Raw genomic sequence first — 115,343 nt, forward strand, 5'->3', positions numbered from 1 at the left:
AAGATGATGGTCGGTGCCGCCATGTCAGCGAATCGTTCTACCGCCTTGATTCCAAGTGACGTGTTCAACAATTGTACGAAAGCAAATAGGAAAAAACAGAGTAGCCAGTTGTCAAAGCCGAACAGCATACCGAGAATGCCATTCATCGCTGTTGCTCCGAAATACGTGTTGATCCCAAACCACATAGACGCTGCTACTCCCCGGACGATTGATGGGATATGGGTACCCATCGTTCCAAAAGGTGCTCTCATATAGACCGGGAAGGACAAGCCGTGCTCGATTCCGATATCCGCAATCAATGCGATGAATAATCCGATTGCGACTGATCCGATGATGGTCCCAAGAATGACAAGTGGTAATGGCAGCGACATGACACCTGCTCCACCAATCGCAAATGTTGCAAGGACAACAACCATACCAACCCACATGAAGGAAAAGCCTAGTGTTGTAATCTTTCTCCCTTCCTGACCAATTGGCAGCAGATCGGGAGATTTCAAATAACTTTCTTGTTTTTTCAACACAATCACTCCTTTTACCCTGTCTCGATTGGTGTGCAGGTCATGCTGCTGATCGTGTCATTCCTCCTTTCAATTACAATTTGCTAATCCGTGTGCTATATCGTCAGCTTCTCATCAACTGGTTTCAATAGTTGATTGTAGCGCGCACGCTTCAAGTATTTGCCCGTACCCGGCTTTCCGACAAACTTCTTATCACGAACAACAAATTCACCTCGAGATAATACAGAAACAGACTCCCCAGTGACCTTCATTCCTTCAAAGGCATTGTAATCAACTGCCATGTGATGCGTCTTTGCAGAGATCGTCCGCTCAATATTCGGATCAAAGATGACAAGGTCGGCATCTGCCCCGACTGTAATCGTCCCTTTCTTCGGGAACAATCCGAATAGCTTGGCAATACGTGTTGACATGATATCGACAAATTGATTGAGGGAAATTCTGCCCTTCTTCACCCCTTCTGAAAACAGGATACTCACCCTGTCCTCAATCATTGGTCCACCGTTCGGTATTTTGGAGAAATCACCTTTCCCTAGATCTTTCTGGCCATTAAAGTCGAATGAGCATTGGTCCGAACCGAGGGTTTGCAGTTGTCCATTCTTCAACGCATTCCATAGGACATCCTGATGCCATTTTTCTCGGAGTGGAGGTGACCAGACATATTTTGCCCCTTCGAAATTCGGCTTTTCGAGATAGGTTTGATCTAATGCTAAATATTGCGGGCAGGTCTCGCCCCATACGTCATATCCTTTATTCCGGGCCTCGGCGATCTTATAGACGGCATCCGCACAAGAAACGTGAACGACATAAAGCTGGGAGTTTGCTAATCCTGTTAATTGTGCCGCTCTGCCCGTCGCCTCACCTTCCACCTCTGGCGGTCGAGTCAAAGCATGATAAATCGGATCCGTATTCCCCTTTTCAAGTGCTTCCTTGATCAGGTAATCGATGACATCCCCATTTTCAGCATGGACCATGACCAGTCCGCCTTGCTCCTTCGCCATGACGAGTGTTCTGAAAAGCGTCTCATCATCAGCTTGGAACACATTCTTGTAAGCCATGAAAACCTTGAAGGAAGTGATTCCTTCTTTATTCATAATCTCTGGCAACTGATTTAGAACATCTTCGTTCAATTCCGAAATCATTAAATGGAAGCTGTAATCAATGACAGCTTTATCCTTCGATTTCTTATGCCAGACATCAATGGCATTTTGCAGAGGTTCACCTTTATTCGTCAGGCAAAAATCGATGACCGTCGTCGTCCCGCCAAAAGCAGCAGCGATTGTACCTGTTTCGAAATCATCCTTGGAAACAGTTCCGCCAAATGGCATTTCCAGATGTGTATGAGGATCAATGCCCCCAGGAAACACATAGCATCCCTTCGCGTCAATTTCTTCTGCTCCTGAACCATCGAGATTGTCACCGATTGCGATGATCGTTTCATTTTCAATCAGAATGTCTGCACAATACGTATCTGAAGCCGTTACAATCGTTCCGTTACGAATAATCTTCTTCATAAAAAAATACTCCTTTCTTTTCTAGGAAAAATTTTATTTGACCGAATCTAATCTACCTTCTGTCCATGAATCGCACTGAGGGCAGCTTGACGCTCATTCCATGTCATTGGCGGATGTTCACTTGTGACTTCGACCATATCGATGGCACCATCGACTGGACATACGATGGAGCAGAGGTTACATCCTACGCAGTCTTCTTCTCTTACTTCCAGGTACTTGTTTCCGTGGTTATCCTGCAGCATGTCGATACATTGGTGTGAAGTATCCTCACAAGCGATATGGCACTTGTTGCAGTTAATACAGACATCATTATTGATTCGTGCTACAATGTTGTAATTCAAATCGAGATTTCCCCAATCGGAATATTTAGGGACGGATTTTCCTACGATTTCCCTGACAGAGGCGATCCCTTTTTCATCCAGATAATTGTTTAACCCATCAATCATATCCTCGACAATACGGAAACCGTGATGCATGGCTGCCGTACAAACCTGGACGTTCGAGGCACCCATCAGCATGAATTCCACTGCGTTCTGCCAGTTCGAAACGCCTCCCATACCTGAAATCGGAACATTGATGTTTGGATGACGCGCACATTCGCCAACCATGTTCAAGGCAATCGGCTTCACCGCTGGACCACAATAGCCGCCATGAGCTCCCTTTCCACCCACGTGAGGTATCGTATTCCATGTATCGAGGTCGACCCCTGCCAGGCTATTGATTGTGTTGATCATACTTACAGCATCTGCCCCGCCACGTACTGCTGCTTCTGCTGTAGCTGTAATGTCGGTGATATTCGGAGTCAATTTCACGATCACTGGCGTTTGGGCAGCTTCCTTCGCCCAATAGGTTTGCTTTTCTACTAGGTCTGGCACTTGTCCGGAAGCTGAGCCCATCCCGCGTTCTGCCATACCGTGTGGACAACCGAAGTTCAATTCAAGGCCATCCACTCCCACTTCTTCTACCTTTTTTACGATTTCATGCCATTTTTCTTGTTTCGGTTCTACCATTAAAGAAGCTACGATCGCTCTGTCCGGAAAGCGTTTCTTCGTTTCGTAAATTTCCTTCAGATTGACCTCGAGTGGTCGGTCAGTAATCAACTCGATATTGTTGAAGCCAGCCACCCTTTGTCCGTTAAAGCTGACCGCAGCAAACCGAGAGGATACGTTCAAGATCGGTTCTCCGAGTGTTTTCCAAACAGCTCCTCCCCAGCCTGCTTCAAATGCCCGTTGGACTTGATAACCTGAATTTGTTGGTGGTGCGGAAGCAAGCCAGAATGGGTTTGGTGATTCAATACCAGCTAAATTGCTACGTAAGTCTGCCATTTCATACGCCCCTTTCTTCTTATACGTGCTTATAAGAGTATCTATATCGTCACGGATTCTTCCTGATATTGTTTATGGATGGCATAGGCTGCATTTTTTCCTTGTTGAGCTGCAGTAACAACCATTGCCTCTCCTTTCCCTTTTCCAAAGATGATATCTCCACAAGCGAAAATGCTCGGATTGGACGTACGATAAGACTCAGATACTTGAACCACACCATTTGCATGTTCTAAATTGAATTGGTCAATCAGAGATTGATGTCTCGTCTGACCAATTGCTTTGATGACCGCATCCACCGGAAGGATGAAATTGGACCCTTCTACTGGAACCGGTCTGCGGCGACCATCTCCATCAGGTTCTCCAAGCTCCATTTTTAAGCATTCAATGGCTACAACTTGACCGTCTTCATTGCCATGTATTTTGACTGGCTGGGTCAACCAACGAAATTCCACACCGTCCTGCTTCGCGAATTCATACTCGAAATCATAAGCTGACATTTCCTCTTGTGTACGGCGGTATAAAATTTTGACATTCTCTGCTCCTAAACGGACAGAGCAGGTCGCGCCATCAATTGCTGTGTTTCCGGCACCGATCACTGCCACATTTTTGCCTACGAAGGCATTTGGCAGCGGCTTTGTTTTCGTTTCCTTCACGAACTCGATCGCATCATAAACCCCTTCCAGTTCTTCTCCTTCAATGCCCAGATCTGGTACATGGGCCATACCTGCGGCCAGGATGATTCGATCGTAAGTACTTATTAGATCCTCAGCCGTAACGTCCTTCCCGACTGTCGTATTGGTTTTGATTTTCACATCCAAGCTCTTCACCTGATCCACTTCCCAATAGGAGATGGCTTGAGGCAATCGGAAGGAAACAATTCCGTAAGTGTTGAGTCCTCCTGCTTGCTGAGAAGCTTCATAGATGGTGACGTCATAACCGAGCAATGCAAGCTCCCTGGCAGCTGACAAACCAGCAGGTCCACCACCGATGATTGCCACTCTCTTTCCGTTTTCTTTTCCTTTTTGGAAGAGAACCTGATCATTCTGGATTGCCCAATCCGTTGCGTGACGTTGCAGGTTGCCTATCATGATCGGTTTTGTAGAATGATTCAAAACACAAGCCCCTTCACACAATTCTTCGGTCGGACAAACACGTGCACAGCTTGCCCCGACAGGATTGGCAGACATGATGGTCTTAGCAGAACCCTTCAGGTTACCTGATGCGATTTTCTTAATGAATGCAGGAATATCAATCCCAGTAGGACAAGCCTGGATACAGGGTGCATCGTAGCAATACAGGCAACGGTTCGCCTCTTCTACAGCCTCACGGTTTGTTAATGCAGGCTCTACTTCTTCAAAATTCCTGGAAAGGTCCGTCAATGAAATATGAAGTTTATCCGTTTTCGCCAATTCAATAAGCCCCCTTTTGGAAGATTCAATGAAATAAAAATAAGCTGACCAAAACCTCTGTGTTGCATCACAGACATGAGGACTTGTTGATCATCATGGTGTGAAAAAACACGCTCTTAGTCAGCTGTTTGTTGATTATGGCAGGAGGGACGTCATCTCTCCATATGTTTCGGGACGACGATCACGGTAGAATTGCCAGATGTCACGGACTTCACGGATCATCTTTTTGTTCATTTCTCCGATGATCACTTCTTCCTGATCACGGCTGCCCATGGCGACAAAGCTTCCACGAGGGTCCACGAGATACGATTGTCCATAAAATTCACCCATATTCCAAGGTCCTTCCGTTCCAACCCGGTTTATTGCGCCTAGATAATAGCCATTGGCGACTGCATGGGCGGGCTGCTCAAGTTTCCAAAGATATTCAGATAGTCCAGCCACTGTAGCAGAAGGATTGAATACGACTTCAGCACCGTTCAATCCAAGGAGTCTTGCCCCCTCAGGGAAATGCCGGTCGTAGCAAATATAAACACCGACCTTTGCAAAAGCGGTATCAAATACTGGGTAGCCCATGTTACCTGGCTTGAAATAATACTTCTCCCAGAATCCACAACCCTCATCGCCAACTTTCACATGTGGGATATGCTGTTTACGATATTTCCCAAGGTAAGATCCATCTGCATCAATGACTGCGGCGGTATTATAGTAGGTTGCTATTCCCTCTCGTTCATAGATTGGCAGGACGATAACCACACCTAATTCACGTGCGAGGGCCTGGAACTGAGATGTTGTCGGACCATTCGGGATCTCCTCAGCAGAGTCATACCACTTGGAATTCTGCTCTGCACAGAAATAAGGCCCATAGAAAATCTCCTGAAGGCAAATGATTTGAGCTCCTTTTTCAGCAGCCTCTCTGACAAGCTTTACATGCTTCTCAATTGCCTTTTCCTTATGGACGGACACTGGTTCATTCCCATCAACATCATGTTTGGCTTGAATTAGACCGATTTTCACTAAATCTGACAATTTGAACTCCTCCTTTGATAAAGTGAACCTTGTATGTAATGCATGCATGTTGTGTTTTTCTGAATTATTTGAATCTTTAGTTTATTTTACGATGTCGAACGGTCGTTTACATTTTACATAACGTAAAACGTTCTTTCTTAATATTTGTCCATTCTGTTAAAGGGAAATGGTTAAAAATGGTTGATGCATCGTGGTGGTATGTTCCATTTTAAGTTAGGAAAACGGGGTATTATGGAATGAAGTGAATCAGTAAGACAAATTTAGAGGTGATGATTTCCATTCAAATATCCAAAGGCAATCCCCCTGTCCAATTTAGTCTTAAAGTAAAAAATACGTTGTTTAATTACAAACCTATCATAAGTTTTTTGAGAAGATTGTTGAATTACTTCAGAAAAAAACTGTTTTTTTGTCGGTTATTCAATCATTTTCGTTATTTACCCAAACTTTTTACCTTATGTTAAAGTTAGAAGAAAATGACAACATTATGAGAGGGGATAGGAGATGGTCATGCAATGAACTGGATCATCATCATAACCGTGTTCATGGGTGGCGTTGCTGTTGCTGTCCAGGCCAGTATCAATGGTGGATTAGGAAAACAGATCGGAGTAATCGAAGGCGCTTTCCTATCTTTTTTGATCGGGACCGTTTCCTTACTGATCATCATGCTTCTGTTCGGGAAGGGAAATGTCTTTCAAGTGAGCACAGTACCGAAGTGGCAGCTCATTGGTGGCATTCTTGGAGCCTTCTACGTTTATACGATGGTCTTATCTGTCCCGAAAATAGGGGTAGCAGCTGCTCTGGTGACTGTCATCGCCGCTCAACTCATCGCAAGTTCTCTAATTGATCATTTCGGTCTTCTCGGTATGAAACAGATTCCAATTGATGGTCAAAGGATTGTGGGGTTTATCTTGCTTCTTGCAGCACTTTTCCTTATTACGAAAAAATAATACATAACACACGGGCTGGCTTGATAAAAGGGTCGGCTTTTTTTCATGTCAGCACCTTTAAATTGCCTGCTTTCATGCATAGGTGTAACAAAATTTGGAAAGCTAACATGTAACGTAATTTTCTAAAGGAGCTTTTCTAATGAGACTGAAGCGACGCTGGCAAAAGCAAGGGAAGGAAACCCAGAACGATCCGAACAAATCTGCTTCTGACAAGAAGCAAACCGATCTCTCTACAGATTTGAAAAAGAACGAAACAGCTTTAAAGGATACATTCAAAGATTGTCAGGATATCGTCTATCACACCTATCAGTTCAGCCAGGAGTTCAGGGAACAAGCTCTCGTCGTATTCTGTGAAACCATCATCCAGAATGAAAAGGCCAATGTATTGAAGGAAGTCATGCAAGATCTCGTTACGCATGAAGTTGGTCCATCCACAGAAGTAGACCTTTATGAAATCAAACGTTTTTTCATTAAACATGGCGTAAGCTCCCGTGCCTTTGAACTGGTTGAAACCCAAGAAGAGGTCCGTGATAAAATTCTCGAAGGTCATATCATCATTATTTTTCATAATTGGAACAAAGCATTGACTTACGATGCTTTCTCAGTCGAGAAAAGATCCGTGAGTGAGCCACAGAATGAAGTTTCAATCATCGGACCTCGTGAAGGTACGATTGAAAACCTGACCAAAAACATCGGTCTCGTCCGATCCAGATTGAAGACCGAAAAGTTGAAGTTCACGATAAAAAATCTTGGCAACAACACGAAAGCAAAGGCTGCCTATGCATACCTGGAAGGATCCGTCCCAGAAGATACCTTGAAGCAATTCAAACAAAAGTTTGACAAGATCAACGAAGAGGAAATTCTAGAAACCTCTTATTTTGCTGAGCTCTTTGAAGACTCGACGTTCTCTCCCTTTCCACAATACCGGACGACAGAACGCCCAGATGTTGCTGTCTCAGCACTTTTAGAAGGGAAAATCATCGCATTATTAGACGGGACACCGACTATCCTGATCTGTCCAGGCTTATTCACGGAGTTTTTCCAGTCTCCCTCTGACTATTATCAGCGGACAATTTTTTCGTCATTCATCCGCTCGTTACGAATAATCGGCTACATTATCAGCTTATCGTTACCGAGTATTTATATTGCTTTATCCACGTTCCATACCGAATTGATTCCGACAGTCTTATTGATGGCCATACTGGATACGCGGGAAGGAATGCCTTTCCCTGCATTGTTGGAAGCACTCATCATGATCTTTTTCTTTGAAATGCTTCAGGAAGCAGGGCTACGGTTACCGAGACCGATTGGTTCAGCAGTAAGTATTGTAGGAGCGTTGGTCATCGGAGACGCTGCCATCAATGCTGGAATTGCATCACCGATGATGGTCGTCGTGGTGGCGTTGACCGGTATCGCATCCTTCTCCATTCCGCAATATGACTTTGGAACTTCCGCTCGTATCTTACGGATACCTTTAATGTTTGCGGCAGCTGTTTTAGGAGGATTTGGCTTAATGATCGGCTTTCTCCTCATCTATCTTCATTTAGCCAGCTTACGTGCCTTAGGTCAGCCTTACTTTGCACCCCTTGGTCCAATACGACGAGGTGTATTATACGAATTTTTGTTCCGATCACCATTAACTGTTCAATTGAGGCGTCACCAACGAGATGATTTAAGTCCAAACTCCAAAGTGAAATAAGGTGTTTCCAATGAACGTCAAAAAATGGATTGCAATAGGCGTTTTGCTCAGCAGTACCACTGTCTTAAGTGGTTGCTGGGATCATGATGAATTACCGATCTATGCGTTCGTTCAAGCCATAGCACTGGATATTTCAGAGGATAATGAAAATAAGCTTGAATTGACAACACAATTCCTAAAACCTGCACCCAAGATCGGAAGTGCAGGCGGGACAGGAGACAAAGCTTTCGTCAATATCGAAACAGAAGGAGATACCGTTTTTGAAGCAATCCGGGACATCACCAACCATTTAGGAAGAAAGGCACAATGGAGTCATACTCGTATGATCTTGATTAGTGAGGAGTTGGCAGAATCGAGACACATCGGAGAGATGCTCGAGTATTTTTATCGAGACCATGAGCCACGTTTGCAAATTAATCTGGGCATCACTGAAGGAAAGGCAAAGGATTACTTGGAAGGAAAACCGTTTATTGAAAATACAATCGGTCAACAATTGAAGGAGTTAGGAAAATCCGCTCATCGGTACAGCTCAAAAACGATGGAAGTGAACCTACTCTCTCTTGGCAGGCAGATGAACAGTGAAGTCCAGACGAGCAAAATGCCTTACTATAAGAAAACAAAAAAAGGGGATGCACTCGTCTCTGGTCTGGCTACCTTCCAAAAGGGTAAAATGACAGGGAAAATCCAACCCTTACAGACTGAAGCACTTCTCATGCTGTTGAATGAGTATGGTTCTGGCATCGTTGAAGTTCCTTGTAAATCGGATCCAGGTTTAAAAGAAGCTGTTGAACTCGGAACTGCCAACACAGATATGAAAACACATCTCGGCAAAAAGGGTGAAGTAAGTGTTAAAGTGTCCATTAAATTGGAGGGGAGTATCGGAGAGCTCAAGTGTACCTCTATCGATAAAAGTGAAAAGGTCGCGAAGTACAATAGGAAAGTAGAAAAGGTCGTAAAAGCGAACGTTGAGCAGACCATCCAACAAATGCAAGAAGACAAAGTTGACTTGCTAGGTCTAGGTAATGCGATTTTTCGTAAACATCCGAAACAATGGATGAAAATGAAAAAAGATTGGCCGGAGACATTCAGTAAAACAGCGTTTGAAGTGGATGTAAAAATGAATATCGTAAATTCAGGTGCTGATATCGGCGTACCATTCATCAAAAAATAAGAGGGATGAATTATGAAAGAACCAATCATCGTGATGGTCATCGTCTATCTGTTACTCTTCTATACAAGGCTACTGGATCGGACGAAGCGTGAATCAAAAGAAAATTGGGTTTTTGCAGGTACATTATTGGTATCCTTCTATTTAACGTATCTATTCATTACAGGTCAGGATGGATTCAATCTGAATGATCTCTTGGATTTACCATTTAAAATGCCTGCAAGAGCTGTACTACATTTCTTCACCTCCTAATTAGAGAAGGATGTTTTCCGAATGAGACAAGCTGAAACGATTGGGAATTGGCAGATGATCATATTATTTCAGGCTTTCATAACGGGGTCCTCCATTATCAATATCCAGGGGCCTTTGATTGGCATTGCCAAAAATGGAGCTTGGATCTCCATATTAATCATTAATGCTGTTTCCTTTTTGATCTTAGCGCTCGTTTTAAGACTCTATGAAAAGTACCCATCGAAGTCCTATATCCAATATTCCAGAGATTTGTTAGGTCTCCCACTAGCCTTATGTTTAGGTGTTCCTTTCCTGTTCCTTCTCTACCACATCACTGGCAATATTACATACGGCATGGGACAGTTTTTCACCACATCCATGATGAAAAGTACACCCTTATACGTTTTCCACTTTCTAATCCTAATGGTGGCTGGTCTTACCGTCAGAGCTGGAATCGAAGTAATCGCTCGGATGTTCAATGGCCTCCTTTTCTTCGTTTTGTTCATTATTTTCCTTATCTTCGTCTTGAACATCACTCATTATCATCCTGAATTCTTACTACCCATTGTGCCTGAGGGATGGAAACCTGTCTTTCATGGTGCATACGTCGGTTTTGGGTTTCCTTATATGGACATCATGTATTTTGCGATGGTATTACCTTTTCTGAAAAGGGAGCATGATAAACCCTTCAAACGTTGGATGTATGGAGGCTTATTATTCAACGGAATGGTCCTAGCCTTTACAGTTGTCACTTCCATCATGATACTAGGTCCCATTGCCATGAATGAGAAGTTCCCGATTTATCAAGCAGCGAAAATCATTGAAATCGGGGAGATCATTCAGAGGATTGAATCCGTTTTCGGAATGGCTCTGATCATCGGCTCTTACATGAAGATCACCTTGATGCTCTTCATCATCAATGAGGTCATGACACAGCTGTTCAACTTGGCTGATAAACGTGCTTTCGTCTTTCCGAACGCACTGCTCGTGTTTCTTCTCTCCCTTACCATGTATGAGAATGAAGTGGAATTAGGGGAAAGCGGAGCAATCATGGAGACGATCCTCGCCTTCTTCTTAGCTTTCATTCCCCTCGTCATTGTTACAATTCGGAGTCTTTTTAAAAACAAGACTTCATAAAGTCTTAATCTTCAAAATTGTCGTTGTTTGATATACTGAATTCAAAAGCAAAGGAGTGTTGATTGTGGCAAACCTATATCCATACATATTCAGCGAGGATGCAAGGAAGCAATCTGAATTTTATGCACAAGCTTTGAATGGTGAAGTCGTCAGTGTACAAACCTTCGAGCAAGCACCTGATGTAAACCCAGAACTGAAGGATAAAGTCATGCACCTTACATTGAGCGCAGCTGATCAAATCTTCTTCATGGCTGATTCCGTTCAAGAACCTGTTCAACTAGGCACTCAGCTAAATTTGGTATTAGAATATAAAACAGAAGATGAAGCGCGCACTGTTTTCGAAAACCTGTCAGAAGGCGGCAAGATATTGATGCCATTTGAAAAGATGTTTTGGGGAGCAATGTTCGGACGAGTTGAAGACAAGTTCGGATTAACCTGGCAAATCACGACTGAACACGAATAAACAGTAACGGACCCTTAATGATGAAGGGTCCGTTTTTTTACGATTCTATTTTTTCGTTTGATAGCTTTCCAGCAGTTCTTTATCAATACTCCGGACATGTAGGTCACGCTGAGGAAAGGGTATCTCAATGTTGTTCTCATTCAGCAACCGATATATTCTGAAGTTCAAGTTGCTTTTCGTCTGAATCACGTATTCAGGATTTGAAATCCATACAAACAATTCAAAGTCCAAGGAAGAGCTTCCAAATCCAGTAAAATTTACGTACGAAGGTGGATCATTCAAGACAACCTCAGACGCTTCGAACTCTTCTAGAGCGGCCTGATGCAAAACCTCCCGCACACGTTCAACATCCGAACCATACGCCACACCAACAGGAATGACAAGCCTGAGACGCGGATCCCCATACGAGCGGTTCACGACTTCTTCTTCAAGGAAGTAGGAATTCGGCATGATGATCCGTTCGTTATCGAGCGTACGGATGATCGTTGCCCTCATGTTGATTTTTTCAATGTCACCAATTACATCATTGATGATAACCCGGTCCCCCACTTTTATTGGCCGTTCAAACAGGATAATCAAACCGGAAATGAAATTAGACGCGATGTTCTGCATACCAAAGCCGATCCCGACACCAAGCACCCCTGCAAAAACAGTAAGCGCACTCATATCAATCCCGACGGTTGTAAAACTGATCAAGAGCGCAAAAACCATGATGATATAATGGAAGATCCGATTGAATGTAAAACGCAGCCCTCGATCGAGCTGATACCGATCGTATACGTTCGGAAGCAAAAATTGCGTAATCACCTTTGAGGTCCGATTCGCAAAGGAGATGATTAAAACAGCAAGCAAAATCAAAAAGAACGAGACATCCACATTACCAATGGAAAAGATGCTGCCGAACATCCATCCCGCATCTGCAAAATATACAAGCATGAACACGATGATCCCATAAGTTGTCACCCAGTTGGTAATCGACTTCAAAGCCGGACCGAGACGGTTTTTGAATCGCTCATGCCGACTTTCCATCTTATGTAGGAAAATAATGATGATGGAACGTAGTAAAAACATAAGCAATACAAAACCAAAAAAGATGACTGCATCGACCCAGTTGAACTGGGTGATGAATTGTTCCCATTCCTTATTGAATAGACTGGATTCGTTTGAAATAGCCCCCACCTCTTCCGTATACTTCAAGCTTGATAATTCCTAGTTTAGCATACAAGGAAATGAAATCTATCAGAATGCCTGCCCCCTACTACACTTGTATAGAACCCTCATTTTTTGACCGTGTCTAAGTAATCAATTCGGGTCCTATATTATTATTTCGGAATAAAACAAATGTTGTAGGATTGGTAGTTCATATAGGGTGAATATGCAATGAACACTAGATTATAGAATTTTATTAGAATATTATGATAATTAGGTTCAAAATAAATGAATGGGTCTTCATTCATTTTCTATTACTCTTGAGGAGGGACGGATCGATATGTTCACGCTACTCACCCGCGAATTATCTAAGCTATACACAAATAAAGCGATTCTTGTTTCTGTGATTGCGGCATTGTTCGTACCAGTTTTGTATGGCGGCATACTCCTATCAGCCACCTGGGGACCTTATGACAACCTGGAGAATTTACCTGTTGCTGTCGTAAATAACGATCAGGGCGCTATATCTGGCGATGAATCAATCAATGTCGGGGATGATTTCGTCACAAAACTAAAGGACGGAAATAATCTCGGCTGGGAATTCGTCAACGCAACGGACGCGATGAAAGGACTTGAAAAAAATGAGTACTATATGGCGATTATCATACCAGAAGATTTTTCGCAGCGTGTTACGACCGTCATGGAACCCGAGCCGAAAAAACTGGAACTGGAATACATACAAAATGAAGGTCTGAATTTCCTTGCCTCAAAAATTACAAAGACCGCTACCGAACAGATTCGGGAAAAACTCGCTAATACAATAACACAGAACTATACATCAAAGGTTTTCACGAGTTTAGATCAGGTCTCAGAAGGGTTCAATAAAGCAGCTGATGGTTCCTCGCGTTTATCAGACGGAACCGCTAAATTAAACGATGGAACGGAAAAATTAAGTGATGGAACGGAAAAACTGAATGCAGGGACGGAGCAGCTCCTGAACTCCGTCACGTCCAAACAATCGGATATCACGAAATTAGCAAACGGCTCACAGGACCTGAAGGATGGGACTGCCTTACTGTTAGAGAAGCTTCAAAATAAGTCGTCGGATATCGGAAAGCTGGCAGATGGGTCAGAAGAATTACATGATGGTACTGTGAGATTGAAGGATGGGACTGGGCAAATCCTTGCAGGCCTTCAGAAAGCGGAAGCTGGGAGTGAAGAATTGAAGAATGGTGTCGCGAACAACCTTGCTCCAGGTGCTCGTAAAGTCGCTGACGGAACTGTTCGTTTGAAGGATGGAGCTGCTAAACTGGCAGCAGGAGCAGAAAAGCTTGTAGCAGGTTTGAAAGAGTTCAGAGATGCAAATCCATCTACACAGCTGCCACCTTATGCAGAGTCCTATCAAAAGATCATTGATGGCGCTCAAGATCTTTCAAATGGTCTTGGCAGCTTATCGACTAAATCCGTCGCACTAAGTGACGGAGCCATCACAGTGGCAAATGGCGTAGAAAATAAAGTGGTACCTGGTACGGCCGAGCTTCATCAAGGGATGAACAAGCTCTTGAATGGTCAGCAACAAGTCGATGATGGTGCGACAAAATTAGAAGACGGTGCAAAACGGATCGCTGACGGAAATGCGAAGATCGAAAAAGGATGGAACGATTTAATTGATGGTGTTACAAAATTAGATACAGGCGCAGGAAAAATTGCTGATGGAAATTCGGCCGTCAATGAAGGCTGGAAGAACCTTTCCGATGGTGCAGAAAGACTAAATGACGGAGCAAGTAAAGTGAATGATGGTGCTAGTAAGGTGAACGACGGAGCAAGTAAAGTGAACGATGGCAGTGAACAGCTTGCTACAGGTCTGAAGGAAGGGGCAGAGAAAACAAGTGGCATCCAAACGGATGATGAAAATATTGGCATGTTCTCCTCTCCTGTGGAATTGAAGAGCGAGACGATAAATGGCTATGAACATTACCGCGACTCGACAGCACCATACATCCTTACATTAGGTCTGTTCGTCGGGATTCTGATCATGTCCATGTTTATCAAATTCAAACGTCCAGCCAATATTTCAAGCGTGAAATGGTTTATCATCAAATTCATCAAATTGGCTTCATTAGCGATGATCCAGGCTTTATTACTCATCGGGGTCGTATTATTCTTTCTGGATTTATCGGTTACGAATCCGTTTTGGCTGACGTTATTCGCTCTCTTCGTTAGTGTCGTGTTTTCAGCTATTGTCCTTTTTCTTGCATCACTTGGGAATATCGGACGCTTTCTCGCAATCGCTCTCGTTATCCTCCAGCTATCCATTACTGGTGCAAATTTGCCGATTGAAATGCTGCCGGATGAACATAGACAGTTGAGTGAATACCTTCCATTCACCTATTCGATTGCTGGATTCAGGGCTGTCATTTCATTGAATCAGATAGGTGAAGCACTTACGAATATGGGGATACTCACCATCTACCTCCTCATTTTCGCAGGATTATCTTATGGTGTTTTCTTAATTCGAAAGCAACGAAAGATACAAAGTCACGATTCAGAAGTACCTGCATAATAAGAAAACAGCCTGCACATAATGCGCAGGCTGTTTTCATTACTTCTCTTCTACAGATACCAATTCCGCTTGGATAATATAACGTTCCGGTGCTGAGCCGAGATAATCAAAAGGATAACAAGTCGTCAACGTCAAGGTCGGCTTATCTTTCCTGACGATCACCGAGCGGTCGTCTTCATCCGTAATCCAAATTTCCCGGACCTGGTAATCATAGGTTGTCCCTTCAAAATTCACATAAAGATGATCACCATTCTGGACTTGATTCAGGTTACGAAAGACGGTATCCCGATGACCAGATAATACGACATGACCGGATTGACCGGGTGAAACGGTCCACTTACTATCATGTAGACCGACACCTTTCTTCAACGTGTCTTCGTCTGTTCCCCAGAAGACTTCATATTGATTCCCTATCCGGGGGATATCCAATGTACCAACCTGTTCACCTTTCTCATAAACGGTAGGCATTTCTACCGTTTTCGTCGTTTTTACTGGTTGAATGGTTTGTTGACGTTCAGTCTTTTCCCAGCCTTGGTGTACCTGTTGGATTTTTTCCGGTTCATGTGTAACCGCTTTGCCCTGGTCCCACCAGGAATAACCACTCCAAATCATCAATGTTGCACCTGCTGTCACTAAAAACAACCCAAGCTTTTTCATGAACCATCAACCCTTATTCAGATGCAAAACGTCTTTTAGCAATAAGGACAAGTCCGCCAAGTGCCATGATTCCTGCACCTGCTGTCATCATAATTGGTAAGGACGTTGCTGTATCCGGCATTTCACCGCCCTTACTCGTACCTAGATTGTTCATTCGATCAGAGAATACCCATTTCCCTGCTTCATAGCTATAGTCGATTGTAAGTGTATAGTCGTCACGCAATTCATTGCTACCTTCTTGTGTCAACTTATAATGGTTTTCACTCACTTTTTCCAGCGTGTAATCTTCATCCATATTCAAGCGGATTGGACCGTCTATAGACTCCATATATAACTTTCCGTCTTTTTCGTAGAAATATTTGTCCACATAGTAATCAGCCAATGGCCAGACCATGATTTGCCTCATTTCTTGTTCTACCTGATCTTTCGAATCATACTTTTTTACTGCTCCATCATCCCCTGTTTCAAGGTCCATCAATTCATTGAATCGGTTTTCAAGATCCTTGACCGGCGGTTTTCCATGGTCCTTGGCAAGCACAGGACTATGTAATCCTGTAAATACTAATCCAGCGACTAAAAGGATGAAGAAAATCTTTCTAATCACTCTAAAACCTCCTTAAAAGTATTTACATTCTATGTGTTCCGGTTTTGTTTTGGAGTTAAACGTTTTTTGTCATTTTTCTGTAAAAAACTTAACCTTTGATATGTTGATGCAATAAATAGAACTTTTATTTCCATTTATACAAGTATTCGGTCATAGCGAAAAAGGAGTGCCTTCTTTATGAAGGCACTCCTTTGTAATCGAATTATGTATGGTGGAGCATAGCGGGCTCGAACCGCTGACCTCTTCGCTGCCAGCGAAGCGCTCTCCCAGCTGAGCTAATGCCCCGTCATTCATTTTGTCCACAAAGCTTATTCTACCTATCCTACTCCTCATTGTCAATTTCGTTATATGCGTCATGCCTACCCTCGAAATAAATAGGACTTTTTTCACCCATATCGCTATAAGAGGGCAATTATTTTACCGATATAAAGAATAAGAACATATAAGGAGACTAATGTCGTATGATGAACCATACCATTTCAGCCTTACATACAGTCAATACTATGCGAAAAAATGTAGAAAAGTCGACGTATGCGATGGAGAAGTTGGGTAGCGGAATCCGAATAACGAAGGCTCGGGAAGATTCAGCAGGATTGGCGATATCTGAAAAGATGAGAGCACAAATCCGTGGACTCCAACAGGCACAGAGAAACATCCAGGATGGGATCTCACTCTTGCAGTTAGCTGACAGTGGTCTAGAAAAGATCCAGAACCCCTTTCTCCAACGGATGAGGGAGCTTGCAATCCAAGCTTCGAACGATACGTTATCCGGATTTGACCGCCAACAAATTCAAGTGGAAGTAGACCAAATTAAAGAGGGCATAGATGAAACGGCACATCAGACGGAATTCAACAAGATCAAGCTTCTTAGAACGCCGATCATCAAAACACCACCTAAAATCACCGGTGGAAAAACAGATATCGTCTTTATCATCGATGATACAGGTAGTATGGGCTCAGCCATCAATAATGTAAAAAACAACATCACGGATTTCGTAGACGGAATTGCCTCAAAGGGAATTGATGTCCAACTAGGTCTTGTGACTTATGGTGATGTCTCTCCCTCTGAAAACGGAAACGGTATCGCGAAAAAAGAATTTGTCAGTGATGTCAACACGTTCAAAACGTATCTCTCTGACATTCGTGTAGTTGGCGGAGGTGACTGGGAGGAATCTGGCTTAGAAGGGATTAAAGACACCAGCTCAGGTGCTCTAAGCTATTCGTTTAGAGAAGGAGCGTCCATACAATTCGTAATGGTTACAGATGCACCTGTACACGATAATGCGATCGACGGTGATGGTGGAGACGGTCAGAGTATATACGATATCGATCAAGTAGCGGATGAATTGAAAAGCAAAAATATCAAGCTTCATGTTGTCGGTAATGATAATAAGTCCAGCACGAATAATCCATATACACAGCTGCAAAGATTGACCGAGCCAACGAATGGAACATTCATGGATATTAACGGGAGCTTCTCAGAACAATTGTCTTCTCTTGCGACTACAATCGTTTCAGATGCTGGTACCACAACAGAGGGTAGTGAGATGCCTACTTTAAAATTTCAGGTAGGTGCCAATTCAAACAACACGTTCTCTGTTCAATTATTTGATTCTCGAACCTCTGCTTTAGGTATTGAAAACGTGAATCTCACAAACCAAAGTCTTATTCGCACTTCATTAACACAGATTGATAATGCGTTGGAAATTGTAGCAGCTGCAAGAGGGAAATTCGGGGTTTATCAAAACGCGCTGGAACACATTTTAGAAAATGTCAGCAATAGTGAACTGAATCTTGTTGCTTCTGAATCGATGATCCGTGATGTGGATATGGCAAAGGAAGTCTTAGAAGTGACCAAGAACGATATGGTAAACGAAGCTTCGAAAACGATCCTGACTCAAATCAATCAGAATTCCAAACAAGTTCTCGATTTATTGAAATCGTATTAAATAAACCTGAATTTTTCACTTAGCTTTACTTTAGTCAAAATGTCCAACTCTTCTACCCTTTTCTCCTGATATGAGGAGTTGGACAGCACGTATTGATCGAGGTAAGCAGGGTGACACATGACCTCCACTGATTGGCCATCTTCAACACGGTTCACCAGCTCTTTGAAATAACGGACAGTTACATTTTCTCCAAAAAAATCCGAGAAGAACACATCAGTCAACAAGCTGAGATCAACATCTCTATCCGTAAAGACATTCCGCACAGGTAATTGATATTTCTCAGATAAGCGTTTCACGATCGGCAGTAAACGAGGCAGTCCATGGACATGGTGATGGCTGTCAAGGTGGGAAGGCATAAGTCCAGTCTCTAAAAAAGAATGGATCTGCGCTTCCCATTCTTTTTCCACGTCATCAAGCTTGATCGACGCGTATTCTTCCATGCTTTTTGTCATTCGGAATTGGCCGTCGCTATCCGTTAAAGATGAAACGGACTTTGTGAGTGGGCTACCACACGTCAACGTCAAATGAATCCCGACCAAGAGATCCGGATTTTCCTTCGCAATCTGGATTGCATGTGCAGTCCCAGGCATATTCATGAGCATCGTCGTCGAATTGACGATCCCATACTTGTATGTGTCGAGTATTCCATAATTGACCCCGTTCGAATACCCGAAATCATCTGCATTCACTCTTAAGCTAATCAACAGGAACCGCTCCATCCTAGCGTTTGTTTCCCTTTATTATACGAATCCTCGGTATCAGAACCAAATCATTCACCTTTTCCGATCGTCACCACCAGAATTCAACATCAATATGAATTGGACAAGGAAATAGGATAAAAAGCCATAGACAATTAATGCGAAAATACTTGTAAGCTCCAATTCATAACGCCCTTGGATCACAGGCGATGGGAAGATGTTTCGGAACGGTGATAACAAAGGCATCGTCATGTTGTAGATCCATTGGACAAACGGTGTATATGGGTTCGCGCCGAAAAGTTTGAGGATAATCCGCAATAAGATGAGTGCTTCAATAATGCCCATGAACAGATTGACAAGATAAACACCGAAGGGTCTTTTTCTCATTTTCGTCCCCTCCTTTCACAAAAGTTTCTATCCGATAAGATATGGTTATACTGCTGATAATGACACGATTGGACAAAGGTGAATTCATATGAGAGCGATTGCCTTACATTATCTCCGACTACCGACATTCTTACGATTAGTCATCATCGTTTTTACGGTCCTTTTTTTATTCGGGATCATCATGCATAACATTGAGCCGAACAAGTTCGGTACGGTATTTGATGGCATCTATTGGGCTGTGGTTACCGCATCCACTGTTGGATATGGCGATCTGGTCGCTCAAACCTTCTGGGGGAAAGTTCTCACGATCCTGTTGATCTTTTCAGGTACGGCATTCATCACTTATTTTTTCACGCAGTTTGCCACTTATACAGTCAAACGTCAGAATGCCTTGGTGGATGGAGAGGTCCACTATCGAAAGAATGGACATATTGTCATTGTCGGTTATAACGAAAGGTCCAAGGACTTGGTTGGCCAGCTGCATCATGAAAACCCGGAGCAAGATATTGTATTAATTGATCGGACTGTAAAAAGGAATCCCTTTCCGAATGGGAAAATTCATTTCGTTCATGGTAAAGCGTATGAGGATCAGGTTCTGGAAAAAGCGAATGTTCGATTTGCCCACACTGTCGTCATTACAGCGAACAACGAAGTGAGCGAAGAGCAATCAGATATGGACGCTATCCTGACCATTATCGCCGTTTGTGGCATGAGCCCGACTGCTCGGACAGTCGTCGAGATATTGACAGCGACACAATGTGAAAATGCGAAACGGGCTGGTGCAGAAAAAATCATCCACACCTCCACAATCGTTAGTACGAACTTGTTCAATAAAATAGTTTAATCAAGTAATTGATCTTCGAGGTTCTTGACCATCTTTTCACCAATTTCAACCCACTTTTCATCAATGGATCCATCCGGGTCTTGGGGCTCTGAGAATTGGTTCAACGAGGCTGTCTTATTCCATACAGAAACATTGTCATCCAGGCCTCTTTGGTAGACATGATGCAAGAGATAAGGGGTCCCAAGTTCGACGATACAACCGTTCTTATCGAGCTCACCTTTCACGGCACTGAATGGGAGCCGAAGAAACATATAGCCTTGTTCATCGTCAAGCTTGTAGTCAAAAGCACCATGATCATACTCCCATCCCCCGCCGATGTCATACCCAAGAGGTTTCAGGGCATACTCAAGCTCATTGAGCTCATATCTTTCTCCTTCTAATTTCGAATGAATTTGACGCATTGTCTATTCTCCCTTCCATTCATCTATCCTTAGCGTGTCCACTCCATTTGGATTTCATGAAAATAAAAAAACGAGGGTGACCCGATTTCGATCACCCTCGTCATTTTTGTTATTTCAAACGTTTTTCCAGTTCTTCTTTCAAATCTTCAAATCCTGGTTTACCCAGCAAGGCAAACATGTTTTTCTTGTATGCCTCAACACCTGGTTGGTTGAACGGATTTACGCCCAACAGATAACCACTGATTGCACAAGCCTTCTCGAAGAAATAAACGAGATAGCCGAAATGATAAGCATTCAGCTCAGGGATGTTCAATACTAGGTTTGGTACCCCGCCATCGGTATGGGCAAGAAGAGTCCCTTCATATGCTTTCTGATTAACGAAATCCATCGTCTGACCTGCAAGATAATTCAAATTATCCAGGTTTCCTTCATCTTCTTCGATCGTCAACTCTTTACGAGGCTTCTCCACATTCAGGATCGTTTCAAATAGATCGCGACGACCTTCCTGTACATATTGGCCTAGAGAGTGCAGATCCGTTGAAAAATCAGCTGCTGCAGGAAAAATCCCTTTGTGATCCTTCCCTTCACTCTCTCCATAAAGCTGTTTCCACCACTCTGCAACGTAGTGTAGGGCCGGCTCGTAATTCACCATGAGTTCGGTCGTCTTCCCTTTGTTGTATAACGCATTACGGACAGCTGCATATTGATATGCTTCATTTTCAGACAGGTTCGGATTGTCATAGGCCTGGCGGGCATCAGAAGCACCCTTCATCATTTCTTCAATTTCAATGCCTGTAGCAGCGATCGGAAGCAAGCCGACAGCTGTCAAGACGGAGTAGCGGCCACCAACATCATCAGGGATGACGAAGGTTTCGTAGCCTTCTTGATCCGCCAATGATTTCAATGCACCCTTCTCACGATCTGTCGTTGCATAAATCCGCTTCCGTGCTTCTTCTTTTCCGTATTTTTCTTCAATATAGTTACGGAATACGCGGAAAGCGATCGCTGGTTCAGTTGTCGTTCCGGATTTCGAAATGACATTGATTGAAAAATCCTTATCCTTCAATACATCGAACAGGTCCTGCACATAGGTAGAACTGATGTGATGACCGACAAAGATGACTTGTGGTGCGTTTCGGTCCTCTTTCCCTACCATGTTGTAGAAGGAGTGATTGAGCATTTCAATCGCTGCTCGAGCGCCGAGATAAGAACCTCCAATTCCGATGACAAGAAGGACATCCGAATCAGCTTTTATCTTTTCTGCAGCTTTTTGAATACGTGCAAATTCTTCACGGTCGTACTCTTCGGGAAGATCGACCCAGCCTAGAAAATCATTTCCGGCTCCCGTTTTATTATGTAAGGCGTCGTGTGCAGTCTTCACCTGATCAGAGAATTGGTCAATTTCATGCTGACCGATAAATGACAAAGCTTTTGTATAATCAAATCGAATTGTGGATGACATGTTAACCCTCCATCTGTTTTGATGTTCATTTTCACTTTATCGGATTGAAAAATCGAACGCAAGCTTCTTGACGAATGTAAACGGTTACTTCGCCAAATCGTCCATTCTTTTGTAAAAAGGTGAAAATAACAGGACGATAATCAGCAATAAACTCGTACTCAGAATACCGGTCCAGGAAAAAAGATCCCATAGCTTTCCGACTGCGGTACTTCCGATGGCGACACCTAAATAATAATTGATCAGATAAAAGCTTGATGCGCCACTCTTGTGATGCGTTGCCGTCTGGTTCACCAGTGCAGCTGCCATCGAATGAGAAATAAAAAACCCTGTACAAATCAATGTTAAACCGAACACGATAATGAAACCGCTCTGAATAGCAGTAATCCATGTACCTAGACCGAGGAATAACAAACCTGCAATCATGACACGAGACAGGCCATACCGGTTCGAAAAACGACTCGCAAGCGGAGGAGCAAGCACTCCGAGCACGTATGCCAAATACGTGAACGAAATCCATTTAAGGGACCAATTGAACGGGTCTCCTTTCAAATAAAACGGCAGGTAAGTCCAAACTGCAGTGAATAGGACTTGCAACAAAAGCCCTACAAGAAAAAGTGGCATCAGCCTTTTATCCAACAGATGAATGAGCATGCCTTTCAGGTCGGAGGTTAAAGAAACACGACGGGTTGTTGTGGGAGGTTCTGTCGGGAGTAAGACCATGAACGCAATTGTCACGGCTACTCCAAATCCACCTAAACTGAATAAAGAAGATTGCCAACCCCATTGGTCTGCGCTAAACCCTCCCCACACCCGACCTCCCATACCTCCAAGTGCGTTACTTGCAATATAAAATGTCATGGCCATACCTAGGTGTTGAGAAGCAATCATGTTTCCGAGGTAACCCATGGCTGCGGCAGGAATTCCTGCAAGAAAAAAACCTTGAATGAGGCGAAGGATGACAATCAGTGTAAAGCTTGTTGTGTAAGGAATGAGAATTAAGGTCAGGACTGTCATAACAAGTGAGAGGATCATGATGGTTTTTCGACCGTACCGATCCGCTGAAAAACCAAGCACGAACAAGCCGACCATCATCGTTACAACAGATGCGGACATGAGAAAGCTTGAGACCGTAGCGGTAATGTTGTATGTATCAACAAAAACAGGGAGCAACGGTTGAAAAATGTACAAGGTTGAAAAGTTCAACAAGGACGCAATCGTCAGGGCAAGAATGATCTGCCAGAAACGACGATCCTGCTTTTGATATGGTTTATGATTATCCATTTGCGTCATCCTTATGTGATAGGCTTACTTAAAGAAATAGAAGCGTAGGGCGGCGACTCCAGCGTTGCCCGCGGAAAGCGTCCGCCTGAAGCTTCTATATCAACAACATTCTTTAACAGAGCCATGTGATAAAAAAGAAGGTGGCTGTTCAGTTAAAAGCTCACACCTTCTTTCTTACGTCAAGTTATTTAAAAGAATCAGGGAAGCTTGTTACATCGATTCCCCAAATCAAAGGCATATAGAAGTAGATCGCAAGCGTCACAATGACGACCGACACAACATTCAACCAGAAACCTGCTTTTGCCATATCCGGGATTCTCAAATATCCTGAGCCGAAAACGACAGCGTTAGGCGGTGTAGCAACAGGCAACATGAAGGCACAGCTTGCCGCAAAACCTGCTCCAATCATCAAGGTATATGGATGGACCGTTAATGCCGAAGCCAGTGAAGCCATGATTGGGAACATCATCGTTGCTGTCGCTGTATTGGATGTAATTTCAGTTAAGAATATAACGAGAGCGACTACAATGGCAAGGATCAAGAATAGATTGATTCCTTCAAGTACTGTTAAACGCTTCCCGATCCATTCGGCTAAACCGGATTCTTGAAAGCCTGTCGCAATTGCCAATCCAGCACCGAATAAGAGTAGAATACCCCACGGAAGTCCTTTCGCAGTATTCCAATCCAATAAGAAGTCACCTTTTTTGTTAAGGGATGGAATTAAGAAGAGGATAATCGCTGCGGTCATCGCTATAATCGTATCGTTGATGTTCGGGTTTAATTCCGAAAGCACAAATGAACGGGATATCCATGCTAAAGCAGTTAATGAAAAGATCGCCATGATGATTTTTTCTTCAATACTCATAAGACCGAGCGCTTTCTTTTCCTTTTTTATGACCGCTTTTCCTCCTGGAAGCTCCCTTAGCTTCATTGGGAAAGCGAGTTTGACAAGGTAATACCATGTTCCAAATAGCATAACAATGACAATCGGTACACCGAACATCATCCATCTAGCGAATGAGATTTCAATGCCGTACGTACTTTTCACAACGGCAGCAAAAATTGTGTTAGGCGGTGTTCCAATGAGTGTTGCTAAACCTCCGATGGACGCGCTATACGCAATTCCTAGCATGATGGCTTTCCCAAAATTGAACTTATGGACGTCTGTCGATTCACTACCCTCTTTCTTGAGTTGTTCAGAAACCTGGTAGATGACCGCCATACCAATCGGAACCATCATCATCGACGTGGCAGTGTTCGAGATCCACATGGAAAGGAATCCTGTTGCCACCATGAAGCCCAATATGATTTTTTCTGTACTTGTACCAATAGCCGCAATAATGGAAAGGGCGATTCGCTTATGGAGATTCCATTTTTGCATAGCCAGCGCAATTAAAAAACCACCCATGAATAAGAAAATCGTGTTATCACCATAAGATGAAGCTGTGAGGTCTCCGCTCAACCCTCCTGTTAGCGGAAATAAGATTAAAGGCAATAATGAGGTCGCCGGAATAGGGATTGCCTCGGTAATCCACCAGGTAGCAATCCAAATCGTACTCGCAAGAACGGCCAATCCTTCATCCGACAAACCTTCGGGACGAAAGAACAGCAGTGTCGCCAAGAATAAGAGTGGACCAAGGATCAGCCCCATACCCTTCCGTTTGTCATACGACGGACCTGGGTCGGATTGATTCGATGTGCTTTGGTTTGTATACGATCTTGCGGTAGAGCCGGATTGGGAGGATGACAGCATCAATAAATCTTTCGCTTGATGATGCCATTTCCACATACCAGTCCAAATTGAGCGTATTAATGAGTGTTGCACTTGTACCCCTCCATTCATTCCAGTTATTCAACAGGAAAATTCCCGTCATGACGCTTTATAAAACGCTTTCGTATGTAATTGTGCAAACTTGGGAGTCAAAAGTAATCGACCCACGATACAGCTGATAAAAAAACTGCACACCGCCTAAAGCGGGTGTGCAGTATACATTTTTTATAGGGACATCTCCAGGATGCTTTTCACATCTTCTTTTTCTTGTTTACGGAAATTTCCGAATGGTCCTCTTGCCATTGCTCGATCAGTGATCAGTTCAAGCTTCGAATCGTCGATGTCGTAATCGGCGAGACGATTCGGTGCACCGAGTGAAGTCCAGAATTCCGAAAGTTTATCAACTGCTGCAAGCGCAAGTTCACGATCAGACTTACCTTCGGAGTCGATCCCGAATACCCTTACGGCGAGCTGCTTCAGCTTCGGTTCAGTCGCTTCGATATTGTGTCTCATCCAGTTAGGGAACAGGATCGCAAGCCCACCTGCATGAGGGATATCATACACCGCAGAAACCGCGTGTTCGATGTTGTGCGATGCCCAATCACCGCGAGCACCCATTTGCAGGGTACCATTCAATGCCATTGTTCCACTGTATAGGATGGTCTCTCGATGCTCATAGCTTTCAAGGTTTTCAAGCAATTTAGGGGCAGTTTCCATGACGGTCATGAGAATCGCTTCTGCCATGCGTTCTTGAAGCTTTGTATTGGTTGCCGGATGGAAATAGGATTCCAGGACATGGCTCATCATATCGACAATCCCATAAACCGTTTGGTCCTTAGGGACTGTGAATGTATTCACTGGGTCAAGGATGGAGAACTTTGGAAAGTTAAACGGGCTGCCCCATCCATATTTCTCATTCGTTTCCCAATTAGTGATAACAGATCCAGCATTCATCTCTGAACCCGTCGCGGCAAGAGTCAAGACTGTTCCGAACGGTACAGAATCTTTCACCTCAGCCTTTTTCGTAATAAGATCCCAAACATCACCATCGTATTTCGTCCCTGCAGCAATGGCTTTGGTACAGTCAATGACACTACCGCCTCCGACTGCTAGAAGAAAATCCACATTATTCTTCTGAGCAAGCTCTACTCCTTTACGTACTGTTGTCAGACGTGGATTCGGCTCTACTCCGGATAATTCTGTCACGGTTGCGCCTATCGTTGACAACCTCTCCATTACCTGATCATATATGCCATTCTTTTTAATACTTCCCCCACCATAAACGAGCAGTACGTTTTTACCGTATTGAGGAACCTCTGTATCTAAAGCTTGTATTTGTCCTTCACCAAAAATCAACTTGGTAGGATTTTGAAATTCAAATGAATCCATGCGTATCCTCCTCTAAAAATCAGATACTGTTATTATCTCGAAAAGAAGGAATCTGAGTAAAGTATTTTGATTATAAACCACCATATTTAAGTGAGCTATGTATAAAAAGAACCATCATATTCCAAAATAATAAAGAAGTAAAATCTTCCACTTAAAAAAAGGAGGAAACAACATGAGTGCAATTCAACGTACAGCTTTAGTGTTAGTCATCATCGGTGCAATCAACTGGGGACTTATCGGCTTTTTCCAATTCGATCTTGTAGCAGCGATTTTTGGAGGACAAGATGCTGCTTTGGCACGACTTGTGTATGGATTGGTTGGACTAAGTGGTCTCTACTGCCTGACTTTACTGTTCAAACCATCTGAAGAGTTAAGTACAGAAGACCGAAGCGAATTGACGTAACTGGATTATAGTGAAGAGAAAACCTGGGCTGGAACCGGCTCAGGTTTTTTGCTGTTATAAAATAAAAAAGCAGCCTTTTGGCTGCTTTTACCCTGAACGTTATTTATTTCTTAAGACGCTTGTTAAGCTGTGCCTGGCGGTCATTTGATTCCTTCAACCAGCTCTTCAACTTGTCTTCAAGTGTATTGAATCCTTGTGTGTTTTCTTTTTGAGCTGGGCGCTGACGACGAGGACGTTGCTTCGGTTCAGGTGCAGCTTGAGTTTTACGAATTGAAAGGGAAATCTTACCGCTATTTTCTTCTACGTTCATAACTTTCACTTCGACAGTATCGCCGACAGAAAGGTGATCATTTATATCTTTCACGTAATCGTGAGAAACCTCAGAAATGTGAACAAGGCCTTGATGCTCATCATCTAGGGCAACAAACGCACCGAACGGTTTGATCCCAGTGACTTTCCCCTCAACTGTGCTTCCAACTTCGTATTTCATACAAGTAACAACTCCTACATATTTTTTAACTTTAACAGTATAACACACATACCCTATTTATACAAAAAGCCGGATAGTAGTCATTAGGAAAACCACCGGGACTCCGATGGCTTTCCTTAATTACGTTTTCAAGTTAATTACGTTTTCAAGTTGTCGCGATATTCAACTCTTGTTTTTTTTCGCTTTCAACTTCTTCTTTATATTGTTCAAGCTTCAAGTCATCAAAATCGTATAGTCCTTCAACGTAAATTTGATGCCAAATCATGAAGATGATGACGGTCCAAATTTTACGACTATAATCGATATTACCCGTACGATGAGCCTCTAACATATTGAGGATTACATTCTTATCAAGATAAGCATCAGTCGGGCTTTGCTTGATCAGGTTTTTCGCCCATTCGTACATCTCATTCTTCAACCAATGACGAATTGGAACAGGGAATCCAAGCTTACGTCTATGCAGGACTGAATCAGGTACGATACCCTTCATCGCTTCTCGCAATGCGTATTTGGTCGTACCGTTTGTCACGGAATCCTCAGGTGAAATTTGTGAAGCAACCCTGAAAACTTCCTTATCCAAGAATGGAACCCTTAGTTCTAATGAATTCGCCATTGTCATCCTGTCCGCTTTGACAAGGATATCGCCACGTAACCAAGTGTGCATATCAACGTATTGCATTTTATGAACATCTGCATAGCTTCTTGCATTATCGTATAACGGCTTTGTCACCTGCTGATAGTTCCACTCCGGGTTGTATGAGTTCAGAAGCTGCTCTTTCTCTTGCTCCGTAAACATCTTCGCATTCCCGATATAACGTTCTTCCAATGGCATGCTTCCGCGCTCCATGAAGCTCTTACCTTTCGTCCCTTCAGGTAGAAGATCGGATAACTTCTTAAACCACTTACGAAGTCCTAAAGGCAGAGATTGATACCCTCTCAAGGAATTTGGTTCATTGTAGATCGTATAACCTCCGAATAATTCATCGGCACCTTCTCCGGAAAGGACGACCTTCACATGCTTCCGAGCTTCCCGTGATACGAAGTAGAGCGGGACTGCGGCCGGATCTGCGACTGGATCATCCATGTGCCAGATTATCTTAGGTAGTTCACTGATGAACTCCTCTGGTTTAACGATGTAATGGATGTTTTCAACATTCAACGCTGCAGCTGTTGAAACTGCAACATCAATTTCACTGAACCCTTCACGTTCAAAGCCGACGGTGAACGTTTTAATATTTGGATTAATCTCACTTGCTAAAGCTACAATCGCACTTGAATCAATTCCGCCTGATAAGAAACTTCCGACAGGAACGTCACTGCGCATATGTACTTTAACAGAATCTCTCATCACTTCTCGGATATCCTTGATGATCCGCTCCATCGGTGCTGCTTTCGCTCTGAAACTAGGCAGCCAATAGGATTGAACGTTCATCTTTTCGCCCGGTCTTTTTGTGAAAAAATGACCAGGTGCAAGCTTTTTGATGCCTACGGACATCGTGGCAGGTTCTGGAACGAACTGATAAGTAAGGTAGTGATGAAGCGCTTCTGGATCAACTTCGTCTTTTTCCCTTAGTGATAAGATAGATTTCTTTTCTGAGGCACAATAAAGCAAGCCATCCTCTTCTAAATAGAAGAATGGTTTGATTCCGAAAGGATCTCGTCCTCCGAAAAGAACCTTCTCTTCTTTATCCCAAATAAGGAACCCGAACATACCACGGAGGTCTTTTATCGAATCGGTACCTTTGCGAACATAATTTGCCAGGATCACTTCTGTGTCTGAGCTTGTTTCAAATTCGTAACCTTCTTCGATAAGCTCATTACGCAATTCAACGTAATTATAAATTTCACCGTTGAATATGATCCAGTAACGCTCGTTTTCATAGGATAAGGGTTGATTTCCACCTTCAAGGTCAATAATGCTCAACCTTCTAAAACCAAATCGTATATGCTCATCATAGAAATGCCCTTCATCATCTGGGCCTCTATGTGTTATAACATCGGTCATCTTCTTCAATTGCTTAATTTCCTGGTCTTCTGCCTCAATTTGATGATCTGAGACATAACCGACAAAACCACACATCTAAATTGCCTCCTTCTTACGAAGTAATTCCTACTCTAGTTGTTCTAACATCGAGTTTTTGTCCATTCTTGTATTATAAATCATATCACTAGGATTAGACGAGTGTCTTTTTACATTGTTTCAAAAAATATCATAAAATAATTTCATTTCACATTAAGTAATAAGTATAAAACAAGAGGGCTGACCTTAGGTACAAGTCAGACACCTCTATCCAAGCTGTATCAAGGTCCCGAATTTCCTTCACTTAAAAATCATGAATAAGTATATTCCATGCGGGTTCCCCATTCGTTATACAAGGTTTTCTGGGTCGAGCAGATCATCTGCCTCTTCTTCTGTCAAGATCTCCCTCTCAAGGATAATCTCTCTTACTGTTTTCCCTGATTTAAAGCTTTCCTTCGCAATTTCTGCAGCCTTTTCATAACCTATTTTCGGATTCAGTGCTGTCGCCAAAGCTAGACTCTTCTCCATCAATTCACTCATTCTGCCTTCGTTCGGCTCAATTCCTTTAATACAACGTTCTGTAAAGGTATCCATTCCATTCGATAAGATGGTGATGGAGTGAAGGACGTTGTAACCGACAATCGGCATCATAGGATTGATTTCCAATTGACTCCCTATACCTGCTGTTGATACACAGGTGTCATTTCCAATCACTTGTGAACAAATCATATAAAGGTTTTCTGGAATGACGGGGTTCACTTTACCCGGCATGATGGAAGACCCTGGTTGTACGGCAGGCAAGGTTAGCTCTGCAATGCCTGTTCGCGGGCCGGAGCTAAGGAGCCTGAAGTCACTTGATATCTTAATCAAGTGAATGGCTGCTTCTTTGAGGGCATGACTGACTCGAATGGCTGCTCCTGTGTTCTGCATAAAACTGAAACGGTTCTTAGGCTGCTTAAAAGGCAAACCAGTGGTTTCAGCCACTGCTTGAATGGCACGATCGCTATATTCAGCATGGGAATTGATGCCCGTCCCGACAGCATTTCCTCCTAGTCCAATTTCATAGAGGAACGGCTCGGCCATCTTAACTGCATCATATGCATTCCGTAAGCTTTGCGCATAACCTTCAAAGGATTGTCCTAAACGCATCGGCACTGCATCTTGCAAATGGGTACGACCAGATTTGATATACGGTTGAAACTCCTCCGCTTTCTGTTCCAGAGCTTTGATCGTTTTCTCGAGAGCTGGGTATAAGCTACGATGAAGCTCCTCTGCAACAGCGATATTGATGGCGACATGGATTGTATCGTTTGTGGATTGGGCCATGTTGACATCATCATTTGGGTGGACCTTCTTCCAGTCCCCTCTTTCGCCACCTAAGATCTCGCTCGCACGTGAGGCGATGACCTCGTTTGCATTCATATTTTGAGAGGTACCGGCTCCTGCTTGATAAGCATCGACCACGAATTGGTCATCCAGCTTACCATCCATTACTTCTTCCGCTGCTTGAATGATTGCATTGGCTTTACTCTCTTCAAGCTCACCGGTATCTCGGTTGGATACCGCTGCGGAGCGTTTAATGATGGCTTGGGCACGAATGAATGCACGAGGCAGACGTGAACCGCTTATCGGAAAATTTTCAACGGCTCTTTGGGTTTGGGCACCGTAATAAGCATCTGCAGGGACTTTTACTTCTCCTAGGGTATCTTTCGCTATGCGATAGTTTTCCATGTTAGACATTCCTCCCATTCCCAGTTTTGAATTGTTATACATTCATGTTCCACATATGAACCATTCGAAAACCCATTTCATTACCAATTGAACCTTAATCAACGCCATCTCATATTCGGAAAATAAGGGTAACAACGATGCTCCGGACGAGGAAACGGATAAACCTTCGCCTTCGGCTTATTGATTTTGCGATACTCGGTCCTGTAACCTGCCCGAGCCCTTTCAATGAACGTCTTTTCAGAAATTGGACGTGGTGCTGACCACTCCAGTGATTTCGGATTCATCCAAGAATCATGTGTAATCAGTTCTTTTTTATAGTAATACCTGTTTCCACTAGGATATTCTTCACAAATGTAAATGACGGTTTGTCGAGAGTGCATAATTTACCTCCATTAGTAGGGAATTATGTAACAGTTTACCCAAATTTTGCGAAAACAAGTAAAACTTATGATCAGGTAACAAGTGTTTTCAAGGCGAACGCCCGCTTGTACGATTTTGTCATACCCTAAAGAAAAGAGCTTGAGATTGAAAACCAAGCCCTTTCTTCAGAGTCAGGTTCCTTATCGGAAACCTCCGTAGCATGACCACCACCAGAATCCAGCAATGATCAATAAGATGAAGAGAATGACGACTACAGCCCAGACCCATCCATATCCGAATCCACCATAGTAAGGATATGGCGGATAACCTGGATATCCTCCATATGGTGAGGCATTATATGGACTCTGTGCACCTGCGACCAAGGATGGTGATTGTGCTCCTGCTACCTGACCAACAGGCATACAGTACAGCAAATTTGCTTGTGGAGCCTGTTGTGTTTGAGCACCAGCAACCTGTTGAGGCGCTTGAGCAGGTGGACAAGGTGGGTATGGTTTTGGATAACAACCTGGTCTGTCATCGGTGTAGTCAGCATTCGCTTCGAAGTCATATTCTTCGTTATCGTAGTATTGAGGCATTCCCCTAAACCTCCTTATCATTCTTCATAATAAAATATGTACCTACCCTGAAAAACGGAAGAGGGGTTTTAACAGAAATGCGCCCTTTTTTGTCAGGAATTAACTACATGACAGCTAAACAGTTGGAAATCCTAATAAGGAAACCTATGTAGAAGTCTAAATAACGTGATCAAGGGGGTGAAGAATAATGGAAATCATGACTTCTGCTGTTCATGAAGATCATCCAGCCAAAGAGACCGTCCTTCAAAATACGAAATTGTACTATGAACATTATCCACATCCGAATCCAGCTGCTCCATCCCTCATCATGATTCATGGTTTCTTGAGTTCATGCTTCAGTTTTCGAAAGCTGATTCCATTGTTAAGAAACCACTTTCATCTCTATGCAGTGGATCTACCTGGCTTCGGAAAAAGCGAAAAATCAAGGACATTCCAATATTCATTAAAGAATTATGGCCAATTGATCCTTGACTTTATCGAGGACATGAAAATCGAAAATGCGTATATCATCGGTCATTCAATGGGAGGACAAGTTGCGATGCATGCAGCACGGCTCGGTCCTGAACGAATCAAGAAATTAATCTTGATCGGATGTTCTGGTTACTTGAAGCGTCCGAGTTCCTTTATCGTTCGATGTTCCTATCTTCCATTCTTCGTCCATGTTATCAAGCGTTGGGTAAGTAAGAAGGGAGTAAGGGATAATCTTTTGACCGTCGTCCATGATCCCGAATTAATTGATGACGAACTGATCAACGGTTATGCTCAGCCTTTCAGTGACCAAGAGATTTTTCATGCTCTGATCAGAGTGCTCCGACACCGGGAAGGAGATATGCTCCCTGAAGAAATGAAGGAGATTAAACCGCCTGTTCTCCTGCTATGGGGACGCCATGATCGTGTCATTCCTCTTCTCGTTGGAGAACGGATGGTGAATGATTTACCCGATGCAAAGCTTAAGGTGTATGATAATGCAGGGCACCTCTTACCTGAGGAGATTCCGATGGAGGTAAGTGAGGAAATCTGTTCATTTATTGACATAAAAAAATAAAGTGTTTGTCCACCTTAAGGTCTGGTGACAAACATTTTTTTATGCACCTAATACATACTGAACCATATTTCATGCGCCTTATTTAATGGTTTCGACAAACCGAGTTAACTTTCATATGCTTTCGACAAAATTAGAGGTAGATAATGACGAAAAAAGGTCTACAATTAGAAGTGAAGGGGGGAACTTTATGAGAAAAGTAACAATTTTTTCACTCATTGTCATTTCTTTGACCCTGGCATTCGTCTTTCTCATGACAACTGGGCGCTTCACAGACACGCAACCAGAGCAGCCAGAAGAGCCAAAAGTCGGCAACAGCCAGGTTGAAAGTACAGAACCGCATAAAGAAGAAGATGATGAAGAACAAAAACCCGAAAAAATAGTCCATTCAGCATCGTTAAGGGCAATTGGCGATGTCCTCATACATAAACGTGTATACAATAAAGCCGTTACAGGAGTCCAACAATATGATTTTACCCCGATGCTCCAACATGTGAAAACCTATCTTGAAAACGCAGACCTGACCATGGCCAATCAAGAAACGATGATTGGCGGAAGTGCAATCGGTGTTTCTACCTATCCGAGGTTTAATAGTCCCCAAGAAGTAGGAACCGCATTGAAAGAGGCAGGAGTTGACATCGTCACGCTCGCCAATAATCATACGCTTGACCGAGGTGAACAGGCAATCATGAATGCTTTGGATCATTGGAATTCAATTGGCATGGCGTACACAGGAGCTTATCGTTCAGAAGAGGACCAAGCTGAAATCCGTATTATGGAAGCCAATGATATCCGTTTTTCATTCTTAAGCTTTACATATGGAACAAACGGAATACCAGTTCCAGATGGTAAGTCCTATCTCGTCAATTTAATCGATGTGGAACGGATCAAACTCGAAATTGAACAAGCAAAGAAAATTTCCGATGTGGTCGTATTAAGCTTACACTTTGGAAATGAATATGAACGACTTCCGAATGAAGGTCAGAAATATCTCGCTTCCATTGCAGCTTCATCAGGAGCTGATATCATCATCGGACATCACCCCCATGTGTTACAGCCACCAGAATGGATTACACAATCCGATGGTAGGAAGACGTTTGTCATCTACTCACTGGGTAATTTCTGGTCAGGTCAAAAAGGAGATTTTAAAGATATCGGGGGAATTATTGAAATCAACGTTGAGAAAGTGGTTGAAGGAGACGAAACGACCATCAGTTTGAAGGATCCATCTTTCCTTGCCACCTACGTCGATCATCAATATGTTGTACACCCGATGTATCAGTTAGAGGATAAGAAAAACGCCTATGCTGAAATCAAGCAACATATGAGCCGGTGGATTCCTGACCTTGAATTTATCGAAGATCAACCTTAAACCAAATAAACAGAGGGATTGATCTGAAAAAACTCAGTCAATCCCTTTTCGTTATTTTTCAGGCCGCTTTCCTTCTTCAACGTATTCCTTCAAGAAGGTACCAAGCAACTCTTTCCAACCATCGTCATGAGCATCTCGCCAGTTAGGATCCAAAAGTCCATGTGCATGATGGGAAAGCTTCAGTATTGTGTCCTCTCCTTTTTCCTCCAACTGATACGTATAGGCGCTATTGACCGCCCCTTTCATACCTAGTAAACCATTCAAGCGAATTTCCTCAGGTGCTTTTATATACGTGACGACTCCCCATAATGCGCCATGATTGTCATCCCATCGCTCCACGAATCGTCCACCGACTTCAGGCTCGAAAGTCAAGGTGGAATCACCATCTTGTTTCAACCGATAGGCCCACCATTGATTGATATCCTTGGTCAAGGCTTGAAAGACTTTTTCTCTAGGGGCATGAATCGTAATTTCCTGCTCAATTTGAAATGTATCCTGCTTTAGACCATTTTCCATCTGTATATTCCTCCCGTCATCTTGCTCTAACTTTTCTTTTAACGACAAAAGAGATTGTGCATCAAAAGACTCGTATTTATTCACCCACCGATTGTATATCTCCCTTAATGGAACAGCATTCAAATAATTCAAGCGGTGTCTCCCTATACGCCGAATGGTAATCAAGTTGGCATTTTCGAGCATTCCGAGGTGTTTCATTACCGCATACCGGGTAACATCAGGAAACTTTTCATTGAGATCTCCTGTTGACATCGGCCCATGGATTAAAGCATCAAGAATTTGACGTCTTATCGGATGGCTTAATGCTTTAAAGGTAATGGATAAATCATCAGCTCTTTCAGTCACTTCAAACACCTCACTTTTATGTGATGATACGGTAACATGTCATGTAAGTGAATTGTAATGGGATTTTCTATCGCTTGTCAAACAGGAGTTAAATCCAATGAATTAAAAAAGACCATAAAAGGGATTGCCTCATGGTCTTTCTAACATTTATGCCATTACTTCATTTAAGGATTTTAAATCGTTCTCAAATACTTCCCGGTCTTCCTTCTTATTAATCTCCTTCCCAGAAGCGACGGCGAGTTCCATGTATTCCTTGAATTTTGTTTGATCATCAGCTACGAAGGATGCACGAGCCAATGCTTCATAAGCGTATGCCAAATCGAAATCTCCGATCCCGTTTTCTTTACAGTGCTCAAGAGATAACTGTGCGTGGAACGTCGCTCTTTCTGGAACTTCAAGAAGTGAATATACTCTTGAAATTTGCCATTCTCCTCTAGCAAGATTGACTGGTTCTCCAACGATTCCCCAATGATAACGTGAAGCATGGGAGGAATGAATCATATTCACATCATCTACCTGTGTCCGGTTGTCATTCTCCATAAGATCCCATACTTTATTGAATAAATCGACTGCGCACTTCCGATGAAACGTATGTAGGTCCTTGTTATCCATTAAACCCCTCCTCGTATTAATCCCAACTGAACCTTTCTTCCTTCCAAGGGCGTCCGAGCATATGATAACCATTTCTTTCCCAAAAGCCTGGCTTGTTTATCGCCATGAATTCGATTCCCCTCACCCATTTCGCACTTTTCCAGAAATAGAGATGTGGGATGACAGCTCTTAACGGAAAACCATGCTCAGGAGTCAAGGTTTCTCCATTATGCGTATGGGCTAATAAGCTCGATTCCTTTAGAAAGTCCTCAAGGGGCAAGTTGGTTGTCCACCCTTCTTCGGCGTGGATAAGAACATAATTCGCTGTCGAGGCGAGCTTTACCTTTTTCATAATTTCCCTTGTCGCGATTCCTTCCCATTCATTATCAAGCTTTGACCAGCCTGTAACACAATGAACATCATTTTTCAGAGACGTTTGTGGTAAGTTCAATAGATCTTCGTAGGATAGAATAACTTCTTCTTCTACTGACCCAAATAGCCTTAAAGTCCATTGATCCATATTCTTGTAGTAAGGTACATTTCCGTGATGTAAAACAGGCCATTTCTTTGTTACGACTTGATTTGGAGGTACACGTTCCGAACCTTTCTCCCGCTCTTTACCGAAATACATACCCTCACGCCCAATCTACATGATTTATCTTCATGTTACTAAATCAAGAAAGGAAATCCTAATGGAAAGGAAATAGGCGAACCCAAATGTGTCAAACACAATTGAGTCCGCCTCCTTTTCCGTTCATCACAGGATTAGAATAGCGATCCAACCGAAAAGAACAAGTGGAATATTGTAGTGTAAGAAGGTTGGGACACATGTATCCCAAATGTGGTTATGCTGGCCATCTGCGTTCAAACCAGCTGTCGGTCCCAGTGTGCTGTCTGATGCAGGTGAACCCGCATCCCCTAAGGCCGCAGCCGTTCCGACAAGGGCAACAATCGCTAGCGGACTAAACCCTAATTCTTGAGCGAGCGGAACAAAAATAGTTGCTATGATTGGAATCGTTGCGAAAGAAGAACCGATTCCCATCGTAACGAGAAGACCGACCAGTAACATCGTTAATGCAGCAAGGACCTGGTTTCCGTCAAAAAGAACAGCAGTCTGGTTTACAAGCGTTTCAATATCTCCCGTTTTCCTCATTACTTCTGCAAACCCTGCAGCCGTAATCATGACGAATCCGATAAATGCCATCATTTTCATTCCATCTGTGAAGATGACATCTGATTCTTTCAGAGAAAAGGAACCTGTAAGGAACAAAATAACAATGCCTGATAGCGCCCCTAGAATCATGGATTCAGTCATAATCTGCACAGCTACCGTCCCAATGATGGCGAGCACCGCAAATCCTATCGATCGTTTCGTATAATGGGATGGAATCGACTCACTCTCATTCGCTATGTCACGATCTTCATACGTACGTGGTTTACGATAAGTAACAAACAGCGCAATCAATAATCCGATGACCATACCTGCAACTGGCAGCGCCATCGCTTTTGGAATCATCGTCATGTCGACGCTAAGTCCGCTTTTCTCCATTTCCTTTTGGAGAATTTGATGGAAAATCAATCCGAATCCGACTGGTAACAAAATATAAGGCGCAGTCAGACCGAATGTAATGGATGAAGCTAACGCTCTTCGATCCATTTTCAATTCATTGAATATCAACAATAATGGTGGCACCAAAATGGGTATGAAAGCGATATGAATCGGAATCAGATTCTGTGAAAAAATTGAAATCGTCACTATGATAAATAAGAGCAATGCTTTAGATAATGCCTTCTTTCTTGTATCCCCTTGTTTCTTCGTCACCTTCAGCGCACCAGAAACAAGGAGCTCAGGCAGTCCTGTTTTAGAAAGACCGAGCGCAAATGCACCAAGCAAAGCGTAGCTTAAGGCTATGGTTGCATTGTTTCCTAGGCCTTCTGTAAAGACCGTAATGGTTTCATTCAATCCAAGTCCGCCGACTAAACCACCAGCAAGCGCACCGATTGCAAGTGCTAAAACGACCTGAACTCGGAGCAAGCTCAGTACGAGCATGATGAGTACAGCGATAACAACAGCGTTCATGTTATGACCTCCAACGAAAATGCTTTATCTTGATAAATCACTAATGTATTAAAACATGACACAATTTATCATGATTTTTGAGAAGTGTCAATCCTTTCTTCTCACATTTCCATTGTTTACTAATAAAGCTTAAAACATTATTGAAGTAGGCTTTTTAAAAAATGTACTTGAATGTGAACAGCTTCAGGCGGACGCTTTCCGCGGGTTAAGCCTTAGAACAAAAAAAGAACCTCCTCCGTTTTAAACGAGAGAGGTTCCTTTTATAAATTAAGTTATTTTTTCGATTCGAATTTTTCAACCAGTTTTACGATTGAGCGTGTCATCGCGCCGGTTGCTCCTTTAGGACCAAGATCGTTGCTCTTATTGCTGTAGGCTGTTCCAGCGATGTCCAAGTGAAGCCAAGGTGTTTCACCGACAAACTCTGCAAGGAATGATCCTCCCTGAACCGGATGAGCAGGTCTGCCTGCTGAATTGACGAGATCTGCTACATTACTTGTGCGAAGAAGCTTTTTGTATGGTCCAAAGTATGGTAAACGCCATACATATTCTCCAGCTTCATCAGCTGACTGTTGGAGCATATTGAAGAATTCATCATCATTACTCATGACACCTGAGGCAATGTCTCCTAAAGCGACCACAACACCCCCAGTAAGGGTAGCTAAGTCGACGATGTAGGATGCGCCTTGTTCTTTAGCATAAGTAATGGCATCAGCTAAAATCAGGCGACCTTCAGCATCTGTGTTCGTCACTTCAATGGTCTTTCCACTCATGGAAGTGAGCACATCTCCAGGCTTCATCGCTGATCCGTTGATCAAGTTCTCACTGGATGGAATGACAAACATGATGTTTACATCAGGCTTTAAGTGACCGATCGTTTCCATCGCACCTAAGACCGCTGCGCTTCCACCCATATCTGATTTCATTTCATGCATATTCAATGCTGGCTTCAAGGAATACCCACCCGCATCGAATGTGAGCCCTTTTCCAACAAACGTAAGGACGTCGTCCCAGTTCTCTTTTGCTTTATATTTGACGACAATCATCTTCGGTTCTTGATCTGATCCCTGGCTGACGGCCAGAAGGGCGCCCATTCCTAACTCGAGCATATCCTTTCGCTCCAAAACATCGTATTCGAACCCGTGTTTTTTCGCGATATCGACTGCTTGTTCAGCGAGATCTGTCGGTGTCAATAAATTCCCTGGTGTATTGACCAGGTCTCTTGCCACGTTCGTCCCTGCAGCATAGGCTTCTCCACTTTTAATTCCACTCTCAACAAGCTCAGCATTTTCATCTGAATGGACCTTGATGGATGCGAGTGTATAACGCTTTTCATTTTTTCGCTGTTTATAATCATTAAATTGGTAAGTCGCAAGTAAGAATGCTTCAGCCATAGCGTGCACAGTCTGTTTGAAGTCTACTGCTTCAGATGTAAACGAATCCAATGCAACCGAGATATCCTCTTGTTTATGCTGCTTCAATTCCTTTGCTGCTTTTCCAAATGCTTCACTTAGTGTTCGGTATGTAAGATCCTTACGAAGACCAAGACCGACAAAGTAAATACGTTTCGGTCCTAAAGCACCAAATGTATGAATTCGGGTCACTTTCTTCAACTTAGCTGACAGATCTTCATTCTTGAACAACTCTGTAATATGACCATCCATTGCATTGTCTATATCACTTGTAAGGCCCGTCGGCTTCTTATCATCCGAATAGATCCCGACGACCAAAGTTTGCATATCTTGTTTTAAATCTAAACCTTTTTCGACTGTAAACATCGAATTCCCCCTATGTTTTATTTTTATTCTTACATTATATCTGAATATTTCGATAACCTAAACATCTTCTTTTAAATACAGATAAATTTCCGGTAATGACGGGAGTTGACAGACTTCTTCAAACGGAACCGTATCAACTTTCTCAGGAATCGTATTCAGACATGCCCTGGCATAGGTACTTAATTCAACCGTATCCAATCCCCAATAAAACCGGGGATATGGTTCAAAGCATTCAAATGCACGCTTGAACATGAGCCTCGCCCCTTTTACATTACCATATTCATAATGATAAATCGCGACTGACAACTGCAACAGACCTTTTAAGAAAAGGTTCTGTTTGTCCGTCATCCATATTTCCTCAATCAAATCATGACACGTATAATAATCTCCTTCGTTAAAATGAATGAAAAACTGATAATACGCCAACGGATAATCCGTTTCCATGAGAATGCCTCCTCTGTACGGTATCTCGTGCATACCTTGGACGTAATCCGGGTAATGATTAGCTATACAATATGGTACACTAATATTAATTGTTTGTAAGAAAGGAAGTTGCTTTCTTGGACGCATTATTAACGAATTTTCCATTATGGTGTTCTATTTTTGCAATTTTGTTTGCTCAAGCCATCAAGATCCCGATCATGTATATTTCTACGAGGAAGCTTGAATGGAACCTCTTTTTCAGTACGGGTGGAATGCCAAGTTCACATTCCAGCGGCGTTACCTCGCTTACGACGTCAATCGGCTTGATTGAAGGAGTTGGATCGCCACTATTTGCGATTACCGCTGTCTTCAGTATCATTGTCATGTATGATGCGAAGGGCGTCCGTTGGCAAGCAGGTGAGCAGGCAATCGTACTCAATCAGTTGGTCAGGGATTTCCAGCACCTTACAAAAGAAATCAAAAACTGGCCAAAGAAAAATGAAGAGGAAAAAAGACGAGAGCTGAAAGAGTTGTTAGGGCATCGCCCAAGTGAAGTCTTTTTCGGAGCTCTTCTTGGCATCGGTTTGAGCTTTGCGATCTACTATGGATTCATTGCATAAGGGGGGATTATGATCAGGCTCGTTTCGATTTGCCCCAGTAACACAGAACTTGTTGCCTATCTTGGATTAGCACCTTTTCTCGTTGGAGTGGATGACTTTTCCGATTGGCCTGAAGAGATTGACGGTTTACCAAGACTGGGACCGGATTTGGATATTGATATGGATAAATTGGAGGCACTTCAACCGGATCTTGTCTTAGCCTCCTTAAGTGTTCCAGGAATGGAAAAGAATATTGAACGATTGAAAGAAAGAGGGATCCCCTTCCACATCTTCAATCCGAATTCACTGGAAGAGATCGGTGACGACCTTCTGACATTAGGGCGTTTAACCGGTCATGAAAAACGCGCAGCTGAAGTCGTTTCAGACTATAGAAAAACGATTGAGGAGTATCGTCGGATATCAAGGACGATTGATGAAAAGCCCTCGCTTTATTGGGAATGGTGGCCGAAACCGGTATTTACTCCAGGTGGCGTGAACTGGCTGACTGAAATCAGTGAGCTGGCTGGTGCTAGAAACCTCTTTTCAGACGAAGAGGTTGCAAGTGTGCAGACGGACTGGAAAACAGTGAAGGAAAAGGACCCGGACCATATTTGTCTTGTTTGGGTAGGTGTGCGAACGAACAAGGTGAATCCTTCTCTATTGGATAAACGTCGTGAATGGGATGAGATGAAGGCGATGAAGACGGAACAGGTTCATGTACTCGAAGAGCCTTACTTTTGCAGACCTTCTCCAAGACTATTAATCGGTCTCCAGAAGATCGCTTCGATTGTCCACCCTGAACTCTATCCAGACTTCAAAGAGCATGGACAGGATCCCTTGTTAAAACAAAGGTAACGCAGAAGAAGTATAAAAATTGGAATAGGAAAGAGGATGCCCCATCGATATGGAGCATCCTCTTTTTACGTGCTTGAATTACGTATCATTCGGCTTGAACATTTGCTCTCTGAATACTTGCATAGATTCTTGTTCATTGAGTTCTGTCAGTTCTTTTTCTGTCAGCTTTCCATTTCCTCGTTCAATAACATAGACATCAAGGGTCTTCTTGCCCCACTGGCTGTAGACATCCTCTACCTTCTCATAGTACAGGTCAATTTTATGCTGCTTGATTGCAGAGCCTGTATCTGCTACGACACCAAATCCGTAGCCTGGAATCCATAGGATACTACCAATCGGGAAAATGGACGGGTCAGCAGCGATTGTGGAGTAGAGGTCCCGGCGAACCTTGACCCCGGATTTTGTAATTCCATATGCCGGATGCGCCTCGGTCTTACCGGTGGATTCGATACCTGCCGTATACCCAGTGGCCACGACATTCACCTTCGGATAACGCTCTTTTATGGATTCTTCTAGTGATTTCTCTTTAGCAATTGCACTTGATGATAGCTTCAATGGATTGTTGCTTGATCTTAGTATGTTTCTAACCATTGAGCTTGTCCGCTTTTTCATATGCTGAATCGCTTGCGCATCAATCGTAAATTCCTTTGCGTTCGTAACACTCAAGAGTCCAGAGGCTTCAACTCCTGAAACCTTACCTAATGTAGTGAATAGCGCAAGCACGAACAAGAAAATCATAAGAGAGCGTTTCAGAATTGTTTTGCTTAATTGCATCACTTCACTCCTCTCACGCCTAATCCTTTCCAAAAAGGCCGATAAATATTCATGCAGCCAACCAAAAGTCAAAATATACAGAATATTCGTGGTGTCTGACACCGTTTCCGAACCCTTATGTATCAACGCTTCTTGGAAAGTGCCTGACACCGTTTTGGATCTCAGGCCCTTCAACGGTTCCCGTGAAGTGCCTGACACTTCCAAAAAAGTGCCAACATTTAAGGTTAGTACCACTTGGAGCTTAAAAATAAACATAAAAAAGGCTGTCGAGCAATCTCGACAGCCTTTTTATGTTGATCTTATGCGTATTTGGTTTGTTGATATGGTTGTTTATTACCTTACTAAGAGGTAATCTTCTAGAACATTTGGTACCCGCGGACCCTCAACATCTTAATTGAAATGCCGGATAAAATCGCGCCGAGCAACCCGAATAATAGAACTAAAATATCGGAAAAGTGCAATTGAATCATATTACCCATCAAATCTTGGAAGGTTGTTCCTGGTGCTGTGAAGTAATCGAATAATCGTGCATCATCTATAATCATCACGACAACCACAGGATAAATAACAGCCATGATCCAAGTCATTCGTAATAACATATTGAGCAAAAAGCCGATTCCAAAAAACAAAACCATAAACAGCAGCATGGAAATGATCAAAGTTGGAATGGTTAACGGCATACTGGTCACCCCTTTATATCCAATGACTAGTTTACTGTATTTCCTATGATACAGTCAATGCCACTGGATGGGGAGGGTGGTCACCGCACTCACATGTTCAAAAACCTGTCATAACTTCCTTAGTTGTGTTTCCTTCCGCTTCCACCACAATGGTCACATGTTTCAGATCCACCTAACAGTAATTGGAAATACCCTACCCCTTTGCAATACTTACACGTTACAGTTTGAGGATTACGATGCTTTTGTTCTTTATTCATGCTAGACACCTCTTTTGATTGAATTTTCTGATAATATACCAACTAAACTTTTTTTTGAAAAATCTGATATTTGACCGAATTCCTGCGTGTAAACGGATACAATTGGTTTTTTCTTATGATTAATATGTTTTTTGAACGTTTTTAATGCATGTTGAAGATTTTATAACTTGTGTATCCAAATTGAGTTCCAGGGTTCAAATCGTGTGTCGAAAAGCCGTTTTTGGCGTTCGTTTGACCAAGAAAAAAGTGAATCATGAGAGACGAGGAGGGGTCATTTAATAATTTTGTCTTAGAAAAAAATCCAACCTCCGAAATTTCGCTTTCCTGTGCTTTCAATTCGCCACCAATCGCGTCCATTTCAAAAATCACCATATTATCGCTGATTTCGTCACTAATGACTCCCGATCGGATCCCCGCAATCCCTTTGATTTCAGCCAATATCCCGGTTTCCTCTAGAACTTCACGTTTGACCGCTTCATCAATTGTTTCTCCTTCATCAACAAAACCAGCAGGAAAAGACCATTTCCCTTTCAGTCCGCCATATTTCTTTTTTACGACGAGCCACTGGTTATTATGTTCGATAATACCTGCAACAGACAACCATACTTTCTCCCTTTTTCTGCTCATTCTGATTCCTCCCTACTTACAAACTGTCTCTATAAAGAAAATATAGACCAAATTTAGAAATTATAGCTCAGATTCAGGAATTATAGCTCAAAATCCAAAATTATAGCCCAGATTCAGGAATTATAGCTCAAAAACCAAAATTATAGCCCAAAACCGTCATCACTATGTAAAAAAAGAGCGAAGTCGTGGCTACGACTTCACTCTTATTGTATCAAATATGATTTAGAATAATTTAAGCTTCCCTTTTTTCACGACAAGAGGGATTCCGCCTAGTAGATAGAGGTAACGGTTGTCGATGATTTTCTTCATCGCTGCAGCTGTTGCACCATAAAGTTTCTTATTTCCGACTTTACCGATCGCTTCACCTTTACCAAGGGATGCAACGGTACCTTTAATGTCTGGCACAAATGTTTCGAGCTTGCCACCATTGATCAATGCTTTCAAGTTGCGAGCGACCGTGAATGCTTGCTGGATCGCGATTTGAGCAGTCGGTGGGTATGGACGGTTGATCTCTTCGTTGATGATTAATGCACAATCTCCGACGATGAAGATATGATCCTTACCTGGAGCGCGAAGATCCTTTTCAACCTTGATTCGACCACGCATCGTTTCAAAACCGGAGTTTTCTACGATGGAGTTTCCTCGGATACCAGTTGTCCATACGATTGTGTCCGCTTTAATTTCTTCCTCTTCAAGAATTACACTGTCTTCAGTAACTTCTTTAATCGGTGCGCCTAGCTTGAACTCTACGCCTTTACGCTCAAGAAGATTCACTGCATACTCGACAAGCTCTTCATCAAATCCAGGAAGAACAGTTGGAGCAGCTTCTGCACAGATCAGGCGTACTTTTTCACGTGGTACGTCAAATTCTGCACAAAGCTCTGGAATTCGGTCTGCCATTTCACCAATGAATTCGATTCCTGTAAATCCAGCACCAGCAACGACGATGTTCAGCATGCCTTCAGAAGGATTGTCTTCATTGTTGTAGCTTGCGAACAAATACTCGATGTGCTCACGGATTTTACGAACCGTATCAACACTGCGGATGTTGAACGCATAATCTTTAACACCAGGAATTCCGAATGTTTCAGATTCGAAACCAAGACCGATGACAAGATAGTCATAGGTTAGTTCGCCATTTTCCATCTTGACCGTTTTATTTGCATCATCAATGGATACGACGGTATCTTGAACAAAGTTGATTCGGTTTGTATCAATGACATCCTTGATCGCCATGCGTGTACGATCGTGATGCAATGTACCTGCAGCCGGCTCATGAAGCCATGTTGTTTGATAGTGATAGTTATGTTTGTTGACGAGTGTAATTTCTGCTTCGTTCATCCCAAGTTCTTTTGTGAGACGAGTCGCAGTCATAATTCCGCCATAACCTGCGCCGAGAATGACGATTTTTGGTCTACTCATATCTCTCATCCACCCTTTTTTGTATGTTTTAAAATTGGACAAAGGCCTACCGTATATAGACTGAATTTAAAAGTTTGTTACGTATTTCACGTACTCTTTCGTAAATTGTCACAAAATATCCGTAATTGTCCCATTGTCAAGTGTAGTGCTTTTTAAACGTTTTTTCAACCCGTTTCTAGCGACTTTTTTTGAAGACCTTCCTATTACACAGTTTTTCCCTTTTCTTAACGCTTTATTAAGCTTATAATAATTACAACAGTAAACTGGGGGTGTAGAATGATATGACCGAGCATCAAGATGTCTACGACGTTACGATCATAGGTGGAGGACCGACTGGGTTGTTCACCGCATTTTATGGAGGCATGAGACAGCTAAAGGTAAAAATCATCGAAAGTATGCCTCAATTAGGAGGTCAATTAGCGGCTCTCTATCCTGAAAAATACATATACGATGTGGCAGGATTCCCTAAAGTTCTCGCACAAGACCTTGTCAACAATTTGAAAGAACAAGCTTTCCAATTCAATCCATCTGTTGCGCTTGAACAATCCGTCCAGGAAGTTGAAAGAACGGAAGACAACATTTTCAAATTAAAGACGGATAAAGAGACGCATTATTCGAAGACCGTCATCATCACAGCAGGTGTCGGCGCTTTCCAACCGAGACGATTGGAGCATGATAATGCGAAAAGCTTTGAAGGGAAAAATCTGCATTACTTCGTAAATGATATCAATGCCTTCGCTGGTCAGAAGGTCGTCGTATGTGGTGGTGGAGATTCCGCTGTCGACTGGGCGAACATGCTGGAGCCGATTGCAAAGGAAGTCACACTCACGCACCGTCGTGATAAATTCCGTGCCCACGAGCACAGCGTCGAGCAATTGATGAATTCAAACGTGCAAATCAAAACACCGTTCCAAGTGAAAGAAATCATTGGCGATGAAAATGGTGTGAAGAAAGTAGTCCTTCAAGAATCCAAAGGGGAAAAAGAAGAAGTCATTGAATGTGATTCCATGATCGTCAATTATGGATTTATTTCCTCTCTTGGACCAATCAAAGAATGGGGACTTGATATCCAGAAGAATTCAATCGTTGTTAACTCCCGTATGGAAACGAACGTCCCTGGTATCTATGCTGCAGGGGATGTGTGTACGTACGAAGGGAAAGTCAAATTGATTGCAACTGGATTTGGCGAAGCACCAACGGCGATCAACAATGCAAAAGCATACATCGATCCGAAAGCAAAAGTACAACCGATGCACAGTACAAGCTTGTTTTAATATTGAAAAAAAGCTCCGAAAGCATTCGGAGCCTTTTTTATGTTTAAGTACCCTGTTAAAACATCCAAGTTTGATTACCAACGAAATTCACGACACTCCTGCGGGAACAGCGAGCCAGGCAAGACCCCGCAGCGAAAAAACTAAGCCTAATGCTAATGAGCGAGGAGGCTTGCGGTTCGCCCGCGGAAAGGGAGTGAATTTCGGACTAATCAAACAATCCTACAAAAAGCCTTCAGCCCATACAAGGACTGAAGGCTTTACATGGTTTACAAGTTGTAATACAACAAAAAAGCAAGTAATCCAATAAAAGGAATGGCTAAAATGAGGCCGTATACGAAGTAGTTGGCGTTCATGATCTTACGGTCGCGGGCAGACTTGTCGTCCATAATGCAGTCATCTCCTTTTTACAGTTAGTATGACCAATTCCCGCGAAAATAAATAAAGAGTTGAACCCTTCTGCAAGGTTCAACTCTTTGTAATAACTGTCAGCACTCTTCAGGCGTACCAGCGTTCGTCGCTGTCTTGAACGAAGAACCGCAACCGCATGATGCGATGGCGTTCGGATTGTCGATCGTGAAGCCTCCGCCCATCATATTCTGTTTATAATCAATCGTTACACCGTCGAGAATTTTCACACTGTCAGAATCTACAACGACATTGATGCCGTGTTGATCATATTTCGTATCACTATCCTGGACCTCTGTATCAAAGCCCATTCCATATGAAAGACCACTGCAGCCTCCGCCTTTTACTCCTACACGAAGATAAAGGTTTTCCTCTTCTTCAGCAGCCATCATTTGTTTAATCTGATTTGCAGCAGATTCTGTGATAATAATCAACAAGATCACTCCTTTCATACCTCTATTTCAAGTATACAGGTGCAGCTCTTAAAGCTCAACTTTCCCCGGTCCGATCTAAACTTCTTCCTTTAGCCGGAGAAGGTCATTATGCCGTCGATCGATCTCCTGGCTGTAATATAACACTTTCGGATGATTTAATCCTAACACACGAGCGGTCCTGATCATTTCAGTACGCAGACATTCGATTTGCTCATTGTACTTTTTGAAAAGGGTTGTTTTGGATGTCTTCATCTTGTGCCTACCACTCCTACATCACACCCCATTAATGAACGAAGTGTACTTTATACTTATATCGGAAAACGGTCTCTACTTATTGAATCCTTCATCTTCATAATAGTACGTACCTTCACAAATGGTGACGGCCGGACCAGTCATCATGACTTCACCTGACGATGTCCACGTAATGAATAAATCACCACCAGCTAAATGAACAGTCACTTCTTCATCACGATCAGCTTTTCCTGTTAAGACAGCTGCGACAACAGCTGCACATGCCCCAGTCCCGCATGCTTGCGTGACACCAGAGCCACGTTCCCAGACACGAAAATGCATTTCCTTATGACCTACCACTTCGACAAATTCAACATTAACCCCTTCTGGAAATCTTCGGTCTTTTTCTAAAACAGGGCCCATTGTACGTACAGGAGCCGTTTCAATATTTTCCACAAAAAAGACGGCATGAGGATTTCCCATCGATACACCAGTCATTTTAAAGGTTTCCCCATTAAAAAGAAGCTCTTCGTCCTTAATCAAGCCATGTGGATCGTTCTCATTTATCATAGGAAGATCTGAGCGCTTCAGTCTTGGCTCCCCCATATTAATCGTCACATTGTTCACACGTCCATCTTCAGGGTGAACATGCGCCTGCACAACGCCTCCTAATGTTTCGATTGAGAATTGTTCCTTCGTGACAATCTCATGCTCGTACACATATTTTGCGACACATCGTAAGCCATTTCCGCAATTTTTCGCTTCGGAGCCGTCGTTATTGAAAATCCGCATGGAAACATCCGCTACATCAGAATCTCCAATCAAGATCAAACCATCTGATCCTATGCCTGTATATGGATTGGAAACAGCGATCGCAATAGAGGATAAGGCTTCCTCTGATAAGTGTTCTCGAAACGTATTCACATAAATGTAGTTATTGCCTAGCCCGTGCATTTTGGTAAAAGTAAATTGGTTCATTGTATTCGTTCCTCCACTCAGCGCAACTGTTCCGTCGTCCAAAAGTAATCTTCATCTGCTTTCAGTATCGTCATTTTAGTATGACAGCATGGCATGATTAAGTAAGTACGGAAGCCTTCCATCGCATGCTGAAGGTCATCCTCTTTCATGTTCGTCAACACGTTATCCTCTTTGCAATACGGACATGTGTGGATATATATATCTTTCATCATACGCTCATATGGCCAAGTGTTCCGGAAAGAAGACATTCCCTTTTCCCCCTGCTCGCTTTCTTTATTTGTTTAGTATAATCACGTTTACGAATTCTGACAATGAATTGAATCGGCATGTAATAAAAACGTCACTTAAGTTTGTTTATAAAAAAAGCGAAAGGCAGCGACTCCAGCGTTGCTCGCGGAAAGCGTCCGCCTTAAGCTGTTCAAAATCACCAACAATAAAAAAACTCCCCGTTCAGAACGGAGAGTTTTCATTATTCAAGATCCATTTTATTAGATCAACATACCTGCGATTGCTGCACTTAGTAGGTTTGCAAGGGATCCAGCGATGATCGCTTTTACACCTAGTTTTGCAATGTCGTTACGACGGCTTGGTGCAATTCCACCAAGTCCTCCAAGAAGGATTGCAAGTGAAGATAGGTTCGCGAAACCACAAAGTGCGAAACTGACAACTGCAACTGTCTTATCCTTCAGTTCAGGAATTTCAGGTGCGAATGTAGAATACGCTACGAATTCGTTCAAGACAAGTTTTTGACCGATAAAGTTACCAGCGCGCACTGCTTCATCCCAAGGTACACCAACGATGAATGCAAGTGGTGCGAAGATATAACCAAGGATCAGTTCTAGAGAAAGTGCATCGTATCCGAACCATCCACCGATCCATCCAAGAAGTCCGTTCAACATTGCGATCAATGCGATGAAGGCAAGCAACATTGCACCAACGTTCAATGCAAGCTTCAATCCATCAGATGCCCCGCGAGCAGCAGCATCGATTACGTTGACTGTATCTGCATCTTTTTCCATTTTGATTTCGTCTGTTGTTTCAGATACTTCTGTTTCAGGCAAGATGATTTTTGCCATAACAAGTCCTGCTGGTGCAGCCATGAAGCTTGCTGCTAATAGGTACTCAAGCGGTACACCGAGCAAGCTGTACCCGATCAATACGGAACCGGCAACGGATGCAAGTCCCCCGACCATGACGGCGAAAAGCTCTGATTGCGTCATTTTTGCAAGATAAGGACGAATGACGAGTGGTGCTTCTGTTTGTCCTACGAAAATGTTTGCTGTAGCGGAAAGTGACTCAGCTTTACTTGTTCCAAGAAGCTTAGAGATCGCTCCACCAATCAAACGGATAACCCATTGCATAATTCCAAGGTAGTACAATACTGCGATTAAAGATGAGAAGAAGATGATGATCGTAAGTACTTGGAATGCGAAAATAAATCCGATTCCGCTATCTTCTGCAACCAATCCACCGAATAGGAATTGAATCCCTTCGTTTGCGTAGTTGACGATGTTTTGTACGATCATTGATGCTTGTTTCAATGCGGCTTTACCAGCTTCCCATTTAAGAACGATCAATGCGAATCCAAGTTGGATCGCGAGACCACCTAAAACGGTTCTTAAACTAATACTTTTCTTATTGTTCGATACAAGAAAGGCAATCAGCAGAATGGTGATTATACCACCGATCCCCCAAATGTATTGTTGCATAAACCCTTCACTCCCCTAATTTATTGTGAACGCTTTCTTTTTGCGTCGAGGTATGTTGTCTGACATCTAACATTCAACATAAATAATGTAACAGAATTCGACAAAAAAACAAGTGGTTTTATTATTTTCAGAATAGTTTTCCATGCTCCAATATCTTCCTGAAGCGTTTTCAAAAGTAATCTTATGGATAGAATCCCCTTCTTCCTAATAGATATCCATAGGATTTCGTGTTTAAGGTCACAAAAAAATCCCTACCTTAATTAGGCAGGGATTTCACTTTATAAGATTAAAACATCGGGTTTTCTTCTAAATATTGATAAATGTTGTCGACAAGTTCATCGGGCGTTTCCCCTGGTACATACTCTCCGTTTACCAAAGCATAAGGAGATCGGAAGCATTGCCCGCAATTTCCAAGACAACCGTATTCAATTACATCTAAATTCGGATCACGTTCAAGGACTTCTCGTGCGCGTTGAGATCCGTTTGCCAAGTTACTGACACAAAATTCGATGATTGGCCTCATCTTCAACCACCTTTCTTTCCATTCTTATCCTACAACCAACTTCGCATCTTCGTCAACTTCCGTGTTTTTATGTTGATTTATAAAGAATGTTGTAGTATTGTTACAATTTCGATATACTACAAATGACCACGGTCATATAAAGGAGATGCGGGAAGTGAACCGCAACAAAAAAAGGAATTATACAGAAGAAAGTATTATAAAAGCTGCACTCGAGCTTTTTTATGAAAATGGTTATGCGAATACGAGTGTTAAGGATATAACTGAAAAAGCGAAGATCGCCAAGGGGACATTTTTTAATTATTTCCCTACCAAAGAAGATCTCATGCAACATTTTGCTGAAGAAAGGTTACATACATTGCGTATTTTTCTTCAGAAAGGGTATATACTTTCCCAACCATTCAATAAGCAAGTGGAAGTCATGGTCGGGCATTTACTGACCTATTACGATCTCGATTCAGATTTCACAAAGGATCTTTGGGCGACTGTCATTCGTGAAGAAAGTCCGCTGGTAGAATGCTGGATGTTGATTTTAGAGCGAGGCAGTGTCCGAGGAGAATTAAGCTCACAGATTGATTTGAAGACCTGTGCACATATTTGCAACAGCCACTTCCATTATGTCCTATCGACCTCAACTGCTCAGGACACCAAAGAAACGCTGATCAACCGTGTGATGGCATTAATGGAATTAAGCATACAAGGATTTCAAGGAAAAAGGGGAAATGACGTAATGAAAAAACTGGTCATATTAGGTGCTGGATACGGCGGAATGAAGATCCTTCATGGATTATTGGATTCTTCCGATCTTCCAAAGGACATCCAAATTACCTTAGTGGATCGCTTACCATACCATTGCTTGAAAACAGAGTACTATGCGCTTGCTGCCGGAACGGTTTCCGACCATCATATCCGCGTACAATTTCCTGAAGATCCACGGGTTATCGTGAAGTACGGCGAAGTGACGGATATCGACCTGAAGAAGAAAGCGATCCATTTTGAAAAAGAAGATTCCATCGAGTATGACGATCTCATCATCGGTTTAGGCTGTGAGGACAAATACCATGGTGTACCAGGTGCTCCTGAGCATACATTGAGCATCCAAACGATTGATAAGTCACGTGAGACCTATCAACACCTTAACAATTTGCCTCCTAAAGCAGTCGTAGGAGTTGTCGGTGGAGGCTTAAGCGGAGTTGAACTGGCCAGTGAACTCCGTGAAAGCAGACCAGATCTCGCCATCAAGTTATTTGATCGAGGGGACACAATCCTTTCAACATTCCCGAAACGATTAAGCAACTATGTACAAAAGTGGTTTATCGAACACGGTGTTGAAGTCGTCAACAATTCTAATATTACGAAAGTAGAGCCGAAAGTCCTTTATAACAAGGATGAGCCGGTTGCATGCGATGCAATCGTCTGGACGGCAGGTATCCAGCCAAACCGGATCGTACGTAACCTTGATGTCGAAAAGGATGATTCAGGACGTGTTGTTCTCTCCCCGCACCATCATCTTCCGGATGATCCACACGTTTTCGTGGTTGGGGATTGTGCAAGCCTCCCTCACGCGCCAAGTGCACAGTTAGCAGAGGGACAAGGTGATCAAATCGTCGAGGTCCTGCTAAAGCTTTGGAAGGATGAGCCTCTAGGTGACCTGCCAAAGATCAAGCTGAAAGGTGTGCTAGGATCTCTCGGGAAAAAGCACGGCTTTGGTATGATGAAAGGAACGGCCTTGACTGGACGTGTTCCCCGCTTATTGAAATCAGGCATCCTATGGATGTACAAATATCATTCAAACTAAACCAATAAAGAAGCTGTCGTCATTCGACAGCTTCTTTTTAGTTAATCTACCAGTTACGGTGATACTTGGAAAGATGAAGGCCGTTAATTGTAACCATAATATCCTTTCCCATTATTTCTGCTTCTGGAAAGGAAATCATAAAACTCCTATTTCCAATTTCTCCTTCCACTGGAATGGACCGCTCCTTATCGAATACTTCGATTTTTAAATCCTTAAAGTCATTAGGTAAGGTTAGGATTTCTCCCTTAAAAATGTTCAGTTCATCTTCCAGTTCAAACTTCAACGAAGCTTCCCCATCCATGATGGTTATGCCTTCTAAAATGATTTCAGTATGCCCCTTCTTCAAAATCGGTTTACCATATGCGTAGTATCGTTCACCATTACTATCTTCAAAATCGGTGGACTGCACACGAAATGTATAACTGAACAAAACGGTATTATGCTTCTCCTCTAAAACGAACCCTTCCCCGTCTCTTATCTCTTTGTATGTAGGAAGCAGGTTTGACTGGAATGGTCCGATGTAGAGTAGCCAAACGCCAATGATAGGGATGATCCACAACGTCCTCTTCAAAAAAACACCACCATAAAATCACCACATCCTTTTCCATCTTAATTCTTAAGATTACTACGGAACAGTTCCTAGATATATTCGAAAAAAGTGCCACTTAATGTTCGGCTTTATTAAGGAAATATGATCTAAACATTTATAATGATACATATTTTTCCATTACTTTAGCACCTACTATCTTAAATCATATTGAAAAGAGATTTGACTGTGTATAAAATGGTTCAAAACATCTGTTGTCTATTTCTGTAAATTTCGTGCACAGGAACTATTTCCTAAATTCATATGTTGATTTATTTAGACAAAATCCTTTACATAAACCATTTTGGTGAACAAGGGTAAAACATTTGTCTAAAAGGAGGATAGTTGAAATCACCAAATAACTTTCAGGAGGGAAATTGATGAGAAAGTTTATTCAGCTGGTTATTGTTGTTCTATTGATGTTTGGTATGTTTGCACTTCAAGCCAATGATACTTTTGCATCTAAGAAAAGCAATGATAAAGTCATGACATTCAAAACCATGACGGGACATGTCCTAGATGGAAAAACGAATAAGTCAAAATTAAGTCAAGTTTTTCTCAGAAATTTCAGCATGACCCTCAACAACGGTTCATCAGAAATAAACGGAGATGTTTTGAATAAAAATCAAAAATTTGAATTATCTACGACCGGGTCTCTTTATCCCGTAAAAGGAAAGGGCGTGTATGCCAATAAGGTAATACTTGGTGAATATAACACGTCTTCTAAAATCAATTTGATACAGTTCAGAGTAGAAAAAGATGCTCGATCCACTCATTTAATACAGATGAATAAAGCCGATAAAGGAAAAACGATATTGTCTCTTACTTTAGAAGACATGGATACAGGTGATTTGTATGTTTTCCAAAAAACGATCAACACGAAAACATTCAACACACTATTAGAACGTGCAAACCAACATGTTGCTCTACAAAACCTCACTGAAAAGCAGCTAAATGAAAAGACCTCCTCCTTAATGAACTTCAATAACTTCAAAAAGAAAAATAAATCAAAAATGAAAAAATCAGAGAGTACAAAACAAAGCTTCGATTATGACTCTTCTACCGATAAAAATACGAAATCAGGATTTTCAGCGATGGCTGGAGCGTCCGTCAGCTATTACGATCTTGATAAAGTACTAAAAGATGTAAAACAATACGGAACGATTGATTTAGATAACTATAATGTTTCGCACAGTATTTTTAAAGATGGTGGTTGGAAGCAATATCATCAGTTGAGCACTCATCCTAGATTCTTCTATCACGCATCTACTCAAGAATACTCGGGGGCATATGGTTACTCCACTACTCAAATCAATTTTGTCGATGTAATCGCACAAACCTCTGGCAGTGACTCCTATGAGGTTCAGACGCAGCTTAAACACGCTATTATGCTTGACTATGATCATTACAGTCATGAATTATCAGTGGTGTATTACGCACTGGGATTGGAATTCAAAAATATCGAGCTAGCCATTAATAAGTTAAATGACAAGAATGTGTTCATTGACCGCTGGGTAAGCGGTATTCTAGAAGGTAGCCCAAGTTACGTAAAGGGCGCAATGTCCCTTGTACCATATGCCAGCACAGCTTATGGGTTATGGGATAATTTCACCACTAAAGAAACACATCAACTGAACACGCTTAAGACATTTGATAATACGTATGATAAACAATACCAACGACACAATGGAGAGGTCATAAGAGGGGTGTTAGGCGATTATAGCGGTTATTCCATGGAAGACGAGGGACAATATGCCATTCTAAGAGGTGGTATGTACACACCAACTACTTGGTCGTTGACATGGGGTTATTCATACACCGCATATAGCCGTTAAGTTGAGACTCACTCCCAATACTTTAAATCATTTACTTAAGGGCTGATTTCTAGCAATTGAAATCAGTCCTTTTTCTTATTTAGCCCGTACTAATTGAGAATGGCCCACAAAACATCTTTAACCTTCAAAAAGCTTGTCATTCCGCTCTTTATCAGGAGTATTGGAATATGGTACGATAAAAACATCAAAGAATCAGCTCTTAAAGATAGCATTTTTTATCAAAAATGATTATAATAAAGAATAGAAAGGGGTAGATAAGAATGCGTGAACAAGTCGAAGAGGTCCTTGATAAGTTACGCCCGTTCCTACTTCGTGACGGTGGAGACGTTGAGCTCGTCGATATCGAAGACGGAATTGTAAAAGTTCGTTTAATGGGAGCATGCGGAAGCTGCCCTAGTTCAACCATTACGCTTAAAGCTGGAATCGAACGTGCACTTCTAGAAGAAGTACCTGGCGTAACCGAATTAGAACAAGTATTTTAATGAATCGATCCAACATATAAAAAAACAAGGGGTTGTCCTTTCCGGACATCCCCTTTTGTTTTGCCGTCCATTCTCACCTGTTCCAGTTTACTGGGGTTTCAGGTTTTTCACCTAATAAAACATTTCGGATATTCCGGGACGTCAACCGGCACATCTCCATCCTCGTTTCAATGCTTGAGCTTCCGATATGCGGTAGGCAAACAACATTCGGAAGCTTCATGAGTGGGTGATCCTTTTGAATCGGTTCTTTTTCGAACACATCAAGTCCTGCTCCTGCAAGCTCCTTTTGTTCGAGCGCTTTTACCAGATCGTCTTCCACGACAGATCCTCCTCGTCCAGCATTGACGAAGATTGCATTCTTCTTCATTTTACTGAACACCTCACCATTAAACATTCCTGTTGTCTCAGGGGTCAAAGGTGTTAGATTCACAACAAAATCAGAGGTCTCAATCAATTCATCAAAGGATACATATTTTGCACCCAATTCTTGTTCAGCACGTTCATTTCTAGATCGGTTATGGTACTGGATATCCATTTCAAAACCGGTCGCTCGTTTTGCTACAGTCTCACCGATGCGGCCCATTCCGACAATACCGATTTTCTTATGATGGATATCATGCCCTGCAAGCAATAAAGGACTCCAATTCACCCATTTCCCATCAGCAATATAACGTTCTGCTTCAGTCACCCTTCTTGCTGCAGCCATCAGAAGCGCAAATGCTAAATCCGCAGTCGTATCCGTAAGAACATCTGGTGTATTGGTCACAATGACATTGTGCTCCGTTGCTGCATCAAGATCGATATTATCGTAGCCGACTGCTAGATTTCCGACGACCTTCAGGATTTTCGCCCTGTTCAACAACTCTCGGTCGATTTGATCGGTAAGCATTGTATATAAACCTGAAGCTTGTTCCGCTTCCTCCAAAAGAATATCCCTCGGAACGGGCTTGTCCTCATGATCCCACATTTTCACATCCGCTACTTCTCGGATTGCTTGGATTGTTTCTTCAGGAACTTTTCTGGTGATAAATACATAAGGGTTGTCCATTTCTACTCCACTCTCCTTGTCATAATTGGATATATGTACAGCAGGGGCGACCTTAAGACTAGTACTAACAAGGTCTACCCTACTCGAATTACGATTTGGTAAGCCAGCCGACAGGCTCGATGTTTACGACGCTCCTTGGTAACGAACTGATATTGAAGAAATTTTTCATGAAGGATTCATGGTTTTCTTCCACAGCCAGCACATATTTCAAGTTACCGAGCAAACTGTTTCGTTCATGGGATCGAGATGTATTGTAATACGATTCGACGACATCCAAATAAGTCGCTGGATACAACAGCCTTCCATAAAGGAGACGCCATCCTCCTCTAGTTAGAGGTTTCACTTGGGTGTAGTCATCTAAAAAGGATGCAATCTCACTCCCTGGTGCTTGTTGGGTTACAAGAAACCGAATGTATTCAGCTATATCCCGGACAGGATGATCGATGACTAGATTCATCGGCAATTTCATATATAGATTATGGTCTTCCTTGACTGGTATCCATGACCCTCCATGAAACCGCTCATGCGTTATGGTATAGCTTCCCTCTTCCTTCCCACCGCGATCCCACTCATAATCGACGATATATTGAATCGCATTTTCCGTCAAACCCTCATAGTACGGGAATGATTCGTAAAACAAAGCATCAAATTCACCTTGCGGACCATTGGCAGAAATGTGTTCGTACTTTTCCTTCAAATGATCCAGGCGTGATGCCCACAGGGTCACCCATTCATTGTATCGAAGTAAATCTTCACTCATCATGTTAAAATGCTCGCCCGCTTTATGGAATCGAGCGAGTTGCTTTCCGATCGTTCCCCTTTCCCCTTTTTCAAATTGCGGGAGTTCAAAAAGCAGTACGTCCTGTCCTTCTACCCTTGAAACCACCCTTCCCCTTTGGTTAGGGACCCAAACAGGCAGATCTTTTTCCCCTCTTTCCATCAAATACGATACGAGTGCTTGCATCTCTTGCAGATTTTGCTGATGGATATTTGGAGCAGGTACAAGAATATAGTATTTCCCTTGTGCTCGAAAGCCCTCGTATCCCCCAATATGAGTCTTCCGATCCACATATAGATTGAAATGGTGATATATTTCACGTTCTAACAATGGTTACACTCCCTCCCATTTTATAAGTAGTTTATGAAGAAACTGGGTGGAGTGTTTATCATTTATACGCAATTTTTGAATTTGTTCATAACATAACCTAAACACCATATACTAAAAAAGCATTCAGAAGGACTAAAACAGATAGGGGACATATATGATGCCAGAACAAAATAATACTCCTGAACCGCAAAGCAAGGTTGAGCAGAAAGCACGAACATGGTTGAAAGACCGCGGCGTATCTGAAGATGACATTGCTGAACTTGTCTATTATCTTCAAAAGCAATATCATCCAGAGCTGACTCTAGAAACGTGCAAGCATAATGTCGATCGCGTACTTGCTAAACGTGAAGTACAAAATGCGATTCTAACAGGGATCCAACTCGACGTTCTTGCTGAGGAAGGTAACCTTGAGGAGCCTTTACTTAGCATTTTAAGAAAAGATGAAGGGCTCTATGGAGTGGATGAAATCATCGCCTTATCCATCGTCAACATCTATGGATCAATCGGTTTTACCAATTATGGTTACATCGACAAGCAAAAACCAGGCATTTTAAAATACCTTAATGATAAGTCAACCGGCGAGTGTCATACATTCCTCGATGATATTGTAGGAGCGATTGCAGCTGCCGCTTCCAGCCGCCTTGCCCACAGCGCTTCAAATTCCGAGTAGAGTTGGTTTAGAAATCATCCAACTCTACTGCCATTTCTATTCTTTATGGACATCCCACAAATCGAGTGAATCGACGGTATATGTCGGCCGCTCATCCGGCGATATATCATCGACCTGTCTCGTTACCCCTGTATACACTAACAACGTATCAATCCCTGCATTCCTACCAGCTAGAATATCCGTGTGATAATTATCACCAATCATTAGGACGTGCTTTTTCGGTAGGTTCAGTTTCTGCATGGCCAATTCCATGATGATCGGTTCTGGTTTGCCAATGAAGACAGGATCAACTCCTGTTGATACAGCTACTACAGAGGTTAGCGCACCATTACCTGGAACAAGCCCACGATCTGTTGGAAAGGCGACATCCTTATTCGTCGAGAGCAATTTAGCTCCTTTCCGGACTGCCAAACAAGCTGTTTCCAGCTTCTGATACGTAAGACTCCGATCAATCCCCATAACAACGTAATCTGCTTCTTCATCTTCAACGATTTCACAGCCAGCACCTTCCAACGCATCCCGAAGACCTTGTTCGCCAATCATGAAGATTTTTGCCTTCTTCGTTTCACGTCTTATGTATTCCGCAGTAGCCATGGAAGAAGTAAATACATGCTCAGGTTGTGCAGGAACCCCGAATTTTTGTAAACGTTCCGTCACCTGTTGGCGTGTGTTTGCTGAATTGTTGGTAATGAAAAGATAAGGGGTTCCGTTCTCCTTCAAATCCTTTACGAAATCTACTGCTTCCTGGATTTGCTCTTTTCCCCGATACATCGTTCCGTCTAAGTCAATCAAATAACCTTTATATTTCATCGTTCCGTTCCTCCTGATCCATTTCATTTGTCGCAGGGTTCAACCTCACCTAAAGGGTTCCCTAAATGTCTTAACGGTATTGCTCCCCCTTTTAAGAACAAGAAAAAGCCACCAGTGAAGGTAGCTTGTACATGTCTATTCTTCTGGAAGGAAAGCACTTACCGGGCCTAATTCCTCTGTCAGGTATGTCCTTACCTGCTGAGGGAACGCCTTCATCGCATCTAAATTCTCCGTCAATGTTTGATGAACATGAGAATGATCGATCCGTGTGTAGGCTTGGACGAGTGGTTTACGAAGGGCGATGACTTTTTTGAGCTGATCTGCATGATCAGCCGGTACGACCTTCTCATCCTCTAAAATATCGATAATATCCTCATAGCTTCCTGGATCCCTCATGATGAATCCATCAATCATGCTGTTTCCTACATCCAGCATCGATTCAACCAGCATATGTGCAATTCGCTCGAGTGAATACATATCCTTTTTGCTCTCATCAAAAGTAGCATTTTCGAGGGTTTCCAAACAGTCACCCATGAATTGCAAGTGCTCTTCGATTTTCTTTCTATCAACAAAATACATCTTTCTCACCTTACTTCTCTTCCTTTTAGACTGAAGGGGTCGGAATCAGCCTTGGACGGGCAAAATAGAATCCTTGGACCATATGAACGCCGTTCCTTTTCATGACAGATGCTTCTTCTGCAGTCTCAATGCCTTCTGCTACAACGAGGGCATCCGCTTCCTTCGCAATAAGCAGCAGACCTTGCAGCATGGACTCTTTCAGCTTGTTCCCATCAATATTTTCAATTAATGAGCGATCTATTTTAATAATATCAGGACGGAGAGAAGAAATCGAATTTAAGCTAGCATAACCTGCCCCTGTATCGTCAAGGGCAATCCTGATCTTCCTTTCACGAAGTCCTTCGATCGTTTGTTTGAGATGAGGATATCGGTCAATCGATTCCCGCTCCGTAATTTCGAACACGATCTGAGCAGGATTGATATAAGAATTTTCAGCGATAATCGCATCTACATCCTCAATGAAATGTTTGTGCGCAATCGTCATCGGTGTCACATTGATAAACAATGTTTCGTGACCTTTCATCTGACGGAGAGCTTTTCTGATCACTAAAAGTTCAAGTGGATACAACAGGTTCGTTTGACGTGCCATGCTGAACAGCTGCAACGGATTTTGATAAATCGTATCCTCAGGCCCTCGCGTCAATACTTCCCAGGCTGTCACCTCCAACTGCTCAATGTCGATGATCGGCTGGGAATATAAATCTATATTTTCCCGTTCAATAATGTCCTTTATTTCATGTAGCATCAGGTTGTACTTTCCACCTAGACCCTTCTTGGCCATAACAAGTGCTTTCTGATAGGCACTTAGAAAAGTATGAAAGGGATTATCCGTTTCGTCATCCAATACCATATATCCAGTAAGAAAACTGTCTTGGTCCTCTTCTTTATAGGCGAAGAAATGTTTATTTATATTTTTCTTTATTTGTTCTATGTAGCTTTCAATCAGGCTGATGACCTGTTGTTCAGAGTCCAGTGATAGCAATAGGACGATATCATCCCCCCAGAATTGTTGCAGGAAGAGGATCTCTTCATCCTTTACTGTTTCGGTGACTACCTTCTTGAACTGTTGCCGGATGTCTCTTTCAAATTGTTGGACATACACCCTTCCGAATTGCTCGATTTGATGCTTATAAGTCTGCACATCAAACACGATTACGGCAGTCGTATTATCCTTTTTGTAGGCTTGATTCAAGATTGAGATGACCGGATTCCTCAACCAAAAATGGGGTGGGAAAAACCTGAGGCTCTGATTTGTTGCAAAAAGGTGCTTGAAAAATGCAAGCCATTCTTTCAGTTGATTGTTCAAGATTTACTCACCTCATGTCCTGCACCATAGTCCTTTTAGTGTACCATAAAAAATTGAATATTCTTATTATCGAAGAAATATTTTTCTATTCGACAAATCCTTGTTATCATAATAAGAGCTTAATGTCATACAAATCAGGATTTATCACGCGATTTAGTATAGAACATTTTTATATTTTTCACACTAAGGGGGAAGAAGATGGATCGTGAATTAGCATTAGAAATTGTAAGGGTTACTGAAGCTGCCGCTCTTGCTTCGGCCCAATGGATGGGACGAGGTTTGAAAAATGAAGCAGACCATGCTGCGACCACAGCAATGAGAGCGATGTTCGATTCTGTCAACTTGAAAGGAACTGTTGTCATCGGGGAAGGAGAGCTGGATGAAGCCCCTATGTTATATATTGGCGAAGAAGTCGGTACCGGTCATGGACCTGAAGTCGATATCGCTGTTGATCCTCTGGAAGGCACGAACATCGTCGCCAAGGGACATCCCAATGCAATGGCTGTCATAGCCATCGCTGACCGAGGCAGTTTATTGCATGCCCCTGATATGTATATGGAAAAGCTCGTAGCAGGAAATGCGGCTGCTGGGAAGATCAGCTTGCTGGATCCTATCGAAAAGACGATGGATATCATCGCTGAAGCGAATAATAAACGCATGCATGATTTGACAGTAATTATCCAAGAACGTCCGAGACATGATGAGCTCGTGGATCGAATCCGGAAAAAAGGCGCACGTGTGAAATTATTCGGTGATGGAGATGTGGGAGCTGCCATTGCAGCTGCTATGCCGAATACTGGAATTGATCTCTTCATCGGTACAGGTGGAGCACCTGAAGGTGTTATTTCTGCCGCGGCCATCAAGTCCCTTGGTGGGGAAATGCAAGCAAGACTCGTTCCACACAACGATGAGGAACGAGAACGATGCATCAGGATGGGCCTTGAAGATCCGACTCAGTTGTTGTTCCTAGATGATCTTGTACGAGGTGACGATGCCATTTTCGCAGCAACCGGAGTAAGTACAGGTGAACTTTTGGAAGGGGTTCGTTTCCTTTCTGGCGATCAGGTCGAAACGGATTCGATCGTGATGAGAGCGAAAACGAAAACGATCCGTTCAATTAAAGCGCAGCACCATTTAGACCACAAGCCGAATCTGGTAATGGAATAGGAGTGTAACATATGACTGAACGCTTTTTTCTTTATGATGATGTAGAAGAGACGAAAACACGCTTTGTAAGCTTCATGGGCGATAATCAGCGGTTCGATCTTGCTATTACGAAAACAGACCGCCACTATGGGAAATCGCTTGTTTTGGACATTCAAGGCGGACGATTTGCAATTATCGGACGGGATGATTTGGAAGAGCCCGGATACCTTGAGCATGCCTTCAGCTTGAATGAAGAAGATGCCCAAGAATTACGCGAGTTCTTAGAAGAAGACGTACTTTCTTGATGGCTTTGTTGAAAACATTGTGATCTAGCTTTGTTGATTGAAGCGTAAAGGTGCGAGACTCCAGCGGGAAAATCGAGCCAGGCAAGACCCCACAGTGAGCAATTAAGGAGCTTCGACTTAAATCCACAACGACTTGTGGTGACCATGCTTGCGAACGAGGAGGCTTGCGGTTCGCCTGCGGAAAGCGAGCAGCCTTTTAGAGAAAATTAACAAAGCCTCACAACAAATTGTAAGCTTTTACTACTGTAGGCACCACTTCTACTGGGCAAGCTAAGGTTGGATGGCTTTTATGTCATCCAAATGCCTAGAAGGAGTGGTGTCCTTTGGCTAGAAGGAAAGGGTATCGAAAAGAAACCGAACAATACACGGACTTCTCGAACGTTGAGACGATGCACCGTTACGTCTTACCCGAAGACTTACCTGAAGGACCATATGGTTCTCCTGTGAACACAGCCCTTGGGAAGACCACACCATTTGATGAGGATCAGCGCTATTACAGTGCCTTCAACTACGAAAACAAGTCCTTACATCAAAACATCCCACGACAATTCCCAGGAGCTCATCCTACCCATGATGATCCAAACCGAAATGAAGAACCACCTTATGGGCTTTCATAAAAAAAAGGGACTGACAATGTCAGCTCCCTTTTTCTGATTTATTCGTTTGCTTTTGCTTCTTATTTGATTGATTGTTGTGACCATTTGAATTGTTATTCGATGATTTGCTTTTCACCTTTTTAACAATGAAATATGGGCAGCCGAAATTACAGAATTCAAGTAAGTACTCAGGGGCGGAACTGATCTTCGTCTCAAAATTGGCTTTATCACTCTTATCTTCAAAAAATCCACGCAGGCGCAATTGATTGTAGCCCCAATCGCCTACAATGTAATCGTATTTATGTAAAATTTCACTGTACCGAGATGTAAATTCTTCCTCATTCCAACCGTCACGATAGTTTTCAATGACTTCATAATGGTTCCCATTTACGACGCAAACCAATTTCATCACTCCATTTCCCATAACCATTTTATCATGTTTTCGGTCCGTATGCGCAAGTTCTATCTGTATAACCATATCTATTCCAGCAAAATCTATATCTAGGAGGTGAATGTAACTTGAAAAAATTCATAATTGCTGGACTGACTTCTGCTCTCTTCTTCCTCCCTGCATGTGGTATGGATAAGGGAGATTATGATGGTGCAAATGGAAATGGGGTGAATCCAACAGTGGATGCACGAGATCGTGCTGGTACTCCTGGAAAGACACCTGAAGATGCCATAAATGACTATGGATACACTCGTATTCAAAGTCCTAGCGATGACCGACGCCCAATGACCATTTCCCCACAAATTGATAAAAAACAGCTTTCCAACATCATTTCACGAATGATTATGCAATTCCGGGAAGTAAAGGATGCAGCTACACTTGTAACAAGTGACAAAGTACTTATCGTTTACGACGCTAAAACCGAAGACCGCAACAAAACAGCGGACATGGTCAAGAAAACCGCACTGTCTGTCGTTCCCCGCTGGTTCCATGTCTATGTTTCTGATGATATCACATTATTTGAAGATTTAGAGCGGTACAAAAATCTTGATGAGTCCACCCTTCATGTAAAAGCGAGTATCGACGCCCTTGTAAAAGAGATGAAAAAGTCTCCACAAGGAAAACGAATGAGCGGCTATGAAGGCGAAGCAGGCGAAATGGACGATGAAATGTTGGACAAAGACCTTAACGGGAAGATGAAATAAGGGAAAGATGGTGATTCTGTCCGCCATTTTCGATAAAGGTTAAAATGGAGGACAGAAAAACGCTGATTCTGTCCTCCATTTTGAAGAACGACGAAAATGAAGGATAGAAAGACGCTAATTCTGTCCCCCATTCCCAGAAAGACCAAAAATGAAGGACAGAAAAACTCATTCTGTCCTCCTATCAAAGAAAAGGGGCTGATCAATAGGATGAATGAACATCCTGTTGAGTCAGCCCCTTGTTATTTTTATTGAGCACCTTTCTGACGTTGAGCAGATGCCGCATTTACCTGTTCATCGGCATGGTAGGAAGAACGTACCAATGGACCAGCTTCACAGTGGCTGAATCCTTTGGACATTGCAATCTCTCTCAACTCAGCAAATTCGTCAGGGTGATAGTACTTTTTGACCTTCAAGTGCTTTTTCGTTGGTTGTAGATACTGTCCAATCGTAATGATATCTACATTGTTTTCACGTAGGTCATCCATTGTTTGGATGATTTCTTCCTTCGTTTCACCTAGACCAATCATGATACTTGATTTCGTAGGAATATCCGGCTGCATTTCTTTTGCACGGCGAAGGAATTCCAATGAGCGTTCATAGGTCGCACGAGCACGAACCCTTGGTGTCAATCGCTCAACTGTTTCAATGTTATGATTCAGGATGTCCGGACGCGCATCCATCAACGTCTTCAAGTTTTCATAATTCCCCATCATATCAGAAGGTAACACTTCAACTGTACAGAACGGGTTAGCACGACGAACCGCGCGGACGGTCTCTGCATAAACACCTGATCCACCGTCCTTCAGATCATCACGAGCAACAGCTGTAATAACCGCATGCTTAAGACCCATTAGACGGACAGATTCCGCTACACGTTCAGGCTCTTTCAGGTCAAGCTCATTCGGCAAACCTGTTTTGACTGCGCAAAAACGGCAAGCACGCGTACAAACATCTCCCAAAATCATGAATGTAGCAGTTTTACGCTCAGCCCAGCACTCGTGAATGTTCGGGCAACGTGCCTCTTCACATACTGTATGTAGGTTATTCTCACGCATCATCTTCTTAAGGCCTGTATAGTTATCATTTGTATTTAATTTGATTTTGAGCCACTCGGGCTTACGAATGTGTTCTTCTTTTTTCGCCATCTTACTCACTCCAATGTTGGATTCGTTTTTAGAAATTCGGTACTGGGTTCAATGTACTCCGACCCCATTAATCCAATCCTTTACTACTGTATCATATCCTGCGTTCAAGTTCCATTATCCGCACTGCAAGTACCTTTTCCAACATTTGATAGTCATTAATTACCTCTTTCAATACAAACTAACATTATGATCAAGAAAAAAGCTTCTCGTATGTAAGAGTGGTGGAAGAAAGGAATCAAACACTTTCTTTACACGTAAAAATACAGGAAAGGACTGGACTCCCTGTATGAAAAAACTTGTATGGATCATCATTTTCATAATAGGATTTAGCTTCTTCGTAGCAGAAGTATCGTTCGCAAAAACGACTTACCAGAAAGAAGATGTCGCAAGGTACGCCCTATACCATAAGATGGAGGCACTGACTTCCATTCCATGGTATTATCTTGCTGCAATCGATCAATACGAACGGTCAATACGTCGAGCACAAAAGGATCGGCCAGAGGAAGAAGGACTGATTGGCATTTATTACTCCCCGCTACAATGGGTCGGACCTTTGAACCCGAATCTGGATGATAAAAACGCAAATACCATTTCGCTTTTCGGTGGTGTTGGCCTTGATGGAAATAACGATGGTATTGCAGACCGGAACAATGACGAAGATATCTTATACACGTTCGCCCATTACTTACAGTCCTATGGTTTTGATGAAGAAAATGTCAAAATCGGTTTATGGGATTATTACCAACGGGATAAGACCGTCGACATCATCATGGGAATTGCAAAAGTGTATAACGAGTATCAAACGTTGAGTTTGCATGATCGTGCCTTTCCTGTTCCTATCCGTTCCAATTATAGCTACAGAAGTACATGGGGAGATCGACGTGGTTTCGGTGGGTTGAGAATCCATGAGGGCACGGATATTTTTGCTAATTACAGCGTGCCTGTACGAGCGACAACATACGGAGTTGTTGAAATGAAAGGCTGGAACCGTTTTGGCGGCTGGCGTGTTGGTATCCGGGATTTGAATAACGTTTACCACTACTATGCTCACTTGAACGGGTTTGAAAAAGGGATCGAAAAAGGATCCGTTGTAAAGCCGGGACAAACGATAGGTTATGTAGGCAGCTCCGGGTACGGACCACCGGGGACACAAGGTAAGTTCCCTCCCCATTTACATTACGGTATGTACCGGGATAATGGTTACAGTGAATGGTCATTTGATCCCTACCCTTATTTAAGAGCATGGGAAAGACAAGAACGTACGAATAACCGTAAAAAGTAAGCCAATATAAAAAGATGTACCGCGAAAACGCAGTACATCTTTTTTCCATTATTTATTCTGTCTTGAAACTCTGATTGCATTTCCGATACTGAGGGCTAGTCCACCCCAGATCACTACTGCCCCAATCACGAACATGACAATTGCTGATCCTGACATATTAGCCTACCTCCTTGTCCTCGGCATCGACATCGATGTTCCATCGACGTGCCGCAAATAAGAATCCAGCTACAAGTGTCAATCCAAGTGCTACCCAGCCGTATGTCACAAGGAATGAGAGCGGGTAAGTGCCATCTCCATACGGACTTACAATATCGGTATACACATTCTTGATCATCATGAAACCGAGAAGTAATGGTGTGATGATTGTCAGACAGATGACCCACCAGCTACCAAGACGAATGTCAGAAAGCTCATTCGCATATCCTTGCAGGTATTTCACCTTACGGAATACCCAAGCGATAAGGATAACTTCTACAAGTCCGGATAATCCGACACCCATGGAAAGGACGAAATGGTCGACAACATCAAGCAGCCATAGTCCTCCCTTAGTCGCATATAGGATGGAGATCAATGCAGAAAGACCTCCACCGATCGCAACCGCTTTTGTACGGGAAATGTTGAACTTGTCCTGGAATCCGGCAATATACGTCTCACTGATTGAAATCAATGAGGATAGACCGGCCAACACAAGTGATGTAAAGAACAAGAAACCGAATAATTCATTGAAAGCCGGCATTTGGTTGATGATTGCAGGGAAGACTGCGAAAGCAAGTCCTACACCATCTGTCGCAACCTCGCTGATATCTACTCCAGATGCTTTAGCCATGAAACCTAACGCACTGAATACCCCGATACCTGCGAGTAATTCAAAACTGGAATTACTGAAACCAGTGATAAAGGCATTGTTCGTAATATCCGATTTTTTCGGTAGATAACTTGAGTACGTAATCATGATGGCAAATGCAATCGACAAACTGAAGAAGATTTGTCCGTATGCATCAATCCACACCTTAGAGTCACCGATACGACTCCAGTCCGGTTTGAATAATGCGTCTAATCCGATGCTTGCACCATCCAGCGTCAATGCGCGAATGACAATCATCAAGAAAAGTACGATAAGTGCCGGGATGAAAATTTTGTTCGCAACTTCAATTCCCTTCTTAACACCTTTAAATAAAACGCCAAGCGTAATCACCCATACGATTAACAACGGAATGAAAACATCAGGAACGATTCCACCTAAAGTACCAGGATCCACGTCTAGCGCCCCAAGGTAATTCTGAAGTAAGAATCCTTCCGTGTCATCTCCCCAAGATAACTTAAAGGAGAAGAATGCGTAAGCTAATGCCCAAGCGATAATAACGGCATAATACGTCGAAATAACGAATGATATGAGAACTTGCCACCATCCTAGCCATTCAGCTTTCTTGTTGATTCTTCTGAAAGTAAGTGGTGAAGATCCTCTGTAGCGATGACCCATTGTGAATTCTAAGATCAAGATTGGAATACCAGCTGTCAGCAGGGCAATCAAATACGGTAAGAAAAAAGCCCCACCACCATCTGCATATGCGATATAAGGAAAACGCCAAATATTTCCTAGACCGATTGCAGATCCAACAGCTGCTAGAATGAAGCCTGCTCTTGTGCCCCATTGTGCTCTGTTGTTCTCCATGTTAGCTCCTCCATTCTATTTGATTTTGTGACATAAGTCATAATAAAAACCTTTTGTCTTTTCTGACTATTTCGTCTATAAGTATAGCGAGTCAATTTGGACGTGTCAAAGAATTTTCAAAAAAATTAGTGATATCTATCTACATTAATTTTTTCCAGTATTAGTATGATATGACTACACTCTTTTACAGTTATGTAACAGTTTATCCAAATGTAGATCCCGCTAAGCACTTTTAAAAAACAAAAAAGCCTGAGGAATTGTACAATGACAATCCTCAAGCTTTCCTTTTCATTCAAATCTGAATTTACTCTGAAATGGTATCTACTTTCACAGCGCCCATGTTCCTTAGTACAAAGGCCACTCCCACCATCAGAACTATGGAGATTAGGAGTGAAATCGTAATGCTTTGTGTAAAGCCAAGAATGATAAATCCGATCGAGCTGACAATAGCAGCTAGAATCGCATACGGTAATTGCGTCATCACATGGTCGATATGATTGCTCCCCGCACCGGTGGACGAAAGAATCGTTGTATCGGAAATCGGTGAGCAATGGTCACCAAAGACGGACCCAGCCAACACTGCAGCTAATACCGGCAACAGATACGTGATATCCGTTGCAGCAGCGATTTCTCCTGCAATCGGAAGCATGACACCAAAGGTTCCCCAAGAGGTTCCTGTCGCAAATGCCATGATTCCTGAAATCAAGAACAGCAATACAGGCAGATACGCAAGATTGATGTTTCCGTCTACGATTCCGGCAAGGTATTTCCCTGTTCCGATCTCATCAATAATAGCCACAATCACCCATGCAAAGAGCAGAATATAAATGGCCGGAAGCATGGACTCGATTCCTTTCCAAATTCCTGTTCCAAAGTGTTTAGACGGGAGACCCTTCGTTAAGAATAAGATGACGATGACAGCAAGTCCGACTAGTCCACCGTAGACAAGTGATTTCGCTACATCTGTATTCTCGAACATCGAGAGAATCGTAACTTCCCCTTCTGTTGCTTGTGCACCCGTATAAAGCATCGCGGCAACAGTCCCGATGATCAACGCGACAATCGGCCAGATCAAGTCGCCAACTTTCCCTTTATCACTTTCAGGAAGATCGGACTGTTCTCCTGGAACCGCTTTGTTGTCCGGGTTTAAGACTTGTCCTTTGTTCACAGCACGTTCTTCATGTGTCTTCATGGAAAAGAGATTAATATTGAAAAGAGCTGTTGCAAACACGAGCAGCAAGGCAGCTAATGCATAAATATTCATTGGGATCATTGTAACGAACGCTTCTAATGCTCCGATATTGGTCACTTCATGTGTGACAAGAATGGTCCCGATCAATCCGATGATGTAAGCACCCCAGCTGGAAACAGGGGAAATGACACAAACAGGTGCAGCTGTAGAATCGATATAGTATGCAAGCTTCGCACGTGAAATTTTATGGCGATCTGTCAACGGACGGCTGACATTCCCGACCGCAAGTGAATTGAAATAATCGTCGATAAAGATGATGATACCAAGTACGATCGTCAATATTTGAGCGCCGACGCGGGTTTTCACCTTCTTGATTGCCCATTCTCCGAATGCGCGGCTTCCTCCCGCAATGGCGATGAGTGACGTCATGATTCCTAAAATCAATAAGAACAATAGAATGAAGACGTTCCATGTATTGACTTCCCATCCACCGGCATCGTTTTGAACCACAAATATGCCACGGACGATTTCAAAGATTTTCATACCACTTGCCGGAACATTGAAATCATGAAGCATGAGCGCTCCTACCACGATACCCGTACCGAGTGACAGTAACACCCTCCTTGTCAATGCCACCATCAGCAAGGCCAAGAGCGGCGGTATTAATGAATAAATTGTGTTCTCCATTGTCACTAACTCCTCCTTTTTTAAAACAGAAGAGTGGTCTCTTCTGAGTACCCCCAATACAATAAAAAAAAGGCAACGATAGATAGAAAATAACCTATCGTTACCTTTGTAACGGTTATCCCCCATCGATCACGTAGTTCTCCACTATTCAAACTTTCCCGAACAGTGACAGTGCAGTACTTATTCAGTACAGCCCCAACCAGGATTGATTTGACGGTCTTCCCTGGCTTCGGCAATGAACCCTTTCGCTGATGATCATTGATGTCATACTCCCATCAGGCTACTCTTGTTCCTTGCTCCACTACCTCATCGGATGATAAGGTTTATTATTTTGTTTGCGCCAAGTACTATTATACTAAAACCTCTATAATAATACAAGCCATTCTGTTTTCAGGATCACGGTTGATCGCTATCTTTCTTATCATCCCCCACATTCGGTGTGATTGGAACAACTGGCTGAGCACCGGTTCCGGTTCCGTGGTGATAATAGTACGGTACATCCAACGGTATGAATTCAGACATGACCAGGATGTTCGTCTTAATGATCTTCTCTTGGGTCTCGAATGGAACGATGACCCGGACCTTGACGACGACTTCAATCCATCCTTTTAACTTTACATTATTAATACCGGCTTCTTCTGTGGCTTCAATATAATCCGTCTGTACACTTCCAATTACCCTGAAACGAACCGGTATATTAGGTCCTAAGTTCGCAAGCAAGGAATTGTTCGTAGCCCGCCCCAATGGAATCTTCGTTATGATTCCATTTTGATGTTCGTTTTCCCGCTCTACTTCAACACCAGCAAAATTAGCAAAATCCGGTTTTTTTCCGTTTTCAATCTGCTCAAGTAAGGATTGGACATTTGCTGTAGCCAAGGACTGGATTTCGTTGACGACCTTTGGGTCCGTACTCACTGAAGCTACCCGTTGATCGCGATCATATCTGATGACGACGAGCCCTTTCGTTTTCCCTGAATCAACGATCCTGTTCTTGATGGCACTTTGGATAGCAAGCTGAGCAATGTCCTCGGTTTCTGTTTCAGCAATTTTCATAAGAGCTGGTTGGATTCCACGATCGACAAGCCACAATGCTTGAGCCGTGAGGAGTATGAAAATAATGAAAGAAATGATGAATACATATTGAAAAGGAAGCGGTCCTCTCCCTCGGGGACGTCTTCGTATCCGCCACATTAAAATACCCCCTATCTATTGCTATATGTATGCAATGAATGGGGGTTGTATCGCTATTTATTTTACAGGCAACCATTCTCATTGAGCCATTTTGAGAAGAGCTTCCCGTCCTGTCGTCCCTTTCGTGATTCCGATCGCTTCTGCCTCCAGTGTAACGGATTCCAGAGGGGCTTCTAATAATTGATCAAGCGTACGGACGCCTACTGCTCGGCCAGCGATTATTTTACGCTCTGCCAATTTTTCATTCAAAAGAGCTACATCAAGCGCTCCGCACATGATATACCCTTTATCATTACTGATTGACATGAAATTCGTCTTCGGTAAAGCCACGGTCACCCCGGTAAATAAATGCCCATCGATTTCGATAGGTGTCACCGTAATCATCTTCTTCACGCTCCTTTACTCTACTATGAATATGTTATAGCAGAAAAAAGCGTGTTGGCGCTTTGCCTATCTTTCAAGGGTTTTTAGCTTCCATGCAAGAACGTCCCGGATCATTTCAGGTAGAAAATATTCTTTCTTTTCCGCATATGCGACGGATGGCAACAGGCGGCCGAACGTGAACATGTCTACGGTACCGACCGTATAAATCCGCTCTTGCTCAAGCGGCTCCCCGTTTATGAAAATCCTTCGCACATGGTATTCGCCGTCTTCCAGCAAGCGCCCTTCGGTTTCCACACCATCGAAAATCATCTGGCCGATGACCTTTCCACGGAACCCAAGCCCTTTAATCTCAAGATTGACAAGCTCCTTCGTCATCGCTTGATGGATCATTTCTTTCAAGTACTCTCCTTTTAAAAGGAGCTTACAAGGATTTATTGGGTGAGGACATACGCGATGAAGATCTCCCTTCGTCACTGGTCCAGCGTTTAAAGGCTCTAAGAGGAGGCCGGCATTAATCATACCTATTTCGGTGTTACACCATTCCCGAATTGCTTCCGAAAGTAAGGATGTAAATGAGGATTTCTTAAACCACTCTAAGTCGAGGGGCTCTTCAAGAACGGTTACGACTTCTTGTAACTGATGTCGAGCAGCTTCCTTTAATTGATGGAGGTGCCGTTCGCTTTCTTCATCAGGTATCTGATTCCGGATGTCGATTACTTTCGCATTCACATGGTGGATTTTCTTTTCATCCTCCTTCCAATCAATTTCCATATGTCCGACGTAAAAACCAAATTTTCCGGCTTGCCCGATCGTGATGCCTTTCGATGATCGGATCCCATCGGGTAAGACATGATGCGTATGTGAACCGAGGATGATATCCAGCTCATCCACCTCTTCAGCAAGCTGTTTGTCCGCTTCAAGACCGAGGTGAGACAAGAGAATAAGGATATCAACCTGATCCCGGATTATTTCCGCAAACTCTTTAATCGTATCGTAAGGATCAAGAACGTCCCAATCCAACAGTTCATAATAAGCCTTGAAAGGAGCCGTTGCAGCAATGACTCCTATTTTCAAACCGTTTGGTAGCGTATGAATGTCATATGGCTTAGCCCAGTGCGGACGTTCACCGAATTTATCCTTCAGATTCCCGAGCACCACTTGGAAATTTGCATCCTTATATAGAGCATCCAGCTGAGCTTTTGAAAAAGTGATTCCTTCATTATTTCCGATCGTTGCGTTCAAAAATCCGGCCTCATTCATGAGCTGAACATTCCCCTGGCCTTCCGTCCCTTCTGTCAAAGGATGGACGCGATCCGCATGATCTCCAATATCAAATCGGATGACATGCTCACCGTTTTGATTATGGATCTGTTGCCGTTCCTTCAGAAAGCTCATGATTTTCGGCCACTGTTCGAGGTGGCTATGTAAGTCATTTGTATGATACAGATGGAGCTTTACGTTGCTCAATGTATCATCTCCTTTGATGGTTCTTTAAAGTATTTTTGACGTAAAGATGTAAGACTCATTTAGAAGAGATCAAGCTGTCTCGGAGCAAGTCCTTCATAATCAATGCCTAATAGCTCAATCATCTGTTTTGCATTGTCAGCTGCATCTCCACCTGAATTATTGTTGAAAAGGACCGTTAAATCATGCCCCGGTTTATGGAGGTTGAGAAGCTTTTCCTTCCATTCTATGAGTTCATCTTCAGAATAACGATAAAGATATCGAACATCTCGCCAATCCTGGTTGTTTCTGCCTTTCTTTTGCCAGCCGTGCACATTTCGACCATGGAATCGGATCAATGTTTTTTCCGGGTGAGTAGGTTCAAGTACTGTTGGAACAGACCCTGTACCAGCTTGTGGTTCATCACAAATACTATGGATCCAGCCCTCTTCCTTCATGAATTCAAGTGTCCGATCTTTGAAGGATGGGTGGAACCAGGACTGATGACGGAATTCCAAGGCAACTGGAATATCGCCCATCTTTTCCTTGGCGTCCCTTAAATGTTCAACATTTTCACGGTTGCAGTCAAACCAGGGAGGATATTGGAACAGCACCATCTTCAGTTTCCCAGCATCCTGAAGAGGTTTAATAGACGTTTTGAAAAGCTCGAACATTTCTTCAGGCCTCTCAAACGGAATGTCCCCTCTCGTATGCCCTGTCATTCCTTGATACGCCTTCACAACAAAAGAAAAACGCTCAGGAGTATCCTTCACCCACTTCTGATAATTCTTAACCGGTTGAATAGCATAAAAGGACGAATCGACCTCTACAGTCGGAAAGAAGCTGCTATATGTTTTCAGTTTATCTGTCGCTCTGATATCAGGTGGGTATAGCGAGTCGTGATCGCCCCAACCCGTCACTCCGATCTCAATCATACACACGTACCTCTCATATTTTAATTCGTTACTTTTATTTTGAGTTGTCCACACAAAAAGTGCAAGTATTTGAATGGTAAGAGGGTCTTTCAATAGCAATATAAAAAGAGCTCTTATTGATTAAGAGCTCTTTCTCACCCTAAGTTACCGAACGCAGCCATGCTTAGGGATATCAAGATGACGATTCCTGTTGCAAGAATCAGGTATTGAATACGTAACATACTTTCCCTAGCCCTTCGTGTTCATATTTACTATATACACGATTCGGCCAGCTGAACCTCTGCGTAAGGGTCATTTATAAAATTCATTAGATTCCACAAGCGGCAGAACCATTCTTTTGAAAATACTTCTGATGATATTCCTCTGCTTCATAGAAATTAGAAGCTGGATTTACTTCTGTCACGATCGGAAGCTTGTAAACTTCTGCTTCGACCAGCGATTTGATTTTCGCTTCCGCTTCGCATTTCTGAGCTTCATCCGTGTAAAAGATCACCGAACGATATTGATGGCCAATATCGATCCCTTGACGATTCACAGTTGTAGGGTCATGGATCTCAAACAGTTTGTTCAGTAATTCTCGATAGGTGATGATGTTAGGGGCGAATTCGATCTTAATCACTTCCGCATGTCCCGTGCCTCCAGCTTTTACTTGTTCATAAGTCGGGTTTTCTACAAGTCCGCCAGAATACCCTACTCGCGTAGAGATCACTCCTTCAATTTGTTCAAAAAATGCTTCCACTCCCCAAAAGCATCCTGCACCAAATAGCGCTGTTGCCATTACTCATCTTTCCTTTCAAAATAACGAAACTTCTATCGAGAGTTTATTGGTTCGTACCCAAAATAAGAACCCTTTTCTTATCCAGTAAGAAAAGGGTTCGTTAGTATCATAAACGATCCTCTCATCTTCTAGGATAGTTGACTATCCTACAGGAATTGGCACCGTTCTCCTCAATCACAAGATTGATTCGATGGTTGCCGGGCATCAAAGGGCCAGTCCCTCCGCCTCTCTGGATAAGAAGTTTTCATTATTCATTTGAATTTGATTTAATTAGAATCTTACTACGTTTCGATAACGTTGTAAAGGATTTTTTCTCGTAAAATTATAGCGTTAAATTAGCTTGTTTCAGTAGTACATTTATTTTATGAACAGAGGTGGTTATGTGTGATTTTTCTAAGTAGAATTTCCACAAAAAATATATTCGTCCCTCATTTAACTTTTTTCTAAATTTTGGGGACGTTAAAGCCTCTTTAAGATCCATCATTTTCCGCTTTTCTCAATTTCGAGGACGTTAGAACCTCTTTAACGTCCTCCATTATACTTTTTTCTCAATTTAGGGGACCTAATGTAAACTCTCCTCCTCTTACATATAAAAAAACCCTGGCATTATCCATGCCAGGGCTTATCAACATTGTTATCCGATTGAGCCTTCCATTTCGAACTTGATCAGTCGGTTCATTTCGACTGCGTATTCCATTGGAAGTTCTTTTGTGAATGGCTCGATGAAGCCCATTACGATCATTTCTGTTGCTTCTTCTTCAGAAATTCCACGGCTCATGAGATAGAAGAGCTGCTCTTCCGATACCTTCGAAACCTTCGCCTCGTGCTCAAGGGAAATGTTTTCGTTCAGGATCTCATTGTATGGAATCGTGTCAGAAGTCGACTCGTTATCCATGATCAGCGTATCACACTCAACGTTCGAGCGAGCACCTTGTGCTTTGCGTCCGAAGTGTACGATACCGCGGTATGTTACTTTACCGCCGCCTTTGGAAATGGACTTCGATACGATCGTGGATGACGTATTCGGAGCCAAGTGAATCATTTTCGCACCAGCATCCTGGTGTTGACCTTTACCAGCGAGTGCGATGGACAACGTCAGACCACGTGCACCTTCACCTTTCAAGATGACTGCAGGGTATTTCATTGTCAGCTTGGAACCAATGTTACCATCGATCCATTCCATCGTTGCGTTCTCTTCAGCTACAGCACGCTTTGTAACAAGGTTGAATACGTTGTTTGCCCAGTTTTGGATCGTTGTGTAACGGCAATATGCGTTTTTCTTAACAACAATCTCAACGACTGCACTGTGAAGTGAGTTCGTTGTATAAACCGGTGCCGTACAACCTTCAACATAGTGTACAGATGAATCTTCGTCTGCAATGATCAATGTACGCTCGAATTGACCCATGTTTTCAGAGTTGATTCGGAAGTACGCTTGAAGTGGTGTCTCACATTTTACACCTTTAGGTACGTAAATGAAGGATCCACCAGACCATACTGCAGAGTTCAATGCTGAGAACTTGTTATCAGATGGAGGAATCGTTTTACCGAAATGCTCTCTGAAAAGATCTTCGTTCTCTTTAAGAGCTGTATCCGTATCTTTAAAGATGATTCCCATGTTTTCAAGGTCTTCTTGCATGTTGTGGTATACGACCTCAGATTCATACTGAGCGGATACACCAGCAAGATATTTCTGCTCTGCTTCAGGGATACCGAGCTTATCAAACGTACGCTTGATTTCTTCAGGTACCTCATCCCATGAGCGCTCAGACTTCTCAGACGGTTTTACATAGTAAGTGATGTCATCGAAGTTCAATTCTTTCAAGTCTCCGCCCCATTGAGGCATTGGCATTTTATAGAACTGTTCAAGTGATTTCAAACGGAAATCGAGCATCCATTGTGGCTCGTCTTTCATACGTGAAATTTCACGAACGATTTCTTCCGTCAATCCGCGCTTGGATCTAAAGATCGAAACGTCTTTGTCTTTAAAACCATATTTATATTCGCCGATCTCTGGCATTTTCTTAGCCATCGTTCAATCCCTCCTTAAAGGATACATACATCCAGAGCCAGTTGTGTACGTTGTGTCTATACCTCTATTGTAAGGGGCATAGGAACAAATAACAACCAGAGTTCCTTATTCCTCTTCGTTCTCTTTCTGTTCAACACTCTTCTCCAGTGCCTTCCATGCAAGAGTTGCACATTTGATACGTGCAGGGAATTTCGATACGCCTTGAAGAGCTTCCAGATCGCCAAGATCCAAGTCGCCTTCATCATAATCGTTTCCGAGCATCATCTCAGAGAAGATTTTTGAAATTTCAAGTGCTTCGTCAACCGGAAGTCCTTTGATGGTTTCTGTCATCATCGATGCAGAAGCGAGGCTGATGGAACAGCCTTCCCCTTCAAACTTCGCATCCTTGATTTTTCCGTCCTCCACTTGCATGGATACTTGGATCCGGTCTCCACATGTCGGGTTGTTCAAGTTGAACGTCAGAGCGCCATCATCTTCAAGCTCCCCTCGGTTACGAGGGTTCTTATAATGGTCCATGATGACCTGACGATATAGCTGATCTAGATTAGAAGACATGACCAAAATACTCCTTTGTTGTCTTTAGTCCATCGACCAGAGCGTCTACATCTTCTTTCGTATTATAAAGATAAAAGCTAGCTCTAGCAGTCGCTGTAACATCAAGCCATTTCATTAATGGTTGGGCACAGTGATGTCCTGCACGTACGGCAATCCCTTCCGCATCAAGTACGGTCGCAACATCGTGTGGATGGACATCATCAATGTTGAATGTAACCAGCCCTGCACGATTCTTCGGCCCGTATATTTTCAAGCCTTCAACAGCTGACATACGTTCCATCGCATAGGTGACCAGTTCATGCTCCATCTTCTCGATTTCAGTGCGGCCAACCTGTTCCAAGAAATCGATGGCAGCACCCATGCCGATTGCACCTGCAATGATAGGCGTACCTCCTTCAAACTTCCAAGGAAGGTCCTTCCACGTCGATTCATACAAGCCGACGAAGTCAATCATCTCACCGCCGAATTCGACTGGTTCCATTTTTTCAAGAAGCTTCTTTTTGCCATAAAGTGCACCGATTCCAGTCGGTCCGCACATTTTATGAGCAGAAAAGACGTAGAAATCACAATCAAGTTCACGTACATCCACAGCCATATGAGGAGCAGCCTGTGCTCCGTCAACAACCATGACAGCACCGTTGCGGTGAGCGATTTCTGTGATCTCTTTGATTGGATTAATCGTACCTAGAACATTTGATACGTGCATGATCGATACAATTTTAGTATGTTCTGTAATTGTGTTTTCAACATCTTTTAAATCAATTGTTCCATCCTCTTGAAGAGGAATGTACTTTAATGTCGCACCTTTTTCCTTTGCAAGCTGCTGCCAAGGAATGATGTTACTATGGTGCTCCATCGGCGTGATGACGATTTCGTCACCCTCACCGACATTAGCACGACCATAACTTCCAGCAATCGTGTTGAGCCCTGTGGTCGTTCCTCTTACAAAAATCACTTCTTCCGTAGAGGAAGCATTGATGAACCGTCGGACTTTCTCACGAGCGCCTTCATAACTGTCTGTCGCACGAGTCCCTAACGTATGAACACCACGGTGTACGTTAGAGTTGTCATTTCTGTAATAGTGCTCGAGGGTTTCAATGACCGAAATCGGCTTTTGTGAAGTTGCTGCACTGTCCAGATAGACAAGCGGTTTCCCATTCACTTCTTGGTTGAGGATTGGGAATTGTTTGCGAAGCTCATTCGCAATCATTTGTTGACTTTCCCTTCGATCACTTCTGTCAACATCTTCTTCACACCCTCGATTGGAAGTTCGTTTACGACTGGTGCAAGGAATCCATGGATGACTAGACGTTCTGCTTCTTGTCTAGAGATCCCTCTACTCATAAGGTAGAACATTTGGATTGGATCCATGCGTCCGACTGAAGCTGCGTGTCCAGCTGTTACATCGTCTTCGTCGATCAGTAGGATTGGATTCGCATCTCCACGCGCTTTGTCACTGAGCATCAATACGCGTTCAGTTTGTTCACTGTTCGCTTTTGTTGCACCGTGTTCAATTTTCGCAATACCGTTGAAGATGGAGCTTGCATTTTCCTTCATAACCGCATGGGCAAGAAGTTGCGCATCCGATTGTTTACCCCATTGGTTTACACGGATGACGAAGTTCTGCTTCTGGTCACCACGGCCGACAGAAACGGTCTTCGTATCAGCAGCAGATCCGTCACCAACAAGGTTTGTCGTGTTATCTGAAATGGTGTTTCCATCGTTCATCTGACCGAGCGCCCATTCGATTTTTCCATCACGCTCGACATGTCCACGACGGTTCACATACGTCGTCATGCCTTTTGCGAAGTTATCGACAGCACCGAACTGTACGCGTGCATTCGGGCCAGCGTAAACTTCTGCAACGATGTTTGCTACTGAAGCTTGATCATCGCTATGAGAAAGGTAGTTTTCTACATACGTAACGGAACTGTTATCTTCTGCTACAACCAGTACGTGGTTGAACAGAGATGCTTCTCCATCTTCCTGTACGAAAACAGATTGAAGTGGTACATCAACTTCAACGTTTTTTGGTACGTATACGAAAACTCCGCCATTCAATAGAGCAGCGTGTAGTGCAGTCAAACGGTGCTCATCGATTTTCACAGCTTGATTCATGAAGAATTTCTTCACAAGATCGCCATGCTCTTGTACAGCTGTCGCGATATCTGTGAAAATGACACCCTTATCTTTCAAATCTTGAGAAAGCTGTTGGAAAGCAGGAGTCGAGTTACGTTGTACGATGAAGTTATCTGTACGGTCCTCTTTCCCGATCAAATTCAAAATATATTCAGGAAGGTCATCCACTTTTTCAACTTTAGATGCTTTTACAACATGCTGAAATTGAGTGAAGTTCCAGTTGTCGATCTTCGTTTTCTCCGGCTTCGGCATCGGTAGGCTTTCAGCCAGTTCCAATCCACGAAGACGAAGTTCCGTTAACCATTCTGGTTCATTTCTTTGTTTCGAAAAGTCACTTACGTATGATTGATCGAAGGCAATCTTCGTTTCGTTCGTTTCCACTGACATATAAATCCTCCTTCAAAGCCTATGCTTGTTCTGCGCTCACAGTTTCGTCTTCAATTCCGAGTTCTTCTTTAATCCAGTCGTAACCTTCTTCTTCTAGGCGTTGAGCAAGCTCAGGTCCGCCAGATTTCACGATACGACCTTGCATCATAACGTGTACTTTATCTGGTGTGATGTAGTTCAATAGACGTTGATAGTGCGTGATGATCAAGCAACCAAAATCAGGGCTGCGCATGTCATTGACACCTTTGGAAACGACTTTCAATGCGTCAATATCTAGACCAGAGTCGATCTCGTCAAGAATTGCGATCTTCGGCTCAAGCATCAACAATTGAAGAATTTCATTACGCTTCTTCTCACCGCCAGAGAAACCTTCGTTCAGGTAACGTTGAGAGAATGATTCATCCATGTCGAGAAGCTCCATCTTGCTGTCCATTTTACGGATGAACTTCATTAGTGAAATTTCATTTCCTTCTTCACGGCGTGCATTAATAGAAGAACGTAGGAAGTCTGCGTTCGTTACACCGCTGATTTCACTTGGATATTGCATTGCTAGGAATAGACCCGCTTTCGCACGCTCGTCTACTTCCATTTCAAGCAGATCCTCACCGTCGAACGTCACTTTTCCTTCTGTGATTTCGTACTTAGGGTGGCCCATCAATGCAGAAGCAAGTGTAGATTTACCTGTTCCGTTTGGTCCCATTACTGCGTGGATTTCTCCACCGTTTATTTCAAGGTCAAGACCTTTGATAATTTCTTTTCCTTCAATGGAAACATGTAGATTTTCGATCTTAATGTTTGGTGCAGTCATGACTTAACCCTCCAATTTCGTATTTCAAATCAATTTACTCCATTTAACATTGTAACGAAAAACAACACAAAAATGAAATAATCCTGATTCTTTTTCTTTATTATCATTCTAATTTTAAAACAAATCAAATCAATTCTCAACAAGACACTCGGAAATATGGGCATAAATAACTCGCTAATTGAGAATGAATGCGACTTATTGAAAGCGACAAGCCTATTAACACGGCTTTTAAGAAGGGAGAAGAGTAATGTGGGATGAAGGACATCTCTGCTGTTTTCTGGGGTCGTTTTGTCCTTCATTCCTTGGATGAAGGACATTTCCGCTGTTTTCTTGGGTCGTTTTGTCCTTCATTCCCTGGATGAAGGACATTTCCGCTGCTCGCTTAGTCTGATTTGTTCTTCATCGCCCTTATGAAGATCTTTTCTGCTTCTTTTCGCCCTGTTTTGATCTTCATCACCCTTATGAAGATCTTTTCCTCTGCTTTTCACCCTAGTTTTGATCTTCATCTCTCTTATGAAGATCTTTTTCCCCGCTTTCTCACCCAGTTTTGATCTTCATCGCTCTTATGAAGATCTTTTCTGCGACTTTTCAGCTTCGTTTTGATCTTCAACACTTGCTTTATGTACAGTCTTGCATTAATAGGATCCAGAAACTCCCTCCTTCAAAATAAAAGGACCTTATCTATTGTGCGATAAGGTCCAAAATATATTAGCTCAATTTCCAGTTTTTCTATGCTGTAGTTGTGAATTATGACTTATTGACTTTTCCCGTAAATTCGTTGAGCATTTGCAAGCTTTGCTTATACTCACGATCTCTTTTACGTTCAATTTCCATACGTTTCTCCAGGCTACGTTCGTATTGCGCATAACCTATACCGTGTGATTGGTGCATGGCTTTCTCCATTTCACCTGTATGGTTTGTGTCAATGTGATGGATAATGAATCAATCCTTTCAAGATTTCATAATTTTTATTCACTACAGTTAATACCCTACCAGTTGATTGTTAAAACACCAAATTCCATATATGTTGATAATTAAGGGTGTGACTCTCTCACACCCCGCCGGACCATATTAGGGGGACGGTTATTATATATCCCCCGAATACATCCCATTTTCTTGCTATTCTATCTATATCGACGGATTAATGTTTCATCTGACTTAAATCGGAAATCGCTTCTTGGACAAGCGTCACTGATTGACTCATTGCTGCCCCGCCTCCAAAGGCAGCACAAACACCGACAGATTCAAGGATTTCTTCTTCTGTACATCCTTGATCAAGGCATCCTTTTGTATGGTAGATGATGCAGTATTCATCTTGAGAATAGATGCTGATACCTAGAGCGATCAGCTGCTTTTCTTTTTTCGTCAGCTTTCCAGCTTTGAAGCATGATTCTGTAAATGCATTGTATTTACGTGCAATATCGGGCATTTTTTCAGTGAATACGCCAAGACCGTGTTTATAATCCATTAACGCAGCTTCAGTTGGTGTCCCGGGATGCTGATGAGATTCATTTTGATTCATTTAAATCACTCCTAACATGTCGATTATTCATCATAGTTAGTATGATTCTTCTTAGAAAATGTATCCCGGGAAAATTTTGCTTAAACCATTATATAAAAAAGAGCACCGATAAATCGGTACTCCTTCTTATATATTATTCACTGACCGGTACAACGGCACCTTTATATTCTTTTTTGATGAAGTCTTGAATTTCTTTAGATCGCAGCACTTCTACAAGCTTTTTGACTCTTTCATCCTCTTCATCGCCTTTGTTAACCGCGATAATGTTCACATATGGGGAGTCTGATCCTTCAAGGGCGATGGCATCTTCCTTTGGATTCAATCCAGCGTCAATCGCATAGTTCGTGTTGATCAGGACGGCATCTCCTTCCCCATTATTATAGATCTTCGGCAGTAGTCCTGCGTCTACTTCAGCGGTGAATTTAAGCTCCTTCGGATTCTCAGCGATATCCTTGATCGTTGCTTCCGACTTCTTCACGCCTTCTTTCAGGGTGATCAAGCCTTGGCTTTCAAGCATGCTAAGCATGCGACCATGGTCAGCTACCGCATTACTCATGATGATTTCTGCTTTCTGAGGGAGTTCTTCTAGACTTTTGTATTCTTTCGAGTAAACACCGATTGGCTCAATGTGAATGCCACCTGCATTTACGAAATCGTAGCTTTCATTTTCCTTCATTTGTTGTTCCATATACGGGACGTGCTGGAAATAATTCGCATCCAGTTCTTTGTTCGCTAGTGCTTTATTCGGAACGACGAAGTCCTGGAACGTTTCGATTTTAAGTTTAACGCCTTTCTCTTCCAACAACGGTTGCGCTTCTTCAAGAATTTCGGCATGAGGAACATTGGATGCACCTACGACAAGTTCCTCTTTATCACCATTGCCTCCACCACAAGCTGCTAGGACGGACAAAATAAATACGGTTGTCAAAATGGAAATAAGTTTCTTCATGTTGTTTCCCTCCAGTTATCTTTTATCTGTACGCTGTGTCAAAAAGTCACCAATCCATTGGATGATAAACACGATGATCAAAATGATAATTGTAGCGATTAATGTTACGTCGTTCTGGTTCCGTTGGAAACCATCAAGGAAGGCAAGTGTTCCAAGACCACCTGCTCCGACCACGCCAGCCATTGCTGTATAAGAAATCAAGGCAATTGCCGTTACCGTAATTCCAGATATTAACGCGGGTAAAGATTCAGGCAGTAAAACCTTATAGATGATTTGCATATCGGTTGCGCCCATAGATTTAGCAGCTTCAATGACACCCTTATCAATTTCACGCAGAGCAATTTCGACCATTCTTGCATAGAAAGGTGCCGCGCCGATAATCAGTGCAGGTAGAGCTGCATTCGCACCAAGCATTGAACCGACTAGCCATGTGGTAAAGGGCACAAGAAGAATAATTAAGATTATAAATGGAATAGACCTGAAAATATTTACGACTGCAGCAACCACTGTTTGAATCGGTTTATTTTGCCATAGACTTCCTTTCTCTGTAAGGAAGAGCAACAGTCCCAAAATGATTCCAAGTATGAATGTTGCACTGACGGAAATGACCGTCATATAAATCGTCTCTAAAGTCGCTTCCCACATATCCTCCCAATCGACATTAGGAAATAGAGTTGTCATGGATCATCACCTCGACTTCCACATCTTGCTGTCTGATGTAGCTTATTGCGTTTTCAAGTTCAGTTGGTTCACCCTCCATTTGGATGAACAGTGTTCCGTATGCCCCTTCTCTCGTATGAGAGATTTTCCCTTGAAGGATGTTGATATTAATTTGAAATTTACGGATCAGGTCGCTGATGAGCGGTTGTTCAGCTTTCCCGCCAACAAAAGTAAGCTTGACCACCCTATGTTGGTCTCCTTTATCAATAAGATGCTGAATCGTCTCATCTGTTTCTTCAGGTTCAGTGACCTGTTTGACGAAATTCTTCGTAATGGATTGCTCAGGGTTCCGGAATACGTCCAGAACAGGTCCTTGTTCAACGACCTTCCCATCTTCCATCACAGCAACCTGATTACAGATTTTACGGATAACATGCATCTCATGTGTGATAAGGACAATTGTCAATCCGAGCTTTTGATTGATATCAACGAGTAAATTCAATATCGAATCCGTTGTTTTCGGATCGAGGGCTGATGTTGCTTCATCACACAGAAGAACATCCGGATTGTTTGCAAGCGCACGAGCGATTCCAACACGTTGCTTTTGGCCCCCACTCAGCTGAGAGGGGTAGGATTCACCGCGGCCATTCAGACCCACCAGGTCAATCAACTCATTCACTAGCTTCTCGCGTTCTTCTTTTTCGACTCCAGCTATTTCTAATGGGAACGCAATGTTTTCATGAACAGTACGGCTCCATAACAGGTTGAAATGCTGAAAAATCATCCCGATGCGTTGACGGGCTGTACGAAGCTCTTTGCTGCTTAAATTGGTTAACGTCTGCCCGTTCATATCGACTGAGCCCTCAGTCGGTCTTTCAAGCATATTCAGCATACGAATCAGCGTACTTTTCCCAGCACCACTATATCCGATAATCCCGAAAATCTCCCCTTTTTCAATGGTGAGGTTTACGCCATCGACAGCATTCACAGCACCATCTTTGGTTTGGAAGACTTTCTTTATGTCTTTAAGCGTAATCATGAGGTCGTTTACAACTCCTTCTTCCCCTTATCTTGTGCAAAATTCCATTCGTATACATGCAAAAAACCTTTCCACTCTGAAAATGAGTAGAAAGGTTAAGGTCATCTCTCCATCTCATCTTCCAAAGCATTGTACTTTGCAGGAATTGGCACCTTCTCAAAACCAAAATCGGTTTGATGGTTGCCGGGCTTCATCGGGCCAGTCCCTCCGCCACTCTTGATAAGATTTTATTTATTTGGGTTGGTCTCTTTAATCCTTTAGCTTATTTAAGCATGAATGCATTGTAGCATGGTTGTTTTTTTAGTGTCAATCCTTTTTTATTACAGTTTTTATAGGAAGTTATGTTACGTTCATTATGAAGATATCAAGAAAAATGGAAACAATAATCATGTAATCATACATGATGGCATAAAGGAGATGTGGCAACGTGACAAAAAGCATGGGATTCAGCTTGAGAAATCTCAAAACTGACGAGATCGTCTCATTGTCCGACTTTGAAGGTAAACCTGTCATCATTCAATTTTGGGTATCCTGGTGCCCTGATTGTATGCGTGAATTACCGTTATTGGAACAATTCTATAAATCGATGAGAACAGATGAAATTGTAATCTTGACCATTCATGTAACGGGGCGGGAAGGTAGCGATGAGCAGAGAGATGCGTTCATTCAGAAGAATGGAATCACGCTCCCAGTTTTGATTGACAATGGCACAGAGGTTTATGATCAATTTGATTGTCACTCTGTACCGACCACGATATTGTTGGATGCTGATCATCAGATGAAAGCACGCTACACAGATAAAGATAAGTTCCAGGACATTTTATATGGCGTCTCTCGACTGCTGGCTGGATAAATAGAATATTGACTCTAACTTCAGAATCAGCCGATAAGAAGCATTCACTTTCAGTTTCCCTTGAAGAATAAGGTCGGACATTTTTGATCTACCGAGAATCAAGGACTCGAAAGATTCAGTGCATCCAAAGATTTCAACAGCTCCAAAAACGTCTGCTCGTTCATCAATGACTTGGCATGAACGCCTCCGAAGACGAATGGCGATGGTTTCCTCGTCCGTTGTCAACGCGACAACGTAATCCTGTATTCTGAAAAAAGGTGATAGATGGGACTGCTTTTCAAACCTCGAAGAAAACAAATCGATAACATGATGGATTCCCATGAGCTCTCCCTCACTTTCACATGTATTCTTCGAGGGGGAAGTAACCATGTCCTGTAAGAAACGTTCGACAGTTTCTCGTCTATAATTCGATAGGAAAATGCAAAAAAGAGGGTGATATCCAATCACCCTCTTCCTATTTATTGACGGTTCTTTAAACGTGAGACTCCTGCAACAAAACCGAGCACCCACAACAGCCTTATGCTACTGAGCTATATGTAAGCGCACACGAACATGTCATGACACTCGCCATGACTTCAGCTAGCTGATTCACTTTGCTTTGTCGATATCTGTGATATAAATTCGCAGGTGTTTTCCGTTCTCATCATCTAATCCATCTTTTAAATCTGAAAGATCCTTGATGTGAATTTTGATTTTCACCTGCAAATCTTCATGGTCATCCTTTTTTTGAGCTGCAGCGTTCGGTTTTTTCGAACTTACATTCCGCTTTTGTTCATCATCATCTTCTTTTTCATTTTGTTCCTCAGCATCGTCTTCATCCTCATGACGCTCTTCTTGATCCTCTGATTCGTCATGATCCTCTCCGCCTTCCTCCTGATCCTCTTGCTCTCGATCGTCTTCAGTCTCTTCTTTCTTAGGTGGAGAGATTTCGGATGTTTCTTTTTTCGGAGTCGTATCTGCTTGATCCTTCAGCTTCGGCATCGAAGGCTCTTTCACATCCTCCTTTTGCGTTTGTGGAGGCTGTGACGTTTCATCCTGGGAATCATCGATGTTTACTTTTGGTAATGCAGATTCTTTAGTATCCGGATCTTGTGATGAAATTTCAGCTGAAAGATTTCGAACTTCTTTTATTGAAAAATTTCGTAGGTCTTCCAATTCTAATGAATCATTGTTTTCAGCAGCATCTTGGTAGACTAGAAATTTACCCATGGATAACCCGAGTTCATTCGCTTTCTTCCTGGAGTCTGGAGTCGCTTCCATAATCGAAATCACGATATTGGTGTTTTGGATGTGCTCAAACGACTTGAATTGTTCAATTTCACCTTGGAGGCGTTTACGCAACTCTGGTGAAACCGATGATTCCTTATAGGAAGAAGCGATCAATAAATCATCAAACTTATCAAAGTATCCGTATTCTTGCAGCAACCCGAATAAATCTTGTGAAAAGTATAATAAGGACGCGTCTTCATACCCGTCTGTCCCTTCAAGAAGTTTCTTGGCATCTTCATTCAAGGCACGGACTTTGACGATGTTCATGTCTTCGTCGACAGCTACTTCAATACTTGGGTTGATGTCAAAGCTGACATAGGCTGCGGCAGAAGCCTTCTGATGTCCGAATGGCAAGCCCCCTGCGAATAATACAAATACAATAATAGCAACTAACGCAAGTGAAAAAGAGGGCAAAAAGACACGATTCGGTCGTAGGGCAGTCTTCACTTCATCAGCTGGACAGATATATTCCTGTCCAACCTCAGGCTGTTCACCTTTTTTCAACCTCACCTGCTCAAAGCTGCCGTCTTTTGTCAAAATCACGGCTTTTCGCCTTGAAACTTTCATGATTAAGCCACGCTTCACTCATTGGTCCCTCCCTTCTTTGTGATCAATCGGAGGGCTCAATGTAAGATTTGAGCGATGTATACCCTCCAATATAGATCAATGCAATTGCTATTATATATTTTCGATTCCGTTCAATTGTTTTACGACTGCAAGAGACCATATTTAATAAATCTTTTATCGGTAGCTGCTTCTTCTCTTTAAGATAGGCAGCCAGCTTTTCATCTTCAGCGAGTAATTGTGCAATTTTCTTGGCATTTTCACGAGCATCGATGTGCTTCGGGCAGTTTTTGCTTAAAACTTTGAAAGTAATGCCATATTCCTTTAACAATTCCCGATATTCTTCAATTTCAAATACACGGTTTTCTACTTGTTGCTGTTGATCATAATGGTGAATAGCAGCTTGTTGTTCTGCATAACTGTCTTCAAGTCTGCCTTCTTCATCAAGTTCTTCAGGCTCGAGAAACACATAACGGTTTTGTCGAGCTTCTTTACGGATGAAATCAATCACCCGTCTTCGGATGACCATATCTGCGAACGTCAAGAAACGGCTTCCTTGTCCTTCTTGATATTGGTTGATCGCTTCATTAAAAGCCGTCAATCCGATACTATATTCATCACGCGATTGATCAATATATTGATTGCATACTTTAGATGTCACTTTCTTAATGAAGGGTTGATAATCCTCCAATAACTCGTTTCGAAGTCTTTCATCTCCACGAGCAATTTGTTTTACTTTATCTTCAATCGTAACGTTTTTCTTGAGTGTTTTATTAAAAGTCGGTTTTACTAATAAGTTCATATTCATTGATGTCATAATTTGTATCCACCTCGCTACGGACAGAGTTTATCTTATTGAGGATTTATTCTGTGAAATTTATGATGTATGCACGAACTCTCAAATGAATGAAGAATTCATAGTTCATTTATATCATTATTTTCGCCGTTTGGAGGATACAATTTGATAACAATGTTACAAGCTCTTTAACAATTGTAACACACTCTTATTAAGACTGATTTGTAAGAATTTTAGGATAGTATTAGAGTGAAAATTCGATAGCCTCTTAACTAACACTACGTATGCGCTTTCAAGATATTCAAAATAAAAACAACCTGAACGACATTTTCCGTCAAAATCAGGTTGTTTTTTGACATAAATAAGGAAGATTTATCCACTACTTTTTTTTGCATTTTGGTGGAATTCTTTGATTTTACTGTAGATATGGTCAACTGAACGGATGGAATACACCTTATCGATAAACCTTCCCTCGTCTATAAAAACGACACAGGGTACACTTGTGATTTCCCAATCTCTCGCGATGGCAGGCATCTGGTTCAGATTACATGCTAGAACTTCACGAGAATCCGAACCCTCTCCGGCTTCCAATGCTACCTCCAGCATTTTCTTGGCCAGCTTACACGTACCGCATAAGGGGGTATAAAAAAATACAATCATTCGTTTACGGTTAAATCGCTTCTGAAGGATTGTTGAATAGGTTGTTTCTTGGATCATGTAGTACTGCGTCCTCCTCATAAGGAAAAGCCCGTCAATCTAGTGGAAACTTGATAAGCTTATCATCATCTTTCTTCGGACTCCCTCTACCATCAGTGTTGTTCGTAATCGTATAAAGGTTTCCATTCCTTATGATAACATCTCTCATCCTGCCAAAGCCATCTTTCCACAATTCATGAGTTCCAGTCTCCAAATCAAAAACTCTGATTTGTTCACCAGCTAGAAAGGCAACATAGATTTTACTCCCATCAATCGCAAGACCTGCCGGTGCCCAGGTTTCATCACCTGAATGGAACAGGGGTGTCTTCATCCCATCCTCTTCCTCATCCCCCTGTATGACTGGCCATCCGTAATTGCCACCAGAAAGGATGAGATTCAGCTCATCGTGCCCACGGGAACCATGCTCGGTACTATACATTTTTCCATCTGAAGTCCAGCCAAGTCCTTGCGGATTCCGATGGCCATATGAATAAACCGGTGAATCAGGGAAAGGGTTATCCTTTGGAATCGTTCCATCCAGATTAATTCTAAGAATTTTACCAGCAAGACTTTCCTTATCTTGTGCTAGAGAGCTGTGGCCAGCATCTCCAGTGGTGATGTAAAGGGCATCATCCGGCCCGATTGCTAATCGTCCCCCGTTATGGATCCTCCCTCCAGGAATCCCTTCAACAAGGGTATCGGTTTCCTTCCAAACGCTCTTTTGTTTTTGTACTTTGACAACACGGTTCAGACGCTCTCCATCTTCTTCATATGTATGGTACAAAATGGCCTCTAAGGGTTCACTCGTACCATCCAGGATAAGAAAGCCAAGCAGGCCTCCCTCGGTTTCAGCTATGATTTCTTTGTTGAGATCGACGCTTTGCTTTTGTTTTGAGTCTCCTTTAATGCTATAAATTTCACCAGATCGTCCAGATAAATAGAAAACCGTCTCATTTATATGATTGATTTGCCATGGTACCCTTAATCGGTTGGCGAGTATCGTTGCATCCTCATGCTGAGCAACATTTTGAACCGTCTCCGCTGCAGGTTCGGTCGTCGAGTCATCAGCAGATTGTTCTGTCTGATCGGATGAACAGCCAATAAGACCGCCAATCAGCAAAACCATCATAAACAATCGTTTCATGTTGCACCTCCATTAAACAAATAGCGTTGATCAATTCGAAAATTTGCATTCATTAAGATTTTTGCGAGGTACATTAACGGGGTTTCTGCAACTTCTTTATAGACACTCTGAGTGTAAAGATGTTGTGCATTTGGGAGCTCTCTTTTTAAAATCTTCCTCAGCTTATGACCGGCATCATCTTCATCGACAAGGATGTAGATCTCTCTGTCTTCAATCAAGTTAATCAGTTCTTCCAGCTTCGTGAAGCTGATTGTACCATGTGTACAAATGATTTCTACAGGTTCATTCAGCAGCTTTTTCACCTTTTCACGGTCCGTCTTCCCCTCGACGATTAATACTTTTTTCTCTATCTCATCCATATTGAACCCACCATGTCGTTTATATTTTTATTCAGCTAAAATCGACTTCCTGGCTCGCTGCCCCCGAGGAGTGTCGTGAATTTTATTTTCAGTACTTATCAGGGCCTTTCTTATAAGAAAGCTTTGTTAAAGAATGTTGTTGAATTTGAATTGCTTCAGGCGGACGCTTTCCGCGGGCAACGCTTCAGCCTCCTCGACCTCGGTCTGCGGGGTCTTCAGCTGTTGCTTTTCCCGCTGGAGTCGCCGCCTTACGCTTCTTATATTCCTATAAGCTAAGTGATCTTAAATGAAAAAAAGCAGCGATCGCTTGGACCGCTGCTTAACACCAACCGAATTCACAATCATCAACGAGTTGTTGTTGACCTTGAGCTTTAGGAGCTGAACCTGAATCTTGACGGTAGATCTTGTCCCCATCAAATTCAAACCCTTCTCCCATCTCATACAAATTCCCTTGATTGGTAAATCGGATATTCCCTATCTTGTCTTTGTTCAAGTACAGAGACATAGAGCCTTGATCCATTTTCCCATAGACCTTATCCGTGATATCAGTTCGACGAACGTTATGGTCCATAAAGTTCACACCCTTCAACTAGTATAATATTCATATATTAACCAGCTTTGATGTTCATGAATCCTTCTTATGTTCTGTTACTTATCCTTCTTTTATTCTTCGCTGACCATCTTCTGATATCCTTCTGAATCCATCAGATTTTCAAGCTCTGACTCATCAGACATTTCAACGACGATCATCCATGCTTTCTCATATGGAGATTCATTGACGAATTCAGGATTGTCTTCAAGTTCTTCGTTAATTTCAACGACTTTACCGCTGATAGGCGCATACAATTCAGATACCGTTTTAACGGATTCTACACTTCCGAATGGCTCATCCACTTCGATTTCGTCACCCACTTCAGGAAGTTCGACGAATACGATGTCACCCAGCTCATCCTGTGCAAACGCTGTAATACCGATATGTGCTTTGTTCCCTTCAACCTTCACCCATTCGTGTTCTTCTGAATAACGTAATTCCTTTGGAAATTCCATTCTAATCCCTCCGATTTATTTATGTAATATCATACCTACCGTAATACTATTATAAAACAGTCCACATTCGCAATCTGTACTATTTCCAAGTTTGCTCGAATGTGTCCTCTTTAAAGCCGACTGTCACCCGATCACCGTCTGTCACAATCGGTCTCTTGACCAGCATACCTTCTGAAGCGAGTAGCTCCAACAGTTCGTCTTCAGATGCCGTTTTCAATCGCTCTTTCATATTGAGCTCACGATATTTCTTTCCACTTGTGTTGAAAAATTTCTTCAGCTCAAGGCCGCTTTTTTCATGTAAAGCTGCAAGCTCATCCTTTGAAGGTGTTTGTTCTACAATATGAACCGTTTCATACGATAGACCTTGCTCATCAAGCCATTTCTTTGTCTTTTTGCACGTTGAACAACTTGGATATTCATATACCGTCAAAGCCAACTTAGACACTCCTAACTCACCATAGTCTGTATTTTCTGATGAACTTCTATTCCATTCTATCATAAGTCAATGTCTAAATAACGGAGAAAAGCTTCGTGATTGCACTTTAATGGTGGGGATTATTAGTGATGTAGCCCTGAGATATCTGTTCTACTTGCATCTCCTCTTTCATTTATTAATAACAGACAAGCTTTGAAGGAGGATATTGATGCTTGCAACGATTTCAGGTTACATCATACTTGGACTCTCCATCGCAGCACCGATTGGGCCGATCAATATTGAAATCATCAAGCGCGGTCTCTTGTATGGCTTCTGGGCAGCGTTACTCGTCGGTGCCGGGGGAATCTCCTCCGACCTTGTTCTTATGGCTCTTATGTTCTTTGGATTATCACATATCATGTCCATTGTCTGGGTGAAAATCACCCTGACAATGCTAGGTTGCATTATTCTCGTCCATTCCGGTATAAACAATCTACGAATGACTCGCCTGATGGAAGATGTGACGGCTCCTGACCAACGAAGTGGACGAGTGAAAGTCCGTTCCTACTTGTCTGGATTGACCATCGCTGCTTCTAATCCGATGAATTTGCTCTTCTGGCTTGGGATCTATGGGTCGGTTTTAAGTGGTGTGCTTCAGCAAAGCAACCACCTCCATGCCTTTTTAGTGAGCAGCCTTGTTTTCCTCGGAATCGGCTTGTGGAATTTGAATCTTGCCTTCACTGTTCATTTCGGTCGGTTGTTAATGAACACGAGGATCATGAAGGTTATAAATATTGTAGCGAGTTTTGTGTTGATCGGCTTTGGCTTCAAGTTCGGTTGGATCGGCCTCCAAGAATTGTATGATTTGCTACTTTGACGATTAATGGTGAACTTAAAAAAACGTATAAAAAGGTCCCCGGAAGCCGGAGACCTTTTTTTGAGAGAGTGTGGTTTTTCATTTGGAAAAGAGAGTGTTTTGCATAATAGTCAATGGGCTAAAATTAGACGACGTACTTTTCTTCCTCTAACAATACCGCTGCGATTTCACGTTTCTTTTTGATCATATTGCCCGGTGTGTAACGGGTCAATTTCTTCAATGCAGAAAGCATCATGCGGAGCTGATCTCCGTCTTCAATTGCCACGATGGATTCCTTCGCATGAGCTTCAATACGCTCAAATGCTTCCTGACAGAATACTTCGGTCAATAGGATCTTCTGCTTCGCTTTTTCTGCACCATGCTTTTGAATCGCTTTTTCGGTACGGAGTACGACCGATTCAATTGCATACGCTTCGCTCACGATATCTGCAACGTTCGACAGTACCTCTTGTTCGTGCTCGAGCTTTTCACCATACTTCTGAACGCCCAAGCCTGCAATCATCAAGAAAATCTTCTTCGCATTCTTTACGAATTGCTTTTCTTGAGCCAATGGTTCATCACTTAATTCCTCAGGCATAAGCATCATCAATTCATTTTGCAGTTCTGTGGCTTTTTGCAGAAGCGGAAGCTCACCCTTCATCGCTTTACGTAGCAATGTGCCCGGAACCAGCAATCGATTGATTTCATTCGTACCCTCGAAAATTCGGTTGATACGGGAATCACGGTACATGTTTTCCACTTCATACTCGGACATGAAGCCATATCCACCGTGAATTTGAACCGCTTCATCGACTACATGGTCAAGTACTTCTGAAGCGAACACTTTGTTCAAGGAACATTCAATTGCGTATTCCGCAATCCCTTTCGCCAACAGCGAACCATCCTTTTGTTCTTCTGGTGACAGCACGCCTAGTCGATCTTCGTACATCCCTACTGTTCGATAGACGGAGCTTTCTGCAGCATAAGATTTAGCCGCCATTGTCGCCAGCTTTTCTTGAATCAATGTGAAACGGGAAATCGGCTGCTTGAACTGCTGACGTTCATTCGCATATTTAATCGATACATCCAATGCTCGTTTCGCTGCCCCTACACAGCCAACCGCAAGCTTGTATCGCCCGATATTCAAGATATTGAAAGCAATGACGTGTCCACGTCCCGCTTCACCTAACAAATTCTCTTTCGGAACATACGCATCTTCAAGAATCAGCGTACGTGTAGAAGAGCCTTTGATCCCCATCTTCTTCTCTTCTGGCCCAGTCGATACACCTTCATAATCACGCTCTACGATGAAAGCAGAAAACTTGTCGCCATCAATTTTTGCATAGACGACGAAAACATCAGCAAATGCAGAGTTCGTGATCCATTGCTTCTCACCATTCAAAATGTAATGGGTTCCTGCATCATTCAGCTTGGCGACCGTCTTTGCACCAAGTGCATCTGATCCTGAACCTGGCTCAGTCAATGCATAGGCTGCAATTCGTCTACCGGAAGAGAGATCAGGCAAATATTTCTGCTTTTGTTCTTCGTTACCGAATAAGACGATCGGCAACGACCCGATTCCGACGTGCGCTCCATAACTAAGTGAGAAAGAACGTGCTCTTGCGAACTTCTCCGTAATGATGGAGGAACTGATTTTATCTAGAGCGAGTCCGCCGTATTCTTCCGGCACATCCGCTCCTAGTAATCCTAATTCTCCAGCCTTCGTCAACAGCTCACGAGAGATATCGAATTGATGATTCTCAATCTTCTCAAGTTGAGGAACGACTTCCTTGACGACGAAATCCTCTGTCGTCTTCCCCATCATATACTGCTCATCTGTAAAATCTTCAGGAGTGAAGACGCTTTGCGCCTCGACTTCCTCTACAAGAAAACTTCCGCCTTTTGCTGCTTTTTCAACACTGCTCGACATAGGTTTTACCTCCCTTTACTGAATCAATTCAAACACGCCTGCGGCACCCATACCGCCGCCAATACACATCGTTACAACACCGAACTGTTCGTTACGACGAATCATTTCATGCATCAACGTCAAAGTGAGTTTCGCCCCACTGCATCCAAGTGGGTGTCCTAACGCAATCGCTCCACCATTGACATTCACCTTCTCTTCATCCAGACCAAGCTTTCGGATCACCTGAATGGATTGAGAAGCAAACGCTTCGTTAAGTTCGAACAAGCCGATATCCGATTGCTCCAAGCCAGCCAGCTTCAACGCCTTCGGAATGGCTTCAACCGGGCCGACGCCCATGATCTCAGGGGCAACACCAGCTACTGCAAATGAACGGAACTTCAAGATCGGCTTCAAGCCTTCTGCTTCCGCTTTTTCTCGGTTCATGACGAGAACAGATGCTGCACCATCACTCATCTGAGAAGAGTTCCCTGCGGTAACGCTCCCTCTCGGAGAGAATGCTGGTCGCAATTTACCTAGCACGTCAAGGGTTGTGTCTGCACGAACCCCCTCATCCTTTGAAAACATCATCATTTTTTCTTGAAGTTTATTTTTCTCATCCACCCAACGTTTCGTTACTTCAACCGGAACGATTTCATCATCAAATTTCCCTTCAGAAATTGCTTTTGCTGCACGTTGGTGGCTTCGTAAAGCAAACTGATCCTGATCCTCACGTGAGATTTCAAATCGGTTCGCAACTTCTTCTGCCGTGTAGCCCATTCCCATGTAATATTCAGGTCTTGAATCAAGTAATTTAACATTCGGTTTCACGACGTGACCTGGGACAGGGACCAAGCTCATCGATTCTGCGCCACCTGCAATGATGGCATCCGCATGCCCGATCATGATTCGTTCAGCACCATAAGCGATGCTCTGTAATCCGGATGAGCAATATCGATTGATTGTGATAGCTGGAACGTTATCGGGTAATCCTGCGAGACCTCCAATCAAACGAGCCATATTCATACCTTGTTCTGCTTCTGGGATCGAACAACCCATGATTAGATCATCAATTGGTCCTTCATATCCTCCTGCTCTTTTGAGCGTCTCCTTTACTGTAAGGGCGCCAAGGTCATCTGGACGTACATTGGCGAGCGTCCCTTTCTTCGCTTTTCCGACAGGTGTTCTTGCACCTGCTACAATAACGGCTTCTTGCATCTTCACCCCTCCTTAGTTGCGTAGTGGCTTTCCTTTGACGAGCATATGTTGCATACGTTGTTGGGTAAGCGGTTCTCCGGCAAGACTCAAGAAAGCTTCCCGTTCTAGATCTAATAGGTATTGTTCATCGACGAGTGTTCCTTCTGGAACGTTTCCACCGGCGATGACGTAAGCCAATTTCTTAGCTATTTTTAAGTCATGGTCAGAAATCATGTTTCCGAATTTCATCGTCTGCGCACCAAGGTACATGGTTGCGTATCCAGCTTCACCTGCTACAGGAATCAATTTGCGTTGTGGCGGGCGATATCCTCTGTTATAGAGTGACAGCACTTGTTGTTTCGCATCGTGAATGAGGTGATCCCCATTTACACTGATTCCATCCTGCGGTCGTAAGAAACCAGATTCCTTCGCTTCGTGAGCAGAAGTAGACACTTTCGCCATTGCAATCGATTCGAATGTCTGGATTGCAAGCTTTTGCAGATCCGGCTTCACATCCTTCGGAACTTGCTCCAGCAAACGGGTATAAAGTTCTTTGTTCCCGCCACCCCCTGGGATGATTCCGACTCCTACTTCAACAAGACCCATATAAGTTTCAAAGGAAGCCTGTAGACCAGCAGCTGGCAAGGAAACTTCAGTACCTCCGCCGAGTGTCATGTTAAACGGTGCTACGACGACTGGTTTTGCACTGTAGCGAATCTTTGCCATCGTCTGTTGGAACTGACGGACCATAAAGTCCAGTTCAAAGAAATTATCATCCTGGGCTTCCATCATTATGAGCATCAGGTTCGCTCCGACACAGAAATTCTTTCCTTGGTTTCCGATGACGAGCCCTTTGTAATTCTTCTCGACTTCATCAATTGCATATTGGATCATCTGGATGATATCTGGACCGATTGCGTTGTTTTGGGAGTGGAACTCGAGCAATGCAACGCCGTCTCCAATATCGATCAGACTGGCACCCGTGTTCTTCTTAATGACCCTGTTTTCATCCTTTAGTCGGCTAAGACGGATCACCTTCGGGTTTTCATCAGCCTGGGCATATTCCCCATTATTATAGAAGGCGATGTTCGTTCCTTCTTGCTTGTAAAATTGCTTCTGACCCGTTTCAATCATTTGATTGATCCAATTCGGGATCGTTTCTCCTTCTTCCTTCATGCGGGCAACTGATTTCTCCAATCCGATTGCATCCCACGTTTCAAAAGGACCAAGTTCCCAGCCGAATCCCCATTTCATTGCATCATCGATCGCTTTAATGTCGTCAGCAATTTCAAATGCCTTTTCGGCTGAATAAAGAAGAACCGGCTTTAGAATCGACCAGACGAGCTGTCCAGCCCGGTCATCTGCGTATACAAGCGCTTTCAATTTATCCGGCATGGTCTTAGCCTGCTTGCTCATTTCGACCGACGCCGTTTTCAGCTTTTTCCTTGGTCCATATTCGAGCGTTTCCGGATCAAGCTCTAGGATTTCACTCTTTCCATTCGACTTTTGCTTCAGGTAGAATCCTTGCCCGTTCTTGCTTCCGATCCATCCCTTTTCATTCATTTTTTTCATGAAATCAGGAACATCGAAAACCTTCTTTTCTTCCCCTTCAACTTGGTCGTATACATTCCTGGCAACATGGATGAACGTATCCAGACCGACAACATCAAGCGTTCTGAAGGTCGCACTTTTCGGACGTCCGATGGCTGGTCCTGTAACGGAATCAACCTCTCCGACGGAGTAGCCGTTTTTGAGCATTTGTTGCACCGTCACAAGTAAACCATACGTTCCGATCCGGTTTGCGATGAAGTTCGGTGTATCCTTGGCTTCAACGACACCTTTTCCAAGAACATCCTCACCAAATCGGTTGATGAATGTTAATACGTCTTGGTTCGTATCTTTTGTTGGAATGACTTCTAATAATTTCAGATAACGAGGCGGGTTGAAAAAGTGAGTCCCTAAGAAATGAGCTTTGAACTCATCACTTCTTCCTTCCACCATGGCATTGATTGAGATTCCGGAAGTGTTCGAGCTGACGATTGTACCTGGCTTCCTGTGCTTCTCAATTTGTTCGAAGACTTTCTTCTTCACATCCAAATTCTCAACAACAACCTCGATGATCCAATCGACTTCCCCAAGCTTCTCCAGATCATCTTCCAGGTTCCCTGTTTCAATCATCTGAAGATGATCCTTGGAGCTGAGCGGTGCAGGCTTTTGCTTTAATAATTTCTGTTTAGCCGTCTCCGCCAACTTGTTCCTTACAACCTTGTCATCAAGGGTGAGCCCTTGGGCTTTTTCCTTTTCATTTAGTTCTCTCGGAACGATATCCAATAGAATACTCGGAATACCTACATTAGCTAGATGCGCAGCAATACCGGATCCCATTACTCCAGAACCGATGACTGCAACCTTACGAATGTGATATGACATGATGAACCTCCTTTGTATGAATGAACACTCATTCATTTTTTCTGCAAAAAATAGAGCTTGCTTAAATTTGTACAAGATGGACATTTCTGTACTTGAACTGTCTCTATACCTACTATAAAAAATTTGGCGCTTTTTCGCAATACAAATTTCAGAAAATTAACATGATTTAGTCTACTTATTTTCCATACCTTGCTTGACTACAGTAGATCCTGGGGTTTTCAAAAATTCTTTTTAGCTGCTCAAGAGGGACAGTTTTTCGGGATAGCCTTCTTTTCACCTGCTTTGACCGAGAGTGGCTCCCCTTGAATGAGCATATACACAATATCTTATGCTCGAAAATGCGAGTTGATGAAAAAAGGATAATGGCCTGGGCGATATTGGAGTGGATTAGCGTTTTTGTAGATAATTCTTCATTTTTGTAGGTAATTTCTCATTTTTGTAGATAAAATTTTATTTTCGTAGATATTTCTATTTTTTCGTAGATAATCCGAAATTTTTGTAGATAATCTTTGTTTGCGTAGTGCTTCTGATCTTTTTTCAGGAAAATCGTCAGTTTTTAAAGAGAGTTGATAAAAAATGACTCGGAAATCTGAAAAAAAGAGCAGATATGACTAAAAAACGCTCCTAAACGTAATGTGGAATAAAAAAAGTGCCAGGCATCTAAGCTGGCACTCTTCATCATTCTATTTTCCGAAGATCCCTTTCAACACGAACGCAACGTTGGCTGGACGCTCTGCAAGACGTCGCATGAAGTACCCGTACCAATCGTTTCCGTAAGGGACATAGACTCGCATCGTATACCCTTCATCACGCAGCTCACGCTGGCGATCGATGCGAATTCCATATAACATTTGGAATTCAAACTGATCGAGCGGGATGTTATGCTCCTTCACCAATTCTTTCGTATAAGCGATCATATTGTCATCATGCGTTGCAATTGCTGTGTAATTTCCATTGAGAAGATGCATTTTAATGATTTTCTTGAAATTCTCATCAACATCTTTCTTATCCGGAAACGCAACTGACGGAGATTCCTTATACGCACCTTTTACTAGACGGAGGTTCGGATTATAAGAATCCAGATCTTCAATATCTGAAACTGTACGGTACAGATAAGCCTGCAGGACTGTTCCGATATTTTCATACTCCGATTTCAATTCTTTGAATATATCAATGGTCGCTTGACAACGCGATTCATCTTCCATATCGATCGTGACGAACACATCATACTCATCAGCGACTTCCATAATCCGTTTCATATTGGCGAGCACCAATTCACGGCTGATATCCAATCCCATGGAAGTCAATTTCAGCGAAAGCTGGGAATTCAAGTTTTCCTTTGAAATAGCTTTTATCGCTTCAATACAATGGTTGGTCATTTCCCTTGCTTCTTCTTCGTTATCAACGAATTCACCGAGGTGATCGATGGTTACAGGAAGATTCTCATCGTTCAGCTTTCGAATTGCATGCAATGAACTTTCCAATGAAGCGCCAGCAACGAAACGACCTGCTCCGAAACGAAGGCCATATTTCTTCGCCATTTTGGTGGCTACTTTATTTTTACCCATGAATAAGAAGAAGTTTTTTAATAGTTGTTCCATCAGCAGATCCCCCTATGATAACGGATACAAAATTTCTTGATTATCTATGTGAACGAAGTTTAATTTATTTAACTTCCAACAGTATTTTATCATTTTTTCGACAACTTTTTTACTTTTTTCAAAATTTAATTTTTTCTTCCTTTTACCATAATAGGAGTGGATTCAAAATGTGAATGGAGAGTTTATGATTTTGAATAAATCGGGCCTTTCCCCATCTCCACTCTTGAATAACATCTTTCTTGCGTGGCAACCTATTTTTGAACTCAGAATCCCCTAAAAGGAGGAAAGAACCGTGCAACAACAACAATCCACTCAAAACCAGCAAGGAATCATGCCTCAGCCACCAAGAGTGATGACCTCTAAGGATCAGCTATACTTAACCGACATGATGAGTTGGAATCTATTAGCTGCGAAAAAATGCAGGCATTTTGCCAACCAGTGCCAGGATCAAGAAGTAAAGACGGCGATCGAACAAGCTGCCCAAATGCATACGAGGCATTATGATCAATTGCTCCAGCATCTTCAAAGCCACCTTGGTGATCAAATGCAAAGTCAAAATCTTTCTCAATAAAGGAGGGCCTAGCGAATGACCATACAAAATCCGCAAACGAATACACCACAGACGCCGGATATGAATGATCGGGATTTCATCAATGATATTCTGGCAACGGAAAAATATATGACTGATGCCTATTCAACGGCTATGAATGAAGCAAGCCATCAGGCGCTTTACCAGGACATTTCCGCAATCGCGAAGGAAACGCAGGAGTGTCAGCGAAATTTGTTCAATGTTATGTTCCAGAAGGGCTGGTACTCCTTCGATCAAGCCCAGCCTCAAGCCTTACAGCAAGATTATCAAAAGTTCACCGGTTATAAACAACAGCTCCCGAACGGAAGTACAATGCAGTAGCGCTATTATGGAACCATACCCGGTTCTTTATGTACAGCAAACGTACCCTGGGAACTTTGATGTAGAAAATAAAGAAAGATGGGCCAAACGCCCATCTTTCTTTTGTAGTTGCATCTATTTTTGTTCGTTTCGATATTGTTGGTTCATGTCCCGTACTTCCTCAATCAATTCCTTCATGCCTTCTTTCGCATCGGGGTATTTTTCATTCCAATGCTTTACAAGGGGTGGCATTGTTTTTGACATATGCGTATAAAGCGCCCACATGCGAATCTTTTCTTTACGTTCTTCACCTGCTTCTCCCACCATGAGCTCCGTATATTTTGTCATGAGGCCATCAAATTGTTCCTTCAATTTTTGATCCATCAACGTCACCTACCTTCGTCATTTCTTGTATCGTAACACATCACCCACTCAGTCAAAAAAATGGTCTAGTCTTTAAACCATTTGTTCTTCATTGCGATGACAGCAGCTTGTGTACGATCATGAAGACCGAGCTTCCCTAAAATATTGCTCACATGAGTTTTGACTGTCTTCTCAGTAATGAAAAGCTCTGATGAAATTTCTTTATTGTTCCGTCCAAGTGTGATCTGGTAAAGAACATCCTTCTCGCGCGCCGTCAACTGATTGAACATACGCTCTGACTCCATGTTTTTAGAGCCCGTATTCACATGATTCAATAGCTGTGTCGTTGCGGACGGATGCAGATGCGTTTGACCTGCATGGACGGCCTTGATCGATTTTACAAGCTCGTCAGGTTCAATATCTTTCAATTGATAGCCGTCTGCTCCAGCTTGTAAGGCTGGAACGACATGGTCCTGATCCGAAAAGCTTGTCAGTACGATGATTTTCACATCAGCTTTCTCTTCCTTGATCCGTTTGGTGGCTTCGATTCCATCCATGACTGGCATGGTCAAATCCATAAGCACGACATCTGGTTGTAGTTGATCGACCATTTCAATCGCTTCTTTTCCATTGGATGCTTCTCCAACTAGTTCGATATCGGATTGTGTACTTAGAAAGAATCGCAAGCCCTTCAACACCATGAGATGATCATCGACAAGTAGCACTTTAATCCCCATTGTTCTCTCCTCTTTCATCTGTTATACGAAATTGCACGGTTACGGTGGTTCCTTTGTTACGTACACTTTCAACCAACATCTTCCCACCCATGATTTCCGTACGTTCTTTCATGCTCGATAAGCCGAACGACCACTGCTGCTCAGATTCTGAAGCAGGAACAGTGAAACCACAACCGTAATCGATTATCTGCAAAAGAATATCTTTTCTTCTCCGTTGCAAGCATAGATAGACCTCATCTATCCGAGCATGCTTATGCACATTGTTCAACGCTTCTTGACCGACCCGCCACATTGTTTCTTCCACCAACCGTGGTATGTTTCCAACTCCTTCAATCCGCTCATGAACGGTCAGCCCTAACGATTCCCCATATTTTTTCAAAGAATCGATCACACCTTCTTCGAGGCCGGCTGGTTTGAGCTGCCAGATCATCGTTCTCATTTCTCCGACAACCTCTTGGGAAAGGGATTGTATTTCTGCAAGGGAATCTTCAAGTGTTTCATCTTGAGGCATTTTCTTTATATACTCCCTTAATCCTCGGGCAGTCAAGCTAAGTGAAAAGAGTTTCTGATTGACCGAGTCATGCAAATCCCTCGCTAAGCGATTCCGTTCCTCAATCAAAGCAAGTTCCCTTGATCTTTCAAAGAGTCGTGCTTTTTCAAGAACAAGTGAGACATGATCCCCCAAAGCTTTAAGGACATCGGCATCAATCGGGGGCGTATGAGATTCATCCCAGGAACAAATCAAACACCCGATCCATTCCTCTCCAATCAATAGTGGTAAGAGGATTGCCTCATCATCCAAATTTAGACCAAAGGCACCTAAATCCTTCTGAAGCTCCGGTTGCCTGAGGGTAGTGTCCAGCTTTCCATCAGAGGAGATTCGATAATGTTTATGAATTGATGTTGTTTGACCTTCACGGAAAACAGATCGCAATGCTAAAGCGTGTTCCTCTTTCATAAGGAGCGCCAATGAGTCCAGGTTGAACGTTTTTCCGATATGGTTGACAGTGTGTTGCGGAAGAAGGTGAAGGTCATTCATTTTCCAGATCGCACGACTGATTTCGTCCAGCTTTGAATATTGTTCAGCTTTCGTTTGTTGGGCTTCATAAAGCTTCGTCCGTTTGATCGCAGTCCCGATTTGAAAGGATACGGATTGAAGTAGGTCCAATTCATCTTCTGTGAATTCATTTTTCCCCGGTTCAGCAACATTAAGGAGCCCGAACTTTTCTCCACCTGCAATTAACGGCACAGTAGCATGGTGGGTGATCCCTTTCGTATCTCCCCACTCGTAGTCGATGGCGTCTTCAATTCTTTTGCAATTGATGATATTTACCGCTTTTTGCAAGCGACCATCCCACACTTTATCAAGACACCAGCAGCTTCCCTCACACATCGGCTTCTTTTCATCCCAGCTCAAGGCAGGAGGAAGATTCACATCCGCGACAAAGGCATAAATCGGTTCTTCATTCGTAAGAAAGATCCATCCAGTCGATAAATCCGTCACTTCCAACAATTTTTCCAGCACAGATTGCAGCATTTCTCTTAAATCATTCGATTGATTCAATGTTTCTGCAATGACTTTCAATGTATGTACTCTAGACATATGCTTCGCCCCCTTTCTGCAATTAATAAGATAAATATGTCGATCGAATCAAAAATAAATCCGCCATATCAGGATCTATCACTAGATTACCATGAAATGACGGATTGATATCGTTTTATAGGACTTGTTCATTTGTTATCGCTGCGGATTTCTTTGATAACGTAACAAGTAAAGTTGCCATATCTTCCAAACGTCCTACGGCTTCACGGTCCACTAGGTTGTACTCGTCATCATAGCAATACGGGTCAGAAACGAATTGATCTGGAAGCACAAGAGCATATAATCCTCTCAATACAATCCGCATATTGTTCAAGGCATTTATACCGCCTTTACTTCCACCTGAGGCTGCAGCAATTGCTGCCGGTTTATGTTTGAAATGGCTTCCTCCAAGGAAATCCAATGCGTTTTTCAATGCACCGCTCATACCATTGTGATATTCAGGCGATGCGATGAAAAATGCATCAGCCGTATCGGCTTCTTTTTTCAGCTTTTGAAGTGATTCATTCTGATCGTTCTCTTCATCTCCAGGGAAAAGGGGAAGCTTTTCAGTACCAAGATCAAAGAAAGTCACTTCAGCACCTTTTTCTTCTAATAGCTCTTTTGCCAACCTCGTGATTCCACGGGTTCTCGATTTCTCCATCGGACTGCCATTTACAACTAAAATTTTCATAAATCAATCACGCCTTTAATCAAGTTATACCTTTATTATATCGAACGTGCCTCCATCCGGCATCCTTAAGAGGTTGGAATATTTCCTCATTCAATGGATGTAGTGTTATCAGACATTTCTACGACTATTGTTGTAGAAATCTAAAGTACACCTGAAATCAATGCCATATAAGCACTGAAGGTTACCACTAAACCTGACAGGACGCTGACGATGATCGGCCATCTTTTCATGATGCTGAACGTGGTAAACGAGATCGTGGCAGCAGTGACAATCGCCCAGATGGTAGATGCTTTCGTCCATGCAAACGTCAATATCAATTGCGGATCAATTTCTCCATCGTATTGGAGCATGAAAAGTGGAGATGGCTCTTCTTGAAGCAATGTCCGCCAAACCTCATGGGGAGGGACTTGCTGAGAAAGAAAACCGGTCACCGCAAAAACGAATAGGATGATGATTGTTTCCCCTTTTAAAGATCTCTGTATATGTGCGCTTCCGCGTAGCTTGATCGACTTTTTCAAATAGATACTGTGTATGATGGCATAAAGGAATAATGGTATGAGCAACAGGTGCTTGATGAGCAGAGCTTGACCATAATCCAGAACCCATGAATCCACATATTGCGGTGCTACTATTTCATTGATAAGGAGGCCACCACCCGTCAAAATCAGGACGGTGCCGATTGAAAAAGGTGTAAACCAATTCAAGAACGGTAGCCATCTGCTATTTGGATCAGCACTCCACGATACATACAGCAACACGCCGACCCAGCTGACAATGGCACTTACATGAATGAAGTGAGCAAGAAATCCAAGGACCGGATAAAGAGAAGCGGAATGGCTGGCAAACGAATAAGTTCCAATTAGAATCGCCATCAGGAATAAGCCTAACCTTGCATAAAAAGTGTTATTGGATAAATTATTCTTGTAGACGAGCAAGAACAGAATAATTGAAACCAACACACTCGCAAGCCATGCTTTTCCGATTGTAAAAGTAAACAAGACGGAAGTAAAAGTTTCCCAGTATCCGATACTTTCAGATAAATAACGAATGATATCGAGCATCAAAACAAACGTAATGACTGGTACTGTACCAATCAACCAAAGAAGCAGCTCTTTTGAAATCGTTACTTTCGGTTTCTGATTTGAAGGTATGGATTCGAGCAACAAGCCTCCTACAAGTAGGGAATAGACGATATACAGGACGGCTTTGAAGAGGATGATCATGCTGTCCCCTTCCTTCTAACCATCCAAAATAGAAAGGCTGCACCGCCAAGGATTAATATCCCTGCAAAAATGAGGACGATGGGCGATAACCCATCTTCAACCTCCCCTTTTTCCGTCAAGCCATTTTGGTCTTTCGCTCGATCAGTTTCATTGCTCGTATCCTCATCCTGTTGTTCTTCTCCAATTGCCTCATCTTCCTCAACCTTCTCCGATGACTCCTCTTGCATTTTCGTGTCATCCTTAACTGTGAATGTATAGTCGCCCTCTACAATATGGCTATCTTCAGAGACGATTTTGTATTTGACTTCATATGTTCCTGATGCGAGGGGATCACTCAACTCTCCGAGCATAAGGTTGCCGTCAATTTGAATGGTATTGACGTCAATTGATTGATCGTTTTGATCTTTTATCGAAAATTGACTGCCTTCTTCAATATCTGTGCTGAATTCAAACGTTACGACATCAACTGCATACCCGACAACCTCGCCCTCGCCAGGGGTTGTCCCCACCAACTCCGCATGTGCGGAAGTTACGAGCGGTTGACTGAGTACACCAAGTAGGATCGTAATACCGATGATAATAAATTTGTACATAAGATCGATTCCTTTCCAACGATTACATCGAATCCATCTTACCACCTATATCAACGGCTTTCTACTTTGTTCACAAATCATTCTTATCTCTTCTCTCCATCAAGACAAGAAACTTCGCACGGCAAATTGAAACCGGTCCTTTTCTTCTAAGAATGGATAATGATTACTATGTTGAAAGCGAAGAAAAGTTGAATTCATGAGCAGACCGTGTAATTCTTCAGAGCATCGGATTGGACACTGTACGTCGTTTTCCCCACAAATAATCAATACTGGAAGTTCAATATTGGATAATTCGCTTTTGTAGTCGAAGTAAGGGAATTCGTTCTCGCTGTAATAATCCAACCGGTCAGTAGATATTTTTTTGAAAACATCTGCAGAAAAGTAGGTTTCATATTTTTCTGGTTCATTTAACGAGAGCTTTATACGTTCCCTTGAAATCAGCTTCCTCTCATCAGGATGAAGGTTCTTCATTTTAAGCTTTGCAATCAGACTTTGCATCCGTTGATGGCGAGGATGTGCATCGTTATAGATGCTATCCATATCAGAAGCGTAGTCCCCACTTGCGGCACTCCCTACTACAATCAAGTGATTCAATGAGTCTGGAAAGTCGATTGCATATCGTAATCCTAGCATTCCACCTGTAGAGTGACCTGCATAAGTCCAACTCTCAATTTCCAGACCTTCTCGAATTGAATCAAGATCTTTTACTGTTTCGCTCATCGATAATTCATTTCGTGACTGGTATCCTGTTGATTTTCCTGTTCCTCGAAGATTGATAAGGATGGTTTGATTGTGACGGGTGAACGTATCTGCGAAATGGTCACCCGTCTCATTGAACTCTGAATAGAGATGGGTTACACATACAGGGTTCCCTTCGCCTTTCGTGAACACTTCAAATTGTCCTCGATCCGTATGAACGATGTGAGCTTTCCAATTTCTCAATGTCTCACTCCTTTCCTCCAAACGACCTCTTAATGGAGAGATTTCCCCTTTTTAATGATCCAAAACCACTGATTGATCGTATTCTTGGTAGCATTCTCTTTGAAAGGATTGATATCTAGGATATGCTTGAGAAAATATTAATAAAAAAGGAGAATGAAATGAATGAGTTGGATACCGAGCTCTATGAAAGGGTTATAAGGCAAGACAAAAAAGCCCTCGAGCTCTTATATGAACGTTACGAAAAGCTACTATTTTCATTTGCATATCGGATGACGAAACGGAAGGAACTTTCAGAAGAAATTGTCCAAGAAGTTTTTATTAAGCTATGGACGAAGCCGGGGATCTACGATCAATCAAAAGGGAAATTTTCATCCTGGCTTTTAACCGTCACTCGGAACACGAGTATCGATCAATTAAGAAGGAAAAATGAACAAAACTACGAAATAGAAGAGCGGGATTCCTTACAGGAGAATGAACCGTCCATTGAAGAACAAATTGAATGGAAAGAAGAAGGAAGGCGTCTACAAAAAGCAATGAAGTTTCTAGCGAAAGAACAAAAGGAAATTGTCGAACTCTTTTACTTTAAGGGATTATCACAAAGTAAAATCGCAGAAGTGTTCCAGATTCCACTTGGAACCGTGAAAGGACGACTGCGGCTTGCACTTAAACACTTACGAAAAGACCTGGATTCTACTGGACAAGGGAGGGATAGCGTATGAATAATCAAAATCATTGCGACTTGCTTCTAGATTATTTTAATCAGTGTCTCGATGAAAAAGAAAAGGAACGGTTTGAGGCACATCTTGCAAAATGTAAAGCATGTCGTGAAGAATTACATGAATTAGAAGAGCTGACAGCTGATCTCCCATACGCTTCAGAACCTGTGGAACCAAATGATGGAATGAAAGACCGGATTCTATCAAGTGTATTTGAGCAACCTGTTGAAAACGATGGATTCAATCCTGGAAAAGCGGAAAAAGCTACTGTGGACCCTATCCAAGAGACCGCTGTTCTACGAGCAAAGAAAACATCTCCAGTGAAAAGATGGCTTCAACCATTGCTGGCAGCCTCACTCCTCCTATCACTGACGGCTAACGTCTATTTTTATATGAATGATGAGCCTGCCCCACTCGCAGTCCCAGATGAAGGCGTCAATCAAGTCTTGAAAAACGTAGAGTTGGCAGCCACCGAAGGGTTTGATGCACGAGCTCAAGCAACTATGATTCAAAAGAAAGACGGTATGTCTCTTGTAATGCAAGCTGAAAACCTTCAAAAGCTTTCTGGTACAGAAGCCTATCAAGTCTGGCTGATCAATTCGAATGGTGAGAAGTTCAGAGCGGGAACATTCCTCCCGAATCACAAAGGGCAAGGTGGAGTCATCTATCCTGTCAATATCGAAGGGGAGCATGAATGGGATACGATCGCAGTAACCTTAGAACCTACACCCGATAGCGAACAGCCAAAAGGTCAAATTATACTTGCTTCTAAGTTATAAGGAAGGATAAAAGAACGTCAACTGACGTTCTTTTTTTATCGGTTAATCAGGCATTCCAACAGGCTTTTTGACCAAAACGTAATATGAAAATAAATTTTTTCAAGAAAAAGTGATCCAATTGGTGATCTCTCTCGTTAGCTTTACAAATAAACAAAAAGGAGAGATTCACAAATGAACTTGAAAAAAGGACTCATCGCCATTCCGTTAAGCACATCTTTATTTTTAGGTGGTGTAGCAACCACAGCATTTGCAGAGGATCATGCAAAACCGACTGTTACCACCCCAGCATCCGAACTACGAACATCTCTCGATCATCTCCTGAGTGAACATGCATACTTAGCGGTCGAAACGATGCGAAAAGGAGCAGAAGGGGCTGGCGATTTCGAACAAGCCTCTAGAGCATTGATGGCAAATGCAGACGACTTAAGTGCTGCGATTGCATCCGTTTATGGGGATGAGGCTGGAAAACAATTCGATGAAATGTGGAAAGGACATATCGGATTTTTCGTGGATTATGTAAAAGCGACTGGTGCAAACGACGAATCAAAGAAACAGGAAGCACTCGACAATCTGGCAAACTACAAACAAGAATTTTCTAAGTTCCTAGAAACGGCAACGGAAGAACGACTTGAAGCCGGCGCACTCGCTGAAGGTCTTCAAATGCACGTAAATCAATTGATTGGTGCATTCGATGCCTATGTGGCTGGAGATTATGAGAAAGCATACGAATATGAGCGTGAAGCCATCAACCATATGTATATGGTAAGTAAAGGGTTGTCCAGTGCTATTGTTCAACAGTTCCCTGATAAATTTGAGAATACGAAAGCAGTGACTCCTGCAAATGATTTACGTTCACACTTGAACCACCTGTTAACAGAACATGCTGGCCTAGCGATGATGGCAATGCAAAATGGCATTGATGGCTCAGAAGACTTTGAAGCCTCTGCTCAAGCACTCGCGAACAATACAGAAGATCTAACAGCAGCTATCTCTTCTGTTTATGGTGAAGAAGCAGGCGCACAATTCAAGGAAATGTGGTCCGGTCATATCGGGAACTTTGTCGAATATGTAAAAGCGACAGGCGCAAATGACGAAGAAAAGAAACAGGCAGTACTAGATGCCCTTGCAGCATACAAAGCGAACTTCTCTCAATTCCTTGAGACAGCGACAGATGGTCGTTTGAAGGCGGATGCTCTGTCTGAAGGCCTTCAAATGCACGTTGATCAGCTAGTTGGTACATTTGACAGCTATGTTTCGGAAGACTATGATTCGACGTATACAAATTTAAGAGAGGCCTATGCACATATGCTGAATCCGGCTAAAGGACTATCAAGTGCATTCGTTGACCAGTTCCCTGATAAATTTATGGGAGAAATGCCGACTGAAATGCCGAAAACAGGTCTTGGTGGAACAGCTGATCAGGGTATTTCTCTAACATCCATCCTCTTAGCAGGATTTGCTGCTTCAATGGCAATAGCAATGCTAGCTGTAAGAAGGTTTAGCGGCCAAACAAAATAACGAAAAAGCTTGGAGAGAAGGTTCTTTCCTTCTCTCTTTCTCTTTTCAGCGGATTGGTGCGAAGCGAGCACCAGCTCATGTGTAGAAAAGACGATATAAAAAGGGTGTGTGCGATGAAAAAGAGTCTCCTAGCCAATAGTTTCCTAATCCTCCTGTTAGCTTTAACGGGCTGCAATAGTCAAACGAACACCTCGAAGGATCACCAACTGAAAGCAGAAGCTGCTAATGCTGAGTTGAACGATGAGAACAATGAAGCAACCAATAAACTGAAATCGGATACAACAGAAATCATAAAAGATGATCGGAAAGGAATCGTCCCCGTTTCAATTAAAATCCCTGCAATCAATGTAAAGACAAAGGTGGAACACGTTGGCACGCTAGATGATGGTAGAATGGATGTTCCAAAGGATGCAGCTAACGTAGGTTGGTATGAACCCGGTACACTGCCGGGAGCACCAGGGAATTCCGTCATTGCGGGACATGTCGATGATCTAACCAGTCCAGCCGTATTCTACGACCTGCATAAGCTAAAGGACGGCGACGAAATTATCGTCACAGGAAAATCGGGTGAATCATTGACTTTTATCGTAAATACATCGAAAGTCTATCCTCGGCAGAATGCTCCGATTGAAAACATTTTCGGTTTCTCATACCGAAGCGTGGTCAACTTAATTACATGTACAGGAGAATATGACCCCCGAACGACTGAACGAGCCGAACGTCTCGTAGTATCAGCGGAACTTCATCAAAAAAAGGATTGACCATCATCATGAACTGGTCAATCTTTTTTTGTAGAATTTAAGAATGAAAGTTTTGGTTCGTATTGTCATACGCTTTTAATGAGCTTTACATTTCTGCTGATACACTTCTTTTCTCGCCCCGGCGCTTCAAGGTTTTCATCGTAAAGATGCATGTTAACAACCATGCTCCACCAGCAGCAAAGCCTGCAATCACATCACTTGGGTAATGAACGTGCAAGTAGATCCGGGAGACACCGATCAAGAAAATGAGTATGCTCGCCAAAGCGGCGATATACCAGTATGGCTTGTTTCTCCTGCCAAGATAGTATGCAATCAGATAGGCCATGATGCCATAGGCTGCACAGGAAACCATCGCATGACCGCTCGGAAAGCTGTATCCTCCCACTTCAATCAGGTGTTCAATACTTGGCCGTGCACGTTGAAAGCTGATTTTCAACAATCCATTCAAGCCCCAAGCCCCCAGGATCGTCAATAGGAGTATGAACGATTCCAGCTTCAATCGTTTCACGAGTAATACTACAAGATAAAGTGATACCACGACAACATAGGTCATCGTGTTACCGATATGGGTGATGAAAATCATCACTTCTGTCAGCCACGGGGCCTGTAAGCTATGTACCATTGTCGATAATACATGATCGAACGCTTCCAGTTCGTTCTCTAAAACACCGTCAGCTAATTGAGCGAATAAGCCGATCAAACCTAAAGTGACAATCAGACCAAGAACCAGTTTGAGACTGACCTTTTTCATTATCATTTCTTTCGTCTGCGTCTCTAGTTTACTCATTTTCCATCCCTTCCTCTCCTGCATCCTATAATCAAACGAACGTACATAAAAGATTCCCTATTTTATCATAGATAGTCCTTTTCTTCTAGAACCAATTACACAAGTAAGACATACAATTTTGTATTGTCTAAAAGGGATTTCATCGTTTTTATTGAAATAACACCATCACAGATAAAAAAGACATAGGGGGCGATCGTGATGAGACTGGGAAAGAAACAACGTAAAATGATCATTAATCGACCGACGCGAGATTTAGAATATAAGCTTGCTTTCATCGGAAGCATTCTTGGATTCTTCTCATCGTTTTTCCACTTTGTCTTATATGAATTTGTTTACGAATCGGTCTATCAGGTTTCCATTGCAATTTTAGGCAGCATTTCAGGCGCAGCTGCTTCCCTGGTGGCCTATATGTGTCTTAACCTCGTTGATTATCAGACACGTAAATTTGCTATCAGTATCGCAGTCTGTTCCATATGGGGCTTGATAAGTGTGAACTATTTCTACTCCATCCCTGCTTTCTTCTTACTCTTTGCCACTTTCCTATGCTTCTTGAGACGAAACCGTGAAATCAAGATCGTCAAATAATGAAAAAGGATTGCCTTATATCCAAAAAAATAGACAATCCCCCTACATTTATTCTTTATGCGCGTTGTTCTCTTTTGATGGAAATGGAGATCTCTTCACCTTCATCCTCTTGATTCGATGTTTTCAATCGAACCTCCTTCAAAAATAGAACGAGGATAACGGCAATGATCATCATGATAAAACCGAAGAAAAAGGCTCCGCTCAAAGCATCACTCAATGTCCTTCTCATCATTTCAATAAGCTGGTTGAAAAATGCGGATTGCTCGCTAGGGATTTGTTGCTTCAAAGCTTGTAATTGCTCTGGATCCATAAGAAGTTTAGGATCCTTCAGCTTTTCCACTAAACCACTTCCAGCCGGTTCTTGAGCTGATACACCACTTGAACCTTGCATCTTGGAATTCATGGTCAAGTTCATGATTGCTCCCATTATGGAAACACCAATCGTCCCTCCAAGCTGTCTGAACAATTGGACAGAAGATGTAGCCACTCCTAAGTGCTGATATGCGACTGCATTCTGAATCGTAATCGTGAAAATCGGGAAGCTGCACCCCAAGCCGAGTCCAATGATGATCAACCTTAGGATTGCATCTGTATTCGTGCTGTCCCCATTTAAGGTCGTCAATGAATAGATCCCGATGCCCATAATGGTCAATCCGAGAATCGCCATTTTCTTATATTTTCCTGTCCGTGTTATCAACTGTCCAACGATCGTACTTGACACGACCATACTAAGCATCATCGACATCATGATGAAACCGGTCTTCGTGGCCGAGGTACCGATGACGCCTTGGATAAAGAACGGCATATACATGATTGAACCGAACATTGCCATTCCAATTAATAGACCGATGACATTCGAGATCGTAAATACGCTGTTTTTAAACAAATGCAGTGGTAACACTGGGTTCTCCACTTTTCTTTCGGCAAAAAGAAAAGCAAGTAACGAAATGGCTGAGATGAGGAATAAGCCAATGACTTGAATGGAACCCCATGCATATTGATTACCCGCCCATGAAAAAGCAAGGAGCATCGGTATAATTGTTCCAGCTAGAAAGATGGAACCGAAATAATCAACTTTACCATGTGATTTCCTCGGCACGCTTGGGAATAAGCGCATAATCAATATGAAAGCGACAAATCCGACCGGTAGGAAAATCCAAAAAATCCATTGCCAGGAGAAGTGATCGACGATATATCCGCCCATTGTCGGACCGAACACACTCGCAAGTCCAAACACGGCTCCCATCAGCCCCTGCCAGCGTCCTCTCTCCCGTGGTGAAAACAGATCACCGATGGATGCAAATGCCGTCGAGAAGATCATACCACCTGCAAGACCTTGAAAGCCTCTGAATATGATCAACATGAAGATGGACGTTGCCGTACCACAGAGGAAGGTCGCAATGATGAACATCCCTAATCCTATAAGGATGAATGGTTTACGTCCATACATATCCGATAACTTACCGACCAGGATGGCTGTCACACTGGAAGCAAGCATATAAATCGTGAAGACCCAGCTGAAATAAGGCATCCCTCCTAGGTCAGAGACGATTTTCGGCATTGCAGTCCCGATGATGGTCTGATTCAGGGCAGCGAATAACATTGAAGCAAGTACAGCTACCATGATTGTAATTTTCTTTTTTAGTGGTAAGTGTTCCATCTTTACCGTTCTCCTATCCTTCATCAGATGAATAGTTCACCTGGTGAAATATTTATCAAAAAATAAAACGCCACCTTATGCCTACGTTGTTTGACCAATCCTTTTCTCTTAGCCGTTTATTTTACAGAAAAGTTGAAGGAGGTGTTCCATTTCGTCATCCGTCAGACTTTTAAATTTACCTTCCATGTACTTATGCTTCTTTTCAACAAGCGTTTCCACCAGCTTCTCCCCATCTTCTGTGATACAAAGATAGATGACTCTGCGGTCTGTCTCAGCCCGTTTTCGAGTTACTAGATTTCGTTTGACAAGCCGATCTGTCACGGCGGTCACATGACTTGTCGCAACATTGAACTCCTGTGAAAGCATGGAGGTCATGACCTGCTTCTTTTCCATGATAAATTTCAAGTAGGTGAATTCCATACCCGTAAGTTCATCTTCAAAGAGATGATTGATCTCTTTTCGGAACATCCGGAACGTTGTCCGAAAGCTCTTTTCCAAGTCCCAAATCAATTGTTGACGTTTTTCCATTTTACACACCCAGACACGTATCAGATTTCATAACTTCCTCATTATAACAAATCATGGATGTGATTTCCTGATAAATGCTCAGTATTTGGCCAAAAATGTATAGATACAGATGATTTTTGTGATTTTCATGTTTTACTGAGTCTTTCCGGGAGAATAAGTAAGGTGGAGTAATTATCAATTTACACCGATTTATACTATACTTATAATGGAGTCCTGATTGAAAGGAAGAGTCATATGAATATTGGCTTTTACTTATTGCCGAAAAGCGAAGTGAAATTCTTAAATCCGGAATCGACAATCCGTCAAGCACTAGAAAAAATGTCCTACCATAAGTATACTTCTGTTCCTCTCGTTGATGAGGATGGTAAATATTCAGGCACCCTGACAGAAGGGGATTTACTGTGGAAGCTTAAAGATGATTTAGATGAAGAAGAAAATTATGAAGAAGTCATTCAAAGGACAAAACTTAGAGATGTACCGAGACGTGTACAAAATATCCCGATTTCAATCAATGCGAACATGGAGGATTTGATC

Annotated in this window: 121 protein-coding genes, 1 tRNA gene, 1 pseudogene and 3 riboswitches (2 of these 126 cut by a window edge); of the genes and pseudogenes, 36 read left to right on the plus strand and 87 right to left on the minus strand. The window is 42.7% G+C overall.

Features of this window, described 5'->3' with window-relative positions:
* The 5 genes from V1497_RS14955 to V1497_RS14975 all read right to left on the minus strand — a co-directional run.
* Nucleotides 1-518, minus strand: partial view of an NCS1 family transporter gene (locus tag V1497_RS14955; protein WP_349408324.1) — the 5' end (the start) only. 943 nt of this gene lie to the left of the window's left edge; 518 of the gene's 1,461 nt are visible here — the first part of the coding sequence; the start codon lies at nt 516-518; its stop codon lies beyond the left edge, outside the window.
* Nucleotides 519-613: 95 nt separating this feature from the next.
* The gene (gene hydA / locus V1497_RS14960; RefSeq protein WP_349408325.1) at nt 614-2,029 is read right to left on the minus strand and encodes a dihydropyrimidinase; all 1,416 of its coding nucleotides are present in this window, start codon (nt 2,027-2,029) and stop codon (nt 614-616) included.
* 47 nt (nt 2,030-2,076) lie between these two features.
* Nucleotides 2,077-3,354, minus strand: a complete 1,278-nt coding sequence (preA, locus tag V1497_RS14965; RefSeq protein WP_349408326.1) for an NAD-dependent dihydropyrimidine dehydrogenase subunit PreA — start codon at nt 3,352-3,354, stop codon at nt 2,077-2,079.
* A gap of 41 nt (nt 3,355-3,395) precedes the next feature.
* Nucleotides 3,396-4,763: an NAD(P)-dependent oxidoreductase gene (locus tag V1497_RS14970; protein WP_349408327.1), complete on the minus strand. Its 1,368-nt coding sequence runs from the start codon at nt 4,761-4,763 to the stop codon at nt 3,396-3,398.
* Between the two features lie 135 nt (nt 4,764-4,898).
* Nucleotides 4,899-5,789, minus strand: a complete 891-nt coding sequence (locus V1497_RS14975; RefSeq protein ID WP_349408328.1) for a nitrilase-related carbon-nitrogen hydrolase — start codon at nt 5,787-5,789, stop codon at nt 4,899-4,901.
* Between the two features lie 512 nt (nt 5,790-6,301).
* On the opposite strand from V1497_RS14975, the gene V1497_RS14980 reads away from it, so the two are divergent.
* The 6 genes from V1497_RS14980 (at nt 6,302) to V1497_RS15005 (ending at nt 11,434) form a co-directional block, all read left to right on the plus strand.
* Complete coding sequence (locus V1497_RS14980; RefSeq protein WP_349408329.1) at nt 6,302-6,736, plus strand: DMT family transporter; 435 nt, start codon at nt 6,302-6,304, stop codon at nt 6,734-6,736.
* A gap of 139 nt (nt 6,737-6,875) precedes the next feature.
* The gene (locus V1497_RS14985; protein ID WP_349408330.1) at nt 6,876-8,435 is read left to right on the plus strand and encodes a spore germination protein; all 1,560 of its coding nucleotides are present in this window, start codon (nt 6,876-6,878) and stop codon (nt 8,433-8,435) included.
* 10 nt (nt 8,436-8,445) lie between these two features.
* Nucleotides 8,446-9,606 (plus strand): Ger(x)C family spore germination protein, encoded by a 1,161-nt coding sequence (locus tag V1497_RS14990; protein WP_349408331.1) that lies wholly within the window; start codon nt 8,446-8,448, stop codon nt 9,604-9,606.
* 12 nt (nt 9,607-9,618) lie between these two features.
* Nucleotides 9,619-9,855, plus strand: coding sequence for a hypothetical protein (locus tag V1497_RS14995; protein ID WP_349408332.1), 237 nt, complete (start codon nt 9,619-9,621; stop codon nt 9,853-9,855).
* A gap of 21 nt (nt 9,856-9,876) precedes the next feature.
* Nucleotides 9,877-10,971: an endospore germination permease gene (locus V1497_RS15000; protein ID WP_349408333.1), complete on the plus strand. Its 1,095-nt coding sequence runs from the start codon at nt 9,877-9,879 to the stop codon at nt 10,969-10,971.
* 64 nt (nt 10,972-11,035) lie between these two features.
* A complete protein-coding gene (locus V1497_RS15005) occupies nt 11,036-11,434 on the plus strand; it encodes a VOC family protein (protein ID WP_349408334.1) in 399 nt (132 codons plus the stop codon).
* 45 nt (nt 11,435-11,479) lie between these two features.
* Here the strand turns inward: V1497_RS15005 and V1497_RS15010 are convergent, their stop codons facing one another.
* Nucleotides 11,480-12,631 carry a mechanosensitive ion channel family protein gene (locus tag V1497_RS15010; RefSeq protein ID WP_349408335.1) on the minus strand — a complete coding sequence of 384 codons (1,152 nt, stop codon included), beginning with the start codon at nt 12,629-12,631 and terminating at the stop codon, nt 11,480-11,482.
* Nucleotides 12,632-12,923: 292 nt separating this feature from the next.
* Here V1497_RS15010 and V1497_RS15015 point away from each other — a divergent pair, with 292 nt between their 5' ends.
* Nucleotides 12,924-15,146 (plus strand): YhgE/Pip domain-containing protein, encoded by a 2,223-nt coding sequence (locus V1497_RS15015; RefSeq protein WP_349408336.1) that lies wholly within the window; start codon nt 12,924-12,926, stop codon nt 15,144-15,146.
* Between the two features lie 39 nt (nt 15,147-15,185).
* On the opposite strand, the gene V1497_RS15020 is transcribed toward V1497_RS15015, so the two are convergent.
* The 3 genes from V1497_RS15020 to V1497_RS15030 all read right to left on the minus strand — a co-directional run bounded on the left by V1497_RS15020 (nt 15,186) and on the right by V1497_RS15030 (nt 16,692).
* A complete protein-coding gene (locus V1497_RS15020) occupies nt 15,186-15,803 on the minus strand; it encodes a class D sortase (protein WP_349408337.1) in 618 nt (205 codons plus the stop codon).
* Between the two features lie 13 nt (nt 15,804-15,816).
* A complete protein-coding gene (locus V1497_RS15025; protein ID WP_349408338.1) occupies nt 15,817-16,407 on the minus strand; it encodes an LPXTG cell wall anchor domain-containing protein in 591 nt (196 codons plus the stop codon).
* Between the two features lie 209 nt (nt 16,408-16,616).
* A tRNA-Ala gene (locus tag V1497_RS15030) sits at nt 16,617-16,692 on the minus strand.
* Nucleotides 16,693-16,868: 176 nt separating this feature from the next.
* Here V1497_RS15030 and V1497_RS15035 point away from each other — a divergent pair.
* On the plus strand, nt 16,869-18,356 hold the full coding sequence (locus V1497_RS15035) for a flagellin (RefSeq protein WP_349408339.1): 1,488 nt from the start codon (nt 16,869-16,871) through the stop codon (nt 18,354-18,356).
* On the opposite strand, the gene chbG is transcribed toward V1497_RS15035, so the two are convergent.
* Both chbG and V1497_RS15045 read right to left on the minus strand, forming a co-directional pair.
* Complete coding sequence (gene chbG, locus V1497_RS15040) at nt 18,353-19,060, minus strand: chitin disaccharide deacetylase (protein ID WP_349408340.1); 708 nt, start codon at nt 19,058-19,060, stop codon at nt 18,353-18,355. The two genes, V1497_RS15035 and chbG, sit on opposite strands and share 4 nt — an antisense overlap.
* Nucleotides 19,061-19,129: 69 nt before the next feature.
* Nucleotides 19,130-19,441 (minus strand): YggT family protein, encoded by a 312-nt coding sequence (locus tag V1497_RS15045; protein WP_349408341.1) that lies wholly within the window; start codon nt 19,439-19,441, stop codon nt 19,130-19,132.
* 88 nt (nt 19,442-19,529) lie between these two features.
* On the opposite strand from V1497_RS15045, the gene V1497_RS15050 reads away from it, so the two are divergent.
* The gene (locus V1497_RS15050; RefSeq protein WP_349408342.1) at nt 19,530-20,285 is read left to right on the plus strand and encodes a potassium channel family protein; all 756 of its coding nucleotides are present in this window, start codon (nt 19,530-19,532) and stop codon (nt 20,283-20,285) included.
* Here the strand turns inward: V1497_RS15050 and V1497_RS15055 are convergent.
* The 5 genes from V1497_RS15055 to V1497_RS15075 form a co-directional block, all read right to left on the minus strand.
* Nucleotides 20,282-20,686, minus strand: a complete 405-nt coding sequence (locus V1497_RS15055) for a YugN-like family protein (RefSeq protein WP_349408343.1) — start codon at nt 20,684-20,686, stop codon at nt 20,282-20,284. The two genes, V1497_RS15050 and V1497_RS15055, sit on opposite strands and share 4 nt — an antisense overlap.
* Before the next feature lie 109 nt (nt 20,687-20,795).
* Nucleotides 20,796-22,148 carry a glucose-6-phosphate isomerase gene (locus V1497_RS15060; protein WP_349408344.1) on the minus strand — a complete coding sequence of 451 codons (1,353 nt, stop codon included), beginning with the start codon at nt 22,146-22,148 and terminating at the stop codon, nt 20,796-20,798.
* A gap of 84 nt (nt 22,149-22,232) precedes the next feature.
* Complete coding sequence (locus tag V1497_RS15065; RefSeq protein ID WP_349408345.1) at nt 22,233-23,429, minus strand: MFS transporter; 1,197 nt, start codon at nt 23,427-23,429, stop codon at nt 22,233-22,235.
* 184 nt (nt 23,430-23,613) lie between these two features.
* Nucleotides 23,614-25,218: a DASS family sodium-coupled anion symporter gene (locus tag V1497_RS15070; protein ID WP_349410843.1), complete on the minus strand. Its 1,605-nt coding sequence runs from the start codon at nt 25,216-25,218 to the stop codon at nt 23,614-23,616.
* A gap of 207 nt (nt 25,219-25,425) precedes the next feature.
* Nucleotides 25,426-26,589, minus strand: a complete 1,164-nt coding sequence (locus V1497_RS15075) for an iron-containing alcohol dehydrogenase (RefSeq protein ID WP_349408346.1) — start codon at nt 26,587-26,589, stop codon at nt 25,426-25,428.
* A 172-nt stretch (nt 26,590-26,761) separates the two neighbouring features.
* On the opposite strand from V1497_RS15075, the gene V1497_RS15080 reads away from it, so the two are divergent.
* Nucleotides 26,762-26,992, plus strand: coding sequence for a DUF378 domain-containing protein (locus V1497_RS15080; protein ID WP_349408347.1), 231 nt, complete (start codon nt 26,762-26,764; stop codon nt 26,990-26,992).
* 103 nt (nt 26,993-27,095) lie between these two features.
* On the opposite strand, the gene yugI is transcribed toward V1497_RS15080, so the two are convergent.
* The 5 genes from yugI to V1497_RS18720 form a co-directional block, all read right to left on the minus strand.
* Nucleotides 27,096-27,482, minus strand: coding sequence for a S1 domain-containing post-transcriptional regulator GSP13 (yugI, locus tag V1497_RS15085; RefSeq protein WP_349408348.1), 387 nt, complete (start codon nt 27,480-27,482; stop codon nt 27,096-27,098).
* Between the two features lie 145 nt (nt 27,483-27,627).
* Nucleotides 27,628-29,562: an asparagine synthase (glutamine-hydrolyzing) gene (gene asnB / locus V1497_RS15090; protein ID WP_349408349.1), complete on the minus strand. Its 1,935-nt coding sequence runs from the start codon at nt 29,560-29,562 to the stop codon at nt 27,628-27,630.
* Between the two features lie 288 nt (nt 29,563-29,850).
* Nucleotides 29,851-31,233, minus strand: a complete 1,383-nt coding sequence (locus V1497_RS15095; protein ID WP_349408350.1) for a class II fumarate hydratase — start codon at nt 31,231-31,233, stop codon at nt 29,851-29,853.
* 98 nt (nt 31,234-31,331) lie between these two features.
* On the minus strand, nt 31,332-31,613 hold the full coding sequence (locus V1497_RS15100; RefSeq protein ID WP_349408351.1) for a hypothetical protein: 282 nt from the start codon (nt 31,611-31,613) through the stop codon (nt 31,332-31,334).
* Between the two features lie 180 nt (nt 31,614-31,793).
* Nucleotides 31,794-32,189 (minus strand): hypothetical protein, encoded by a 396-nt coding sequence (locus tag V1497_RS18720; protein ID WP_414703571.1) that lies wholly within the window; start codon nt 32,187-32,189, stop codon nt 31,794-31,796.
* A gap of 187 nt (nt 32,190-32,376) precedes the next feature.
* Here V1497_RS18720 and V1497_RS15110 point away from each other — a divergent pair, with 187 nt between their 5' ends.
* Nucleotides 32,377-33,234: an alpha/beta fold hydrolase gene (locus V1497_RS15110; protein WP_414703572.1), complete on the plus strand. Its 858-nt coding sequence runs from the start codon at nt 32,377-32,379 to the stop codon at nt 33,232-33,234.
* Between the two features lie 187 nt (nt 33,235-33,421).
* Entirely contained in the window at nt 33,422-34,603 is a 1,182-nt protein-coding gene (locus V1497_RS15115; protein ID WP_349408352.1) for a CapA family protein, read from the plus strand.
* Nucleotides 34,604-34,654: 51 nt separating this feature from the next.
* Here the strand turns inward: V1497_RS15115 and V1497_RS15120 are convergent, their stop codons facing one another.
* From V1497_RS15120 to V1497_RS15145, 6 genes are all read right to left on the minus strand, one after another.
* Nucleotides 34,655-35,464: an SRPBCC domain-containing protein gene (locus V1497_RS15120; RefSeq protein WP_349408353.1), complete on the minus strand. Its 810-nt coding sequence runs from the start codon at nt 35,462-35,464 to the stop codon at nt 34,655-34,657.
* A gap of 147 nt (nt 35,465-35,611) precedes the next feature.
* Entirely contained in the window at nt 35,612-36,076 is a 465-nt protein-coding gene (locus V1497_RS15125) for a hypothetical protein (protein ID WP_349408354.1), read from the minus strand.
* 16 nt (nt 36,077-36,092) lie between these two features.
* Nucleotides 36,093-36,686 carry a sulfite oxidase-like oxidoreductase gene (locus V1497_RS15130; protein ID WP_349408355.1) on the minus strand — a complete coding sequence of 198 codons (594 nt, stop codon included), beginning with the start codon at nt 36,684-36,686 and terminating at the stop codon, nt 36,093-36,095.
* Nucleotides 36,687-36,812: 126 nt separating this feature from the next.
* Entirely contained in the window at nt 36,813-38,135 is a 1,323-nt protein-coding gene (locus V1497_RS15135; RefSeq protein ID WP_349408356.1) for a Na+/H+ antiporter family protein, read from the minus strand.
* 272 nt (nt 38,136-38,407) lie between these two features.
* Nucleotides 38,408-39,910: a leucyl aminopeptidase gene (locus V1497_RS15140; protein ID WP_349408357.1), complete on the minus strand. Its 1,503-nt coding sequence runs from the start codon at nt 39,908-39,910 to the stop codon at nt 38,408-38,410.
* A 57-nt stretch (nt 39,911-39,967) separates the two neighbouring features.
* Entirely contained in the window at nt 39,968-40,354 is a 387-nt protein-coding gene (locus V1497_RS15145; protein WP_349408358.1) for a DUF309 domain-containing protein, read from the minus strand.
* A gap of 116 nt (nt 40,355-40,470) precedes the next feature.
* On the opposite strand from V1497_RS15145, the gene V1497_RS15150 reads away from it, so the two are divergent.
* Nucleotides 40,471-40,953: a divergent PAP2 family protein gene (locus V1497_RS15150; protein ID WP_349408359.1), complete on the plus strand. Its 483-nt coding sequence runs from the start codon at nt 40,471-40,473 to the stop codon at nt 40,951-40,953.
* 12 nt (nt 40,954-40,965) lie between these two features.
* On the plus strand, nt 40,966-41,787 hold the full coding sequence (locus V1497_RS15155) for a cobalamin-binding protein (protein ID WP_349410846.1): 822 nt from the start codon (nt 40,966-40,968) through the stop codon (nt 41,785-41,787).
* 78 nt (nt 41,788-41,865) lie between these two features.
* Here V1497_RS15155 and V1497_RS15160 read toward each other — a convergent pair whose 3' ends face one another.
* From V1497_RS15160 to V1497_RS15180, 5 genes are all read right to left on the minus strand, one after another.
* Nucleotides 41,866-42,561, minus strand: a complete 696-nt coding sequence (locus V1497_RS15160) for a 3D domain-containing protein (RefSeq protein ID WP_349408360.1) — start codon at nt 42,559-42,561, stop codon at nt 41,866-41,868.
* 356 nt (nt 42,562-42,917) lie between these two features.
* Nucleotides 42,918-43,241: a YuiB family protein gene (locus V1497_RS15165; RefSeq protein WP_349408361.1), complete on the minus strand. Its 324-nt coding sequence runs from the start codon at nt 43,239-43,241 to the stop codon at nt 42,918-42,920.
* A gap of 119 nt (nt 43,242-43,360) precedes the next feature.
* Nucleotides 43,361-43,498 carry a YuiA family protein gene (locus V1497_RS15170; RefSeq protein ID WP_349408362.1) on the minus strand — a complete coding sequence of 46 codons (138 nt, stop codon included), beginning with the start codon at nt 43,496-43,498 and terminating at the stop codon, nt 43,361-43,363.
* Nucleotides 43,499-43,639: 141 nt separating this feature from the next.
* Nucleotides 43,640-44,125, minus strand: coding sequence for an NUDIX hydrolase (locus V1497_RS15175; protein WP_349408363.1), 486 nt, complete (start codon nt 44,123-44,125; stop codon nt 43,640-43,642).
* A 222-nt stretch (nt 44,126-44,347) separates the two neighbouring features.
* Nucleotides 44,348-45,547 (minus strand): NAD(P)/FAD-dependent oxidoreductase, encoded by a 1,200-nt coding sequence (locus tag V1497_RS15180; RefSeq protein ID WP_349408364.1) that lies wholly within the window; start codon nt 45,545-45,547, stop codon nt 44,348-44,350.
* Between the two features lie 281 nt (nt 45,548-45,828).
* Here V1497_RS15180 and V1497_RS15185 point away from each other — a divergent pair, with 281 nt between their 5' ends.
* A complete protein-coding gene (locus V1497_RS15185) occupies nt 45,829-46,821 on the plus strand; it encodes an NAD(P)/FAD-dependent oxidoreductase (protein WP_349408365.1) in 993 nt (330 codons plus the stop codon).
* Between the two features lie 485 nt (nt 46,822-47,306).
* Here the strand turns inward: V1497_RS15185 and erpA are convergent, their stop codons facing one another.
* The 6 genes from erpA to V1497_RS15215 form a co-directional block, all read right to left on the minus strand.
* The gene (gene erpA, locus V1497_RS15190) at nt 47,307-47,678 is read right to left on the minus strand and encodes an iron-sulfur cluster insertion protein ErpA (protein WP_414703573.1); all 372 of its coding nucleotides are present in this window, start codon (nt 47,676-47,678) and stop codon (nt 47,307-47,309) included.
* 57 nt (nt 47,679-47,735) lie between these two features.
* Nucleotides 47,736-47,912 carry an aspartyl-phosphate phosphatase Spo0E family protein gene (locus V1497_RS15195; RefSeq protein ID WP_349408367.1) on the minus strand — a complete coding sequence of 59 codons (177 nt, stop codon included), beginning with the start codon at nt 47,910-47,912 and terminating at the stop codon, nt 47,736-47,738.
* A gap of 75 nt (nt 47,913-47,987) precedes the next feature.
* Nucleotides 47,988-48,869 (minus strand): diaminopimelate epimerase, encoded by an 882-nt coding sequence (dapF, locus tag V1497_RS15200; protein ID WP_349408368.1) that lies wholly within the window; start codon nt 48,867-48,869, stop codon nt 47,988-47,990.
* Between the two features lie 17 nt (nt 48,870-48,886).
* Entirely contained in the window at nt 48,887-49,117 is a 231-nt protein-coding gene (locus V1497_RS15205) for a hypothetical protein (RefSeq protein ID WP_349408369.1), read from the minus strand.
* A 240-nt stretch (nt 49,118-49,357) separates the two neighbouring features.
* On the minus strand, nt 49,358-50,578 hold the full coding sequence (locus tag V1497_RS15210) for a NupC/NupG family nucleoside CNT transporter (RefSeq protein ID WP_349408370.1): 1,221 nt from the start codon (nt 50,576-50,578) through the stop codon (nt 49,358-49,360).
* A 286-nt stretch (nt 50,579-50,864) separates the two neighbouring features.
* Nucleotides 50,865-51,101 (minus strand): YuzB family protein, encoded by a 237-nt coding sequence (locus V1497_RS15215; protein WP_226547054.1) that lies wholly within the window; start codon nt 51,099-51,101, stop codon nt 50,865-50,867.
* A gap of 145 nt (nt 51,102-51,246) precedes the next feature.
* On the opposite strand from V1497_RS15215, the pseudogene V1497_RS15220 reads away from it, so the two are divergent.
* Nucleotides 51,247-51,369 (plus strand): annotated as a pseudogene (locus tag V1497_RS15220) (TetR/AcrR family transcriptional regulator); the annotation flags it as partial.
* A gap of 459 nt (nt 51,370-51,828) precedes the next feature.
* Nucleotides 51,829-52,896 (plus strand): NAD(P)/FAD-dependent oxidoreductase, encoded by a 1,068-nt coding sequence (locus V1497_RS15225; protein WP_349410847.1) that lies wholly within the window; start codon nt 51,829-51,831, stop codon nt 52,894-52,896.
* 46 nt (nt 52,897-52,942) lie between these two features.
* Here the strand turns inward: V1497_RS15225 and V1497_RS15230 are convergent, their stop codons facing one another.
* Entirely contained in the window at nt 52,943-53,467 is a 525-nt protein-coding gene (locus tag V1497_RS15230) for a hypothetical protein (RefSeq protein WP_349408371.1), read from the minus strand.
* 395 nt (nt 53,468-53,862) lie between these two features.
* On the opposite strand from V1497_RS15230, the gene V1497_RS15235 reads away from it, so the two are divergent.
* Complete coding sequence (locus V1497_RS15235; RefSeq protein ID WP_349408372.1) at nt 53,863-55,317, plus strand: hypothetical protein; 1,455 nt, start codon at nt 53,863-53,865, stop codon at nt 55,315-55,317.
* 260 nt (nt 55,318-55,577) lie between these two features.
* Nucleotides 55,578-55,799 carry a NifU family protein gene (locus V1497_RS15240; protein WP_221566648.1) on the plus strand — a complete coding sequence of 74 codons (222 nt, stop codon included), beginning with the start codon at nt 55,578-55,580 and terminating at the stop codon, nt 55,797-55,799.
* A gap of 73 nt (nt 55,800-55,872) precedes the next feature.
* On the opposite strand, the gene V1497_RS15245 is transcribed toward V1497_RS15240, so the two are convergent.
* Both V1497_RS15245 and yutH read right to left on the minus strand, forming a co-directional pair.
* Entirely contained in the window at nt 55,873-56,847 is a 975-nt protein-coding gene (locus V1497_RS15245; protein ID WP_349408373.1) for a D-glycerate dehydrogenase, read from the minus strand.
* Between the two features lie 88 nt (nt 56,848-56,935).
* Nucleotides 56,936-57,955, minus strand: a complete 1,020-nt coding sequence (gene yutH, locus V1497_RS15250; RefSeq protein ID WP_349408374.1) for a spore coat putative kinase YutH — start codon at nt 57,953-57,955, stop codon at nt 56,936-56,938.
* Between the two features lie 157 nt (nt 57,956-58,112).
* Between yutH and V1497_RS15255 the strand changes: the two genes are divergently transcribed.
* Nucleotides 58,113-58,625 carry a phosphatidylglycerophosphatase A gene (locus tag V1497_RS15255; protein WP_349410848.1) on the plus strand — a complete coding sequence of 171 codons (513 nt, stop codon included), beginning with the start codon at nt 58,113-58,115 and terminating at the stop codon, nt 58,623-58,625.
* Between the two features lie 36 nt (nt 58,626-58,661).
* On the opposite strand, the gene V1497_RS15260 is transcribed toward V1497_RS15255, so the two are convergent.
* From V1497_RS15260 to V1497_RS15270, 3 genes are all read right to left on the minus strand, one after another.
* Entirely contained in the window at nt 58,662-59,435 is a 774-nt protein-coding gene (locus tag V1497_RS15260) for a TIGR01457 family HAD-type hydrolase (RefSeq protein ID WP_349408375.1), read from the minus strand.
* Nucleotides 59,436-59,570: 135 nt separating this feature from the next.
* The gene (locus tag V1497_RS15265; RefSeq protein ID WP_349408376.1) at nt 59,571-60,014 is read right to left on the minus strand and encodes a DUF86 domain-containing protein; all 444 of its coding nucleotides are present in this window, start codon (nt 60,012-60,014) and stop codon (nt 59,571-59,573) included.
* 25 nt (nt 60,015-60,039) lie between these two features.
* Nucleotides 60,040-61,320, minus strand: coding sequence for an EAL domain-containing protein (locus V1497_RS15270; RefSeq protein WP_349408377.1), 1,281 nt, complete (start codon nt 61,318-61,320; stop codon nt 60,040-60,042).
* Between the two features lie 198 nt (nt 61,321-61,518).
* On the opposite strand from V1497_RS15270, the gene glpX reads away from it, so the two are divergent.
* The 3 genes from glpX to V1497_RS15285 all read left to right on the plus strand — a co-directional run bounded on the left by glpX (nt 61,519) and on the right by V1497_RS15285 (nt 63,388).
* Nucleotides 61,519-62,487 (plus strand): class II fructose-bisphosphatase, encoded by a 969-nt coding sequence (gene glpX / locus V1497_RS15275; protein ID WP_349408378.1) that lies wholly within the window; start codon nt 61,519-61,521, stop codon nt 62,485-62,487.
* A gap of 11 nt (nt 62,488-62,498) precedes the next feature.
* Complete coding sequence (locus V1497_RS15280) at nt 62,499-62,771, plus strand: DUF3055 domain-containing protein (protein WP_349408379.1); 273 nt, start codon at nt 62,499-62,501, stop codon at nt 62,769-62,771.
* A 389-nt stretch (nt 62,772-63,160) separates the two neighbouring features.
* Nucleotides 63,161-63,388: a hypothetical protein gene (locus tag V1497_RS15285; protein WP_349410849.1), complete on the plus strand. Its 228-nt coding sequence runs from the start codon at nt 63,161-63,163 to the stop codon at nt 63,386-63,388.
* A 19-nt stretch (nt 63,389-63,407) separates the two neighbouring features.
* Here the strand turns inward: V1497_RS15285 and V1497_RS15290 are convergent, their stop codons facing one another.
* On the minus strand, nt 63,408-63,776 hold the full coding sequence (locus V1497_RS15290) for a YutD family protein (RefSeq protein WP_349408380.1): 369 nt from the start codon (nt 63,774-63,776) through the stop codon (nt 63,408-63,410).
* A 110-nt stretch (nt 63,777-63,886) separates the two neighbouring features.
* Between V1497_RS15290 and V1497_RS15295 the strand changes: the two genes are divergently transcribed.
* Nucleotides 63,887-64,522, plus strand: coding sequence for a YhcN/YlaJ family sporulation lipoprotein (locus V1497_RS15295; protein ID WP_349408381.1), 636 nt, complete (start codon nt 63,887-63,889; stop codon nt 64,520-64,522).
* Between the two features lie 245 nt (nt 64,523-64,767).
* Here the strand turns inward: V1497_RS15295 and lipA are convergent, their stop codons facing one another.
* The gene (gene lipA / locus V1497_RS15300) at nt 64,768-65,667 is read right to left on the minus strand and encodes a lipoyl synthase (RefSeq protein ID WP_349408382.1); all 900 of its coding nucleotides are present in this window, start codon (nt 65,665-65,667) and stop codon (nt 64,768-64,770) included.
* A 286-nt stretch (nt 65,668-65,953) separates the two neighbouring features.
* Between lipA and V1497_RS15305 the strand changes: the two genes are divergently transcribed.
* On the plus strand, nt 65,954-66,949 hold the full coding sequence (locus V1497_RS15305) for a M23 family metallopeptidase (protein ID WP_349408383.1): 996 nt from the start codon (nt 65,954-65,956) through the stop codon (nt 66,947-66,949).
* A gap of 48 nt (nt 66,950-66,997) precedes the next feature.
* Here V1497_RS15305 and V1497_RS15310 read toward each other — a convergent pair whose 3' ends face one another.
* The 18 genes from V1497_RS15310 to V1497_RS15395 all read right to left on the minus strand — a co-directional run bounded on the left by V1497_RS15310 (nt 66,998) and on the right by V1497_RS15395 (nt 85,322).
* A complete protein-coding gene (locus tag V1497_RS15310; RefSeq protein WP_349408384.1) occupies nt 66,998-67,105 on the minus strand; it encodes a methionine/alanine import family NSS transporter small subunit in 108 nt (35 codons plus the stop codon).
* 1 nt (nt 67,106) lies between these two features.
* The gene (locus tag V1497_RS15315) at nt 67,107-68,621 is read right to left on the minus strand and encodes a sodium-dependent transporter (RefSeq protein ID WP_349408385.1); all 1,515 of its coding nucleotides are present in this window, start codon (nt 68,619-68,621) and stop codon (nt 67,107-67,109) included.
* A 304-nt stretch (nt 68,622-68,925) separates the two neighbouring features.
* Nucleotides 68,926-70,500, minus strand: a complete 1,575-nt coding sequence (locus V1497_RS15320) for a Na+/H+ antiporter NhaC family protein (protein ID WP_349408386.1) — start codon at nt 70,498-70,500, stop codon at nt 68,926-68,928.
* Nucleotides 70,501-70,626: 126 nt separating this feature from the next.
* Nucleotides 70,627-70,812, minus strand: a riboswitch (Lysine riboswitch).
* A gap of 84 nt (nt 70,813-70,896) precedes the next feature.
* Complete coding sequence (gene yunB / locus V1497_RS15325) at nt 70,897-71,691, minus strand: sporulation protein YunB (RefSeq protein ID WP_349408387.1); 795 nt, start codon at nt 71,689-71,691, stop codon at nt 70,897-70,899.
* 78 nt (nt 71,692-71,769) lie between these two features.
* Complete coding sequence (locus tag V1497_RS15330; RefSeq protein WP_349408388.1) at nt 71,770-72,075, minus strand: YunC family protein; 306 nt, start codon at nt 72,073-72,075, stop codon at nt 71,770-71,772.
* 66 nt (nt 72,076-72,141) lie between these two features.
* Nucleotides 72,142-73,542 (minus strand): bifunctional UDP-sugar hydrolase/5'-nucleotidase, encoded by a 1,401-nt coding sequence (locus V1497_RS15335; RefSeq protein ID WP_349408389.1) that lies wholly within the window; start codon nt 73,540-73,542, stop codon nt 72,142-72,144.
* Between the two features lie 59 nt (nt 73,543-73,601).
* The gene (locus V1497_RS15340) at nt 73,602-74,453 is read right to left on the minus strand and encodes a DUF72 domain-containing protein (protein ID WP_349408390.1); all 852 of its coding nucleotides are present in this window, start codon (nt 74,451-74,453) and stop codon (nt 73,602-73,604) included.
* Nucleotides 74,454-74,760: 307 nt separating this feature from the next.
* On the minus strand, nt 74,761-75,231 hold the full coding sequence (msrA, locus tag V1497_RS15345) for a peptide-methionine (S)-S-oxide reductase MsrA (RefSeq protein ID WP_349408391.1): 471 nt from the start codon (nt 75,229-75,231) through the stop codon (nt 74,761-74,763).
* A 118-nt stretch (nt 75,232-75,349) separates the two neighbouring features.
* Nucleotides 75,350-75,471: riboswitch (SAM riboswitch) on the minus strand.
* A gap of 394 nt (nt 75,472-75,865) precedes the next feature.
* On the minus strand, nt 75,866-77,263 hold the full coding sequence (gene sufB / locus V1497_RS15350) for a Fe-S cluster assembly protein SufB (RefSeq protein WP_349408392.1): 1,398 nt from the start codon (nt 77,261-77,263) through the stop codon (nt 75,866-75,868).
* 105 nt (nt 77,264-77,368) lie between these two features.
* The gene (gene sufU, locus V1497_RS15355; RefSeq protein ID WP_226547077.1) at nt 77,369-77,818 is read right to left on the minus strand and encodes a Fe-S cluster assembly sulfur transfer protein SufU; all 450 of its coding nucleotides are present in this window, start codon (nt 77,816-77,818) and stop codon (nt 77,369-77,371) included.
* Nucleotides 77,808-79,028 carry a cysteine desulfurase gene (locus V1497_RS15360; protein WP_349408393.1) on the minus strand — a complete coding sequence of 407 codons (1,221 nt, stop codon included), beginning with the start codon at nt 79,026-79,028 and terminating at the stop codon, nt 77,808-77,810. The genes sufU and V1497_RS15360 overlap by 11 nt, the downstream gene beginning before the upstream one ends.
* On the minus strand, nt 79,025-80,344 hold the full coding sequence (sufD, locus tag V1497_RS15365) for a Fe-S cluster assembly protein SufD (protein ID WP_349408394.1): 1,320 nt from the start codon (nt 80,342-80,344) through the stop codon (nt 79,025-79,027). The genes V1497_RS15360 and sufD overlap by 4 nt, the downstream gene beginning before the upstream one ends.
* Before the next feature lie 19 nt (nt 80,345-80,363).
* Complete coding sequence (gene sufC / locus V1497_RS15370; protein ID WP_349408395.1) at nt 80,364-81,152, minus strand: Fe-S cluster assembly ATPase SufC; 789 nt, start codon at nt 81,150-81,152, stop codon at nt 80,364-80,366.
* 747 nt (nt 81,153-81,899) lie between these two features.
* Nucleotides 81,900-82,043 (minus strand): hypothetical protein, encoded by a 144-nt coding sequence (locus tag V1497_RS15375; RefSeq protein WP_349408396.1) that lies wholly within the window; start codon nt 82,041-82,043, stop codon nt 81,900-81,902.
* A 250-nt stretch (nt 82,044-82,293) separates the two neighbouring features.
* On the minus strand, nt 82,294-82,674 hold the full coding sequence (locus V1497_RS15380) for a carboxymuconolactone decarboxylase family protein (RefSeq protein WP_349408397.1): 381 nt from the start codon (nt 82,672-82,674) through the stop codon (nt 82,294-82,296).
* 133 nt (nt 82,675-82,807) lie between these two features.
* Nucleotides 82,808-83,623: a MetQ/NlpA family ABC transporter substrate-binding protein gene (locus tag V1497_RS15385; RefSeq protein ID WP_349408398.1), complete on the minus strand. Its 816-nt coding sequence runs from the start codon at nt 83,621-83,623 to the stop codon at nt 82,808-82,810.
* Between the two features lie 15 nt (nt 83,624-83,638).
* Entirely contained in the window at nt 83,639-84,304 is a 666-nt protein-coding gene (locus V1497_RS15390) for a methionine ABC transporter permease (RefSeq protein WP_349408399.1), read from the minus strand.
* Complete coding sequence (locus V1497_RS15395; protein ID WP_349408400.1) at nt 84,285-85,322, minus strand: methionine ABC transporter ATP-binding protein; 1,038 nt, start codon at nt 85,320-85,322, stop codon at nt 84,285-84,287. The genes V1497_RS15390 and V1497_RS15395 overlap by 20 nt, the downstream gene beginning before the upstream one ends.
* A 111-nt stretch (nt 85,323-85,433) precedes the next feature.
* Nucleotides 85,434-85,548: riboswitch (SAM riboswitch) on the minus strand.
* Between the two features lie 201 nt (nt 85,549-85,749).
* Between V1497_RS15395 and V1497_RS15400 the strand changes: the two genes are divergently transcribed.
* Complete coding sequence (locus V1497_RS15400) at nt 85,750-86,175, plus strand: TlpA disulfide reductase family protein (protein ID WP_349408401.1); 426 nt, start codon at nt 85,750-85,752, stop codon at nt 86,173-86,175.
* Here the strand turns inward: V1497_RS15400 and V1497_RS15405 are convergent.
* The 6 genes from V1497_RS15405 to V1497_RS15430 all read right to left on the minus strand — a co-directional run bounded on the left by V1497_RS15405 (nt 86,143) and on the right by V1497_RS15430 (nt 91,003).
* Nucleotides 86,143-86,496: a hypothetical protein gene (locus V1497_RS15405; RefSeq protein ID WP_349408402.1), complete on the minus strand. Its 354-nt coding sequence runs from the start codon at nt 86,494-86,496 to the stop codon at nt 86,143-86,145. The two genes, V1497_RS15400 and V1497_RS15405, sit on opposite strands and share 33 nt — an antisense overlap.
* A gap of 267 nt (nt 86,497-86,763) precedes the next feature.
* Entirely contained in the window at nt 86,764-88,029 is a 1,266-nt protein-coding gene (locus V1497_RS15410) for an anti-sigma factor domain-containing protein (RefSeq protein WP_349408403.1), read from the minus strand.
* Between the two features lie 25 nt (nt 88,030-88,054).
* Nucleotides 88,055-88,825, minus strand: a complete 771-nt coding sequence (gene sigI / locus V1497_RS15415; protein ID WP_349408404.1) for an RNA polymerase sigma-I factor — start codon at nt 88,823-88,825, stop codon at nt 88,055-88,057.
* Nucleotides 88,826-89,176: 351 nt separating this feature from the next.
* Nucleotides 89,177-89,521 (minus strand): thioredoxin family protein, encoded by a 345-nt coding sequence (locus tag V1497_RS15420; protein WP_349408405.1) that lies wholly within the window; start codon nt 89,519-89,521, stop codon nt 89,177-89,179.
* Nucleotides 89,522-89,555: 34 nt separating this feature from the next.
* On the minus strand, nt 89,556-90,644 hold the full coding sequence (locus V1497_RS15425) for a PQQ-dependent sugar dehydrogenase (RefSeq protein WP_349408406.1): 1,089 nt from the start codon (nt 90,642-90,644) through the stop codon (nt 89,556-89,558).
* On the minus strand, nt 90,641-91,003 hold the full coding sequence (locus V1497_RS15430) for a toprim domain-containing protein (protein ID WP_349408407.1): 363 nt from the start codon (nt 91,001-91,003) through the stop codon (nt 90,641-90,643). Before V1497_RS15430 ends, V1497_RS15425 begins: the two co-directional genes overlap by 4 nt.
* A gap of 75 nt (nt 91,004-91,078) precedes the next feature.
* Here V1497_RS15430 and V1497_RS15435 point away from each other — a divergent pair, with 75 nt between their 5' ends.
* A complete protein-coding gene (locus tag V1497_RS15435; protein ID WP_349408408.1) occupies nt 91,079-91,279 on the plus strand; it encodes a hypothetical protein in 201 nt (66 codons plus the stop codon).
* A gap of 43 nt (nt 91,280-91,322) precedes the next feature.
* Here V1497_RS15435 and V1497_RS15440 read toward each other — a convergent pair whose 3' ends face one another.
* The 3 genes from V1497_RS15440 to V1497_RS15450 form a co-directional block, all read right to left on the minus strand.
* Nucleotides 91,323-91,574, minus strand: coding sequence for a DUF2553 family protein (locus V1497_RS15440; protein WP_349408409.1), 252 nt, complete (start codon nt 91,572-91,574; stop codon nt 91,323-91,325).
* Between the two features lie 92 nt (nt 91,575-91,666).
* The gene (gene gcvH, locus V1497_RS15445) at nt 91,667-92,050 is read right to left on the minus strand and encodes a glycine cleavage system protein GcvH (protein WP_349408410.1); all 384 of its coding nucleotides are present in this window, start codon (nt 92,048-92,050) and stop codon (nt 91,667-91,669) included.
* Between the two features lie 79 nt (nt 92,051-92,129).
* Nucleotides 92,130-92,486 (minus strand): arsenate reductase family protein, encoded by a 357-nt coding sequence (locus V1497_RS15450; protein WP_349408411.1) that lies wholly within the window; start codon nt 92,484-92,486, stop codon nt 92,130-92,132.
* Nucleotides 92,487-92,694: 208 nt separating this feature from the next.
* On the opposite strand from V1497_RS15450, the gene V1497_RS15455 reads away from it, so the two are divergent.
* Nucleotides 92,695-93,342 carry a LysE family translocator gene (locus V1497_RS15455; RefSeq protein ID WP_349408412.1) on the plus strand — a complete coding sequence of 216 codons (648 nt, stop codon included), beginning with the start codon at nt 92,695-92,697 and terminating at the stop codon, nt 93,340-93,342.
* A gap of 124 nt (nt 93,343-93,466) precedes the next feature.
* On the opposite strand, the gene V1497_RS15460 is transcribed toward V1497_RS15455, so the two are convergent.
* The 4 genes from V1497_RS15460 to V1497_RS15475 form a co-directional block, all read right to left on the minus strand.
* Entirely contained in the window at nt 93,467-95,251 is a 1,785-nt protein-coding gene (locus V1497_RS15460) for an acyl-CoA dehydrogenase family protein (RefSeq protein WP_349408413.1), read from the minus strand.
* Between the two features lie 15 nt (nt 95,252-95,266).
* Nucleotides 95,267-96,445 carry an acetyl-CoA C-acetyltransferase gene (locus V1497_RS15465; protein WP_349408414.1) on the minus strand — a complete coding sequence of 393 codons (1,179 nt, stop codon included), beginning with the start codon at nt 96,443-96,445 and terminating at the stop codon, nt 95,267-95,269.
* A gap of 12 nt (nt 96,446-96,457) precedes the next feature.
* Nucleotides 96,458-98,854: a 3-hydroxyacyl-CoA dehydrogenase/enoyl-CoA hydratase family protein gene (locus V1497_RS15470; protein WP_349408415.1), complete on the minus strand. Its 2,397-nt coding sequence runs from the start codon at nt 98,852-98,854 to the stop codon at nt 96,458-96,460.
* A 683-nt stretch (nt 98,855-99,537) separates the two neighbouring features.
* Nucleotides 99,538-100,455, minus strand: coding sequence for a proline dehydrogenase (locus V1497_RS15475; protein WP_349408416.1), 918 nt, complete (start codon nt 100,453-100,455; stop codon nt 99,538-99,540).
* A gap of 331 nt (nt 100,456-100,786) precedes the next feature.
* Between V1497_RS15475 and V1497_RS15480 the strand changes: the two genes are divergently transcribed.
* Together V1497_RS15480 and V1497_RS15485 are read left to right on the plus strand one after the other, a co-directional pair.
* Nucleotides 100,787-101,026: a hypothetical protein gene (locus V1497_RS15480; RefSeq protein ID WP_349410850.1), complete on the plus strand. Its 240-nt coding sequence runs from the start codon at nt 100,787-100,789 to the stop codon at nt 101,024-101,026.
* A 15-nt stretch (nt 101,027-101,041) separates the two neighbouring features.
* Nucleotides 101,042-101,365, plus strand: a complete 324-nt coding sequence (locus V1497_RS15485; RefSeq protein ID WP_349408417.1) for a spore coat protein — start codon at nt 101,042-101,044, stop codon at nt 101,363-101,365.
* A gap of 114 nt (nt 101,366-101,479) precedes the next feature.
* Here the strand turns inward: V1497_RS15485 and V1497_RS15490 are convergent, their stop codons facing one another.
* From V1497_RS15490 to V1497_RS15520, 7 genes are all read right to left on the minus strand, one after another.
* On the minus strand, nt 101,480-101,728 hold the full coding sequence (locus V1497_RS15490; RefSeq protein WP_349408418.1) for a YusU family protein: 249 nt from the start codon (nt 101,726-101,728) through the stop codon (nt 101,480-101,482).
* 65 nt (nt 101,729-101,793) lie between these two features.
* Complete coding sequence (locus V1497_RS15495; protein ID WP_349408419.1) at nt 101,794-102,444, minus strand: response regulator transcription factor; 651 nt, start codon at nt 102,442-102,444, stop codon at nt 101,794-101,796.
* Complete coding sequence (locus V1497_RS15500; RefSeq protein WP_349408420.1) at nt 102,434-104,047, minus strand: GAF domain-containing sensor histidine kinase; 1,614 nt, start codon at nt 104,045-104,047, stop codon at nt 102,434-102,436. Before V1497_RS15500 ends, V1497_RS15495 begins: the two co-directional genes overlap by 11 nt.
* A gap of 115 nt (nt 104,048-104,162) precedes the next feature.
* On the minus strand, nt 104,163-104,717 hold the full coding sequence (locus V1497_RS15505) for an NADPH-dependent FMN reductase (protein WP_349408421.1): 555 nt from the start codon (nt 104,715-104,717) through the stop codon (nt 104,163-104,165).
* Between the two features lie 140 nt (nt 104,718-104,857).
* Nucleotides 104,858-105,940 carry a copper resistance D family protein gene (locus tag V1497_RS15510; RefSeq protein ID WP_349408422.1) on the minus strand — a complete coding sequence of 361 codons (1,083 nt, stop codon included), beginning with the start codon at nt 105,938-105,940 and terminating at the stop codon, nt 104,858-104,860.
* Nucleotides 105,937-106,533, minus strand: coding sequence for a copper resistance CopC family protein (locus tag V1497_RS15515; protein WP_349408423.1), 597 nt, complete (start codon nt 106,531-106,533; stop codon nt 105,937-105,939). The genes V1497_RS15510 and V1497_RS15515 overlap by 4 nt, the downstream gene beginning before the upstream one ends.
* 99 nt (nt 106,534-106,632) lie before the next feature.
* Nucleotides 106,633-107,475: an alpha/beta hydrolase gene (locus tag V1497_RS15520; protein WP_349408424.1), complete on the minus strand. Its 843-nt coding sequence runs from the start codon at nt 107,473-107,475 to the stop codon at nt 106,633-106,635.
* 158 nt (nt 107,476-107,633) lie between these two features.
* Between V1497_RS15520 and V1497_RS15525 the strand changes: the two genes are divergently transcribed.
* The 4 genes from V1497_RS15525 (at nt 107,634) to V1497_RS15540 (ending at nt 111,249) form a co-directional block, all read left to right on the plus strand.
* The gene (locus tag V1497_RS15525) at nt 107,634-108,194 is read left to right on the plus strand and encodes an RNA polymerase sigma factor (RefSeq protein ID WP_349408425.1); all 561 of its coding nucleotides are present in this window, start codon (nt 107,634-107,636) and stop codon (nt 108,192-108,194) included.
* Nucleotides 108,191-108,970, plus strand: a complete 780-nt coding sequence (locus V1497_RS15530) for an anti-sigma factor domain-containing protein (RefSeq protein WP_349408426.1) — start codon at nt 108,191-108,193, stop codon at nt 108,968-108,970. Before V1497_RS15525 ends, V1497_RS15530 begins: the two co-directional genes overlap by 4 nt.
* A 171-nt stretch (nt 108,971-109,141) precedes the next feature.
* Nucleotides 109,142-110,488: a copper amine oxidase gene (locus tag V1497_RS15535; protein WP_349408427.1), complete on the plus strand. Its 1,347-nt coding sequence runs from the start codon at nt 109,142-109,144 to the stop codon at nt 110,486-110,488.
* Nucleotides 110,489-110,601: 113 nt separating this feature from the next.
* On the plus strand, nt 110,602-111,249 hold the full coding sequence (locus V1497_RS15540) for a class F sortase (protein WP_349408428.1): 648 nt from the start codon (nt 110,602-110,604) through the stop codon (nt 111,247-111,249).
* An 85-nt stretch (nt 111,250-111,334) separates the two neighbouring features.
* Here V1497_RS15540 and V1497_RS15545 read toward each other — a convergent pair whose 3' ends face one another.
* Nucleotides 111,335-112,036, minus strand: coding sequence for a phosphatase PAP2 family protein (locus V1497_RS15545; RefSeq protein WP_349408429.1), 702 nt, complete (start codon nt 112,034-112,036; stop codon nt 111,335-111,337).
* Nucleotides 112,037-112,234: 198 nt separating this feature from the next.
* Here V1497_RS15545 and V1497_RS15550 point away from each other — a divergent pair, with 198 nt between their 5' ends.
* The gene (locus tag V1497_RS15550) at nt 112,235-112,621 is read left to right on the plus strand and encodes a hypothetical protein (RefSeq protein ID WP_349408430.1); all 387 of its coding nucleotides are present in this window, start codon (nt 112,235-112,237) and stop codon (nt 112,619-112,621) included.
* A gap of 55 nt (nt 112,622-112,676) precedes the next feature.
* Here V1497_RS15550 and V1497_RS15555 read toward each other — a convergent pair whose 3' ends face one another.
* Entirely contained in the window at nt 112,677-114,281 is a 1,605-nt protein-coding gene (locus tag V1497_RS15555) for an MDR family MFS transporter (protein WP_349408431.1), read from the minus strand.
* A 108-nt stretch (nt 114,282-114,389) separates the two neighbouring features.
* A complete protein-coding gene (locus V1497_RS15560; protein WP_349408432.1) occupies nt 114,390-114,809 on the minus strand; it encodes a MarR family winged helix-turn-helix transcriptional regulator in 420 nt (139 codons plus the stop codon).
* A gap of 234 nt (nt 114,810-115,043) precedes the next feature.
* Here V1497_RS15560 and V1497_RS15565 point away from each other — a divergent pair, with 234 nt between their 5' ends.
* Nucleotides 115,044-115,343, plus strand: partial view of a CBS domain-containing protein gene (locus V1497_RS15565; RefSeq protein ID WP_349408433.1) — the 5' portion only. The gene runs 135 nt beyond the window's last position; 300 of the gene's 435 nt are visible here — the first part of the coding sequence; its start codon is at nt 115,044-115,046; its stop codon lies off the right edge, out of view.

It is taken from the genome of Pseudalkalibacillus sp. SCS-8 (assembly GCF_040126055.1).
GTDB lineage: Bacteria > Bacillota > Bacilli > Bacillales > Fictibacillaceae > Pseudalkalibacillus > Pseudalkalibacillus nanhaiensis.

Coding starts and splice junctions, on each gene's coding strand:
- hydA (WP_349408325.1), bottom strand. CDS start 2,029: ATGAAGAAGATTATTCGTAACGGAACGATTGTAACGGCTTCAGATACG.
- preA (WP_349408326.1), bottom strand. CDS start 3,354: ATGGCAGACTTACGTAGCAATTTAGCTGGTATTGAATCACCAAACCCA.
- V1497_RS14980 (WP_349408329.1), top strand. CDS start 6,302: ATGAACTGGATCATCATCATAACCGTGTTCATGGGTGGCGTTGCTGTT.
- V1497_RS14985 (WP_349408330.1), top strand. CDS start 6,876: ATGAGACTGAAGCGACGCTGGCAAAAGCAAGGGAAGGAAACCCAGAAC.
- V1497_RS14990 (WP_349408331.1), top strand. CDS start 8,446: ATGAACGTCAAAAAATGGATTGCAATAGGCGTTTTGCTCAGCAGTACC.
- V1497_RS14995 (WP_349408332.1), top strand. CDS start 9,619: ATGAAAGAACCAATCATCGTGATGGTCATCGTCTATCTGTTACTCTTC.
- V1497_RS15000 (WP_349408333.1), top strand. CDS start 9,877: ATGAGACAAGCTGAAACGATTGGGAATTGGCAGATGATCATATTATTT.
- V1497_RS15015 (WP_349408336.1), top strand. CDS start 12,924: ATGTTCACGCTACTCACCCGCGAATTATCTAAGCTATACACAAATAAA.
- V1497_RS15020 (WP_349408337.1), bottom strand. CDS start 15,803: ATGAAAAAGCTTGGGTTGTTTTTAGTGACAGCAGGTGCAACATTGATG.
- V1497_RS15035 (WP_349408339.1), top strand. CDS start 16,869: ATGATGAACCATACCATTTCAGCCTTACATACAGTCAATACTATGCGA.
- V1497_RS15045 (WP_349408341.1), bottom strand. CDS start 19,441: ATGAGAAAAAGACCCTTCGGTGTTTATCTTGTCAATCTGTTCATGGGC.
- V1497_RS15050 (WP_349408342.1), top strand. CDS start 19,530: ATGAGAGCGATTGCCTTACATTATCTCCGACTACCGACATTCTTACGA.
- V1497_RS15055 (WP_349408343.1), bottom strand. CDS start 20,686: ATGCGTCAAATTCATTCGAAATTAGAAGGAGAAAGATATGAGCTCAAT.
- V1497_RS15060 (WP_349408344.1), bottom strand. CDS start 22,148: ATGTCATCCACAATTCGATTTGATTATACAAAAGCTTTGTCATTTATC.
- V1497_RS15065 (WP_349408345.1), bottom strand. CDS start 23,429: ATGGATAATCATAAACCATATCAAAAGCAGGATCGTCGTTTCTGGCAG.
- V1497_RS15070 (WP_349410843.1), bottom strand. CDS start 25,218: ATGTGGAAATGGCATCATCAAGCGAAAGATTTATTGATGCTGTCATCC.
- V1497_RS15075 (WP_349408346.1), bottom strand. CDS start 26,589: ATGGATTCATTTGAATTTCAAAATCCTACCAAGTTGATTTTTGGTGAA.
- V1497_RS15080 (WP_349408347.1), top strand. CDS start 26,762: ATGAGTGCAATTCAACGTACAGCTTTAGTGTTAGTCATCATCGGTGCA.
- yugI (WP_349408348.1), bottom strand. CDS start 27,482: ATGAAATACGAAGTTGGAAGCACAGTTGAGGGGAAAGTCACTGGGATC.
- asnB (WP_349408349.1), bottom strand. CDS start 29,562: ATGTGTGGTTTTGTCGGTTATGTCTCAGATCATCAAATTGAGGCAGAA.
- V1497_RS15095 (WP_349408350.1), bottom strand. CDS start 31,233: ATGGAAAACTATCGCATAGCGAAAGATACCCTAGGAGAAGTAAAAGTC.
- V1497_RS15100 (WP_349408351.1), bottom strand. CDS start 31,613: ATGCACTCTCGACAAACCGTCATTTACATTTGTGAAGAATATCCTAGT.
- V1497_RS18720 (WP_414703571.1), bottom strand. CDS start 32,189: ATGCCTCAATACTACGATAACGAAGAATATGACTTCGAAGCGAATGCT.
- V1497_RS15110 (WP_414703572.1), top strand. CDS start 32,377: ATGGAAATCATGACTTCTGCTGTTCATGAAGATCATCCAGCCAAAGAG.
- V1497_RS15115 (WP_349408352.1), top strand. CDS start 33,422: ATGAGAAAAGTAACAATTTTTTCACTCATTGTCATTTCTTTGACCCTG.
- V1497_RS15125 (WP_349408354.1), bottom strand. CDS start 36,076: ATGGATAACAAGGACCTACATACGTTTCATCGGAAGTGCGCAGTCGAT.
- V1497_RS15130 (WP_349408355.1), bottom strand. CDS start 36,686: ATGTATTTCGGTAAAGAGCGGGAGAAAGGTTCGGAACGTGTACCTCCA.
- V1497_RS15135 (WP_349408356.1), bottom strand. CDS start 38,135: ATGAACGCTGTTGTTATCGCTGTACTCATCATGCTCGTACTGAGCTTG.
- V1497_RS15140 (WP_349408357.1), bottom strand. CDS start 39,910: ATGTTTACAGTCGAAAAAGGTTTAGATTTAAAACAAGATATGCAAACT.
- V1497_RS15145 (WP_349408358.1), bottom strand. CDS start 40,354: ATGGAAACGGATTATCCGTTGGCGTATTATCAGTTTTTCATTCATTTT.
- V1497_RS15160 (WP_349408360.1), bottom strand. CDS start 42,561: ATGCAATTAAGCAAAACAATTCTGAAACGCTCTCTTATGATTTTCTTG.
- V1497_RS15165 (WP_349408361.1), bottom strand. CDS start 43,241: ATGCCGTTAACCATTCCAACTTTGATCATTTCCATGCTGCTGTTTATG.
- V1497_RS15170 (WP_349408362.1), bottom strand. CDS start 43,498: ATGAATAAAGAACAAAAGCATCGTAATCCTCAAACTGTAACGTGTAAG.
- V1497_RS15175 (WP_349408363.1), bottom strand. CDS start 44,125: ATGAGCAGAAAAAGGGAGAAAGTATGGTTGTCTGTTGCAGGTATTATC.
- V1497_RS15180 (WP_349408364.1), bottom strand. CDS start 45,547: ATGAGTAGACCAAAAATCGTCATTCTCGGCGCAGGTTATGGCGGAATT.
- V1497_RS15185 (WP_349408365.1), top strand. CDS start 45,829: ATGACCGAGCATCAAGATGTCTACGACGTTACGATCATAGGTGGAGGA.
- erpA (WP_414703573.1), bottom strand. CDS start 47,678: ATGAAAGGAGTGATCTTGTTGATTATTATCACAGAATCTGCTGCAAAT.
- V1497_RS15195 (WP_349408367.1), bottom strand. CDS start 47,912: ATGAAGACATCCAAAACAACCCTTTTCAAAAAGTACAATGAGCAAATC.
- dapF (WP_349408368.1), bottom strand. CDS start 48,869: ATGAACCAATTTACTTTTACCAAAATGCACGGGCTAGGCAATAACTAC.
- V1497_RS15205 (WP_349408369.1), bottom strand. CDS start 49,117: ATGTCTTCTTTCCGGAACACTTGGCCATATGAGCGTATGATGAAAGAT.
- V1497_RS15210 (WP_349408370.1), bottom strand. CDS start 50,578: ATGCAACAATACATTTGGGGGATCGGTGGTATAATCACCATTCTGCTG.
- V1497_RS15215 (WP_226547054.1), bottom strand. CDS start 51,101: ATGAGGCCAATCATCGAATTTTGTGTCAGTAACTTGGCAAACGGATCT.
- V1497_RS15225 (WP_349410847.1), top strand. CDS start 51,829: ATGAAAAAACTGGTCATATTAGGTGCTGGATACGGCGGAATGAAGATC.
- V1497_RS15235 (WP_349408372.1), top strand. CDS start 53,863: ATGAGAAAGTTTATTCAGCTGGTTATTGTTGTTCTATTGATGTTTGGT.
- V1497_RS15240 (WP_221566648.1), top strand. CDS start 55,578: ATGCGTGAACAAGTCGAAGAGGTCCTTGATAAGTTACGCCCGTTCCTA.
- V1497_RS15245 (WP_349408373.1), bottom strand. CDS start 56,847: ATGGACAACCCTTATGTATTTATCACCAGAAAAGTTCCTGAAGAAACA.
- V1497_RS15255 (WP_349410848.1), top strand. CDS start 58,113: ATGCCAGAACAAAATAATACTCCTGAACCGCAAAGCAAGGTTGAGCAG.
- V1497_RS15260 (WP_349408375.1), bottom strand. CDS start 59,435: ATGAAATATAAAGGTTATTTGATTGACTTAGACGGAACGATGTATCGG.
- V1497_RS15265 (WP_349408376.1), bottom strand. CDS start 60,014: ATGTATTTTGTTGATAGAAAGAAAATCGAAGAGCACTTGCAATTCATG.
- glpX (WP_349408378.1), top strand. CDS start 61,519: ATGGATCGTGAATTAGCATTAGAAATTGTAAGGGTTACTGAAGCTGCC.
- V1497_RS15280 (WP_349408379.1), top strand. CDS start 62,499: ATGACTGAACGCTTTTTTCTTTATGATGATGTAGAAGAGACGAAAACA.
- V1497_RS15285 (WP_349410849.1), top strand. CDS start 63,161: ATGCACCGTTACGTCTTACCCGAAGACTTACCTGAAGGACCATATGGT.
- V1497_RS15290 (WP_349408380.1), bottom strand. CDS start 63,776: ATGAAATTGGTTTGCGTCGTAAATGGGAACCATTATGAAGTCATTGAA.
- lipA (WP_349408382.1), bottom strand. CDS start 65,667: ATGGCGAAAAAAGAAGAACACATTCGTAAGCCCGAGTGGCTCAAAATC.
- V1497_RS15305 (WP_349408383.1), top strand. CDS start 65,954: ATGAAAAAACTTGTATGGATCATCATTTTCATAATAGGATTTAGCTTC.
- V1497_RS15310 (WP_349408384.1), bottom strand. CDS start 67,105: ATGTCAGGATCAGCAATTGTCATGTTCGTGATTGGGGCAGTAGTGATC.
- V1497_RS15315 (WP_349408385.1), bottom strand. CDS start 68,621: ATGGAGAACAACAGAGCACAATGGGGCACAAGAGCAGGCTTCATTCTA.
- V1497_RS15320 (WP_349408386.1), bottom strand. CDS start 70,500: ATGGAGAACACAATTTATTCATTAATACCGCCGCTCTTGGCCTTGCTG.
- yunB (WP_349408387.1), bottom strand. CDS start 71,691: ATGTGGCGGATACGAAGACGTCCCCGAGGGAGAGGACCGCTTCCTTTT.
- V1497_RS15330 (WP_349408388.1), bottom strand. CDS start 72,075: ATGATTACGGTGACACCTATCGAAATCGATGGGCATTTATTTACCGGG.
- V1497_RS15340 (WP_349408390.1), bottom strand. CDS start 74,453: ATGATTGAGATCGGAGTGACGGGTTGGGGCGATCACGACTCGCTATAC.
- msrA (WP_349408391.1), bottom strand. CDS start 75,231: ATGGCAACAGCGCTATTTGGTGCAGGATGCTTTTGGGGAGTGGAAGCA.
- sufB (WP_349408392.1), bottom strand. CDS start 77,263: ATGGCTAAGAAAATGCCAGAGATCGGCGAATATAAATATGGTTTTAAA.
- sufU (WP_226547077.1), bottom strand. CDS start 77,818: ATGTCTTCTAATCTAGATCAGCTATATCGTCAGGTCATCATGGACCAT.
- V1497_RS15360 (WP_349408393.1), bottom strand. CDS start 79,028: ATGATTGCGAATGAGCTTCGCAAACAATTCCCAATCCTCAACCAAGAA.
- sufD (WP_349408394.1), bottom strand. CDS start 80,344: ATGTCAGTGGAAACGAACGAAACGAAGATTGCCTTCGATCAATCATAC.
- sufC (WP_349408395.1), bottom strand. CDS start 81,152: ATGACTGCACCAAACATTAAGATCGAAAATCTACATGTTTCCATTGAA.
- V1497_RS15375 (WP_349408396.1), bottom strand. CDS start 82,043: ATGCACCAATCACACGGTATAGGTTATGCGCAATACGAACGTAGCCTG.
- V1497_RS15380 (WP_349408397.1), bottom strand. CDS start 82,674: ATGAATCAAAATGAATCTCATCAGCATCCCGGGACACCAACTGAAGCT.
- V1497_RS15385 (WP_349408398.1), bottom strand. CDS start 83,623: ATGAAGAAACTTATTTCCATTTTGACAACCGTATTTATTTTGTCCGTC.
- V1497_RS15390 (WP_349408399.1), bottom strand. CDS start 84,304: ATGACAACTCTATTTCCTAATGTCGATTGGGAGGATATGTGGGAAGCG.
- V1497_RS15395 (WP_349408400.1), bottom strand. CDS start 85,322: ATGATTACGCTTAAAGACATAAAGAAAGTCTTCCAAACCAAAGATGGT.
- V1497_RS15405 (WP_349408402.1), bottom strand. CDS start 86,496: ATGGGAATCCATCATGTTATCGATTTGTTTTCTTCGAGGTTTGAAAAG.
- sigI (WP_349408404.1), bottom strand. CDS start 88,825: ATGACATCAATGAATATGAACTTATTAGTAAAACCGACTTTTAATAAA.
- V1497_RS15420 (WP_349408405.1), bottom strand. CDS start 89,521: ATGATCCAAGAAACAACCTATTCAACAATCCTTCAGAAGCGATTTAAC.
- V1497_RS15425 (WP_349408406.1), bottom strand. CDS start 90,644: ATGAAACGATTGTTTATGATGGTTTTGCTGATTGGCGGTCTTATTGGC.
- V1497_RS15430 (WP_349408407.1), bottom strand. CDS start 91,003: ATGGATGAGATAGAGAAAAAAGTATTAATCGTCGAGGGGAAGACGGAC.
- V1497_RS15440 (WP_349408409.1), bottom strand. CDS start 91,574: ATGGACCATAACGTTCGTCGAACTGATATCACGGATAAGGTCTATGGG.
- gcvH (WP_349408410.1), bottom strand. CDS start 92,050: ATGGAATTTCCAAAGGAATTACGTTATTCAGAAGAACACGAATGGGTG.
- V1497_RS15455 (WP_349408412.1), top strand. CDS start 92,695: ATGCTTGCAACGATTTCAGGTTACATCATACTTGGACTCTCCATCGCA.
- V1497_RS15460 (WP_349408413.1), bottom strand. CDS start 95,251: ATGTCGAGCAGTGTTGAAAAAGCAGCAAAAGGCGGAAGTTTTCTTGTA.
- V1497_RS15465 (WP_349408414.1), bottom strand. CDS start 96,445: ATGCAAGAAGCCGTTATTGTAGCAGGTGCAAGAACACCTGTCGGAAAA.
- V1497_RS15470 (WP_349408415.1), bottom strand. CDS start 98,854: ATGTCATATCACATTCGTAAGGTTGCAGTCATCGGTTCTGGAGTAATG.
- V1497_RS15475 (WP_349408416.1), bottom strand. CDS start 100,455: ATGGAACAACTATTAAAAAACTTCTTCTTATTCATGGGTAAAAATAAA.
- V1497_RS15480 (WP_349410850.1), top strand. CDS start 100,787: ATGCCTCAGCCACCAAGAGTGATGACCTCTAAGGATCAGCTATACTTA.
- V1497_RS15485 (WP_349408417.1), top strand. CDS start 101,042: ATGACCATACAAAATCCGCAAACGAATACACCACAGACGCCGGATATG.
- V1497_RS15490 (WP_349408418.1), bottom strand. CDS start 101,728: ATGGATCAAAAATTGAAGGAACAATTTGATGGCCTCATGACAAAATAT.
- V1497_RS15495 (WP_349408419.1), bottom strand. CDS start 102,444: ATGGGGATTAAAGTGCTACTTGTCGATGATCATCTCATGGTGTTGAAG.
- V1497_RS15500 (WP_349408420.1), bottom strand. CDS start 104,047: ATGTCTAGAGTACATACATTGAAAGTCATTGCAGAAACATTGAATCAA.
- V1497_RS15505 (WP_349408421.1), bottom strand. CDS start 104,717: ATGAAAATTTTAGTTGTAAATGGCAGTCCGATGGAGAAATCGAGAACC.
- V1497_RS15510 (WP_349408422.1), bottom strand. CDS start 105,940: ATGATCATCCTCTTCAAAGCCGTCCTGTATATCGTCTATTCCCTACTT.
- V1497_RS15515 (WP_349408423.1), bottom strand. CDS start 106,533: ATGTACAAATTTATTATCATCGGTATTACGATCCTACTTGGTGTACTC.
- V1497_RS15525 (WP_349408425.1), top strand. CDS start 107,634: ATGAATGAGTTGGATACCGAGCTCTATGAAAGGGTTATAAGGCAAGAC.
- V1497_RS15530 (WP_349408426.1), top strand. CDS start 108,191: ATGAATAATCAAAATCATTGCGACTTGCTTCTAGATTATTTTAATCAG.
- V1497_RS15535 (WP_349408427.1), top strand. CDS start 109,142: ATGAACTTGAAAAAAGGACTCATCGCCATTCCGTTAAGCACATCTTTA.
- V1497_RS15540 (WP_349408428.1), top strand. CDS start 110,602: ATGAAAAAGAGTCTCCTAGCCAATAGTTTCCTAATCCTCCTGTTAGCT.
- V1497_RS15545 (WP_349408429.1), bottom strand. CDS start 112,036: ATGAGTAAACTAGAGACGCAGACGAAAGAAATGATAATGAAAAAGGTC.
- V1497_RS15550 (WP_349408430.1), top strand. CDS start 112,235: ATGAGACTGGGAAAGAAACAACGTAAAATGATCATTAATCGACCGACG.
- V1497_RS15555 (WP_349408431.1), bottom strand. CDS start 114,281: ATGGAACACTTACCACTAAAAAAGAAAATTACAATCATGGTAGCTGTA.
- V1497_RS15560 (WP_349408432.1), bottom strand. CDS start 114,809: ATGGAAAAACGTCAACAATTGATTTGGGACTTGGAAAAGAGCTTTCGG.